This window comes from Treponema parvum, from assembly GCF_017893965.1.
Classification (GTDB): domain Bacteria; phylum Spirochaetota; class Spirochaetia; order Treponematales; family Treponemataceae; genus Treponema_D; species Treponema_D parvum.
In genome coordinates this window covers 806687-922029 of record NZ_CP054142.1, presented here as the reverse complement: position 1 = coordinate 922029, position 115343 = coordinate 806687, and the positions used below count along the sequence as shown (strand labels likewise).

The 115343-nt window shown below is 44.1% G+C and carries 98 protein-coding genes (2 of these 98 running past the window's edge); 35 read left to right on the top strand and 63 right to left on the bottom strand.

The window, feature by feature from the left end; translation table 11 throughout:
* From HRQ91_RS04095 to HRQ91_RS04085, 3 genes are all read right to left on the bottom strand, one after another.
* Positions 1–126 carry the beginning of an OmpH/Skp family outer membrane protein gene (locus HRQ91_RS04095; RefSeq protein WP_210116809.1) on the bottom strand. Its footprint begins 396 nt before the window's first position, so 126 of the gene's 522 nt are visible here — the first part of the coding sequence; it begins with the start codon at positions 124–126; the stop codon falls past the left edge of the window.
* A 64-nt stretch (positions 127–190) separates the two neighbouring features.
* Positions 191–2623 (bottom strand): outer membrane protein assembly factor BamA, encoded by a 2433-nt coding sequence (bamA, locus tag HRQ91_RS04090; protein WP_246473277.1) that lies wholly within the window; start codon positions 2621–2623, stop codon positions 191–193.
* A gap of 13 nt (positions 2624–2636) precedes the next feature.
* The gene (locus HRQ91_RS04085; RefSeq protein ID WP_210120387.1) at positions 2637–7295 is read right to left on the bottom strand and encodes a translocation/assembly module TamB domain-containing protein; all 4659 of its coding nucleotides are present in this window, start codon (positions 7293–7295) and stop codon (positions 2637–2639) included.
* A gap of 57 nt (positions 7296–7352) precedes the next feature.
* Between HRQ91_RS04085 and tmk the strand changes: the two genes are divergently transcribed.
* The 4 genes from tmk to HRQ91_RS04065 all read left to right on the top strand — a co-directional run bounded on the left by tmk (position 7353) and on the right by HRQ91_RS04065 (position 11029).
* Entirely contained in the window at positions 7353–7988 is a 636-nt protein-coding gene (gene tmk / locus HRQ91_RS04080) for a dTMP kinase (RefSeq protein WP_210120386.1), read from the top strand.
* 104 nt (positions 7989–8092) lie between these two features.
* Positions 8093–8635: a hypothetical protein gene (locus HRQ91_RS04075; RefSeq protein WP_246473303.1), complete on the top strand. Its 543-nt coding sequence runs from the start codon at positions 8093–8095 to the stop codon at positions 8633–8635.
* Positions 8636–8645: 10 nt separating this feature from the next.
* Positions 8646–9806: a 3-dehydroquinate synthase gene (locus tag HRQ91_RS04070; protein ID WP_210120385.1), complete on the top strand. Its 1161-nt coding sequence runs from the start codon at positions 8646–8648 to the stop codon at positions 9804–9806.
* Positions 9807–9841: 35 nt separating this feature from the next.
* Complete coding sequence (locus tag HRQ91_RS04065; RefSeq protein ID WP_210120384.1) at positions 9842–11029, top strand: cysteine desulfurase family protein; 1188 nt, start codon at positions 9842–9844, stop codon at positions 11027–11029.
* Here the strand turns inward: HRQ91_RS04065 and HRQ91_RS04060 are convergent.
* From HRQ91_RS04060 to HRQ91_RS04045, 4 genes are all read right to left on the bottom strand, one after another.
* On the bottom strand, positions 11026–12006 hold the full coding sequence (locus HRQ91_RS04060; protein ID WP_210120383.1) for an AEC family transporter: 981 nt from the start codon (positions 12004–12006) through the stop codon (positions 11026–11028). The genes HRQ91_RS04065 and HRQ91_RS04060 overlap by 4 nt on opposite strands.
* 9 nt (positions 12007–12015) lie before the next feature.
* Positions 12016–14184: a methyl-accepting chemotaxis protein gene (locus HRQ91_RS04055; protein ID WP_246473276.1), complete on the bottom strand. Its 2169-nt coding sequence runs from the start codon at positions 14182–14184 to the stop codon at positions 12016–12018.
* A 322-nt stretch (positions 14185–14506) separates the two neighbouring features.
* Complete coding sequence (locus tag HRQ91_RS04050) at positions 14507–17695, bottom strand: hypothetical protein (protein ID WP_210120382.1); 3189 nt, start codon at positions 17693–17695, stop codon at positions 14507–14509.
* 122 nt (positions 17696–17817) lie between these two features.
* The gene (locus HRQ91_RS04045; RefSeq protein WP_210120381.1) at positions 17818–19122 is read right to left on the bottom strand and encodes a hexokinase family protein; all 1305 of its coding nucleotides are present in this window, start codon (positions 19120–19122) and stop codon (positions 17818–17820) included.
* Positions 19123–19246: 124 nt separating this feature from the next.
* Here HRQ91_RS04045 and HRQ91_RS04040 point away from each other — a divergent pair, with 124 nt between their 5' ends.
* Positions 19247–21250, top strand: a complete 2004-nt coding sequence (locus HRQ91_RS04040; RefSeq protein WP_210120380.1) for an ATP-dependent helicase — start codon at positions 19247–19249, stop codon at positions 21248–21250.
* Between the two features lie 135 nt (positions 21251–21385).
* Here HRQ91_RS04040 and HRQ91_RS04035 read toward each other — a convergent pair whose 3' ends face one another.
* Together HRQ91_RS04035 and HRQ91_RS04030 are read right to left on the bottom strand one after the other, a co-directional pair.
* Entirely contained in the window at positions 21386–23029 is a 1644-nt protein-coding gene (locus HRQ91_RS04035) for an ABC-F family ATP-binding cassette domain-containing protein (RefSeq protein WP_210120379.1), read from the bottom strand.
* The gene (locus HRQ91_RS04030; RefSeq protein WP_210120378.1) at positions 23026–24657 is read right to left on the bottom strand and encodes a DEAD/DEAH box helicase; all 1632 of its coding nucleotides are present in this window, start codon (positions 24655–24657) and stop codon (positions 23026–23028) included. Before HRQ91_RS04030 ends, HRQ91_RS04035 begins: the two co-directional genes overlap by 4 nt.
* A gap of 49 nt (positions 24658–24706) precedes the next feature.
* Between HRQ91_RS04030 and HRQ91_RS04025 the strand changes: the two genes are divergently transcribed.
* Together HRQ91_RS04025 and HRQ91_RS04020 are read left to right on the top strand one after the other, a co-directional pair.
* Positions 24707–26134, top strand: coding sequence for a class I SAM-dependent methyltransferase (locus HRQ91_RS04025; protein WP_246473275.1), 1428 nt, complete (start codon positions 24707–24709; stop codon positions 26132–26134).
* A gap of 554 nt (positions 26135–26688) precedes the next feature.
* Positions 26689–27000, top strand: coding sequence for a hypothetical protein (locus HRQ91_RS04020; protein WP_210120377.1), 312 nt, complete (start codon positions 26689–26691; stop codon positions 26998–27000).
* Between the two features lie 158 nt (positions 27001–27158).
* Here HRQ91_RS04020 and rpmE read toward each other — a convergent pair whose 3' ends face one another.
* Positions 27159–27371 carry a 50S ribosomal protein L31 gene (rpmE, locus tag HRQ91_RS04015; RefSeq protein ID WP_210116821.1) on the bottom strand — a complete coding sequence of 71 codons (213 nt, stop codon included), beginning with the start codon at positions 27369–27371 and terminating at the stop codon, positions 27159–27161.
* A gap of 247 nt (positions 27372–27618) precedes the next feature.
* Here rpmE and HRQ91_RS04010 point away from each other — a divergent pair, with 247 nt between their 5' ends.
* The 9 genes from HRQ91_RS04010 (at position 27619) to HRQ91_RS03970 (ending at position 36410) form a co-directional block, all read left to right on the top strand.
* Entirely contained in the window at positions 27619–28809 is a 1191-nt protein-coding gene (locus HRQ91_RS04010; RefSeq protein ID WP_246473274.1) for an integrase catalytic domain-containing protein, read from the top strand.
* Between the two features lie 118 nt (positions 28810–28927).
* Complete coding sequence (locus HRQ91_RS04005) at positions 28928–29788, top strand: ABC transporter ATP-binding protein (RefSeq protein ID WP_210120375.1); 861 nt, start codon at positions 28928–28930, stop codon at positions 29786–29788.
* Complete coding sequence (locus tag HRQ91_RS04000) at positions 29760–30476, top strand: ABC-2 transporter permease (RefSeq protein WP_210120374.1); 717 nt, start codon at positions 29760–29762, stop codon at positions 30474–30476. The genes HRQ91_RS04005 and HRQ91_RS04000 overlap by 29 nt, the downstream gene beginning before the upstream one ends.
* A gap of 2 nt (positions 30477–30478) precedes the next feature.
* Positions 30479–31831, top strand: coding sequence for a GldG family protein (locus HRQ91_RS03995; protein ID WP_210120373.1), 1353 nt, complete (start codon positions 30479–30481; stop codon positions 31829–31831).
* The gene (locus HRQ91_RS03990; protein WP_210120372.1) at positions 31831–33171 is read left to right on the top strand and encodes a DUF4340 domain-containing protein; all 1341 of its coding nucleotides are present in this window, start codon (positions 31831–31833) and stop codon (positions 33169–33171) included. The genes HRQ91_RS03995 and HRQ91_RS03990 overlap by 1 nt, the downstream gene beginning before the upstream one ends.
* A 63-nt stretch (positions 33172–33234) precedes the next feature.
* Positions 33235–34257 carry a C4-dicarboxylate TRAP transporter substrate-binding protein gene (locus HRQ91_RS03985; RefSeq protein WP_210120371.1) on the top strand — a complete coding sequence of 341 codons (1023 nt, stop codon included), beginning with the start codon at positions 33235–33237 and terminating at the stop codon, positions 34255–34257.
* Positions 34258–34325: 68 nt separating this feature from the next.
* Entirely contained in the window at positions 34326–34832 is a 507-nt protein-coding gene (locus HRQ91_RS03980; RefSeq protein WP_210120370.1) for a TRAP transporter small permease, read from the top strand.
* Entirely contained in the window at positions 34829–36118 is a 1290-nt protein-coding gene (locus HRQ91_RS03975; RefSeq protein ID WP_210120369.1) for a TRAP transporter large permease, read from the top strand. Before HRQ91_RS03980 ends, HRQ91_RS03975 begins: the two co-directional genes overlap by 4 nt.
* Positions 36119–36125: 7 nt before the next feature.
* Positions 36126–36410, top strand: a complete 285-nt coding sequence (locus HRQ91_RS03970) for a sugar phosphate isomerase family (RefSeq protein WP_210120368.1) — start codon at positions 36126–36128, stop codon at positions 36408–36410.
* A gap of 372 nt (positions 36411–36782) precedes the next feature.
* On the opposite strand, the gene HRQ91_RS03965 is transcribed toward HRQ91_RS03970, so the two are convergent.
* The 11 genes from HRQ91_RS03965 to HRQ91_RS03915 all read right to left on the bottom strand — a co-directional run bounded on the left by HRQ91_RS03965 (position 36783) and on the right by HRQ91_RS03915 (position 49027).
* Complete coding sequence (locus HRQ91_RS03965) at positions 36783–37844, bottom strand: LacI family DNA-binding transcriptional regulator (protein ID WP_210120367.1); 1062 nt, start codon at positions 37842–37844, stop codon at positions 36783–36785.
* Between the two features lie 88 nt (positions 37845–37932).
* Positions 37933–39726: a transcription termination factor Rho gene (gene rho, locus HRQ91_RS03960; protein WP_210120366.1), complete on the bottom strand. Its 1794-nt coding sequence runs from the start codon at positions 39724–39726 to the stop codon at positions 37933–37935.
* A 250-nt stretch (positions 39727–39976) separates the two neighbouring features.
* Positions 39977–40390 carry a bactofilin family protein gene (locus HRQ91_RS03955; RefSeq protein WP_210120365.1) on the bottom strand — a complete coding sequence of 138 codons (414 nt, stop codon included), beginning with the start codon at positions 40388–40390 and terminating at the stop codon, positions 39977–39979.
* Between the two features lie 367 nt (positions 40391–40757).
* Complete coding sequence (gene lnt / locus HRQ91_RS03950; protein ID WP_210120364.1) at positions 40758–42476, bottom strand: apolipoprotein N-acyltransferase; 1719 nt, start codon at positions 42474–42476, stop codon at positions 40758–40760.
* 39 nt (positions 42477–42515) lie between these two features.
* The gene (locus HRQ91_RS03945; protein ID WP_210120363.1) at positions 42516–42836 is read right to left on the bottom strand and encodes an HU family DNA-binding protein; all 321 of its coding nucleotides are present in this window, start codon (positions 42834–42836) and stop codon (positions 42516–42518) included.
* An 82-nt stretch (positions 42837–42918) separates the two neighbouring features.
* Positions 42919–43197 (bottom strand): 30S ribosomal protein S20, encoded by a 279-nt coding sequence (gene rpsT, locus HRQ91_RS03940; RefSeq protein ID WP_210120362.1) that lies wholly within the window; start codon positions 43195–43197, stop codon positions 42919–42921.
* A gap of 120 nt (positions 43198–43317) precedes the next feature.
* Positions 43318–44631 carry an alkaline phosphatase family protein gene (locus HRQ91_RS03935; RefSeq protein ID WP_210120361.1) on the bottom strand — a complete coding sequence of 438 codons (1314 nt, stop codon included), beginning with the start codon at positions 44629–44631 and terminating at the stop codon, positions 43318–43320.
* A 195-nt stretch (positions 44632–44826) separates the two neighbouring features.
* Positions 44827–46170, bottom strand: a complete 1344-nt coding sequence (locus tag HRQ91_RS03930; protein ID WP_210120360.1) for an ABC transporter substrate-binding protein — start codon at positions 46168–46170, stop codon at positions 44827–44829.
* Between the two features lie 26 nt (positions 46171–46196).
* A complete protein-coding gene (locus HRQ91_RS03925) occupies positions 46197–47042 on the bottom strand; it encodes a carbohydrate ABC transporter permease (RefSeq protein ID WP_210120359.1) in 846 nt (281 codons plus the stop codon).
* Between the two features lie 15 nt (positions 47043–47057).
* Positions 47058–47981, bottom strand: coding sequence for a carbohydrate ABC transporter permease (locus tag HRQ91_RS03920; protein ID WP_210120358.1), 924 nt, complete (start codon positions 47979–47981; stop codon positions 47058–47060).
* Positions 47978–49027, bottom strand: coding sequence for an ABC transporter ATP-binding protein (locus tag HRQ91_RS03915; RefSeq protein ID WP_210120357.1), 1050 nt, complete (start codon positions 49025–49027; stop codon positions 47978–47980). Before HRQ91_RS03915 ends, HRQ91_RS03920 begins: the two co-directional genes overlap by 4 nt.
* 296 nt (positions 49028–49323) lie before the next feature.
* On the opposite strand from HRQ91_RS03915, the gene HRQ91_RS03910 reads away from it, so the two are divergent.
* Positions 49324–50079 (top strand): 1-acyl-sn-glycerol-3-phosphate acyltransferase, encoded by a 756-nt coding sequence (locus HRQ91_RS03910; protein ID WP_210120356.1) that lies wholly within the window; start codon positions 49324–49326, stop codon positions 50077–50079.
* Positions 50080–50219: 140 nt separating this feature from the next.
* Here the strand turns inward: HRQ91_RS03910 and HRQ91_RS03905 are convergent, their stop codons facing one another.
* From HRQ91_RS03905 to eda, 3 genes are all read right to left on the bottom strand, one after another.
* Complete coding sequence (locus HRQ91_RS03905; RefSeq protein ID WP_210116828.1) at positions 50220–50396, bottom strand: hypothetical protein; 177 nt, start codon at positions 50394–50396, stop codon at positions 50220–50222.
* Between the two features lie 439 nt (positions 50397–50835).
* Entirely contained in the window at positions 50836–53289 is a 2454-nt protein-coding gene (locus tag HRQ91_RS03900; RefSeq protein ID WP_210120355.1) for a helicase C-terminal domain-containing protein, read from the bottom strand.
* A gap of 13 nt (positions 53290–53302) precedes the next feature.
* On the bottom strand, positions 53303–53929 hold the full coding sequence (eda, locus tag HRQ91_RS03895) for a bifunctional 4-hydroxy-2-oxoglutarate aldolase/2-dehydro-3-deoxy-phosphogluconate aldolase (protein ID WP_210120354.1): 627 nt from the start codon (positions 53927–53929) through the stop codon (positions 53303–53305).
* Positions 53930–54218: 289 nt separating this feature from the next.
* Here eda and HRQ91_RS03890 point away from each other — a divergent pair, with 289 nt between their 5' ends.
* Positions 54219–55811, top strand: a complete 1593-nt coding sequence (locus HRQ91_RS03890; protein ID WP_210120353.1) for a DUF3943 domain-containing protein — start codon at positions 54219–54221, stop codon at positions 55809–55811.
* Positions 55812–55922: 111 nt separating this feature from the next.
* Positions 55923–56903 carry an alpha/beta hydrolase gene (locus HRQ91_RS03885; RefSeq protein WP_210120352.1) on the top strand — a complete coding sequence of 327 codons (981 nt, stop codon included), beginning with the start codon at positions 55923–55925 and terminating at the stop codon, positions 56901–56903.
* A 36-nt stretch (positions 56904–56939) separates the two neighbouring features.
* On the opposite strand, the gene mtaB is transcribed toward HRQ91_RS03885, so the two are convergent.
* From mtaB to HRQ91_RS03850, 7 genes are all read right to left on the bottom strand, one after another.
* Positions 56940–58565 (bottom strand): tRNA (N(6)-L-threonylcarbamoyladenosine(37)-C(2))-methylthiotransferase MtaB, encoded by a 1626-nt coding sequence (gene mtaB / locus HRQ91_RS03880; protein WP_210120351.1) that lies wholly within the window; start codon positions 58563–58565, stop codon positions 56940–56942.
* Positions 58565–59200, bottom strand: coding sequence for a tetratricopeptide repeat protein (locus HRQ91_RS03875; RefSeq protein WP_210120350.1), 636 nt, complete (start codon positions 59198–59200; stop codon positions 58565–58567). Before HRQ91_RS03875 ends, mtaB begins: the two co-directional genes overlap by 1 nt.
* Before the next feature lie 110 nt (positions 59201–59310).
* Positions 59311–59670: a bactofilin family protein gene (locus HRQ91_RS03870; protein ID WP_210116835.1), complete on the bottom strand. Its 360-nt coding sequence runs from the start codon at positions 59668–59670 to the stop codon at positions 59311–59313.
* 238 nt (positions 59671–59908) lie between these two features.
* Positions 59909–60646, bottom strand: a complete 738-nt coding sequence (locus HRQ91_RS03865) for a DUF4469 domain-containing protein (protein WP_210120349.1) — start codon at positions 60644–60646, stop codon at positions 59909–59911.
* Between the two features lie 103 nt (positions 60647–60749).
* Positions 60750–60902, bottom strand: a complete 153-nt coding sequence (locus HRQ91_RS03860) for a hypothetical protein (RefSeq protein ID WP_210120348.1) — start codon at positions 60900–60902, stop codon at positions 60750–60752.
* A 4-nt stretch (positions 60903–60906) separates the two neighbouring features.
* The gene (locus tag HRQ91_RS03855; RefSeq protein ID WP_210120347.1) at positions 60907–62010 is read right to left on the bottom strand and encodes a hypothetical protein; all 1104 of its coding nucleotides are present in this window, start codon (positions 62008–62010) and stop codon (positions 60907–60909) included.
* Between the two features lie 389 nt (positions 62011–62399).
* The gene (locus tag HRQ91_RS03850) at positions 62400–63302 is read right to left on the bottom strand and encodes an Rpn family recombination-promoting nuclease/putative transposase (RefSeq protein ID WP_210120346.1); all 903 of its coding nucleotides are present in this window, start codon (positions 63300–63302) and stop codon (positions 62400–62402) included.
* A gap of 366 nt (positions 63303–63668) precedes the next feature.
* On the opposite strand from HRQ91_RS03850, the gene nadS reads away from it, so the two are divergent.
* From nadS to HRQ91_RS03835, 3 genes are all read left to right on the top strand, one after another.
* Complete coding sequence (gene nadS / locus HRQ91_RS03845) at positions 63669–64022, top strand: NadS family protein (protein ID WP_246473273.1); 354 nt, start codon at positions 63669–63671, stop codon at positions 64020–64022.
* 322 nt (positions 64023–64344) lie between these two features.
* Positions 64345–65370 (top strand): phosphate acetyltransferase, encoded by a 1026-nt coding sequence (gene pta / locus HRQ91_RS03840; RefSeq protein WP_210120345.1) that lies wholly within the window; start codon positions 64345–64347, stop codon positions 65368–65370.
* A 111-nt stretch (positions 65371–65481) separates the two neighbouring features.
* Complete coding sequence (locus tag HRQ91_RS03835) at positions 65482–68100, top strand: helicase-related protein (protein ID WP_210120344.1); 2619 nt, start codon at positions 65482–65484, stop codon at positions 68098–68100.
* 42 nt (positions 68101–68142) lie between these two features.
* Here the strand turns inward: HRQ91_RS03835 and HRQ91_RS03830 are convergent, their stop codons facing one another.
* The 13 genes from HRQ91_RS03830 to HRQ91_RS03770 form a co-directional block, all read right to left on the bottom strand.
* The gene (locus tag HRQ91_RS03830) at positions 68143–69774 is read right to left on the bottom strand and encodes a HEAT repeat domain-containing protein (RefSeq protein WP_210120343.1); all 1632 of its coding nucleotides are present in this window, start codon (positions 69772–69774) and stop codon (positions 68143–68145) included.
* A 54-nt stretch (positions 69775–69828) separates the two neighbouring features.
* Complete coding sequence (tgt, locus tag HRQ91_RS03825) at positions 69829–70971, bottom strand: tRNA guanosine(34) transglycosylase Tgt (protein WP_210120342.1); 1143 nt, start codon at positions 70969–70971, stop codon at positions 69829–69831.
* A gap of 59 nt (positions 70972–71030) precedes the next feature.
* On the bottom strand, positions 71031–72107 hold the full coding sequence (locus HRQ91_RS03820; protein ID WP_210120341.1) for an LptF/LptG family permease: 1077 nt from the start codon (positions 72105–72107) through the stop codon (positions 71031–71033).
* The gene (locus HRQ91_RS03815) at positions 72104–73327 is read right to left on the bottom strand and encodes an LptF/LptG family permease (RefSeq protein WP_246473272.1); all 1224 of its coding nucleotides are present in this window, start codon (positions 73325–73327) and stop codon (positions 72104–72106) included. Before HRQ91_RS03815 ends, HRQ91_RS03820 begins: the two co-directional genes overlap by 4 nt.
* 51 nt (positions 73328–73378) lie before the next feature.
* Positions 73379–73837, bottom strand: a complete 459-nt coding sequence (gene dut / locus HRQ91_RS03810; protein ID WP_210120340.1) for a dUTP diphosphatase — start codon at positions 73835–73837, stop codon at positions 73379–73381.
* Positions 73838–73945: 108 nt separating this feature from the next.
* Complete coding sequence (gene pnp / locus HRQ91_RS03805; protein WP_210120339.1) at positions 73946–76045, bottom strand: polyribonucleotide nucleotidyltransferase; 2100 nt, start codon at positions 76043–76045, stop codon at positions 73946–73948.
* A 233-nt stretch (positions 76046–76278) separates the two neighbouring features.
* The gene (gene rpsO / locus HRQ91_RS03800; RefSeq protein WP_210116846.1) at positions 76279–76548 is read right to left on the bottom strand and encodes a 30S ribosomal protein S15; all 270 of its coding nucleotides are present in this window, start codon (positions 76546–76548) and stop codon (positions 76279–76281) included.
* Positions 76549–76577: 29 nt separating this feature from the next.
* On the bottom strand, positions 76578–77414 hold the full coding sequence (locus tag HRQ91_RS03795; RefSeq protein WP_210120338.1) for an FAD synthetase family protein: 837 nt from the start codon (positions 77412–77414) through the stop codon (positions 76578–76580).
* 34 nt (positions 77415–77448) lie between these two features.
* Complete coding sequence (truB, locus tag HRQ91_RS03790) at positions 77449–78633, bottom strand: tRNA pseudouridine(55) synthase TruB (RefSeq protein ID WP_210120337.1); 1185 nt, start codon at positions 78631–78633, stop codon at positions 77449–77451.
* Complete coding sequence (gene rbfA, locus HRQ91_RS03785; RefSeq protein WP_210120336.1) at positions 78599–78979, bottom strand: 30S ribosome-binding factor RbfA; 381 nt, start codon at positions 78977–78979, stop codon at positions 78599–78601. Before rbfA ends, truB begins: the two co-directional genes overlap by 35 nt.
* A 6-nt stretch (positions 78980–78985) precedes the next feature.
* Positions 78986–81799: a translation initiation factor IF-2 gene (gene infB / locus HRQ91_RS03780; RefSeq protein WP_210120335.1), complete on the bottom strand. Its 2814-nt coding sequence runs from the start codon at positions 81797–81799 to the stop codon at positions 78986–78988.
* Between the two features lie 53 nt (positions 81800–81852).
* Positions 81853–83322, bottom strand: coding sequence for a transcription termination factor NusA (gene nusA / locus HRQ91_RS03775; RefSeq protein ID WP_210120334.1), 1470 nt, complete (start codon positions 83320–83322; stop codon positions 81853–81855).
* A gap of 22 nt (positions 83323–83344) precedes the next feature.
* On the bottom strand, positions 83345–83857 hold the full coding sequence (locus tag HRQ91_RS03770; protein WP_246473271.1) for an LSm family protein: 513 nt from the start codon (positions 83855–83857) through the stop codon (positions 83345–83347).
* A 697-nt stretch (positions 83858–84554) separates the two neighbouring features.
* On the opposite strand from HRQ91_RS03770, the gene HRQ91_RS03765 reads away from it, so the two are divergent.
* From HRQ91_RS03765 to HRQ91_RS03755, 3 genes are all read left to right on the top strand, one after another.
* Complete coding sequence (locus tag HRQ91_RS03765) at positions 84555–85067, top strand: hypothetical protein (protein WP_210120333.1); 513 nt, start codon at positions 84555–84557, stop codon at positions 85065–85067.
* A 67-nt stretch (positions 85068–85134) separates the two neighbouring features.
* Positions 85135–85272 (top strand): type II toxin-antitoxin system RelE/ParE family toxin, encoded by a 138-nt coding sequence (locus HRQ91_RS03760; RefSeq protein WP_338064312.1) that lies wholly within the window; start codon positions 85135–85137, stop codon positions 85270–85272.
* A gap of 9 nt (positions 85273–85281) precedes the next feature.
* On the top strand, positions 85282–85563 hold the full coding sequence (locus tag HRQ91_RS03755) for a HigA family addiction module antitoxin (protein WP_210120331.1): 282 nt from the start codon (positions 85282–85284) through the stop codon (positions 85561–85563).
* Between the two features lie 108 nt (positions 85564–85671).
* Here HRQ91_RS03755 and HRQ91_RS03750 read toward each other — a convergent pair whose 3' ends face one another.
* Positions 85672–86379, bottom strand: a complete 708-nt coding sequence (locus HRQ91_RS03750) for an RluA family pseudouridine synthase (RefSeq protein WP_210120330.1) — start codon at positions 86377–86379, stop codon at positions 85672–85674.
* A gap of 29 nt (positions 86380–86408) precedes the next feature.
* Here HRQ91_RS03750 and HRQ91_RS03745 point away from each other — a divergent pair, with 29 nt between their 5' ends.
* The gene (locus HRQ91_RS03745) at positions 86409–87629 is read left to right on the top strand and encodes a hypothetical protein (RefSeq protein ID WP_210120329.1); all 1221 of its coding nucleotides are present in this window, start codon (positions 86409–86411) and stop codon (positions 87627–87629) included.
* A gap of 66 nt (positions 87630–87695) precedes the next feature.
* Here the strand turns inward: HRQ91_RS03745 and HRQ91_RS03740 are convergent, their stop codons facing one another.
* Complete coding sequence (locus HRQ91_RS03740) at positions 87696–88340, bottom strand: PTS sugar transporter subunit IIA (protein WP_210120328.1); 645 nt, start codon at positions 88338–88340, stop codon at positions 87696–87698.
* A 152-nt stretch (positions 88341–88492) separates the two neighbouring features.
* Between HRQ91_RS03740 and mnmA the strand changes: the two genes are divergently transcribed.
* Both mnmA and HRQ91_RS03730 read left to right on the top strand, forming a co-directional pair.
* Positions 88493–89671, top strand: a complete 1179-nt coding sequence (gene mnmA, locus HRQ91_RS03735) for a tRNA 2-thiouridine(34) synthase MnmA (protein WP_210120327.1) — start codon at positions 88493–88495, stop codon at positions 89669–89671.
* An 81-nt stretch (positions 89672–89752) separates the two neighbouring features.
* Positions 89753–90565, top strand: coding sequence for a MetQ/NlpA family ABC transporter substrate-binding protein (locus HRQ91_RS03730; protein ID WP_210120326.1), 813 nt, complete (start codon positions 89753–89755; stop codon positions 90563–90565).
* 84 nt (positions 90566–90649) lie between these two features.
* Here the strand turns inward: HRQ91_RS03730 and HRQ91_RS03725 are convergent, their stop codons facing one another.
* The 5 genes from HRQ91_RS03725 to HRQ91_RS03705 are packed head-to-tail and all read right to left on the bottom strand — an operon-like array spanning position 90650 to position 93737.
* Positions 90650–91018, bottom strand: coding sequence for a hypothetical protein (locus tag HRQ91_RS03725; RefSeq protein WP_210120325.1), 369 nt, complete (start codon positions 91016–91018; stop codon positions 90650–90652).
* A complete protein-coding gene (locus HRQ91_RS03720) occupies positions 91015–91446 on the bottom strand; it encodes a (deoxy)nucleoside triphosphate pyrophosphohydrolase (RefSeq protein WP_210120324.1) in 432 nt (143 codons plus the stop codon). Before HRQ91_RS03720 ends, HRQ91_RS03725 begins: the two co-directional genes overlap by 4 nt.
* Before the next feature lie 3 nt (positions 91447–91449).
* Positions 91450–91905 carry a hypothetical protein gene (locus HRQ91_RS03715; protein ID WP_210120323.1) on the bottom strand — a complete coding sequence of 152 codons (456 nt, stop codon included), beginning with the start codon at positions 91903–91905 and terminating at the stop codon, positions 91450–91452.
* A gap of 15 nt (positions 91906–91920) precedes the next feature.
* Positions 91921–92502: a hypothetical protein gene (locus tag HRQ91_RS03710; RefSeq protein ID WP_210120322.1), complete on the bottom strand. Its 582-nt coding sequence runs from the start codon at positions 92500–92502 to the stop codon at positions 91921–91923.
* A 2-nt stretch (positions 92503–92504) separates the two neighbouring features.
* Positions 92505–93737, bottom strand: a complete 1233-nt coding sequence (locus HRQ91_RS03705) for an LIC_12708 family protein (RefSeq protein ID WP_210120321.1) — start codon at positions 93735–93737, stop codon at positions 92505–92507.
* Positions 93738–93945: 208 nt separating this feature from the next.
* On the opposite strand from HRQ91_RS03705, the gene secA reads away from it, so the two are divergent.
* Positions 93946–96702: a preprotein translocase subunit SecA gene (gene secA / locus HRQ91_RS03700; protein WP_210120320.1), complete on the top strand. Its 2757-nt coding sequence runs from the start codon at positions 93946–93948 to the stop codon at positions 96700–96702.
* 47 nt (positions 96703–96749) lie between these two features.
* On the opposite strand, the gene lepB is transcribed toward secA, so the two are convergent.
* Entirely contained in the window at positions 96750–98501 is a 1752-nt protein-coding gene (lepB, locus tag HRQ91_RS03695) for a signal peptidase I (RefSeq protein ID WP_210120319.1), read from the bottom strand.
* Between the two features lie 46 nt (positions 98502–98547).
* Between lepB and HRQ91_RS03690 the strand changes: the two genes are divergently transcribed.
* Complete coding sequence (locus tag HRQ91_RS03690; protein ID WP_210120318.1) at positions 98548–98898, top strand: Hpt domain-containing protein; 351 nt, start codon at positions 98548–98550, stop codon at positions 98896–98898.
* Here the strand turns inward: HRQ91_RS03690 and HRQ91_RS03685 are convergent.
* Positions 98867–99709, bottom strand: coding sequence for a TatD family hydrolase (locus HRQ91_RS03685; RefSeq protein ID WP_210120317.1), 843 nt, complete (start codon positions 99707–99709; stop codon positions 98867–98869). The two genes, HRQ91_RS03690 and HRQ91_RS03685, sit on opposite strands and share 32 nt — an antisense overlap.
* Before the next feature lie 268 nt (positions 99710–99977).
* Here HRQ91_RS03685 and HRQ91_RS03680 point away from each other — a divergent pair, with 268 nt between their 5' ends.
* Positions 99978–100196 (top strand): hypothetical protein, encoded by a 219-nt coding sequence (locus tag HRQ91_RS03680; protein WP_210120316.1) that lies wholly within the window; start codon positions 99978–99980, stop codon positions 100194–100196.
* A gap of 82 nt (positions 100197–100278) precedes the next feature.
* Here the strand turns inward: HRQ91_RS03680 and miaA are convergent, their stop codons facing one another.
* Together miaA and HRQ91_RS03670 are read right to left on the bottom strand one after the other, a co-directional pair.
* On the bottom strand, positions 100279–101373 hold the full coding sequence (gene miaA, locus HRQ91_RS03675) for a tRNA (adenosine(37)-N6)-dimethylallyltransferase MiaA (protein WP_210120315.1): 1095 nt from the start codon (positions 101371–101373) through the stop codon (positions 100279–100281).
* Between the two features lie 20 nt (positions 101374–101393).
* Positions 101394–102644, bottom strand: coding sequence for a class I SAM-dependent rRNA methyltransferase (locus HRQ91_RS03670; RefSeq protein ID WP_210120314.1), 1251 nt, complete (start codon positions 102642–102644; stop codon positions 101394–101396).
* An 89-nt stretch (positions 102645–102733) separates the two neighbouring features.
* On the opposite strand from HRQ91_RS03670, the gene HRQ91_RS03665 reads away from it, so the two are divergent.
* On the top strand, positions 102734–103318 hold the full coding sequence (locus tag HRQ91_RS03665; RefSeq protein ID WP_210120313.1) for an HAD-IA family hydrolase: 585 nt from the start codon (positions 102734–102736) through the stop codon (positions 103316–103318).
* Between the two features lie 77 nt (positions 103319–103395).
* Here HRQ91_RS03665 and flgE read toward each other — a convergent pair whose 3' ends face one another.
* The 4 genes from flgE to HRQ91_RS03645 are packed head-to-tail and all read right to left on the bottom strand — an operon-like array spanning position 103396 to position 107581.
* Complete coding sequence (gene flgE, locus HRQ91_RS03660) at positions 103396–104787, bottom strand: flagellar hook protein FlgE (RefSeq protein ID WP_210120312.1); 1392 nt, start codon at positions 104785–104787, stop codon at positions 103396–103398.
* A gap of 15 nt (positions 104788–104802) precedes the next feature.
* Entirely contained in the window at positions 104803–105246 is a 444-nt protein-coding gene (gene flgD / locus HRQ91_RS03655) for a flagellar hook assembly protein FlgD (protein WP_338064311.1), read from the bottom strand.
* A 31-nt stretch (positions 105247–105277) separates the two neighbouring features.
* Positions 105278–106897 carry a flagellar hook-length control protein FliK gene (locus HRQ91_RS03650; protein ID WP_210120311.1) on the bottom strand — a complete coding sequence of 540 codons (1620 nt, stop codon included), beginning with the start codon at positions 106895–106897 and terminating at the stop codon, positions 105278–105280.
* 51 nt (positions 106898–106948) lie between these two features.
* Positions 106949–107581, bottom strand: a complete 633-nt coding sequence (locus HRQ91_RS03645; protein ID WP_210120310.1) for a periplasmic-type flagellar collar protein FlbB — start codon at positions 107579–107581, stop codon at positions 106949–106951.
* 228 nt (positions 107582–107809) lie between these two features.
* Here HRQ91_RS03645 and HRQ91_RS03640 point away from each other — a divergent pair, with 228 nt between their 5' ends.
* From HRQ91_RS03640 to HRQ91_RS03630, 3 genes are read left to right on the top strand one after another with little or no spacing between them, the layout of a single operon-like run.
* Entirely contained in the window at positions 107810–108841 is a 1032-nt protein-coding gene (locus HRQ91_RS03640) for a thiamine ABC transporter substrate-binding protein (protein ID WP_210120309.1), read from the top strand.
* A gap of 21 nt (positions 108842–108862) precedes the next feature.
* Positions 108863–110548 (top strand): ABC transporter permease, encoded by a 1686-nt coding sequence (locus HRQ91_RS03635; RefSeq protein ID WP_210120308.1) that lies wholly within the window; start codon positions 108863–108865, stop codon positions 110546–110548.
* A complete protein-coding gene (locus tag HRQ91_RS03630; RefSeq protein ID WP_210120307.1) occupies positions 110545–111366 on the top strand; it encodes an ABC transporter ATP-binding protein in 822 nt (273 codons plus the stop codon). Before HRQ91_RS03635 ends, HRQ91_RS03630 begins: the two co-directional genes overlap by 4 nt.
* Positions 111367–111448: 82 nt before the next feature.
* Here the strand turns inward: HRQ91_RS03630 and HRQ91_RS03625 are convergent, their stop codons facing one another.
* From HRQ91_RS03625 to HRQ91_RS03610, 4 genes are all read right to left on the bottom strand, one after another.
* Entirely contained in the window at positions 111449–111775 is a 327-nt protein-coding gene (locus HRQ91_RS03625; protein ID WP_210120306.1) for an HMA2 domain-containing protein, read from the bottom strand.
* Positions 111776–111778: 3 nt separating this feature from the next.
* A complete protein-coding gene (locus HRQ91_RS03620; RefSeq protein ID WP_210120305.1) occupies positions 111779–113875 on the bottom strand; it encodes a heavy metal translocating P-type ATPase in 2097 nt (698 codons plus the stop codon).
* A gap of 6 nt (positions 113876–113881) precedes the next feature.
* On the bottom strand, positions 113882–114100 hold the full coding sequence (locus HRQ91_RS03615) for a hypothetical protein (RefSeq protein WP_210116886.1): 219 nt from the start codon (positions 114098–114100) through the stop codon (positions 113882–113884).
* Positions 114101–114478: 378 nt separating this feature from the next.
* Positions 114479–115343 carry the 3' portion of a glycoside hydrolase family 3 protein gene (locus HRQ91_RS03610; protein ID WP_246473270.1) on the bottom strand. The gene runs 845 nt beyond the window's last position, so only the last 865 of its 1710 coding nucleotides appear in the window; its start codon lies off the right edge, out of view; it ends in the stop codon at positions 114479–114481.

Sequence of the window (115343 nt, the reverse complement as noted above, 5' to 3'; positions counted from 1 at the left end):
TCTAAAATACGATTGATATACGCGAGACGTATCTACGACGCCGAAACGGGTTATCTGCTGCTGGGCAAAGGCATGCGGAAGGATAAAAAACAAACATATAAAAAAATAGCGAATTGTCTTATTCATACGGTAACTCCCAATACCAAATCCGATTAAAAACACGGCCGCCGCGGACAGGCGGCCGTAACTATCACTTATTTATGATGTTAAACGACAAAACGAACCGCCAGATGTCGTCCCAATAAAAACCTCTTTCATCGTTATGCCTGAATTTGCTTGCAAACAACAGACGCAGCGGAAATTGCTGAATTGAAAAGCGAAGTCCCGGCCCGGTGCTGAAATAAAAATCGTTTATGTTAAGATCGTTAAACAGCTCGTAGGGACTGTCTTTTACGACGGCCGCATCGAGAAAGCCGTCGATAGCCAAAACTCCGCGAACTACGGGCATGCGCAATTCAAGGTAGCTTGTCCACAAAGCGCGTCCCCGAAGGGAATTATAAATATTCGTCCATCCGCGCCCCGTAAACATACCGTCTATGTAAAGCTGGCTCGTGCGGCTTACAAAAGAATTATACGCGGGCACCTGCATTGTGAGTCCGGAATATCCCGCCAAAACCATTTTCCAGCTCCATGTTTCGGTAACCGGCAAATTCCACAGAGTAAAATAAAATTCGCCTTTAGTAGCGCTCTGTAAGTAAAATTCCGTTTCAAACGGAGTCAATCCGTACCATGAAAATCTTTGGCTAAAAAACCATCCCTTGGAAGGATCCCAGTTTATGTCGCGGTCATCCAATGAAAAAGCCGCCCAGACTGCGTTTTTCAGTCCCCATTCGTTGGCGTAATTGCTTATCGCGCTGTCAAGCGGTCTGTATAAGTCTTCGTCATAGACATTGTTTATCAATCGGTTGGTAAGTCCTCCCGACAAAGCTATGATAGCCCAGTCAGGCGTCCACCTGCGGCCAAACCCAGTGTTCAAAGAGATATTCCATTGCTCATAGCTTAAATAGTAATCGTTGGTGTTTACCGTTCCGTCGGCCATGACGACGCTTCTGAGCGCATTGAGATTCGCGTGTGAAAACGTCAGCGCTTCGGAAAATGAAATCGGTTTTCCGAAAAGCCAGTTTTCGTCAAAACCTACAGTAACGGACTGCTCGTCGGTAGCGAGCGTAGTGCTGGCGGAAATAGACTTACCGGTTCCGCGTATATTGGAATCCTGCCATTTTAAAAACAGAGCGAACGGAAGATCGTCGGGATCGGTGACGCCTGAAAACGTAAGGCCGAATTCTATGCTTGTGGTGGACTGCTCTTCCACAGAGACGACCAAATTGACAAGATTTTCTTCGGATCCGGGAGTAACGTCGGGCACTACTCCCGAAAAATACTGAAGATTATACAGGTTGCGCAATCCCGTCGTAACCTTGGCCTTTGAAAAGACGTCCCCCGACTCTATGGGAATTTCGCGCAGGATTATTTCTTCTTTAGTTTTAGTATTTCCACGCACGATGATGTTTTCAACATGGCTCCTCGCATTTTCTTCGATATTCAGCATTACCGAAACTACGCGGGAATCCGCATCTTGTGTGATTGCCGGGTCAAATTTATTCGACGTATAGCCGTTTTCGTAATACAGATCGGCAACGGCCATAACGCTTTCTTGAAATTTCGTCTGATTGAAAATATCGCCTTTTTTAAGTTTTACAAGACTTTCAATCTGTTCTAAGGGAAAAATAGTATTGCCGGCAAACGACATTCCGCCGAACGTGTACTGAGCGCCTTCCTGAATTACAAAGGTCAATGTGAGTTCATCGCATTTTTTTTCTTCGTTTTTAGTTGTTTCGCGTATTACGTCGATTACGCTTGCGTTTATGTAGCCCGAATCTTTGTAATATTTAACTATCTCCTGCTTGTCGGTTTCAAGCTGAGATTCTTCAAAAGCGCCCTTTCTGAACAAGCCTTTTTTTTTCATTTTAAGACGGCTAGTAAGCGTTTTTGACGAAATTATCCTGTTGCCGGAAAATTTTATATCAGTAACTACGGTGTTGTACCCTTCTTCGATATAAAAAGTTACGACAATTCCGCCGTCGGTTTCCGTCGTCTTGGAAGTCACTTTTATATCGAGGTAACCTTTTTCCAAATACTTATTGCGTATGGCGCGTTCGTCCACAAGAACCTTGCTCAAGACGAAAATATCGTCGGTTTTAAGAGCGATAGCATCCCGCAATTCTCCGTTCCGGATCTTATTGTTGCCTGAAAAAACTATACGCGAAACCACAGGCTTTTCTTCTACGGTAAAAACAAGCCTTACGCCGTCTTCTTTTTTTGGATCGCGATGCGCGGTAGGAGAAATATCGTCGAAAAAATCGACAGCATATAATCTGTCCAACAGGTTTCCGAAAAGTTCGTCGTTAAAAGGTTTATTTATAAAACTTGAAATGATTCCGTCAAGTTCTACCTTTCTTACATTTTTAAGTCCTTCAAAAGTGATCGAAGTTATGTTTTTACCCAAATACCAATTGTCGGGATCCGGCTGTTCGCCTGAATTTTCCTGCGCCCAAACGCTTAAACACGAACACAAAACGGCGGCAAAAAATATATAGAGCAGCGGACGGCGCATCGAACGCATAAAAATCCCCTTTTTAGAAATTAAATTTCCATGACAATGAAACTGATGTAGTAGGGATCCATCGATTTTCTTTGATCGCGTCTATATCCGGTGCGATTCCCCACCGTATGTTCACGAAAGGACTTGACATTTCCAAACCGAATTCCGGCTGGAACACAAGACCTCCGACCGTATTATTGTCGTCTATGCGGTCTTCGTCGTAAGTCCAGTGAAGCAAAGCGTCCGCATACAATTCACGGCCGAAGTACTTACCCATATAAACAGTCGAATTATCAAAAAAGTTACCGGCCGTTATCCTTCCGTTGTCAATATTAAGGTTCAGTCCCTGCTTCATCGCATTTTGAAGGATCATTGTCCGTATCGAAAATATATCAAAATTAAGCAAATCACGCAATGCGCTCTCTATTTTACGCATTACGGTAACCTGTAACGCGTAATCGCCGGTTGCCACTAAGAGGCTCGCCGCGTCGCTCGAATCGGCCGTAATTATTTGCCCCAACAATTCCATAATTTCTTTTTCGGACTTGGCGGGCGTCGCGGAAAATCTGGGCGAAAACATGCTTAAAAGCTGATTGTTCGCGGAAAGCGTAATCGTAACCTGGTTTCCGTCGTCGTCGCGTTCGCGGGTTTCGGCGCGTATGGTTATCACAGGATCCATAAACAGTTCCTGCCTGTCGGTAAAAACTATGCGTCCTTCACGCATGTAAAAATTGCGGTTAAGGTAAATGAGTTCTCCTCCGCGAAAACTTATGTCGCTGTCAAGGGCTATCCTGTTTTCGGAACTGTCGAAAGTAAAATGCAGCGGAGTGCCGGGGGCTGCTACGCCGCGGACAAGGGGATCTATGAGAACTTGAACGCTTTGCCCCATCATGATGTCAAGAGAAACGGTGAGCGTATAATTAAGCATTAATTCCTGAGAAAAAGCTATGTTTCCTCCAGTGGCGATCGACTGAGCTGCGGAGGCAAGGGCTTTTGCGGCAATGTTGACGCTCGTCTCCTTTGCATATATGGAACCAGTAACGTCCGTCTGTGTCTTTGAAACTGAAATATGCAGATCGGGACTTCCCTTTCCCGTTATGCGTATGTCTCCCAAATTCAAATCCGCAGGAACGAATACGTCGGGCGCCGTTCTTACGTCGATCGAAAGGCCGTCAAAATTCCAACGGTCGAAGCTCAAATCAAGGCTCGTAGTGACGGTGTTTCCGCGTATCTTAAACAGCGTATCGGGCATTGTCATTTCGCTGTTCTCTATCGTAAGGAACATTTTTTCACCGTAAAGGTGCTCAGGTATTATGATCGGAAGATTTATTTCGGGATCGGTGATGGTGAGACTGCCGCTGAAAGCGGGATCCGACGCAAGTCCTTCCATCCGGCAATATCCCTCGACTATTCCGTTGTGAACCGCAATAAAAGGATAAGTTAAAAGCGGCGCGAAGTCCTTTAAATCCGCATAAATTTTATCTATCGCGATGGACATTCCGTCCGAATGCACGTAGCCGCTTATCGAAGACCTGACGGGGAATCCTTCTCCCGTTTCAAAATTGATGCTGCCGTCGTCCAAAATATTACCTGAAATCCTAATGTCGCCTGAAGAATAAACGTCGTATCTTCCGGGTGTTCTCATAACGGAAAGTCCCACTGCGAACGGCGACGTAAAAATCGAACCTTCGACTTTTTCGGCTGAAACGGTGAGTATGTAAGACTTAGGTACGGCGAAAACGGCATTGCTTCGCTCAGCGGAAGTTCTGCCCGTGCCGGCCGAGGAAACGCCGCTTAGAGAATCGGAAATCGCAAAACCTGAGCTTTCTCTTGTTTGAGAAATATTATCGATTTTCATTTCAAGGGCGGCCGTTACGGATTTTTCAACGATTTTCGCTTCAAAATCGGTATCTATCGACCCCGAGCCGCTTTCAAGCGAATACTGCATGTTTATATTGTCAAAACGCAGCATAATCCAGTTTATGTCGGCGTCGGACAATGTAAAATTTTTGTCTTCCAGCACCGCTTTTCCGTTAAAAAGCACGGGAGAACCCAGCAAAGAAACGGATGACGTGCCTATGTCAAGCTGTACGTAGGGATTTTCCAACGTGCCGCTGCCTGAAAGCAAAAAAGAAACCGTGTCCGTTTGCCCTTGATTTTCGAACAGTCTGTAGGCGGGAAAATTCTTTACGTTAAACTGTGCCGAAAAAAAACAATCTTTTTTTAACGCTTCAAAAGAAAAACTTCGTCTCAGCGGGTTTGTAATATCGGCGGAAAAATTCCAATTTTCACCGGTCAAAACCGAATCGCCGTCAAGCTTTAAAGTCAATGAATCAAGAATTCCGTTATTCACATTCCACAAGACGCTCCCGTTTCCGCTTAGAATCGAAGAAGCGTCCGAAATCGCAAACGATTCCATTATAAACCCGTATCTTGAAATATTTCCGTTCATGTTAAGCCTGGGAGAAGATTTAAGGCGCCCCGATGGTTCCTGCGTTTCAAAACGCGATATTACGGCCGAAAATCCTTCCGCGTCGGAAACGGAAAAACTTGAATCGCACGAAGAAGTAAACACGTATCTTTTTGTGGAAAAAGGCAAATTTTCAAAATGCAAGGTTCCGCTCAAATACGGTTCAAAAATATTCGAAGGAGTTTTGTTCAATGATATTATGGACTGAAAGCCGTAATCGCCCGTAATATCTATCCAAGAAGAAGAAGCGGTTCCGTTCACGCGATAGGGAATACCGTTATACATCATGTCGCTTGAAAAAAACGCTTCGTCAGCCGAACCTGAAAATTCCGCCAGCGCGGTCATATTAAAAGTCCGCTCGCCGTACAAAACGTCGAACCTTGAAATTTGAAGCGAATCGTTGTTGCCGTTTAATGAAAAGATCAGCAATTGCCGGTCTTTTTGAGTGTTTGCAATGATCGAATACGGAACGTTAAAAGAAAATGTTTCAAAATCGTACGAAAGATAGGTTTCTCCGCTGAATATGTAAGGAGCCGCGGCACCAGCGTAGTTTTTAAGCCTTTCGGATTTCTGAGAGGGAAGGACAAACGCGACCGCGTTTACAATGCTGTCCATGTATAAGTTTTGGGCCGTGAGGCTCGTCTGCACATAACGGTTTCCGGGCAGATAACTTCCGTCAAAACGCAAAATTCCCGGCTCTTCCGCTTCGGTGTGAGAATAATCCGAAGCTTCAAAATTAAAGTCAAGCGAATCGTCTTCCCGCGGGATAATGGAAAGCTGCAAGGCCGTAAAGGCTTTTTCACCCAAGAATAACTGAGGCGCAAAGACCATAAATCCCCTAGGCAAAGGATCGAAATAAAGCTCGGAAGAAATTATTCCGCCGTTTGAAAGCTGAATTTTTCGTATCTGTGCGGAACCGGACAAATTCGAATTTTTGACGGAATACTCGCCTGAGTAGGAAACGTCGTAATCGCGTCCTGTTAAATCCAAAAAAGGAATCGAAACGCCGTCGTTATCGCCTGAAACGGAATAGGAGGCCGTCAGTCCGCCTGATATGAATTGATGCGGAAAATTTAACTTTCCGCTGGAAACGTATGAGATTTTTTTTGTGTCGATGAGATAGGAACCGCTTAAGTCAAGGTCGGCAGACAAGCCGAGCAGTTTTCGCAATTCCTTAGCCTTACCTGAAAAATACACAAGTTGAAACGGCATAAGATTTTTACATGAGAATGAAAATGTAACTTCCTTTTTTTCCATATCGGCCGCGGCTTCCGCGGTAAACGGAAAGGCGTTCCTTAACGTCTTTATATAAATCTTTTCATCGCCCGCATATTCGCATAATAAATTAACGGAATTTATTCTGAAATCCTTGTTGGAAATGTCCGACAGATATAAATTTGCCGTAATATTTTTTAAATCCGCAGGAAAAACCGCGTGCGTCGCAAAACCGAATGAAAGACTTTGTCCGCCGGATATTCTTGTGTCGGCAAAACCTTCGGCATCAAGCGCCAAAGGCGTACCGCCTTTAGAACCGGCAAATTGAAGTTTTTTTAAACGACACAGAAGATCGACGCGTTCGTCCGCGTAATGAAGCGAAATGTTTCTTACGCGAACGGAAGCCGGCAAAAAAGCCGTAAATTTTTCATAGGGCAGGTTTAAAATTTCGGATATGACTTCGGATGCGGTTTTCTGCGTGTCGGCGGGATTTGTTGCATCGGCGGTTTTCTGCGTGTCGGCGGGATTTGATACATCGCCGGAATTTAACGACGCGCCGTAAGACTCGCGCACGCCGGAATCATAGGCGCCGCCCGAAAAAAGCGCACGGAATTTTTCAATTATCTTCGCATCCGTAATCGCATTATATTCAAGCGTCAGTCCGTTTATCACAAGGCCGGTAAGGGCTTTTTCATATTTCCCGCTAAGCAGTTTTCTTATATCATAAGATAGAACAATTTTTTTTACCGATAAGAGTTTATTTTTATTGTCAGGATCCGAAACTACTATACCTTTTATCCTTATTGCTGATAAAATGGAAGGAGAAAGAGACGCATACGAAAATTTAAGAGCGGTAGTTTTTTCCAATTCTGCAAAGGTTTTTACAACATAGCTGCGGCTCCATTCCGACAGCCTTACAAAGGCGGGACGGATCACCGCGAAGGCCGCAAATATGAGAAAAATAAAAATCGTACCGCCCGTGCCGGTTTTTAAAACATGCCCTTTCATAAACTATACGGATTTTCTTATTTTATTATATTGTCGAAAAAAAAACAGGTATATTTTATGGTATTAAAAAATTTTATAGCGTTTGAGGGCATCGACGGCTCGGGAACATCCACGCAGCTTAAAATTTTATCGGAAAGACCGGAGCATGAAAAATTCTTTATAACTGCGGAACCCACGTCGTCGCCGACAGGTGTTTTTTTGCGCCGCATACTCAAGGGCGAATTGACGGTGGAACCGCGCACCGCCGCGTTTCTTTTTGCCGCAGACAGAAACGAACACATAAACGGCGCTAAAGGGATTCAAGAACAGATCGCCCAAGGCAAAATTGCAATAAGCGACAGATATACGTTTTCAAGCCTTGCCTATCAGTCCGTAAGCTGCGGCTGGGACCTGCCCTATAAATTAAATGAAGATTTTCCGCTTCCGCAAATACTTTTCTTTTTTGAAATTTCGCCGGGCGTCGCATTAAAACGCATAAAAAATCGGGATTTTATCGAAATATACGAAAAAAGCGAATATCTTGAAGAGACGGCGAAAGCATACGAAAAAGTGGTGTCTTTCTACGAAAAAAACGGCGAATGCGGTAAAAACGGACGGATGAAAATCATCCGTTTGAACGCCGAAGACGCGGTTGAAAAAACGGCCGAAATAATCTGGAGTTACATGGCAGAGCTTCCGATATTTAAAGAGTGAAATTCCATACTTTTTTTTTAAATAAAACATTGCCGCGTTTTTGTAAAATTGCAGCGCTCGCGGCGTTTTTTTACATTTTAAACGCCGTGCAACTTTCAGCCTACATGGTCAAATACAAAGAAGACTTTTACAGGCTTTACCACATACACTACCGCCAGGATCCCGACGACTGTATAGAAAACATCTACTGGCTTGAAAAAGCGGTTCAGGCGGACTTTGCAAACCCGCAATACGCCGACGCAAAGATCACAAACAAAAAAGAATGGGAAAAATACCGTTATCTTTACATGATGCATTTAAACCTTAAACTCATAGAACAGCATTTAAGGCTTGGAAGAATTTACGACAAAAAGGTCGCATATTTTTACGACGCGCCGTGGAAAGAAGAATATCTCAACGATTTGGACAAGGCGAAATCCTGTTATACCGCCGGAAAATATTATTGGCGGGAAGCAAAACTTTGGGCGGAAAAGGCTAACGGCGCAAGTTTTAACTTTATGTTCATCACCGATCTTCAAAACTGGGAAGACGAAAGGGAGCGCATAGGGACGGGAGAACTTGACTATTCGAAAATTTTGGAAAGAGAATTGACTCGTGTCCAAAACGTAATAGACGACTTTATTGCAATAGACGATAAAACATATTAAACTTTCACACATGCTGTCAGAATTTACAATAAAATATCCTGCGATAAATTCCGGAACCGATAAAACGACAATCAAATTTTATGAAGGACAAGCGGATCTTTTAGAGCTTTTTAAAAAGCAACACAGCGAAGAAAAAACAGGCGAATCCTGCGGCGCAAGCCTTGCCGAACGCCGGCATATCTTTGTAACGGACAAGACCGTTTCCTCTCTAAAAAGCGTCATCCCATTTATAAACTCATTTACAAACGGCACATCCGGGGGCGATGTTCTTTTAGTTTTGGAAGCCGGGGAAAAATACAAAACGATGGAAAGCGTGCTTAAGATAATAAAGACGGCGCTTGATCACCGGTTAGCAAGACACGACGTTTTTGTGGGAATAGGCGGCGGCGTCATAACCGATGTAACGGCCTTAGCCGCATCCCTTTTTAAACGCGGAGCGGTCGTAGAATTCGTTCCGACGACGCTTTTGGCAATGGTCGACGCCGCCGTCGGCGGAAAGACAGGCTGCGACTTTGAAAACTATAAAAACATGATCGGCACCTTTTATCCTGCAAAAACTCTTTACGTTTTTCCGCATTTTTTACAAACCTTGAGCGAAAACGAATTCCGATCGGGCTTTGCCGAGGCTCTAAAGACGGCGCTTTTATATTCGCCTTCAATGTACGAACTCATAAAAAAAAGCGGGAACGACATTCTCAGCCGGAAAGAGGACGTGCTTTTTACGATCATCACCGAATGCGTAAAAGCAAAGGCCGCGGTCGCAGAGAGCGATTTTACGGAAAAAAACATCCGCATGCAGCTGAATTTCGGGCATACGTTCGGACACGCGCTTGAAACCGTCGCAGGCTTGGGAAAAGTGACGCACGGCGACGCCGTGGCGTGGGGAATAGGCAGAGCCGCGTGTTTGAGCTCAAACTTGAAACTCTGCACTTCAGCGTATAAAGACGAAATCCTCGAATTATTAAGTTCGTTCGGCTGGGAAACTTCAGCCGTGCACAGTTCCGTTAAAAATTTACCGGATCCCGCACAAAAACTGATCGGCGCAATGAAAAACGACAAAAAAAACGATTCAAGCAACGTGCGCCTCATACTGCAAAGGGGCATAGCGGATACGGTGATTACGGAAGTTAAAGACGGCGACATTCTGAAAGTTCTGTCGTCCGGAAAGTGATGGAAAAAGATACGTCAATACGGGTATTATAAAATATGAACAGATCGGAAATATTGCATTATTTTGATTGGGCCGCCACTTCGCCTGCCGACGAAGACATCGTTAAAAACGCTCTGGAAGAATCCGTTCGCATTTGGGGCAACCCTTCGAGCGTCCATCCGGCAGGAACGCGCGCGGCTTTTTTTTTAAATGCCGCAAGGGAAAAAGCCGCGGCCGCTTTGGGAGTAGAGCCTTCTTCCCTGTATTTTACTTCAGGGGGGACCGAAAGCAATCACATACCCATGCTTTCCATGCTGACTCGTCCGGCGCCGGCAACGATTTTGATAAGCTCTCTGGAACATCCCGCCGTTCGCGAACAAGCTTTTGCGCTTAAAAACCTCGGTTGGAAGATCATAACAATACCTGCGGATTTAAACGGGCTAATCACACCCGAAGCGGTTGAAAGCTGTCTGACCGACGATACGGTTTTAGTTTGTGTGATGGCGGTAAACAACGAAACGGGAGCCGTACAGCCGGTTATTGAAATCGCCCAAAAACTTTCCGAATTTTACAAAGGAAAACGCCGGCCCAAATTCCACGTCGACTGCGTGCAAGCCGCAGGTAAGATCAAGATGCCGCTTTTAGGCGGAGGCATAGACAGCGCAGCCTTCAGCGCGCATAAAATTTGCGGCCCCAGAGGAATCGGAATATTGTATTCGGCAAATGAATTTACGCCTTTTTTGCGCGGAGGCGGACAAGAAAAAAACATCCGTCCCGGAACGGAAAACCTCTTCGGAGCAAAGGCCGTCGCGGACTGCTTTGAACGCTACTGTATTTCAGATAAAAATCCGAAGATGCAGGAACGGCTCGAACTTCAAATAAAGTGGACAGGGGCATTGATTCAAAATTTTTCGACGCTGAAAAACTGCATAATACTGCCGCACTCCAGGCAAGAAACGCAAAACGAAAAGAATTTTTCTCCGTGGATATTACAGGCGGCATTTAAAGGGATTCCCGGGCAAGTGATGGTGAGAGCGCTAGGTGCAAAGGGCTTTTACATTTCTACGGGCAGCGCTTGCTCGGCAAAAAAGCGCTCGCGTCCCGTATTGGAAGCGATGCACGTGAGCGCGGAAGAAAGAGAATCTGCCGTCCGTTTCAGTTTCGGCTTTTCCACTACGGAAAAAGCGATGCGGGAGCTTTTTGAAGAAGTAAAAAACATATGCAGGGAATTCACCGTGTTTTAAAAAATTCCTTTAAAGCGGAAAAAGCTTATAAAGCAAAAAAGCGTAAGCCCTGAAAAAAACGTAGTCCAAACAAGGATCTGACCTGCAAGTTCCCCGTCGTTATTCATCTGATTAGCCATTATGGCGCTAGCAACTGCGATCGGACAGCCGAAAAGCGCAAGCAGCGCTGCGTATTCCGGTCCTTTAAAATCCGGAAAGATAAGATGAGCCGCCCAAAGCCCCGCTACGGGAACCGCGACGAGGCGTACAAAAACTGCAAACGCGATCTTTGAAAAAAGCCTTTTTACAGCCGAAATTTGAAATTGGCCGCCCAAAATCACAAGCGAAAAAGGAGAAGCCGCCTTTGCAAGCTCTTCTATGATCCTATATACAAAACGGATTTCGCCGTTTTTAAGCGTCCACCCGTTCACATACGGTCTTAACACTAACATGAGACCGCCGAAAAAAATTCCGTCTATGAGCGGATTTTTTAATATTTTATAAAGAATCGATCTTACGGAAATTCTTTTCTGTTCCTCTTTTAAAAATACGGTAAGCAAAAACACGGAAGAAATATTGAAAAGCGGTATGGAACACGCAAGGATCACCGCTCCCATTGCCCCGCCTTCGTCGCCGAAAATAGAGCGAGCGAGAGGAATTCCGATGATCGCAAAATTGGAACGAAAAAAGGTCTGCGCCATGACGCCTTTTTGTTTGGGGTCTTGCACAAAGAACACGCAAAACAAAGTCCCAATTGCTATAAGGGCAAGTATGGAAACCGACGCAAAAAGCATCACTTTATAATAAGCGGAATCCATTTTTTGAATGTTATAAATATTTACGAACATTAAGCACGGAAGGCATACTGTAAATACGAATTTATTGCCCGCTTTTATAAAATCATCGTTAAAAAAATTGCTTTGCCGCAGCGCATACCCTAAAGCTGTAAGACACACGAGCGGCAAAACCGCATTCATCGAAAAAACAAATGATTCCATTGTTGAAAGTCAAACCTTGAATTTATTTATTTCCACGATAAGATTTTCAATACTTTCTTTGTTTTTCTTAGTGACCATGTGAACGTCCTGGACGGCGTCGTTTATTTGTACGGTGCCTATGGCCATTTCATCCATGCTGTCGGTTATCATGCGGGTAAGATCGTTAAGACGATGCATTTCCTTGGATATTTCTTCTCCTCCGGTAACGATCTCCGAAGAACCGTCTCTTACCGTCATCGTAACTTCGCTTATTTCTTTCATAGCCTGCAAAACGTCGGCGCTGGCATTCTGCTGCTCTTTCATCGCCTGCACGACGGACTGTTCCTGTTCCGCAACCTTTTCGGCCAAATCGTACACCGCGGTAAAGGCTTTTTCCGCGCCCTGCCCGGAAACGGTTAGCTGGTCGACTATTTCGGCGGTTTCATTCAAAACCGTTTCTATGTGTTTTCCCTGCCTGTTGGATTCTTCGGCAAGCTTTCGAATTTCATCGGCGACGACGGCAAAGCCTTTCCCCGATTCGCCCGCGTGAGCGGCTTCGATAGCGGCGTTCATAGCAAGCAAATTCGTCTGACTTGCAATACGCTGTATTACTTCACTGGCTTCGGCAAGCAAAGCGGACTGCTCCACAACCTTTGAAACTATGCCGTTAGCTTTCATAGCGCCCTCTTTTCCTTCGAGGGAATGCTTATACAAATTCTGGATCGTTACGTTATTCTCTTCAAAGACCTTTCCTATGGAATTTATGTTGGCAATCATCTGCTCTACTGCAGCGGAAGAAGTTTCAACGCATTTTACCTGCGCGGTTACGCTCGAATCAACATTCTTTATTATGCGGATTATGGACTCTATCGTAGAAGAAGTTTCAGTTACGCTTGCAGCCTGTGTCTGAACCTGCTGTTTGACGCCTTCGATATTCGACGTGATCTCATTTATCGCGCTTGCGCTCTGAGACATATTGGATGCCAGGCTTTCGCCTACTTCCTGCATGGTTTGGGATTCGGTCATAAGCGTGCTGATCATATGGGATACGTTGTCCATAGTCCTGTTAAAATACTGCAAAAGCAAACTGACTTCGTCTTTTCCTTTAGCTGCGATTCTTCCGGTAATGTCGCCGGAAGCGATCTTGGAAAACAAATTCTGCAATCTGCCGAAAAAAACAAGCAATCTGCCTGAAAACAAAAATATAAGCATAAAAAACACTATGCACATTCCCGCTCCGATAAAGATCACATTGCGCACAAAATTATACACCGGCGCCAATATCTCTTCGAGTTCTACAAATGCGATGAGTTTCCAACCTAAGCCATCCATCGAAACGATCTGCGTCTGCCATTTTTTTCCGTCGAATGACACTTCCGTCACTCCGGACTGAATGTCGTTAAGCTCTTCGAAGGCCGGGATTCCGTTTTCGGAAAGTTTTTTAAAATTCAATTCCTTGTGTTTGGGATCGGTTAAAACAGTGCCGTCGTTTTGCACAAGCATCACATAACCGCCGTTACCCACTTTTATGTTTTCTATAAAAGAAGTGAGATTTCCAAGCCCCACTTCAATGCTCATGCAACCTATAAAATTTCCGGTTTGTGAAAAAACTTTTTGAGAAAAACACACTACGGCTTCTCCGATCGTAGATGCATAGGCGGGAGTCATTATCGTTTTTCCGTCGGCTGCGGAAGCTTGAAGGTACCATCCGCGTTTTCTGGGATCATAGCCGGCTTTCATAACACCGTCGAAGGAAGTCGCATAACCGCCCCATTCGGTTCCTATATACACTTCGGCAAATTCGCTCCATTGATCCTGCACATGCTTAAACAGATTCACCAGAGCCTGTTCCGTTTTGCTCTTTTTCGTGTCTTTAACCGCAATATCGGATTTTGCAACGGAATAATTGTTTAAAGTGTCGTCGACGGACATTACCAAGCCGTCTTTCGCAAGCATTTGAACCATACGCATATTATTTCGCGTAAACGAATGCACATCCTGTTCGATTATCGAAAGCTCCTGATCCATAAATTGCATGTATTGCTTCATAGTCATATCGCGTATTGAATACCCGACTATGAGGCAGGCGCATAAAACAAGAACGCTAACGATGAGCATAACGGCAACGACCAATTTTGTGCGTATTGACGAAAAAAAGCCCGTTTTGTTTTTTATGATTGCAGGATTCGAGTCAGACATAGATACCTCTTTTACGTATTTTATTTAGCCAAAATTTCGAGCTTCCCTAATTTTAGGGCGCAGTCGTACACGGATGTGCGACTTACAAGTAATGTCACGGTAATCTCGGCGCTCAGGTTAATATTTATCCGCTTCGGTTTATACTTTAAAATAATCTCATATAAACTATAAAATGTCAATTTTGTAAAAGTCCTTTGCGGCGACCGCACCCAAGCCCCCTCCCTCTCAAAAAAAACAGTTTCGGCCGAAAGCGGCGGTCATGTGGCGCGCGCCGGCGCAACTCAGCTCTCGACGTTGCGTTAAAGTAACTTACACCGCAAATCTACATTAAAATCTTTGTCCGTATTCCGAAATTAAACCTGTTTTCTCCGGCTTTTTTTCTGATTGCATATTCGCCTAAAAATCTCATGCGGATCGGAACCTGAGTAAAACTTCCCGAATTAAAGGCAAAATAAAGATCCATAGCGAGCCCCGCACGGTCATAGTAATCCATGTCACCTTCAAAACAATTTTGCAGAAGTTCTGCGGCGCGTTTTATATCCCAAGAACCGTAATCGAGATACTTATATTTTCCGTTATAAGATCCGACAAATGAAAAACGCTTCATGTAAAAGGGCATGAGCATTGAAAAACCGCGTTGAACTTCGTACGAGAATAAGACCAGATCCGCCGAAAGGGAAGCGAAGGTTCCCGCAGAAGGAAGAAACGATACTGATGCGGAATGGGGAATATTCAGCGTCGCTCCGCCGCCGTCGGACCTTAAATTCAAAAACGGCAATATGTAAGGCAGCTTATATCCTATTTTAAAGCCCAAATTTGCATAATATGAATTAAAGTCAAGATTGGCGCAGTCATAATATTCGTTTTTTAAGGCGGGCCCTGCAAAAAATCCGCCCGATGAATAATAAGACCTGCCGGTTTTACGTACGGTAGAAAACATTATTTCAGAAAGATTATTTACTGAAAGCCAGTCAAACGAATTGTTTTTGCCGCTGTCGGCGTCAAAAGAATGTCCCTTCATTGCGGAAGCGGCATCGTAAAAAACCACATCGAATAGCGCGCCTGCCTGTATTGAAGACGTCAAAGTCAGCTTTCCCGCCGTTTGAAAAAGTTCCGTATCGTCAAAGATTACAGAAGACGTAAACTCGTATTTAAAAGCATCGGTATAAGTCCCGCCTGAAACCGTCACTCCGATGCCGCCCAAGCTTTCGGCAACGTCGTATCCGCCGGTAAAACTTAATAGGGTTCCCATCCACGGATCCGACGTGATCCATAAAAGACCGAGCGGAGCGCCTGTCGTTTCATTAAGCGCGGCGTCATAAAAGGACAAGCCGCTTACGGGAAGAAAAAGTCCGTCGGCAAAGTATTTAAGTGGAAAATAAGGCTTCGATCCCTGAATGCCGAAACGCTCAATTTCAGCCGCCTCAGCGGCTTTTTCAGGCGTAAAATTCTTAGAATCCTTTGCAGATGTCCGCTGCGCCGGCAGTATCGAAGGCTTTTCCTCTTCGGCTGAAAAGCGTTCAAATTCCATATCATCGCCGGAAAAAAAACGGATCTTTTTTGAATCAAAAAATCGTGCGATATAAAGCGAATCGGGGAATTGAACGCCCTGAGAAAGGGGTTTCGCCGCAGGATAATACACTCCGCCTGAAACGTCGCGTTTTTGCAAATACCAAAAGGCGTTTCTTTTTTTTGTCGTCGTGTTTTCCTTATCAAGATCGAGCGCAAAATAGCCAAGCCGCGGCAAAGAATTTTCTACCGTATATGAAAACGTAAGCAAAACTCCTGTCTGTCCTGCAAGAAATCCGTCCGGCACTATTCCCGAAAGAAATTTTATGTTCACGCCGTCGAGTTCCTTAGGCAACACATATGTACGGATGTTTTTTGAATTTATTTCGCAAAGAACGATCTTGTTTTTCATTCCGTCCTTTACTATCCACGAAAGCATTCCGTTGCCGCCGTCCGTCAAACTGAACGGCATAAGCGTATTGTCCGCCCGATCCGATAAAACGTCCTCTGTCCCTTGGCTCCTTTGAGGCGTCCGCCCGGACGTCGTGTGCGGCGCTTGCGCCTTTCGGTTAAAGTCTATGTGCATAAACACGTCGCTCAAAATATCCGCCTTAACGGAAGATTCCTTTATTTTATAAAGCCGTATCTGAGCTCTTTGAGATTTTATGCAAACGGCCGAAAGATATTTCGCTCCATCCGCACCGCATACGACGGCGGCGTCACGAAGACCGGGCTGCCGTGCGAATTTTAGTTTTTTTGTCTTTACGTCGTAAATGCCGGAGTAATTTCTGCCGTCCCTAGGATTCGTGCGGCTCACGGCAAGGTATCTTCCGTCGGAAGAAAATTTTATGCGGGAAATTCCCGGCAGGGTAAAAAGTTTTTCAGGTTCACCTTCTTCGTTAAAATACTTGATCCAAACGGAATCGGTTGCGGAATCTATCCATGCGATTCTTCTGCCTACGGAAAGAACGCTGCTCGTAAGAGACGTAAAAAGCTGCGATTCGGAGGCTCTGTCTCCGTAAAGCGTAAAACCGCCCCCTCCCCCTGAAGCGTCCGGGCCGGAAACGCTCCCCGCCGGCTCCCTGTCCGTGACTGTAAGATCAGCGGGAATTTCAATAGATTCGTACCAATCGCGCCAAACCTGATCCAACGGAGCGCCGAAAACTTTTTTGAACATTCCTTCATAAAATTTCAGATCGAAGGAGTTTACAAGCCTTCTCCAAAACTCGGCGTATTTTTTGTCGCCGAAGGTCTGCCTCACATAGGTGTAAAACATTCCGCCGAAAATATACGGCATTTCACCTACGGGAAAAACATCCCTGGCTCCGGTGATTTCACGCCAAGTCGGAAATTTATTGTCGATCTTTGCCTGACGCACGACGTGAGTGCTGAAAAAAGAATTTACCCGCCCTTCGGCTCTTTCATTTTTTGCCGTTCGGCCTTCAGTACCTTCGGCCTTTACGCCCCGCTTCTTGTCCACGCCTCCGGCGGAAAGTTTTTCAGCCGCTTCCCCGTCGCCGTCAGAAATGTTTCCGGCCGCGAGGCTATTATCCGTAAGGCTTTCCATTAAAACGGCCGCACCTTCCGAAACCGACGGAGGAACGTTTACAAAAGCGGGATTTAAGGCATCGCCGAAGATTTTACCTAGGATCTTAAATACTTTGTTTTTCATATTGAACGTAACAGCATGAACAAGTTCGTGATACAAAACGCTGAGAACCGTGTTTGAAAATACCGAAAATTCTTCATTAGGCAAAGTATCGTACAAAACGATCCTGTTATACGGATAAGGAGTGTAATAAGCGTTCAAATCGTCGACGGAATTTGTTATTGTGACGGGGAAGCGCCTCATCCACGGAGTTTCATAAAATTCAGCGCATATGGATTCATAGATTGCATCTATGTTTGAAGCGACTAACGAAGCTGTTTTTTCCGATCCTGAAGCGTAGATTATTTCAAAATACTTAGTCGCAATCGTGCGCTTATTGCGTTGTCCGCTCATCACGCCGCCGGCAAAGATACGCGAAATAAGACAAAAAACAATTACAACGCAGAATATTTTTTTACACATTTGTCACATTTACAGTCCGAATTCTCAAAAAATGCCGCATTTATCATGCTACACTATGCTATGCGATCAGTAAGCCCCGCGACTGCAGAACCGTACGTTATGTCATTCTCTTTGGAAACAAGCTCGTAAGAAAGACCGCGCTGATAAAATAAAAACTCTTCAAGGTAGGCGGCGCATCTTGAAGACACCTTATGGGTTTTATGAAAAGTCGTTCCGTTGCACATAATGCAAACGGGACGCGACGGATCCTTACCTTCGCCGCTTTGTATAACCGCAGCGCAGAGCAGAGCCGCCGCATATCTTGCCGAGCGCTCTACAACGGAATCCAAAAGCTCGTATAAAATCTCAAGGTCTTGATCACAGGAGAGCGCGCATAGAGCGCCTATCTTATGATTTTTAGAATGAGGCGAATGCAAAAAAGAGTCCACTTCAATAAGTGAAAGATCTTTGAAAGCCGAAATTTCTTTACACACGGGAGGCGAAAAAAGGTTTTCTTCGGCGGCGGATCTTATAACTTCAAGGGCAAGCGAGCCGAGATATGCTCCCGAACACTGTTTTTCAAGCAAAAACGAGCCCGGCCGTATGGTCTTTTTGTCAAGCGCCTTATCAAAATCGGACAAATAAATTTTTGCAAACCCTCCGGATTCGCACACGACGATCTGTTTTATGAATTTTTTGCCGCCGTCCAAAGCCGTTTCAGGCTGTATATACGCGCTGTTCATACCGGTTCCCAAAATAAAACCCACGTATGAAGAATACGATTTTCCCTTATCGGCTAGAGCGGCTCCGCCCAAAAGAGCGGCTACGGTATCGTTAAGAAGTGTGATTTTTTTAGGCCTCTCCCAGCCTCTTTTTACAAGAGCCGCGCACAGTTCTTTTCCTACGGCGGAACCGACGACTTCAGGCGCATTTATTTCTTTTGAAAAGTTCAAAAGAATTCCGTCGCCGTCAGGCGTTATCTCTATCGGATAAGAAAAGCAAAAACCTATCTTATCCGCCTTGTTTTTAACGTGATCGAGGTTTTCAGCCATTCTGTCAAAAAATTCCGCCCTGCCGAGCATTTGGCCGACGCCCGGCATGGTCGTTTTTTCAAATTCGCAAACGGAAGGATTTCCTTCATTGTCAAAGGTTACAAGACCAGAGCGAAAATTCGTTCCTCCGGCGTCTATGACTATCGTACTCTCGTTTTTTATATGTTTTTCAGGCGGAACGCACCATGTCTTAAGCATGGCCAAATCTGAAGGCAGGCCTTTAATACCGTTATCCATATCGTATAAAAGCGATGAAACAACCGCATTTATATCAATACGGCGCACGAAATTATGTTTTAAAAGGAAGGCACAAACATCGTGTCTCATTTCAGATAACCGTCCTCGACAATATAATTATTTTAGGGAACCTCTAAAAACCGCAGTTTTTAGAGGTAGTTTTTATTATCAGTAAATATTGCAAAAAATTCAATAGAGTGTTACAGTCCGTTTCATGCCATTCGATCTGCAAAGCCTTAAGCATGAACTAAATCCGGAACAATACAGAGCGGTAACTACTACGGAAGGTCCCATCCTTATTATAGCCGGAGCCGGTTCGGGTAAAACCCGTGTGATAACTTATAGAATCGCCCACATGCTGAACATCGGCATTCCGCAGAGCCAGATCCTTGCGCTCACATTTACGAACAAGGCCGCAAAAGAGATGGAAACTCGTATAAAGGAACTTACAGGCAAAAAACTGCAAAATCTTACGGTTTCCACCTTTCACGCTTTCGGCGTCCGCATATTAAGGAAACATATAGAAAAGCTGGGCTGGCGGGAAAATTTTTCAATCTATGACGAAACGGATCGGTCTTCGCTGATAAAAGAAACCGGGCGAGAACTTCATTTTACTCAGGACTCGCTTGACGTTTACAAGATAGGCGGCCTTTTTTCAAACATAAAGACCGGCAGAAAAAACTGGGAAAGCGCGAACGACATGTATAAAAGCCTTTATGAATCCTATCAGGAAGGTCTTAAGCTGTTTAATGCGGTGGACTTCGACGACCTTATAGTGCTGCCCATAAAACTGTTCCGCTCACATCCTGAAGTCCTTGAAGAATACAAAAACACGTACAAGTACATAATGGTAGACGAATTTCAGGATACAAGTCACCAGCAATACGAGATGATGCGTCTTTTGGCAGACAAAAACGTAGCCGTAGTAGGAGACGACGATCAGTCCATATACAGCTGGAGAGGCGCCGATTACCGAAACATAATCCAATTTGAAAAAGATTTTCCGAACGTTACTGAAATCAGGCTCGAACAAAACTACCGGTCGACAACGACAATATTGGCGGCGGCTAACGGCGTAATATCGCACAACACAAACAGAAAAGACAAAAAACTCTGGAGCGAAAAGCGGGGCGGAAAACCCATAGAAATATTCATGCCCGAAAACGAAACGGCGGAAGCTGATTTTATTGCGGAGATGATACAGGGAGTTGCCGCGGAAGAACGAATAAAATACGACAATTTCGGCGTTCTGATAAGGGCGAACACACAAAGCCGCCCCATCGAAGAAGCGTTTTTGGAAGCCAACATTCCCTACACTATGAGCGGAGGAACAAGCTTTTTTCAGCGGAAAGAAATCAAAGACATTATAAGCTACTTGCGGGTGATAGCGAACCGCAACGACGACGTAAATCTTTTACGCATAATAAACGTACCCAGACGCGGCATAGGACGGACTACGATAGAAACCCTGAACAACTGTGCAAAAGCTATGGAATGTTCCATTTGGACTGCGATGGAAACAATACTGAAAACAGAAAATGCGCCCGTAAGCGAAAACGTAAAAAACGATCTGAGATCCTTTGTCTCAATAATCGAAAACAATTCTTCAATGATAAGCGGTAAAAATCTTGCAAAAAAAACAAAGGCGCTTGTAGACCAAATAAATTACCGAGATCACCTTATAACCGAATATTCGAAAAACGAAAAGGCTGTCCGATTTAAACTCTTAAACATTGAAAGTTTTATCGACTCTATGGAGATATGGGAAAACGACGCCGACAACTATGACGGCAATCTGTATACATATCTTAACAGGATCACGCTTTTAAGCCGCGACGATTTGGAAGATGAAGATCAGGGCAAAGTAAATCTTATGACCATCCATGCCTCAAAGGGGCTTGAATTTCCGGTGGTGTTTATCGCCGGAGCCGAAGAAGGTCTTATTCCGCATGCGCGCTCGGTCGAAGAAAACGGCGGCAGCGTAGAAGAAGAAAGGCGCCTTTTTTACGTGGCGATAACGAGAGCCAGAAACAAACTTTTTATTTCCGCATGCCGAAAGCGCCGCCGCCAACAAAGCGGCGTCGAGTGCGAACCTTCCTGTTTTTTGGATGAAATTCCGCAAAACCTTATCGAATATCATCAGCCGCCTAAAGCTCCGGACGACAAAACCGCGCTGGAATTTTTAAAACAGATGAAAAAGAATCTAAGGAAGTCCTGATTAAAGCGAGGAGCGCATTTAATCAGCGCTTCCCTAAACGCATGAACGGACGAGACGGGGGAAACACAGCCGCTCCTGATCGAAAAATGCACCGGTGCAAAAAACGCCGCCTCTCAAAAACCGGCCGCGTAAAAGCTAGACCCTGTACTTGAGTTTTTTCCCCGTTCCTTCATAAAATTTTCGGCGGAGTTCCGCTACCTGATCGTCTTTTAAATAATCGTCAAAATTCATCATTCGGTCAATAATGCCGTTAGGGGTAATTTCTACGATTCTGTTGGCGATAGACTGTATGAATTCGTGATCGTGGCTGTTAAACAAAACCACACCGGGAAAATTTATTATTCCTTCATTCAAACTTTCAATGGCTTCAAGATCCAGATGGTTCGTGGGATCGTCAAATATGAGAGTGTTGGCTCCGCTCAGCATTAGTTTTGAAAGCATACATCTCATCTTTTCGCCGCCGCTTAAGACTTTTACAGGCTTAAGCGATTCGTCCCCTGAAAAAAGCACACGCCCTAAAAAACCGCGCACATAGGCGTCGTCTTGTTCCGGAGAATATTGGCGAAGCCAGTCCGTTATGCTGCAGTCCGTATTAAAATAAACGGCGTTGTCGCGCGGCATGTAGTCGTATTTTATGGTCTGTCCCCAAAAAACTTCGCCGGAAGAAGCTTTTTTATTTCCGGTTATTATATCGTAAAAAGCGGAAACGGAATTATGTTCTATTCCCACAAAAGCGATTTTATCGGTACGGTTTACGATCAACGAAAAATCTTTTAAAAGAACATTTCCGTCTTCCTCATAATTCAATTTACGTATTTCAAGAACATTGTTTCCGATTTCCCGATCCGGTTTAAAACTTACGTACGGAAATTTACGGCTTGTGACGGGCAATTCTTCAAGAGCCAGTTTGTCATATACTTTTTTACGGCTCGTGGCCTGTCTGCTTTTAGCCGCGTTGGACGCAAAGCGAAGGATGAATTCTTTGAGATCCTTCATTTTTTCTTCGCGTTTTTTTGCCTGATCCTTCGCCTGTCTTTGCAGGATCTGGCTCATCTGATACCAGAAATCATAGTTTCCGGTAAACTGGCTTATCTTTCCGTAGTCTATGTCGCAGATGTAAGTACAAACGCTGTTCAAAAAATGACGGTCATGGCTCACCACTATTACGGTATTAGGAAAATCGATCAAAAAATCTTCAAGCCAAGTGATAGATTCAATATCAAGACCGTTCGTAGGTTCGTCGAGAAGCAATATATCGGGATTTCCGAACAAGGACTGCGCAAGCAAAACCCGAACCTTTTGTCCCTCGTCAAGTTCGCTCATGTTCTTGTCGTGGAATTCTTCTTCCAGCCCGAGTCCCGAAAGCATCTGTTCTATCTGGTTTTCAGCTTCCCAGCCGCCGAGCTCCCCGAATTCGGCTTCAAGTTCGCTGGCTTTTATTCCGTCCTCTTCGGTAAAATCGCTCTTTTCATAAATTTCAGTGCGGGCATTACTGCATTCGTATAATTTTGGGAATCCCATCATAACCGTGTCTTTTACCGAGTACTTATCGAAGGCAAAATGGTCCTGCTGCAACACGGCTATCCGTTCCCCGGGAGAAAGCGATATGGTACCGGAATTATGTTCATGCTCGCCTGAAAGGACTTTTAAAAAAGTCGATTTTCCCGCTCCGTTTGCTCCTATGATGCCGTAACAGTTTCCCGGCGTAAATTTTAAATTTACGTCTTTAAATAAGGGTTTTTCACTGAATTTTACGCTTACATCGGAAACCGTTATCACTTTGTTTTCCCCTGTTTATTTTTTTGGTCAAAACCTAAAGCGCTCATTATTTTCGACAAAAATCCGGGCTTTTTAGGTGAACTAACTTTCCGAGTATTCTTTCTACGACCGTCAGAACGTACGGCACCCTTTTGCGGAGCCGCCTTAGGCATGGAAGAAGTTCCGGGCGCATACTTTTGTCTGTAAAGCTTCATACGCTCGTCAAAAGAAAGATTTTCCAATTTTTCAAGGTCCTTGGAAGTTTGAAATCCCTTAAGTCTTTCCCTTTGTCCGTATTTTTTAGAGCCTTCTCTGCCGCTGTCCTGCCGTCTTTCTTCTCCTGAGAATTTATTTTTGTCTTTTTTAAACCTTGAACCGCTTTCAGTTTTCTTTGAGAAAGGACGGCCTCTGCGCGATGATTCTTCGGAACGCGGCCTTCGGGTGCGGGAAGCGCTTCTGTCGAAATCTCCGCCTCCCCGCCTTTCAGTCCGTATGTAAACACCCTCGCTCTTATCCTCGGCAAATAAAGATTCGTCCGCAACCCTTGACGGAATTTTCATTTCAATAAAGCGCTCGATCGCCGGAAGGTTATAGACGTCCTGCTCGCTGCAAAAAGTGTAAGCCTTGCCAGATTTTCCGGCACGGGCGGTGCGTCCTATGCGATGAACATAGTTTTCAGCTTCGTTAGGCAGGTCATAGTTTACAACCATTGCCAGGTCGCTTACGTCGATACCTCTGGCGGCGACGTCAGTCGCTACCAAAACGGGAATTCTCGAAGCTTTAAAGTCTTCAAGAACTTTAAGCCGCTTGGACTGAATCATATCGCCGATCAAAAAATCGCTTCGGATACCGTTAATCTTCAGCTTCTTACCCAAAACTTCGCATCCGCGCTTTGTGTTGCAGAAAATTATGGCGCTGGAAGGTTTTTCCTTTTGCAAAATTCCAAGCAAAAGCTTTACCTTTTCATCGCTTGAAACATGCAAAAGTTCCTGTGCGATTTCGCTTACGACAATATTTTCAGATTCTATCTGAATTTCTTCGGCATCAAGCGTATATTCCCATGCAAGATTTTTTACATAGGAATTGAGCGTGGCGCTGAAAAGCATTGTCTGTCTGTTTTCGGCGGAAGGAAGATGCTTTATAAGAGTCCGCAAGTCGGGATAAAATCCCATGTCGAACATCCTGTCGGCTTCGTCCACAACCAAAAAACCTACGTCGCTAAGAGCCATGCGTTTGCTTTCCACAAGGTCAATGACGCGCCCCGGCGTGCCGATTAAAATTTCAACGTTTTTTTTGAGAGCGGCCACTTGGGCTTCGTAACCTACTCCGCCGTAAAAGCTGAACGGTCTTAAAGATGTGTATTTTAAAAGTTTTTTCGCTTCGTCTTCAACTTGAACGGCAAGTTCTCGAGTGGGAACGAGTACTAAAGCCTTCTTTCCTTTTATTTCAGGACGCACAAGAAGTTCTTGCGCTATCGCTATTAAATAAGCGGCTGTTTTTCCCGTTCCGGTTTGAGACTGAACGTACAGATCCGCTGCGCCGGTTGCACTTTTTAAAACCCGCTCTTGTACAGGGGTGCAGGAAACGTATCCGGCTTCCTTTATTCCTTTTTGCAGATCGTCATGCAAAGAAAATTCCAAAAAATCCATATAAATAGTAAGTATATACTTTTTACATGTTTATGTATAGTATAAAATCATGAATGATAATGAATTATATCAGGCAGAAATTTTTTCGAACCGGCTTGAAAAAAAATACAGAACGCTCAGAAAATGGGCGCGAAAAAACGGAATAACCTGTTACCGATTATACGATCGCGACATTCCGGAAATTCCATTATCATGCGACCTTTACGAGTTTTTGCCGGAAGGAATTTTTGAGCGTGAAGCGGCATCCGTTTTTATGCAAAAAGAATATGAAACGCAGGTTTTAAATGACCGCGACGCAATGAAAAAAACCGCTGAAAGGCGATATCTTAACATGTTTTTATATGAGCGTCCGTATGAAAAATCTTATCATGAAGAAAAAAGCTGGCTTACCGCCATGGCAAAAGCTGCTTCGGAAATTCTGCAAATCGATCTTACGCATATCATCATAAAAATGCGCCGTCGCTCAAAAGGCGGAAGCCAGTATGCAAATTATGCGGATAGTGTGTTAAGTGAAGTATTAAGCGGCGAAAATGTGCAAAACATGACAGCTGCAACTTTTGCTTCCGGAGCCGACGGAGAAATCAATTTAATCAACACAAAAGAAGTTCCGGATATTTTTACCGTATCGAATAAACGCGCTGCGGCGGCGGGAATCGTTCAAGAGCATGGGCTCCTTTTTACCGTGGACTTATTAAAACATCTTGACTCGGGGTTGTTTCTTGATCACAGACCTCTGCGCCGCATAATCTGCGAAACTTCAAAAGAAAAATCCGTCTTAAATCTTTTTTGCTATACGGGTTCGTTTTCTGTATACGCGGCGGCGGGAGAAGCTCGAATGGTGGAATCAGTAGACTTATCGAACGCATATCTGTCGCTCGCAAAGAAAAATATGAAATTAAACGGCTTCCGCTCTGACGACAAATATGTTTTTACGCGTTCGGATGTGATAAAATTTTTAGAACAAAAAGCGGCCTTAATGCATTCGCCCGGATCGCAAGGCTTTGACATAATAATTTTAGACCCGCCGACTTTCAGCAACTCTAAAAGTTCTCAGTCGGTTCTGGACATAAATCGCGACTGGCCTTACATGGTCAATATGTGCGTTTCTTTGTTAAACAACGGCGGAGTTTTGTATTTTTCAACAAACAGCAGGCGTCTCGTATTCGACATATCAAAAATATACTGCAGCAGCGGGGAGCGCAATTTTAAAGAAAAGGGCAATATCGGATGCAGCCTGCATGCCGGCAGCTCGAGTGCGCTCGGCCTGCTTACGCACAGTCCGAGCGCCAGAAGTCCTATTGCCGGCGAGCCGCATAACCGAGACAGTCGCGATAGCCTACTCTCCCGCGGCCTGCTTGCTCGCAACACGATTGCCCGCGACAGCCGCGCTATTGAAGTGGAAGACATAAGCTTAAAAACCGTCCCCGAAGACTTTAGAAACGTAAAAATCCACCGCTGCTGGAAGATCACGGTTTAATTTTGCCAGCTAGAATAGTATAAGCCGACGTACTTCCGTGTACATCGGCTTATGGCGAATTTTGGCAAAGCCAAAATATCGCTTTTACATATTTTGCCGCCATCCATGGCGGTACTTAAACGACGAGTTTGCTGCGCAAACGTCGCTAATCATATGTGCGCTTTCCGCACACGAATTGTGCGAAGGTGAAAATTGAAATTTTCTCCTTCCTGCAATTTTAATGATGGTTTAACGCGGCCGCTGAAATACTGCGGACATGCCGTCTTACAAGCTAAGCCTATTATGTTATATTTGATTTAAGTTAGTTTTTTCAAATATTTCGACATGTTTTTAAAAAAGTAAAAACCGTGGGGGATTTTTATAAAAAAGATTATCGAAAAAACTGCAGTAATTTTATCAATTGCTGCAGTTTCACTTTCAACTCTTATAAGCCGTGCTTCGTTGCCGGATTTTTCTGAAAAACAGATTAAAAAATTTTAGGATGCAAAAGGCAGCCCAAATGACAGCGTTGTTTTTTACGGCTTTCTACCCCGGTAGAACCGGGATCAACCTATATGATTTCATATATACAGGGTTCTGTCCAAGGCGGCATAACATCTTCCACAGCAACAACCGCATTCGGTTCCACAACAACAACTACATTCTATGATTATGTTTTGGATCAGCCGTTCTCTGAAGAACAACAGTATTTCGTAATTAAAATTCCCAAAAAGCCCGGATTCTATTGTTTCGGGCAATACACGGGAAGAGAAATCATAGTCGCAGCGCAATCCGGTAAACCAACAAAAATTTTCGATCAAGAAAATATAAAAGAAAAATGGGGAAAAATGCAAACCAAATTATGGTTAACGGTCTTAAACAAATAATAAAAGCTTACAAAGGGACTGAATGGGAAAACGCCGCTTTAAAAGAACTTAATAAATATTCAGCAAAATAAACAAACACCCCGGAACAGGATTAAAATCTCCGGCTCCGGGGTGCATTCTAAAATACCTTTTATATTCAGCTTAGTTTTTGCAATATCTTAATTTTCTGATTTGATTCCGTAACGTTTATTAAAGCGATCGATACGTCCGGCCGTGTCTACCAATTTCTGCTTACCGGTAAAAAACGGATGACAAGCGGAACAAATTTCAACATGAATGTCGTTTTTTGCCGTTGACCGTGTTTCAATAACATTTCCGCAGACACAGACGACCTTTCTCGCCTTGTAGTCCGGGTGAATACCCTTTTTCATTTGAACCTCCAAATATATCTACAGGTTTTGCCCTGCGGCGCGGAATGGAAACCAATCAAAACGCCGCCACAAAACCGGCAAATTCAAATCTTGTAAAATTAAGTATATACAGTTTTTGCACTAAAATCAAGAGCACGCATTGCCTCACGTAAAATCTAACCGAAAAAAAAGCGGTGAATCACATAAAAATCTAACCCAAATCTGAGTCACAATAGAAGCCCGAAGGAAGGGCAAAATGGGGTTAGACATGAAAACGAAACAGAAATTAACCGAAGAAACGGCAAAACGCTACTGCACGGCAAACAAAAAGTACAAGACGAAAATCATCGATGAGTTCATCGCAACCACCGGCTACAATCAAAAATATGCCATCCACATCCTCAAAAATACTGCATGCATAAAAATAACGCATTTCAATAATGTCGAGAGAAAGAGCGTACAGATAATCACGAAAGTACGTAAAAAGCGACACTATGAAAAATACTACGGTCAAGACGCACACAAAGAAATTATTCACTTATGGATATTTTCGATGTACCTGTGTGCAAAACGCCTTGTACCCTTTATCCGCGACAATATCGATTACCTTACTCAAAAGTTCGGTTATGATGAACAGCTCAAGCGAAAACTGAACAATATATCAAGCGCAACGGTCTCTAGGATTCTCAAGCCGGAAATCCCCAAGCATTCAATCCGCGGAATTTCGACGACACGTCCTGCCAAGAACCTGAACAAGCTTATTCCGATCCGCACATTCTTCAATTGGGATCAGCGTAAACTAGGATTTTTCGAAGCCGATACCGTAGCCAACTGCGGTATAAGAAACGAAGGACAGTATATTTGTACGCTCACACTCACCGACTTGCATTCAGGATGGACTGAAAACAGAGCTCTTTTGAACAAAGCTCAGCGTTTGGTAAAAGAAGCCGTTGAGGATGTGAGAATAAACTTTCCGTTCGCTATGAAAGGTATTGATATTGATAACGGGAGCGAGTTCAAAAATACACAGCTTTTGCAATGGTGTAACTATAATCAAATTACATTTACCCGAAGCCGTCCGTACGAAAAGAACGACAATTGTTTTGTTGAACAGAAAAATAATAGCGTGGTCAGACGCATTGTCGGCTACTATCGATTTGAGGGAGAGACTGCTCATGCTGTTATGGCTGAATTGTATGAGAGCTACAGCAAGCTCGTTAACTTCTTTTTCCCTTCATTGAAGATAGTGGCAAAGGAACGCATGGACGCAAAGCTCATAAAGAAATATGATGCGGCGAAGACTCCCTATCGCAGACTGATGGAAAGTATGAATGTAAGTCCTGATGAAAAAGAGGAGTTACTTTGTAGGAAGAATGCACTTGATTTAGGGGATCTGCTTGAAATAACTCAACGGCTTCAAAGCAAACTTATTTCTATGGCCGTCCCTTGGACTAAATAATTTCGGTTAGATTTTTACATGAGGAAATACGGAGACTGCACGTATTGACACCCATAATGAGGGGATGTATAATTTATGAATAGAAAACGATTTCTGTATTTTTGGGAAGATCAGAATAATGCTTGAAGTCTGTAATCTAACAAAGCAATATGGAGCTAAATTTGCAATAAGGGACTTGACTTTTTCAGCGGCGAAAAATGAGATTGTTGGCATTGTTGGTCATAATGGCAGCGGGAAGTCGACAACAATGAACATTATTACAGGATTTGTTACTCAAACTTCCGGCTATGTAAAAGTTGATGGAGTTGATACTTTCAAAAGCGCAAAATTAGCACGTTCAAAAATCGGGTATTTGCCGGAAAATCCTGCTCTTTATTATGACTTTACTGTTGAAGAACAACTTCGCTTTTCAGCGAAGCTCCGTAAAATAGAAAATCTTGATTATTCTGTTGAAGAGGCATGCCGCAAAACAGATATTTTGGGTATTCGTGGTCGCCTGATTCGAAATCTATCAAAGGGATATAAGCAAAGAGTAGGTTTGGCACAAGCATTTATAGGCAATCCACCTCTTATTATTTTAGATGAACCATCTAATGGCCTTGACCCACACCAGGTTTCAGAAATGCGTGATATAATAAAAGACGAGAGCAAATCTCATACAATTGTTTTAAGCTCACACATATTGAATGAGGTAGAACTTCTTTGTGATCATATTGTTGTTCTTAACAAAGGAACCATAACTGCAGATGGGAAAATTTCTTATCTTAAAGAAAAATATATGGAACCAGACCTGTATGATATTCGTTTAAAAGGATTAGTCGATTCAAAAAGCACCTTAGAGCTTAAGAATGCTCTTGAAAAAATAGGGTATTCGATCTCAAGTATCGATCATACTCTTCCTTCGCTTGAGTCAGTCTTTTTTAAAATAAACTCAGATAATCCATCTGGAAATGGAAATAAAAATGAGAGCCGTCTTTGAAAAAGAAATCAGACAGTATCTTGTTACTCCAATTGGATTTATATTTGTTGCGGTATTTTTTGCTTTTTGTTCTTACTTTTTCATTGTAGGGAATTTGCTGACAGCCAGTGCTGATTTATCGAAATTATTTGGTTCTGTTTTCTCCTTCCTTATGATACTTATTCCTTTTTTGACCATGAGAACTTTTGCGGAGGAGCGGCGTCTGCACACAGACCAACTTCTTTTAACTTGTCCTGAATCTATTATTAATATTGTACTTGGCAAATTTGCCGCAGCATATGTCGTTTTCGCCATTGGTTGCATTTCTTTTGTGCCTGTTTTTTATATTCTTTCGGTTTTTGATGCAATCGACATATTAACAATTTTCGGAAACATATTGGCTTTATTTTTAATTGGCGGTGTGTTTATTTCAATTGGACTATTTGCTTCTTCTTTAACTGAAAATCAGATTGTTGCTGCCATTATAAGTTATGTAATTATTCTTGGCCTTTGGCTTATTGATTATCTTCGGTATTATATTCAAGAGGAACTTCTAATAAGAATAATTGAATACCTCTCTTTCAGGGCTCACTTCAATATTCTTGGTAGTGGAGTGTTTTATCTGTCGACTTTGATATATTTTATTAGTCTGACTGCATTTATGCTTTTTTTTACACGTCTTTCTTTAGACAGGGCGAGGAGAAGGTAGATATGAGCAAAAAATATTTTTATCTTTGCCTTATACTCAGCCTTATTTCCTTTTCTGCGATAGGGTTCTGTGCTGTTTATCTGACTAATAATTTTGGAGCAAAACTAGATTTTACGGAAAAAAAACTATATACGTTGTCTTCAGAGACAAAAAAAATTCTTTCGTCTCTGGAAAATGACATTACAATAACAGTTTATAATAGAGAAACAGATTTTCCGATATTTATAAAAAATCTACTTGACTCATATAAACCTGAAAACAAACATATCAGCATTGAGTATTGTGATCCATATTCTGACCCGCAGACAATAAGAAAAATGAAAGATCGCGGTTTTGAAATTGCCGAAAACGATATTTCTGTTGAATCTGATAATTGTACAAAGCTGCTTAAGATAGAAAATTTGTATAAACTTAATCTTTCCGGTAATAAGGTTGAGCAACTTTTAGCTGAACAAAAAATCTCTTCGGCTATAGATTTTGTAACAACCGATAATCGGAAAACTGTCCTGTTTACTGATGGCCATGGAGAGGAGCCTTCTGTATCTCTTGAAGATGTTTTTGAAAACAATCATTTTAAGGTTGTTTTGTCTGAAATTTCAGTTTTGGGAATTGATCCGGAAACAATCCTGATTGTCATTTGCGCGCCAAAAAAAGACTTTACAGAGGATGAAATTTCTCTTTTAGAGGAATATTTGAGAAGCGGAGGGTCTGTGATGCTTTTTGCTGAGCTAGGATCTTCCGGAATGTCAAATTTAAGTTATTTCCTTAAAGATCGCGGAATTGGACTTACAGACAGTGCGATTCATGAACCAAAGCTTTATATTTCTGGTAATCAGCTTAATATTGTTGCAAACTATTGTGAAAATGAAATAAACACATATTTCACACATAATCGCCGTTACGTTATCGCTCCTTCTTCTTCTGAAGTTACACAAGAATACATTAGTCAAGGCCGTACAAATACTGCCCAGGTTCTTCGGACTACCTCAGAGTCATTTTCTGAAGATGGTTCAATAGGCTCAAAGGGAATATGCGTTAGTTCGGTCCGTAAGAATGTTGACAAAAACGGGCTTTTGAAAGATCAAAAGCTGATAGTTTTTGGGTCGAAGTTGATTTACGGCGATGATTTGCTCTGCGAAGAAAAATTAGCTAACTTCGATTTTGTTGTACAGGCAACGGCTTGGCTTATTGGTGATTATTCATTGCTTGATATACCTCCAAAGAAAATTGAAGCTTATATAATCCCTGTAACAGCGTCCCAGAGCAGTTTATATGGAATAATAACAATGGGTGTAATACCAGCCATTATTCTGCTTTTTGGATTTATCGTATTGTTTCGGAGGAAATATCTCTGATGAATGCGAAATGCGTGAAGGTTTTAGCAGTTATTTCTGCAACAACTTTAGTCTTTGCTTTGTTTCTGCTTTTCTTTGAACATATGACACAAAAACAAAATAGAGAACCTTCAGAAAAATTTCTAGTTAACTTTGTTTTTGCAGACATTGCCGGAATTGCAGTTAAAAATAATCTTGGATCTTTGGCACTCATGGTTAGGGACGGACAGATTATTTGTCTGGATCAACCTACCGACACCAAAATGAACACGTCATTGATTAAATCATTCTTTTATAGGATGACTCACATTCCTGTCTATGATGAATTAGAGAAAGTAAGCGATCTTGACATTTATGGTCTTGATTCTCCCATAGCGACTGTTTCTGTCGTGCTGAATTCAAAAGAAAAAGTTCGTTTTACACTTGGAGATCAGGCACCATTTGAAAAAGGGTGGTATGTAGCGATTGAGGGAGAGAAAAAAATATATATAATTGACAACGTATCTGCAAAGATGATGCAGTACTCGGTTGACAATTTACGACTTTTGGATGTTTTACCTGAACTAAATGCTGAAATCAAACTCAAGGATCTTGAGATGTTCAGGCTTATTAATGGAGAAAAAGAAATTTTCTTTACTTCAGATCCTTCATCGAAGAGTGCCAGGTTTATTTTGATGTTGCCTGAAAAAATAAATCTTGACTGGGAAAAAGTTACAAAGGCTGTTTTTCTCCCCTTATTATCAATTACCGACTATTCTTTTGTAAGTTCGGCAGGTGTTTTTGCTGATTATGGATTGAAAGAGCGTGGGGGAACAGAACTTTTTCTGACTTTGAAGGGTATTGACACTCACTTGTTTTTTTCTGAGGCAACTAATGGCAGCTTTTTTGTTTGCCGTGAAGGTTCAAATCAGATAATAAGTATACCTGAAAAAGAACTTTCTATTCTTAATGTTAAGATTTCAGATATCATTGGTGATGCTATATATTCAGTGAATCCGGCAGATTTGAAATCTGTAATAATAAGTGGAAACGGAATTGATTTTAATTGTAATTTTTCTGGAATTGGTAATGATTTGCACGCAGTATTAAACGGCAATTTACTCTCTCAGGAGGAATCGATAGATTTTGCACAAATTATTTCTTTGCTGCCAAAATCAAGTTCAATTAAAGAGAATACAAGCATTGAAAGAGATCCCTCCCTGACAATAGTGTATAAACTGTGTGACGCTTCTGAGCATATAATTACCATATTTCCATCATCAAAGCATGAGTGCGCAGTTTTTTTAGATGGCAATGCGATCGCAATGACATATTCATCAACTGTTGAAGAGTTAGTTTACGAGTTAGAAGCTTATTTATAGAAATAAGCATAAAATATGTTCATACAAGCTTGCAAAAGCTAAATTTATTTAGGAGGAAAAAGTATGAAAAAAAACATCGCACTGGTTCTGGCACTTGTAATGTTGTTTGCATTAACAGCATGTGGTGCGCGTGCGGCAAAAACAAAGCAACCGGCACCTGCCAAATCTGCAGCTTCGGTAAAGACAGAAATGTCCTTTGGTAACACACAGCCCAACACTGACGTGGAATCTCTTCAGCTTTATGCCTGTGAGAAGGCCATTGAGGACGCTACTGATGGAAACTTTTCTGTAGAAGTCTTTACAAACTCCGCACTCGGTGACACCGACGACATTCTTGAGCAGGCAATTCAGGGCGCAGCGGTTCTGACCGTTACTGACCCAGGTCGCCTTGCCGACTACATTCCTGAGTATGGCATTCTTCAAATGCCTTACATTATGGAAGACCACACAAAGATAGACCCGATTACAAGCACCAAGATAGTTTCTAATTGGGAAAAAGGCTTTGAAGAATTTGGAGTTAAGGTTCTTACTTCCAACTGGTATGGCGGCGCACGTCAGTTTGTATGCAACAAAGCGATCAATGTTCCAACAGATCTTAACGGTCTCAAGATCCGTACTATGGGCAGCGACCTTTGCATCAAGTCAATAACTGCTATGGGTGCTGTAGGGACTGCAATGCCACAATCCCAAATCTATTCAGGAATTGAACAGAAGGCTTTAGACGGATGCGAAAACCAGTCCACATCTACTTATGCAAGTCGGCTTTATGAGATATGTAAGTACATAAACAAGACTGGGCACTTTATCCTTCTTGGTTGTCCTGCAACTGGAACAATTTATTTCAATTCTCTTCCTGAAGACTATCAGCAACTGCTTGTTGATACATTCAAGGCAAATGGGACTGAATATCAGTCCATATGTGCAGAAATGGAACTTAAGTGTGAACAGGATATGGCCGCCAACTATGGTGTAACAATACATGAAGTTGACACAGCCAAATTCAAAAAGGCAGTTCAGCCTGTTTATACCAAGCTTGGCTATGATGAGCTCAGAACCACAATCCTTGAAGAGGCCGGTTTGAACTAACCAAAATTCTGAAAAGTTCCTGCCGGTGTACGCCTGCAGGAACTTTTCAACAGAAATGGAGCCAAGAGATGAAAAAAATTACTTCTTTTTTTTCAAAAGCAGAAGAGTATCTTTGTGCTGCAATTCTCTGTGTAATTGTAGCATTATCATTCATTACTGCAGTTGGGAGATGCATTAATCATCCTATTTCATGGACAATTGAATTGTCACAGTTTTTGCTTGCATGGTTGGCATTTATAGGCGGAGACATGGCTTTTCGATCAGATAAGATAATGGGTGTCGATATTATTACCAGAAAGTTTCCTGAAAAAGTAAGAGCTGCCATTAAGCTCGTAATGAACATACTGATTCTTATTACATTAATACTATTTATTAAATATGGGTACTCTCTTTGTATGTCAAATATAAAACGTTCCTATCAAACTGTTGGAATATCATACTCATACGCAACAGCAAGTCTTCCAGTAGCTTCTATTTTTATGTCAATTACAGCGTTGACAAATATTGTCAATAGCTTTAGATTTCTTTCCTTTAAAAAAGTAAGCGTGGGTGAGAAGAAGGAGGAGCTGATATGATAATTCTATTGATTACTTTTATTCTTCTCCTTTGCTTAAATATGCCGATTGCTTTTGTAATTGGAATTGCAGGCGTTGCATACTTTATTACAAATGGCACTATTCCTATTTCAATAGCGGTTCAGCGTGTTGTTGCTCAGACTCAATCATACAGTTTTCTTGCAGTACCTTTCTTTATTTTTGCGGGAAGTCTTATGAATGAGACCGGGATTACTAAGAACCTGCTTAGGCTTGCACAAATAATAACACGAAAAATGTGGGGAGGCTTGGCCCAGATAAATGTCCTTCTTTCAACAATGATGGGTGGGATTTCCGGATCAGCATGCGCTGATGCATCAATGGAAGCACGTGTTCTTGGCTTGGATATGGTGCGTCGCGGATATCCAAAGGGATATTCAGCTGTGGTAACCTGTCTATCATCTTTGATAACAGCGACAATTCCTCCATCTGTTGGTTTAATATTATTTGGGTTTGTCGGAGGGGTTTCAATTGGCCGTCTTTTTATTGCCGGGATAATACCGGGTTTGTTGATGTGTGTTGCATTAATGATTACAGTTCATTTTACCGCAAAAAAACATGGATACGAGCCACCAACACACAAATATGAACCGATTGACAAGAAAGAATTGAGATACACGCTTAAAGAGTCAATACCTGCACTGCTTTTTCCGGTCATCCTACTTGTCGGCATAAGGATTGGACTTTTTACCCCTTCTGAGGGAGGCGCTTTTGCTGTTGTTTATGCTATTTTTATAGGTAAATTTGTCTATAAAGAATTGACTTGGCAGAAGTTTCTTATCTCTCTAAAAAATGCCTGCATGGATACAGGTGTAATATTGATGATTATCTGCTTGTCGGGCGTTTTTTCTTATGCAATTACAAAAGAAAAGGTCCCAGTATTGATAAGTGAAGCGGTTATGGGCATTACATCAAATCCTGCCTTATTGCAAATAATAATTTTAATTTTACTTTTCCTTCTAGGCATGGTTTTAGATTCTGATGTAAATACTTTGCTTCTCACACCAATATTTCTTCCAATTGTCGAGGCAGCAGGTATTGACCCAGTACATTTTGGAGTTATGATGGCAACACTTCTGACTGTAGGTGTTATGACGCCTCCGGTCGGTACGGCGTGTTATATTGTTTGCGGCATCCTTGGTTGCCCGATAGAGGAATATATTAAGTATAGCATTCCGTTTTTTGCTGCAGTTCTAATTGTATTTATTATTTTAATTTTTTTGCCGGATGTTGTTTTGTTCCTGCCAAATCTTGTCTATGGATCGTGAGGGTAATATGAGATATAAAAAAAAAGAAAAACTTCAAATTTATATTGTTGACAGCAGAGAAGAAATAAGGAGAATTGCAAGAGAAGATGTGTCATCCCTTATAAAGGTTCTTCTTCAAACAAAAGATGAAATTAATATTATGTTTGCTGCCGCACCCTCACAAAATGAAGTACTTGAAAACTTAATATTGGATAAGGATATTGACTGGACACGTGTTAATGGGTTTCATATGGATGAGTACATTGGCTTGACTGCAGATGCTCCACAAAGGGTATGGATATTTGCATTTTAGGAATAGGTGAAGATGGGCATATAGCGTTCAATGACCCGGATGAAGCCGATTTCAATGATATTCACTTTGTTAAGCTGGTTGGTACATTTGGACGATGTTTGCCGTCAACAGCAAGTAAATGACGGATGCTTTTCAAATGTCAGTGAAGTTCCGGCGTATTCTATGTCGGTAACCATTTCTGGGCTTCTACGTGCAAAAGCAATGTTTTGTGTTGTTCCTACAAGTAATAAAGCGAATGCAGTAAAAAGAATGCTTGAAGGTATAATAAATTAAAGCTGCCCATGTACAATTCTGCGGGGAAAAAATTGTGCAAAACTTTATCTCGATCCCGACTCTGCATCACAACTATAAAAAATTCAAACCGCTTGTTCATTAAAAAACGTCAAGCGGTTTGATAGAATCCCGAATAATTACTTTTGGAGGGATATAACATCTTCTTATTGGCCAATCTTTATATTCTTCTAAATCAAGAGAATTAATTAGTTTAATACATGCATTATATCCATGTCGATAGCTGTCTTGATCTACTGAACTTATTGCAGGAGTAATCATAATATCTTGTGGGATGTTATCAATACCAATAACTGAAACATCTTCCGGAATCCTAACATGTAAGCTTATAAGTTCATGAATAACACCACAGGCAACCAAATCATTTACTGCTACTATTCCACTGAATGATTTTCCTAGATTATAGAATTGGTTTCCCAATTCTTTTCCGACTTCAAATTCAAATATACTATCATCTTTCTCACGTTCAGATGTTGCTTCGAGAACAAGTCGGCCTTCATCAGGTATATTATATTCATCCATGGCACTGCAATAACCAAGATATACCATTTTTCGGTTGTTTCTTGTTAAAGGGGTTGTAAGAAGAGCAATTCTCCGATGATTGCGTTCAAGCAGGGCCCTTGTTGCAAGTGCACTGTTCTCATTCATTTTTGGAGTTGCATCAATTACCCGTCGGTTAAAGTCTATCGGGCAATTAGATTCAAATATCACGGCTGCTGCACCCGTATCCAAAAAACGCTTAATCATTTGATCGTTTGAATCCAGAGACGATATTAAAAGCCCTCTTACACTCAAATGTTGCAGTTTGCTTATAAGTTCTCGTTCGGTCTCAGCACTCCGCCTTGAGTTAAAAACAAATGTTGTGTAACCAACAGATGCTGCTGCATCCTCAATGCCGCGTACAAGCTGTATAAAAAAAGGGTTTTGCAGTGAAGGAATGATTATTCCAAGAGTTTTTGCGGACCTAGACTTAAGCATATGGCCTGCAAGATTTGGCGAGTAATTCAACTGTTCGGCTGCATCACGAACGCGCTTTGCAGTTTCATTACTTACTGGATATCCACTATTCGATAAAACACGTGAAACTGTTGCTGTGGATGTTTTTGCAAGTTTAGCAACATCACTTATTTTTGCAGGTCTCATAATTATTGCAATTCTCTGTTTTCACATAAAAAAGCCTCATATCTAATGTATTGATCGCGATTTAGTCTATCATAAGCAAAATTTACAATCAAGAAACCGCAGCAGCCCCCGTATTCATAGAAGCCAGGAAAGCGTTATTGTCCTTGGTTTTTTTCATTCGGTCGATAAGCAGTTCCATAATTTCCGCGTCTTCCATAGGATTGAGAACCTTACGCAGCACCCACAATTTCTGAAGCTCGTTTTCCGTAAGCAAAAGCTCTTCTTTTCGCGTTCCGGATTTTTTGATGTTTATAGCCGGGAAAAGCCTGCGTTCGGCCAATTTGCGGTCAAGATCGATTTCACTGTTGCCGGTTCCTTTGAATTCTTCAAAAATAACTTCGTCCATGCGGCTGCCGGTTTCTATCAAAGCGGTTGAAATAATGGTAAGGCTTCCGCCTTCTTCCACGTTACGTGCTGCGCCGAAAAATCTTTTAGGCTTGTGCAAAGCGTTGCTGTCTACGCCGCCCGACAGAACCTTTCCAGAAGTGGGAACCGTTTGGTTATAGGCGCGCGCAAGGCGGGTAATGGAATCCAAAAAGATAACCACGTCGCGCTTATGTTCGACAAGCCGTTTAGCCTTTTCAAGTACCATTTCCGCAACCTGTACGTGCCGCGTAGCCTGCTCGTCAAAGGTTGAAGAGATAACTTCAGCCTTTATCGACCTTTCCATTTCGGTAACTTCTTCCGGCCGCTCGTCTATGAGAAGCACAATCAAATATACTTCAGGATGATTTGTAGTGATCGCATTGGCGATCTTCTGCATCAGGATAGTTTTCCCGGCCTTAGGCGGAGCGACGATCAAAAGGCGCTGTCCCTTTCCGATAGGGCTGAACAAGTCGACTATGCGCGAAGACATTTCCGTCGAAACCGTCTCCAAATGAAATTTTTCATCGGGATAAAGAGGCGTCAAATTTTCAAAGGGAATGCGCGTCTGCGCGATGCGAGGCTCGTCGAAATTGACGGATTCTATGCGGAGCAAGGCAAAAAATCTTTCTCCTTCTTTAGGAGATCTCGTCTGCCCGTAAACCGTGTCTCCCGTCTTAAGATTGAAAAGACGTATTTGGCTCGGAGAGATATAGATGTCGTCAGGGCCGGGTAAATAGCTGTTCTGTGGAGAACGCAAAAACCCGTATCCGTCGGGAAGTATTTCAAGAGAACCGGAAGCAAAAATAATTCCGCCGTGCTCCGTATGTGCCTTCAGTATTACAAAGATAAGTTCTTGTTTTTTCATGGGAGCAAGATCATCGTTTGAAAAACCGTACTGGATCGCAAGGCTCCTAAGCTCATGCATGCCCATCTTTGTAAGATCGTTTATCAAAAGACGCGGCTTTGACTCATATTCTTCAGGATTTTCGATGGTCTGCGCAGCTTTTACGGCTTCATCCCTTGCGCTGCTTGAATGCCGCTGATATCCGCCGGTACGCACAAATTTGCGCCCGCCGCTGAATTTCGGCATAGCGCCGCCCCATCTGTTTTTTTCACCGTGAGAAGGCGTTTGACCGTCTTCTTCCGCGGAATTCTCGGCAGGATCCGCTGCGGAAAAAGAAGCCGGATTTTCTTCGGTTTGCAAAGAAGTCTCTGCAGAAGGAACGTCGACGGTTTCTTTTTTTGCCTTTACTATACGGCGGCGCTTCGGACGAACCACCGCTTTTGCAGCATCTTCATTTCGATCGGATTCGATTTCGTCGGAGGAATCAGTATCAGAATCCGTATTTCCGACCTCCGGTTCGATCGATCCGTTTAAAGATTGAACATCAAGATCAAGCTGCGTTTGTCCGTCTTCATTCAACTGCAGCCGGCCTTCAGACGCATCGCTAGAACGACGTCTTTGGAATGGTTTCATTAAAAAAACTCCTGGCAATTAGTAAAATAAATATATAAAACATTGTAAAAAATAAAAAATGTATTGGAATTTGCTCTCTACAGGAAAAGAAATAAACACTTGTTGATAATATAATTACACATACATGAATTTTTGTCAATCACAATTCAAGCGCCCTATCAAACGGCCGCAGGAAAATTATCAAACTGCCAAATTACGACCGCCGCAAACTGCGACGGCCAAATTGCCAAAGTGCAGCGGATCACAAAACTCAGCCTACAAAATCCGACTTCAGAACAAGAGCCTGTTTATATTCTTTTGAAGCGACGGAAAACAAATCTATGTCGGGAACATCGTCAAGCATGGTCACCTGTCCGTCGAAGTTGACGTTTTCGGCAATACGCAAGTGTGCGGTAGAAACATTTCCGCTGACCTTACTGCCGTTGCACATTTCAATGCGCTCGGAGGCTTCTATATCGCCCGTGACGGTTCCGAATATGACTATCGACTGCACGGAGATTTTTCCCACATTGCAAACTGCTGTCTTGGCTATTTCCAAAGATCCCTTCGATCTTATATTCCCGTGGAATTTTCCGGTTATCACAAGATCGTCAGTGTATTCAAGTTCTCCGTCAAAATCCGTTTCCGCTCCGAACACGGTTAAATTTCGCTTTTCATTGTCCATTTTACACCCTTAAAATTGCACGAGGAAGAAAATTTCAATTTTCGACCGAGTGCAATTGGTGCGCTCTTGGCGCACAGTTAAATAAAAGAGTTTTCCGAAGGGAAACTCTAAGTTCAAGTACCGCCATGGATGGCGGCAAAATATGTAAAAGCGATATTTTGGCTTTGCCAAAATTCGCCATAAGCCGATGTACACGGAAGTACGTCGGCTTATACTATTTCAGCGGTCGAAATTAAACATTCCTTAAAATTCAACAGTCGAACAAAATATCAATTTTGGAGACTGTTGAATTCGTGCGCTCTTTGCGCACAGCTAAATAAAAGAGTTTTCCGAAGGGAAACTCTAAGTTAAATTGAACGGCGTCACTTCAGACGTTCAATTTAAACTTTCTTCTTAAAATATACAATATAAATCCCACCGTCAAAACGCAAAAAGCTGCTGTCGCAAATGCGGCGCCTACAAGGTCGCCTATGCGGCAGTACAACGTCGGCGTAGCATCGTCGGGAATAACGGGTATTTCACCTGTCACGAAAGTCTTTTCAAACGGTGGAGCCATCGCCCGTATTATTCCGTTGGGATCGATAATACAAGTTTGCCCCGAAGCCGTACTGCGAACCGCAGGGATGCGGTTTTCAATGCAGCGGAACCGAGCCATAGCCAAATGTTGATTCTGGCACGAAAGGCTTTTCGACCATGCGTCGTTTGAAAGGTTTACAAGCGCACGCGCGCCGGCATTGAACATATTTCTGCCCGTTTCACCGAACGTATCTTCAAAGCACACGGGTGTGGAAAATGCAAGTCCCGCTTCACGGAAAACCGTGTATTCTTCGCCTTTGGACCACAGATGCGTGTCGCCTGCCAGCAAAGCTTCATACAAGCGCGGAAACTGCTTAGGCCACGGAAAATTTTCCGTAAAAGGCACGAGCCGAATCTTTCGGTAAATTTCAGGATTCGGCGGCAAAACGTTTTTCCCGGGAACAAAGACTAAAACGGAATTATAATCGTCTGGATCGTCTTCGTATATATCATCCTGATGATCGTTCCCCACGACAAAGACAGCCCTTTGTTCTTCCACAAATTCAAGAAATTTTTTTACGATATTAAAGCGGTTTCTGTCCGGCCGCAACTTATAGTGTTTTATCACGGGCGGAATGACGGAAGTTTCAGGCCATACTACAAGTTTTATATCTGCATCCTGCGAGAGCGCTTTTTGAGAAAGATCTATCAAATTATTAACGTCTTCCGCATAATCATCCGAGTCATTGCTAAGCCACGGATCGGTATTATGCTGGATTGCGGTGACTTTTACCGACGGCATTGCAGAATAGTCCTTACGTGATAAGCATCCGTATAATACGGCCGCCGAAAAAAAACAAAGCCACACGCAGGCGGAAATTCCGTGCGATTTTACGGGACGTAAAAATGATTTTACACAACATCCACCGTTCACGCGACCGGAACTATCTACAGCGGTATCGCGATCGGCGCTTTCATTTTCGGTATTTTCGGCGTTTCCTGAACTTTCAGTTTCAGCGCTTTCGGTAAATCTCAAAATTACGGAAGAAAACCATACTGACGGAAACACCACTAAAGCCGAAAGCGGCCACACGCCTGCAAGTTCCGAGCATTGCATTAAAACGAGATTTTTCCATTGGGTATAGGCCGTAACGCCGTAACTGAATCCTGCAAAGCCCACGGTTTTAAGGTATTCGTAGGCGCAAAAGATTACAAAAGATGCGATCCAGCCTTTTTTAGGAAAAAATATCATACACAGCTTCATACAGGTAAACACAACAAGAAGCATGAGCCCGTATTGTATTTCTATGGCCAAGGAACCGGCCGGGCTGAAAGTTACCAGCCACGAAACGTAAAGCATGTATGAAATAACGCCGTACACAAATCCGTACAGCCAAACGCTTTTCAAAGAGGCGCGATAAATTAAAACAAAAACGGGAACATAGGCAAACCACGCAAAAAACGATATTCCCTCAGGAAAAATAAAACCGGGATTTGAAAAAGCGAACAAAAAAGCTCCCGAAACAAGAAGCAGAATATTAATTAAAAACGATCGTATTTTTTTTTTCAAAGATAAAGATTTTTTTTCGACGGAGGCCATAAGGCAAAGCTAGTCCTTTTTGTCCTCTGTGACAGGAAGATCCCACAAAGCTTTTTTCAGCTCCTGTCCAGAGCGAAAAGCCGCTACATAATGAGGGGCTACGGACAGTTGCTCTCCCGTCTTGGGGTTACGAGCTCTTGTGCGCCCCTTTCGTAAACGCGGTTCAAACGTACCGAATCCTCTGAGCTCTATAGTGGCGCCCTCTTTTAAAACAGTTTTAAGTTCTATCAATAAATTCTCTACAATGTCCTGAACAACACGTTTTTCATGTTTTGTGTTTTGATACACGGATTCAACCAGATCATATTTGGTAATTTTTTTAGCGGACATTGAAGAACCTCAACAAAAAAATTCGTATGTTCCGGGATCGAAAAAATCTCAAAACATACGTCATGTTGCCAGTAAATTTAAATTACTTAGACTGTAAAAATGAAACGTTGTAAAGTTTCATCATACGGGACTTTTTTCTGGAAACTGCATTCGGCTTTAAAACGCCCTTACCGCGCGCCGAATCAAGTTCCTTTACAAGAATTTTTAATGCATCTTCCGAAGCTTTTTGATCTTTTTTCTGGACGGCTTCTACAAACCGCCTGACACATGTATGACACTTGCTCTTAATCGATTTATTGCGCAACCGACGCACTTCACTTTGTGCGAACCGTTTTTCTGCAGATGTTTTTTTTATAGACAAAGGATGCCCCCCAAAACAAAAAACTAATAACATATATTAACAGAGCGAAACAGCTTTAGTCAAGCATACAAATAAATATGATATTTCAAAGAATTAACCGCTTCGTATCATTTTTTCACTTTATATATTTAAAATTTCATCCATGCATACTCCGTCTGTGTATGGAAATTTACAATCCAATATTTTAGCAAAAGTCGGAGCTTCGTCGACAATATCTCGGCGCTCCAATACTACACCTTGTTTAAAATCCGGCCCCATACATAAAAAAAAGGGCTGGGGGCCTTTTTCAGGAAGATATCCGTGTGTCGCTTTGCCATGAATAAAATCTTCATTATTCAGTTTTTGAATAATAGGATATTGAGTCTTGTTTCCGAATGACGAATACCCGTCACTTTCCAAGACAAAAGAAAAATCTCCGGCAAGATGATATTTATCTTTCGCTTCTTTGCGATTAAAGACTTCCGTAAAACCGTAAATTCCTTCTCTCGCCATTTCACAAAGTGTTTTTTCTACTTCAGGTTCATCTTTTTTGTCTTTAACATATATCAGAGTACTCATTGCGTTTGAAAAACTGAATACTTTCCAGTCTTGTATTTTACCTTCAGCATCCACAGTAATCCAACCGCGATTCAAAAAGAACATGTTGATGTTTACTGTACGGACAATACCGAGTTGTCCATGGTCGCTCAACAGGACTATGTTTGTTTCATCCAATATGCCTGCCTTATTCAAAGAATTCATTATTTGTCCGATCCAATCGTCACAAAGCTTTATTCCTTCCGTAACGGTAGAATTGAAAAGACCTGTTTGATGTCGTACGTGATCCATATAGCCGCCATGTAAAAATAAAACATCGGGTTTGTATTGTTCAATTATATCGCATGTGCATTCAACAATAAAATTATCCAGGTACGGCTGCTGTACAAACTTTTTTCTTCCTCCATGCACAAAAGAGGCAGGTAAAAGACCTTTATTTTTATCAATTATCGCCAGCATTTCTTTGTTACTGCCGTTTCTTTTAAATCCTTCCGAGAGTGTTTCACCGGGCTGTATCCAATATTCATTGATCAAGTAATCAATAGATGGATGGTTCCCTGTTACAGGCCAAAAACACGCGGCCGTTTTTAAACCTGCATCATGTGCTATATCAAATATATCTGGACATTTTACAACATCATGAAACCAACACCAAGGAAGTTCTCCTGTTTCCGTGCTAAACGGATAATTATTTGTTACGCCGGTTTTATCCGGATAACATCCTGTAGCAATTGATGTATGCACAGGATAGGTTATCGTTGGATAAATTGATCTTATGGTTTTTACTTCACTATATTTATTTTGAAAATAAAATTTAAATCGCGGAAGAGTTTTTAAATACTCAACGTCTTCTCTAACCATTGCATCCAGAGAGAAAACAACTAGTTTTTTTTTCATTAAAATACCTCGGACAGTCGTTATAGACCTCATAATAACAAAGGCTGTCCGAAAATTTCGGCTTTTGGACAGTCTCCTTGATTTATATGCGACGTTAAAAATAAGCCATTGCAATGCAAGTGCTTATTTTAAACTTGAGGGCTGTCAAACAAAGTAACAAACTTTTTTGACAGCCTCTTGTAGATAAAATATAGATTATTTCACTTTAGGTTTTTTAGGTAGAATCTGTTCCGCTTCCGCCTGTAATTCTTTAATCGCCTCTTCAGCAGATATATTTCGATCTTGGATTAATTTTCCGCAAATGCGATTCATCTGTTCTTCATACTGGCTCTTATAAGGCGACCATGGAATTTCTTGTGCTATAGCCAATTGTTCAAACGCCGTTTTGTATTGGGGATGTTCTTTCCATAAATCCTGAACAATTTTTTGATTGACAGACGTTTTACTTGCAGGTAAATAACCTGTATTAACGCTGTTTTCAGCAACTTGTTTATCCGTCATCAAAAACTTAATAAATTCCCATGCGGCGGCTTGTTCTTGCGGTGTCGTGTTACGTCCGATAATGGCAATGTTTCCGCCTCCTACAGGTGCGGACGGTTTATCCCATGTAGGAAGAAAGGCGATCCCGACATCAACGCCTGTGTTTTTCGCATTTCTTAAAATTCCGCCCATAGATCCGGTAGATTCCATAATACAAGCGATATATCCTTGTGCAAAAGCTTCTTTCATTTTTGTAGGACCTTGCAGTACTTCCGGCGCCTTGCACCAACCTTCGTCGACCCATTGTCTCCAAGCTTTTAAGACTTTTAAAAGGACTCCATCATATAAAGACGGCGCGCTGTTTCCGTCCTCACTCAGCATATTACTGCCGAGTTGATACGTCATGTTTTGAACATACCATGCGGCATCGATATTCATAGAAAAACCGTAGATTTGAGTCTTGCCGTCAGGGCCGACTTTGGTTAATTTTTTACCGGCAGCAATAAGGTCATCTATTGTCTTAGGAGGATTTTTTATGCCTGCCTGAGCAAATAACTTTTTATTATAATAAAACACAGGGGTTGATCGAACATAAGGTAAAGATATTAATTCCCCATTATGTATGCAGTAATACATTAATGCGTCAGGATAATTTTTTGTGTCGAAGTTATCTCTTTTAGCATACGGCATCATATCAAGCAGTAATCCCTGCTCGTACATATACGGAACTCCTGCGGCTCTTTCAAGAACAGCCATTGTCGGGTTAGTTCCCGCAGCACAAGCTTGAACAACCTTTGACAAGGTGGTCGGATAATTCCCTTGATAAACTTCTTCGACGACGATTTGCTTTCCGTTTGTTTCATTAAATTCCTTTACAGATTTTGCTATTTGCTCTCCGTTCGGTCCTGCTCCTCTCGGATGCCAAACAGTAATTTTTACCGGCCCGCTGACTTCTACCGGTTCCGTTTTTCCTTTAGACGCGTCTTCTTTTCCCCCTCCTGCAAAAAGGATTGCTCCCATCAGCGAGAGCAAAAGCACAAACATAGAAATTCTTTTCATTTACCATCCTCCTTAAAAAGAATTTTTTATTTTACGCCTTTGTATGCAAAAGCTTGGATAATTTTTCTGCTTGCAAAGACAAAAATAATTAAAATCGGGAAAACCAACAGGACATTACCGGCCATGATTAAATTCCAATTAATACCGTATTCTACGTCTTTCAGTTTTTCGAGAGCAATCGTTAAGGGTCTTACAATCTCTTTATCGGTCATAACAAGCGGCCAAAAATAAGAATTCCAGTGCCCTACAAAACTAAAAAGCGCAATTGTAACTACAGTAGATTGACACATGGGAAGCATTAATTTAAACATTATTTTCGCTTCTTTTGCATTGTCCAAACGGGCACTTTCAATAATTTCGTCAGGAATTTGCATAAAAGTTTGCCGCAATAAGAAAATACCAAAAGCATTTGCTCCAAAAGGCAGGATTTGCGGTAATAATGTGTTTAACAGTTTATGTTTTGCCATCATCAAGTATACGGTAATAAAAGTTAGTTGTGTCGGAATCATAAATGCAACCAATATCATAGCGAAAAAGAGTTTTTTCCCGATAAAGTCAAATTTTGCAAAAGCGTAGGCTGCAGGAACCATTATAACTAATTCCAGTATAATACACCCGAAAGTTACAAAAACACTGTTTTTTACATATGTAAATAATTTTATTTTTTGTATTAATATAATATACCCTTCCAGAGTAAAATGCCGCGGCCATAAAGTGGGAGGCACCAGTATAGCTTCGGAATTGGTTTTTAGACTCGTAATTATCATCCAATAAAAAGGAAATAAAAACAAAAGTACAATAAACATTTTAAAAATCCAATCAAGCGAAACAAAAATGTAATTTAGTATTTTGTTATAATTATAAGGTTTCATTAGGACGTTCCTCATTTATTGATAAAAAACTTTCTTTGCCAATACCTTGAAATAGATAATTGTCATAATAATCATAACAATCATTAAAACAACTCCAGCTGCAGCTGCTAAGCCGATACGGAAGTGATGAAAGGCATATCGATAAATATAATATGCAACGACATCCGTTGCGCTGCCGGGGCCTCCGTCTGTCATAACTCGAATAGTATCAAAAACCTTAAACGATCCTATGGTAATAGTTATCAGCAAAAAGAATAACTGGGGAGAAATCATCGGCAGAGTAATCCGGAAAAATTTTCTTCCTCGAGGCGTATTATCTAATTCAGCGGCCTCATATATTTCGGTCGGAATAGATTTCAGCGAAGAAATTATTATCAATGCATAATAGCCTATGTTTTTCCATACGGAAACAATGACAACTGACAGCATGGCAGTTTTAGAACTGTTTAACCATCGAAGACTCGGAAGACCGAAAAAGTTAAAAACCGTATTCAGAATACCTCGGTCCGTATCCATAATCCATGCCCAAACCATACCGCAACTTATCATTGCAATAATGTGGGGTGTAAAAAAAGCCGTTTGGGCAAAATAATTTTGCCATGTATCTTTTTTTACCCATAACGCAAAGAGAATGGCAAATAAAATTAAAAAGATAACAACGCAACAAGTGTAAACACTTGTATTCTTGAGTGCGACAATAAAATCATCTTTTACAAATAAAATATTATAAAAATTTTGTAGACCTACAAATTTCGTTTTTGCAGGATTTATCATATTGTAATCTTGAAAACTTAATTGTACCAAATTAATTAAGGGCCAATATGTAAAAATAATTAAAAAAACAATTGCAGGCGCTATCATTAAGTACGGTAAAATATAACGAATCTTCTTTTCTCCTGCGAATCGTTCACGGTGCGTTTGCGTATTAATCTTTCTCATATCTGTTCCGCCGTTTTTAGGTGCATAAGGTAGTCTTCAATTTTATTTGTGTCGCGGATTCTTTTATCATTTTCATCAAAAAAATAGATCCATTGATCATCTACTTGAATGTATACCTCTTCATCTAATTGGAAATCGTCGTTCATACTTTTTACCATTACCAACCCTTCTTTCAGTTCTATGCAATATTGAATTTCAGACCCTAATAATTCGCGTGTTGCGATTTTACATTTCCTGAAAAAACCTTTAGAAGTCGCTTGTTTGGCAAGGGAAGCGCGTTCCGGACGAAAACCGTATTTTATTTTCGTTCCTTTAAGAGAAAAGATATTCATAGGAGGAGTTCCGATAAATTGTGCGGAAAATACATTATCCGGATCGCGATAAATTGTTGCCGGTGTTGCTTCTTGTTGAATGATACCATGATCCATCAGAACAATGTGATCGGCCATAGACATCGCTTCCGTTTGATCGTGCGTTACATATACAAACGTTGTATTTAACTGCTTATGAAGTCTGATAAGTTCCGTCCTCATTGCAACACGCAGTTTTGCATCAAGATTGGAAAGAGGTTCATCCATTAAAAAGACTTTCGGTTTTTTTACCATGGCTCTGGCCAAGGCAACGCGCTGACGCTGCCCTCCGGAAAGGGTTGCAGGTTTTCTATCCAGAAAGTCTGTTAAGCCGACACTTTCAGATACTTCGTTGATAAGGAGTTTCCGTTCTTCTTTCGGTACATGATTATTTTTCAAACCGAATTCTATGTTTTCTCGGACACTCATACTTGGATAGATTGCATAGTTTTGAAACACCATTGCAATTTGGCGTTTACCCGGTGGAAGGTCGCTGATGTCTTGTTCATCCAACAGGATTTTTCCGCTTGTGGCAGGGCCTATTCCGGCAATCATGCGAAGTAAGGTTGTTTTACCGCACCCGGACGGTCCGACAAGAACGGTAAAAGTTCCGTCTTGAATAGTTAAATTCAAATGACTGATGACATTATTAGAGCCGAAAGATTTTGATACATCAATGAATTCAATCTTTGCCACACCGTACCTCTTTCCTTGATTTATACGCAACGCTCAAAAATAAGCCATTGCAATGTAAGGACTTATTTTTAAACTCAACGAGCTGTCGAGAAGTAATAAACTTTTGAGACAGTCTCTTCGATCATTATAAAAATTATACTATTTATAAACCGATTTATAAAACAATTTTATATAATTCTATTGTCAGTTATTTTATTTGTCAACTTTTAAATTTTCAAAATAAATAATCGAAACACGAAAATCAATTTTCATCCGTCAAATTGACAGTAAAAATAATTGAAGTTACAATTCTCCGTATGATAAATTTTATTACGATGTCCTGCCTGCTTGTAGCCTTAGCGTGGGTTGCAATATTGAATATCTTTGCCTACCCTGTTTCTAAAAAACTTTGCATAAGAATTTCAAATTACATTGTAAAAGTCTGCGCGCACCGCGTGTTTGCAATTTTGAACCTTTATAAGAATTTTCGTTTTGACGACGATGCCGCAAGCAAAAAACTTCTTCCCGAACAGTTTTTAGTGATATCAAATCACCAAAGTCTGATGGATATTCCTCTTTACATGGTATTCTTGCCGGAAAAAGACCTCCGCTTTGTCGCAAAAGACTCTTTAGGGCGGCACGTACCGCTGGTTTCGGAAATGTTGAGAGCTCACGAGCACTGTATAATTCCCAGAAAAGGAAATCCTTCGGTTGCGATGCGTGAATTGGACAAATTTGCCTTACGCGTAAAGGAGCGGGATCAGATTCCCGTATTGTTTCCCGAAGGAACGCGAAGCAAAGACGGAAGTTTGGGGCAATTTTATGCTGCAGGGTTCAGAAGACTCACCGACGCGGTGCACCTGCCGGTTGCCGTCTGCGCCCTTGAAGGCGGCTGGAAGATCAATAACCTTAAAAACATATTTACAAACCTTAAAGACGGTTCGTATCGAGTAAAGGTTTTAAAAGTCTTTCCGCCTCCCAACGGAAAAGAAGAACAGAATGCGGTTTTAAACGAAGCAAAGGCTCTCATCGGCGCACAACTTGATAAATGGCGAACTGAAGAAAAGGCCTAGCATAAAATGAAATAGACCGCTGCGCCGATTAATGCCGCCCGCACCGATCGATGCCGCTGCACAGGAAAATTAAATGAAATCTTAATGGCGGGACAAAAAAAAGCCTGCACGGAAGTGCAGGTTTTTTGTAACTAAAACAATTATTTAAGAAAATCCTTCGGTCGTCTTTCCGTGCGCTGTGTTTTTTCACATACCGCTACATTTCTGAGCTTACCGTTTTTAAGTATTGTTTTCATGACTATTTCGCCGCCGGATTCCGGATCAATAAATGTCTGTTTTGCAACAGTAGTACGAGAGTTTTTACTGGCTCCAGCCATAACACACCTCCATGCCGATTGTGATTTAATTTCCGTTTATAATATCAATTACGGCTGTTCAGGTCAAGGCAAAAAAAATGAAAGGCGCTGTGCAGAATCTGTCGGCGAATGTTTTCGGTGCGACGGCGGGGAAAGAACTGCGTAAATGTATTAGCGTATGGAAATGCCTACGTTAAAAGGAAAAAAGGCGAAACGCGAGGCAGCGATAACTGACGCCGAGCCGCTCTGACCGTTGGCAAGCGAGCTTTCCAGAAGAAAGCGAGCGCAGTCCGATACCTATTACGGTCAGCCGCGGCGAACGGCAGGACGCTGCCGGGAGTGTAGCCGTTTTTTTTAATGCTGCAAATTAAAGACGCTGTGCAGGAACTGTCGGCGAATGTTTTCGGTGCGGCTCTAAACTACGGTTGCCGGCGGCTGTCGAGGCCCTCGCACAAAATTTTTACGCGTCCAAAAAACGCTCCACACGTTCGGCGCTTTCTTCAAGCGGCGCATAAATGCACTTCGTTTCGGGAATGCTTGACATAAAAAGCCGTCCGTACGGTTTTTCCATTATGCGCCGATCAAAGACAACTACACATCCGCGGTCGTCGCTTCGCCTTATAAGCCTTCCTATTCCCTGTCGAAATTTTATGATCGCTTCGGGAACGCTTAGATCCATAAAAGAGCTTCCGCCTCTTTGTTCTATCAATTCGGAACGTGCGGCGAAGACTGGATCGTTTGGAACGCTGAACGGAAGTTTTACTATGATCACCTGAGAAAGTGACTCTCCCGGTACATCGATACCTTGCCTGAATGAATCCGTGGCAAAAAGAACGCTTGTCGTGTCTTTTTTAAAGTTCTCAAGGAGTCTGAAACGGTCATCTTCTCCTTGTTTAAAGACGGTGATTCCTGAAGATTTGAGCGCGGCACGCGCATAGTCGCACGATTTTTTTAGAGAATCATAGGACGTAAACAATATCAGCGTCCTTCCGCCTGCGGCCTTGATCATGCGAACGACGGCCTTGTCCACAAAATTCTGATAACTCATGCTATCGGGGAACGGAGCGTCTGAAATAACGGAAAAGAGCATGTTAGTTCTATAAGGAAACGGCGAAGGGAATTCCCCCGTTAAAAGCCTTTTATCATCAATGCGGTTGACGCCCGTGCGGTGATTCCAAAAATCAAATTTTTTTCCTACCGAAAGAGTCGCCGAAGTGCACACAACCGTTTTCATAGGTTCGAAAACTCCTGACGCCATGCGGAAAGATATATCCAGCGGCGTCTGGACAAATTGTATGTACTGGGAACTTTCGTCGCTCTTGGAGGAAGGCGCGCTTATACGAAGTCTTTGCAGCCAAAATACGGTATCGCTTTGTTCCTCCCATGCGCTGAAATTCTTACAAAACACCGTAATATCGTCCAAGCGCCTCAAGATATTCCTTGTTTCCCAATATTGGGAATTTTCTTTGCCATTGTCGTCGATCCCTTCCATAATGTCACGAACGAACGCACAGACGGCGGCTACGTTGTCGCCCAGATTTGTGATAAGAGCGATCACGGGGCCGAAAGAACGTGCGGAAGAAGAATTTAAGCGCAGCGTATGTTCGTTTAAAAGAAGGTCGAACGAAACTTTTTCAAGATCGGCTATATTGTTTTTTACGCTTTCAATCGACTCAATCACATGAGCCGTCTCGTCGGGAGCGGATGAAAGAGCCTGAAGTGTAAAAAGATAACCCGTTAAAGAATTGCGTTTTTTGCGATAAAGGCGGTTCAAAAGGCGCATAAGGCGGAAGCGCGTAAGACTTGCACTGAAAAAACTTGTGGCGGAGCTTTCAATGTCGTGCGCCTCGTCAAATATCAGCCTTCTATACGGAGGCAATACGGCCGCATCGTCATACCCTATTCCGCTCATGCGCGATTCAATGTCGGCGAACAGAAGGTGATGGTTTACTATAAGGAGGTTTGCGCCGGCGGCGTCTTTTCTTACGCGCATGACAAAACACTTTTCGCGATGTACGCAGCGCATTCCCATGCAGGCGTCGCTTTCGGAACACAGGCGGCTCCACACATTTTCCGGCGGCATAAACGGAAGGTCGCTCCTGCTGCCCGTAGGAGAAGTTTTTGCCCATTCCGCAATTTTATCGATGGTTTCAGTGTCTTCGCTGAACATATCCCTGTCGTTCGCTATGTCTTCCAAGCGCCTCAGACAGATAAAATTCTGCCGGCCCTTTACTAAAACGGTTTTGATTTTTTTTCCTATTATTTTTTCTGCGGCGGGAATGTCTTTTTCGGACAGCTGCTGCTGCAAATTTATAGTGCCTGTGGAGATTACCACTCTTTCACTGTTTTCAGCAGCCCAAAGCATCGAAGGAATAAGATAGGCATAGGACTTACCTACTCCCGTTCCGGCTTCAAATACGCCTATGGAATTTTCGTTAAAGGCGTAAACTATCTTTTTTAAAAGTTCGATCTGAACAAGGCGTTCTTCAAATGATTTCGATTGGAAAGACAGGGGGCCGCCGTCCGACAGATAAAAAGCTGCGTCTTCAACGTCAAGTTTTTTTATTACCTTGGGTTTTACGGGCTCCATGACGACATACACGCTGTTTACGTCGTTGTTTACTATGTAGAACCCTTGAGCGTTTTCGGAAGCGTGCGAAGCGACTCCAAGATCCGCCTCCGAAGGTAAAAGAATTCCGTTCGGATGATTGTGAATCAAAACGGAACATTCGCGCATTTCATTTAAATTTACGGGGACGGAGCGCTCGTTGCCCCGGGCGGCAGCCGTTACTGAAACGACAAGCCCTTTGGAATCGATCGCGCCGGTAAAAAAAACTTCATTGCCGCCCGCGTTTAAAATCGCTTCACGCATAACGGCAATGACCGCATCGGAAAATCGCTCAGTAATATCCATTTATTACTGTTTTTTATTTTACAAGCGACATGGCTTCTTTTGTAAGGCGCGTGATCTCGTCGAATTTGCCTTCATTTATAAGATCCGCCTTTACCATCCACGAACCTCCGCAGCAAAGCACATTTTTGAGAGCAAGGTAATCCTTAATGTTTTTTTGAGTGACGCCGCCGGTAGGCATAAATTTAAGAGGATAGACGGCTCCCACGGCCTTTATAAAACCCACGCCGCCGGACTGTTCCGCCGGAAAGAATTTTACAACTTCCAAGCCGTTTCGCAGCGCAAGTTCCATCTGTGACGGGCTGTTCACTCCGGGGCAGTACGGAACGCCCTTTTTGGCACACCATTCTCCGAGTTCGGGATAGTATCCTGGAGCGACTATCGCGCTTGCACCGGAATTTACGGCCTTTTCGGCCTGTTCCAAAGTAAGGACGGTGCCCGCAAGGGTTAGGACGTCCGGTCTTTCTTTTGCAACTATCTTGATAGCCTCGGCGGCTACGGGCGAGCGAAACGTTATTTCAGCGATCGGAAGACCGCCTGCGACGAGGGCATCGATAAGAGGCAAGGTGTTTTTCAGATCGTCGATCTTTATTACGGGAACAACCTTTACCTTAGCCATTGTTTCAAAAACATCTTTTTTCATAACAACTCCTAAATAAAACGGCATATGAGGAAATTTAGATTTCAGAGAATGCCGTTTTCGCGCATTTTTTGCGCACAATTTAATGCAACGCCGCCTCGCATCTGTTTGCAACGCAAGGCGAAAATCGTTATATTAGTAATACGATAAATTGCGTTTTGATACAAGACCGTACGCCAAAGTAAAACGTGAAATTTTAAATAAAATACAATTTGCGGCATTTCGTCCGTAAACTTATCAGCCCGCAATTTTTTTACGCATCTTTACAAAACACATAGGGAATGTTTCTGATATGAATAAGAGTAATATCTATAAAAAAGCCGTCTCTGCGGCCGCCTTTGTCTTTGCCCTGTCCTTTATCTCTGCAAAACAAAGCGCGCAAATCGATGCAGATTCGCAGAGGAGTTTCGAGCAGCGACAGGATACCGTTTACAGCGCCGAAGGTATTGAACCCTCCGCAGAAATACGATTTTCACCTTTGGAGATAGGTTTTGCAGCAGGTTCCGCTTCGGGTTCCTCTGCGGACTTTACCGCGGACAGTCTCGAGAGCGGCGGCGAAACTGCGCCTAAAAAGCATTATCTTACGGCTCTGTCAGTCATGATGTTTGACAATCTTGTAATAAGCGGATGGAACCGTTTTGTCGGCAACAGGTCGTGGGCGAAAGTAAACTGGGAAGACACAAGATATTTTTACGAACATGAAATTTCTTGGGACACCGACTGGTATTGGACAAATTTCGTGCTTCACCCTTATCAGGGCGGACTTTACTACATGGCTTCGCGCGCTTCAAACTTAAATCAACTTGAATCGTTCGGCGTTACCGTATTGGGCTCTACGATATGGGAGTGGTTTTTCGAGCGCAATTCGCCTTCGATCAACGACATGGTCTACACTACCGTAGGCGCCTTCGCCGTCGGAGAAATGCTTTACAGACTTTCCGTAGAAGCGGATGAAATATCGCGGCTCTTGTCCGCGGCTTTAAACCCGAACAGGCTTTTGACCGACATGATGAACGGCGAAAAGCAGAGAGGATCGACAGGAAACATACGTGAACTTTCATTTAAATTAGGCGCCGGCACTACTCGCGCATATACGAATTTTTCTTCTGATTTCGGAGACGACATAGAAATCTTTCCCGCGTTTTTTTCACCTGAAATTCACGTAGTCTACAACGATCCTTACGGCTGGGATTCCAACGTGCCGTTCAGCCAATTCGAATTGGACATAGGCGGAGCCGTAGGCGTCGGGAGCGGGAAAGGGGCGAACAGCGTTGAAGAAAAACTCATGTACGATATTCACATTACAAGCAGCGGAATGATGTTTTCACGTTTTATCGATCTGGGCGAAAATAAAGATACTTCCGTCGGAATGATATTCGACTATGATTTTATATGGCATTCGTTTATGGAGCTTTCATCTTTAGCTTTGGGAGCCGCATTCAAACAAAGAATAAGAAATCCCGGCGGGAGCAAAACAGAGTGGCAGCTGCATGTGGACGCGCTTATTCTTGGAACGACCGACTATTATTATTACAGGCGCGAAAAAGTGCCGTCTCCAGACGAAACATTTAGGGATTATAACTACACCGTAGGGAACGAAACCGTACTGAAATTCAAATATACAAGCAAAAACGGATTTATTTTGGATACCGACTTTCACGGCTATGCGATGTATGTGTTTAACCACCAGCTTCAGGATAACATGTTTACAGGATGGGAGATGATCGGTATAGGAACCGTAAACTATGAAATTCCCGTGTCGCCCAAACTCAATATAGGAATCGGCAATCAAATTTATGCAAAAAAATCTTTTTATAAAGACATTCCGGAGATTTTTCAGGCGGTCTATACCGGAAGCCTTTTTGCACGCCTGAAATTGAAATAAGGCCGAGTCGACCGACCGGAACTGAGGGGCAGTCGCAAAAGCCGGTTGCTTTTCGGCAGACTATCTCGGAAGCCCGCCGAGTTCATATGCGATTCTACGGATAAAGATAACATGAATGGAATAATCATACTCGTCTTTATTTACATCGCCTTGGGCATCGTCATAACGGCGGTTCTGATTAATCGTTATTTCAAACGGCCTCAAAAAGGCTGGGACGATCCTTCCCTTGATACGGAGGGAAGCAGAAGCCCCTTCATGGATGAAATAAAAAAATCGCAGCAATGGCTTTCCCGGCAAGACAGCGAGCAAGTGCGCATAAAATCCTTCGACAATCTTATCCTTGCGGCAACGCTGCTTACTACGCCTCAACAAAATAAAAAAGGAACGGTGATCCTCATGCACGGGTACAAGAGCCTCGCCTCGTTTGACTTTGCAGGTCTTTACGAATATTTTTACGGCGAAGGCTGCAACGTGCTTTTGTGCGACCAAAGAACGCACGGAAACAGCGAAGGAAAATACATAACGCTCGGCATAAAAGAGCGTTACGACTGCCTAAGCTGGATAGACTACGTCAATACGCGTTTCGGTAAAAACGATCCTATTTGGCTTTTCGGAATTTCCATGGGAGCCGCTACGGTTTTGATGGCGAAAGGTCACAAACTTTCTCCGAATGTCAAAGGAATAATTGCGGACTGCGGTTTTACAAGTCCCGGAAAGATCCTGGAACTGGGGCTTAAAAACGAATATCATTTGCCCGCCGCGCTCTTTATGCCGTTTATAAATTTGGGAATAAGAATTTTCTGCGGTTACAATCCGTATTCATATTCAACTTTGGCAGCCCTTTCGCCGCATAAAGAAAAATCGCAAAATCCCCTTGCGGGCGGCCTAAATAAAAACACCGACACGAACAGCGTCAAGATTTTGTTTATTCACGGAACAAAAGACAATTTTGTCCCCTTAAAGATGAGCGAAGAGAACTTTGCAGCATATACCGGAGCGAAAGTATTTTTAAAAACAGGGGCGGAACACGCAACAAGCTTTTTTTGCGACAGGGAACTTTACGTTAAGGCTTTAAAAGATTTTATGCAGTGATAAAACTTTTGCCGCGAAAAACCTCACAAGCCGCCGCTAAAAAAACCGCACAAGTTTCGCGCGGGCTTCTTCTTCCTTTCCCGCTCTTATTTCGTCTTCAAGAGGGGACACTATCTTTATCTTTACGGGAGTTCCCGGGCGCGGAACCGTTTTTTCGCCGCAACCCCCGCAATCGACTATGCAATGCAAAAAATTTTCAGTTAAGGCGCTGAAACATGTCGTATTCTCGCGCCGTCCGAATTGCCGTTCGGTTTCGTCGGCGTTTTTTATCGTACCGCAACCCGCTTTAAATGCTTTTTCCGCGACGGCTGTAAGAGCTTTTCCTTTCATCGCTAAAATATAATCGATTTTGTTTTTGCACGCCAAAGAAAAAATCTCAGAAACTCTTTTTCCCGTAACGGACTCTGCCACCTTGGGTTTCATAGAATACGCTTTTGTTCCCGGACGCGGCGAAAAAGGAAACACATGAATCCACGTAAAATTCGCTTTACGGCATAATTCCAGCGTTTCCCAAAAATCCTCGTCGGTTTCTCCGGGAAACCCCGCTATGATGTCGCATGCCAAAAACGGATCTTTTTTTGCCGCTTTTAAAAGCTCTACGGCTTTATACACCTGTTCAATCCCGTACGGCCGATTCATAGCCTTAAGGATCTTATCGCTGCCGCTTTGTACCGAAAGATGAAAATGAGGGCGTATCCTGTCGTCGCTCGCTAAGGCGCAAAATTTCTCATCGACGATTTCAGGATACAAGCTTGAAAGTCTGAACGCGATGCCGTCGGTTTTATCCAGCAAAATTTTAAGCAGATCGGTAAAACCGATTTTACGCCCGCCGTATTCGCTTGCGTACTGAGCGATATTCACGCTTGTGATGACAACTTCGCTCTGCCCCGCCCTCTGCAGCGCCAGAACCCGCGAAAGCACGGACTCGGCGTCAAGCGAAACCGAATTTCCTCGCGCTATGCGGATGCGGCAGTACGTACACGAGCAGTTGCAACCGTCTTGAATTTTTATCGAAGAACGCGAATGAGCCAGAAAAGTGTCCGTCGAAAGGCGAAACGGATCCTCCGAAAAACCCACGAATGAAGAATTTTTTACTGAAGGAGGATTTTGAGCGACAGGAATCGCTTTAAAAAGAGCACTCTTGAGCGGCGACTTCTGAGGCGGAGACAGAACGCCGCCCCCGCCCGAAACCGAAAAAAGTTTTTCCGAAAGATGGTGAACGAAACCGCACGCGTCAAAATCATATTCGGCATCATATTTTGCGCAGTTCGATTTCGGCCTTTCATGAATAAAAGAGTTTAAAATAAGGGGAATATCCGCCAAACGGTTTTTTTTCATGCCGGGCAAAACCGCTATGCGCTCGTCCATCGCCGAAATTTCGTCAGGTTCCACCTGTGCATAGCAGCCCGTAACGACTACGGCCGCAGCCGGATATTTTTTAAGCAAAAGTCTTATAACTCTGCGGGCTTTTTGTTCGGCCTTAGTAGTTACCGTACATGTGTTTACAACGCACAGCACGGTGCGCTCGGCGGGGACGGCTGAAGCGCTGATGTTTTCAAGATCGACTGAAAATCCCGAATCCGAAAAAAAACGCGCGGCGCTTTCGCTTTCTATTTGATTAAGGCGGCAGCCGAGCGTTTCAAAATGAACGTGATATCGCATTAAAGCGCGGGAGCCTGACTTAAAATATTTGAGATCCTGCTCTTCCCTGCGACGGCGTCATCCTGCGACGGATTCAATTCCAAGGCTTTGTCGTAAGCAGCTGCGGCGCCGCTGTAGTTTTTAGCCTTTTCCCGCGCATAACCTAGCCGAGTCCACCATCTTTCCATAAGGGGATCTTTTTTGACGGCGGCGGTAAATGAAATGTCGGCATGCTGATACTTCGCCTGCCTGATATAAATTTCACCCATAAAATAATAGGCGGAGCCTACGCGGCTTCCGGAATCGGGAATACCGGCCAAATATCTTTCAAACAGCTCAAGCGCTTCCCTGTTTTTTCCTTGGTAATATTTCGCTTCGCCTAAAACTTCAACAAGGCGAAGGTCGTATGGGCTTAAGGCCAATCCGTCGGAAGCGCGCTGTTCCGCAACCGCATACTGTTTGTTCGCCACAAGGCTCCAGCATAGGACGACAAACGAATCCGCGTGAACCGGTTCCGAAGCGATTTCGCCTTCACAGATCTTTATCGCTTCAAGGTAGTTGCCCTGAATATACATTCTGAGCGCGTCGGGTTTTTCCTGCGGATACGCAAAAAAAACACACAAAAAAAGCCAGGGAATTAAACTAATTCTTTTCATAATATAAATATCCTATAAAATTACATCACAGCACAAAAATTTGAGCTTTCAAAAATGCCGCGGCTGCGCGCATCTTGCGCACGTTACTTTTTCGCCTGCCGCATAACTCTTTATTTTATCATTGTGCAGCGTCCGGTAAAATCGCTGCCGGCTTCAAGAACTACCTGTGCGGAAGTTATATCGCCGCTTACCGAACCTGTGGAGGTAACAAACACAACCCTTTTGCCTTTCACGTTTCCGGTAATTTTTCCACGGACTAAAATTCTGTCCGCCGAAATATCCGCATTTATTACCGCCCCCGAATCTACGACCAAATCGCTTGAAGCTTCAATATTCCCTGAAATTTGCCCTTTTACTATAAACGGCCTTTCAAAGCGTATATTACCCGAAAATTTCAAGTCCGGAGCGATATATGTGTCATAATCGTCGTCTTCCCTGTCGAACAGGTCATTATTGCTAGAATCAACCATGTCAATAATTTACAAGGAAATAAAAGCTAGGTCAATGCATGAATTTTAACGGGACACGGCGCGTTCCCTGCGCGGGGAGGATTGTGTTAGATCACAGCGGAGGGAGAACTTCCCTCCGAACGGGCGGATTGGGCTGCTCCGCTCGAAGGGACATGTTCCCTCCAAGCGGAGGGCCTCGCGCCCTCACGGCGGAGGGTTGTGCCCGATCGAGCGCTCGAGCACACAAACAATCGACTGTTTAGTTTTTTGCAGTACAGGCAAGTTTAAAGACGATTTCACGCATATCGGCGAGCGGCTTGCCCCCGCTTGTGTACTTCGTCCGCACAATCACCGTTACTTTTCCTGCCGGCACTTCTTTGGGCACGCGCGCGATGATTTGGCCGGGCTTGTTCACCGAAAGACGGCGAGTGGTTTTGTGCTCCGTGCCGTCGGCGGTTTTAAAGAACACGCCCTGTAGAGCGTCTTTTTCGTTCACCTTGAGTTTGTCGCCTTCGATGATGATGTCATCTCCTATGGTGAGCGTACCGTCGTGTAAGCCGGTGGCCGTGTCGGTGATTGCCGTAATGCGCGCGCTCGCTTCTTTTGCGCCGAGTACCTTAACGCCGATAGCGTCGAGCACGGTGCGTAAGTCGGCCGTCGGGATAAGGTCGACCGTGCGTTTGTGGATTTTCTCGTCGTAGGCGGCATTTTCCGTTTGCCAGACGCCCGATACGCGCGGGCTTATCTGCACAAGGCCGTCCATAAAACTGTTGCCTGCCTGAATCAGGTCTTTAACCGCTTTGTCGCGCAAACTGAGGATGCTCAAGATGGTTTCTTTTCGGAACTCGCTTCGTTCTTTCGTGATAATGTCCGCAATGTCTTCATTGCGCTGTGTTCCCGTGTGCGCATGAACGTCGGCGATACAATCGCGGTCATTGTCCTTTGTGAGCGTGTTCGGCCGTAAATAGACTTCCCATACGAATTTCTTTTTAGCCATAAAAGTCTCCTTTGGGAGGGAGAAAGAAACCTCGTTCAGAGCAAGGTTTCTCTCTCCCTCCCAAACCCTCCCTCTCTCTTCCCGCGCTGCTTAGGGCTCTGCCCTAAGAACCCGGCGAGAAAAGCAGGGAGGTTTTTGCACGCAATGTTCCAGTGTACTCACAGCGCACCGGAACTTGACTTGAAATCGTGAGCTCTTCACGATTTTCCAAAACTCGAAGCTCAAAATCCGCTTGCGGATTTTGAGCCGTTTTCAAACCCTTACTCCTTCACCGTAACGCAAATGCCGAGGGCTTCGCCTTCGTCGGTGCCGAGTTTGTTCTCGGTAACGGTGCCGTCTGCTGCAATGTGCCACCACACGGGTTTGTTGCCGGTGTCCAGATAATAGCCTGCGGCAAAAAGGTCACCGCCTGCGGCACAGAGTGCAAACACTCCGCTAGACACGGTAGGAAGCTCTTTGTACAGCGAAGCGCTTGCCCCTTCGATTTTCCATACGGCGGCTTTGTAGGCGTTCGTCCATCCTGCGGCATAGACGGTGCCTTCGCACACGCACAGGGCATAGAGAGCGCGGGCATCGGCGACGGGAATGGGGGTAACGGCCCCGCCTTCTACCTTCCACACATTACCTGCTGCAACATAGACCGAAGAGCCTGCCGTACACAGGCCGTAGGGAATGCTGTCGGTATAAGCGGTATTGCCTTCAAGTCCCAATTCCGTTTCGCTTATAGAGCCTGAATCGGGCTTTGTCCATAAAAAGACGGTTTTTTTGTAGGTATTCCCGTCACGTTTAAAGCCTGCCGCGTACAGCTTGTCGGTACCGGTGCACAGGGCGCGGGCTTCCGCATAGTTTATCGGGGGCGTTTTTTTATACAAAAAGGTTACGACAGGGTTGTCGGGGTCGCTGATGTCGGTAAGGCTCGCCCCCTCATCGGTGCCGTCAGAGGTTTCGCCTGCGACAAGGGTTTTTCCCTTATAAAACGCGATGTCATACGCATTGCTCCACCAGTTATTGCCGATCCAGTGCAGGCTGCCGTCTTTTTTCCATACGAGCGGCCTGGTAACGCCGCTGTCATTTTCCACTCCTGTAATGTATACGTTTTTTCCCTGTGAGCGCACCGCATGCGGATATACCTTGACAGAGGGGCCGGGTGAGTCCGCTCTGAGTTCCGTAGTTATGCCGTTTATCCACACATAGGCTCTGTCGTCGCTTCTTCCGGTAACATACACGTCAACGGTTTTAATAGGTTCCGGCGTTCCTCCTGAACCGCTGCCGTTGGAACAGCTTATCGCCAAACCTGTAAGCAAAACTGCGGCAAACATCGCCGCCCGGCGTATAAAGAGCTGTGTCTTTTTACGTATTTCCATAAACAACCTCCAAATGGTATGTAGTGGGTAATCTTCCCGCACCGCAAAAGACGTATGACGGTGCGGGTATAAAAAAAGCGCGCGGAAGGAATGTTTCTTTCCGTGCGCCTGTTGTGTAAGAAGATTGATTTGTTTTGAGCGCGGCAGGGCTGCCGGCAGGATTGTGTGCGGCACCCGCCGGCAAATGCTTCGTAGCGGTCTTTTGAAATCTCGAAAAACTCGCTCTTAGCGAGTTTTTCGAGATTCCCAACCGTCTTGCGGATTTTGTGTTATAAGTACAGTCTACGCTACACTGACGAACTGACGAACTGACGAACTGACGAACGATTATGGGGCGCACGCGAGTTTTGTCAAGTGCCTGGGCGGAGGTTGCTACTAACATATTGATTTTATAAAGCCTCTATTTCTTTTTTGGGAAGCCCCGATATTGTGCAAATGTCATTAATCGGATAATTCATACCTTTCATCAATTTTGCCGTTTCAAGAGCTTTTTGGCGCGAGCCGTCGGAGAAACCCTGTTCAATTCCTTGTTCAATTCCCTGCTCAATTCCTTGTTGTATGCCAATCCGTAGACTTTCTTCTCTCTGTACCGCAATGTCCGTATCGTAGTCATATTCTGCCACTAACATATTGATTACCTCCCGTGATTTTCTCTGTAAGTATTCTCTTAATATTCCTTTTTCTATGCATATCTTTACCGCATTGGTAAAGCCGTTTTCACTGTCGAGCTGAGTTTGCCTTCTCACCTCTTCTACAAAGAGACTGTATTCTTCAAGCGGTTTACACGCTGCTAAAACTTTGTTTACTTTGTCCGTATTTATATTGAGCACTTGCACCGTCAGTTCCAGCGGAGCGTGTTCCGGTTTTGTCATAAATGCATCGGACAGTTTTAGGACTGTAGTTTCAGGGTAATCTTCCATTCCATTGTAAAAGACGTAAAACTCAGGTGTAGGTATTTTTGACAGCTTTCTTAAATACCGGTCTGTCGGCGCTTGCAGCTTTTCATAGAGCCTTGCGATGTATTCCAAAAAACGTAACGGCATGTTTTCGTTTATTGTCGATTGATGTTCGGCTAGCACGATGATTTTACCGTCTACAAGGCAGGAAACATCGTTTATTATGTTCATGTACATAACGTTTTCAAGCCGTATATTTTCAACAGGAGACGAAAGCGGAAGGTTTGTACCGTGCAGAGCATTATACAGCGATAAAAAGTTTTCTTTTGCTTTTTCGTCTTCACTGAAAAGGTCAACAAAAACCGAATCCTTATATTTTCTGTTTGCTGTACTCATAGCCGCTCCCTGCTTTTATATTCCGACACGAGATGTTTGACGCAAAGCAAACAGGCGCCTGTGCACTCTTTTGTGCGGTAAGCGCCCGCAGTCTGCTTATTGCCGCCCGCAGCGCGATGTTTCGCGTGCTTTGCGTGTTTCGCGCCGGAGATAGAGCCTTTCCGGTGTCGGCATTATCGTACATAAGTCTCTCGTAACAATAAATTGCAGGACTGACTTAAGATGACTGATGTGTTTATCATACCCCGTTTTCCCGCAGATTTCAACTTTTAGGGATTTTTTGGAGGGATTTTTTCGGCTACGAGGACAAGAGGCGCGTTCCCTGCACGGAGAGGGTCATGTTAGATCCTTTTTTATGAGATTTTTATGAAAACACTTGACAAATGTACGCCAATGACGCACATAGGGTATATTATGTTAAAGAGAAGAATGCCTAATGAAATGTTTGATGAACTCAAACAAAGTGTAAAAGAGGCGGTTTCGATTGAAGAAGGAAAAATGAAGCCTTCACGGGTTTTTCACATTGAGCCTTTAGACATCAGTGAAATACGTAATAAAACAAACAAAACACAAGAAGAATTTGCGGCAATGCTTAATGTCAGCGTCGGAACGCTGCGTAATTGGGAACAAGGAAGAAGAAAACCTGCGGGAGCGGCTTTATCGCTTTTGAAAATCGTTTCAGCTGATCCGCAATATGTAAAGAATGTGCTTGTTACATAAAAATATTTTTACTTTTTCTTGAAAGTTAATAGCTTTTCAAAAGCCCTTTTGTATAAATAAAATACAAGAGGGCTTTTTTTATGAAAAAAGGAATTCAAACATTCTTCTTAGCTGCCGGAAACAAAGGGTGTTATTGATTTTATATTATTAATTTTTTTTAATACTGCGAAGTAATTTTCCTGTGCGGTTGCAAAAAGAGTTCACAGACATTATTATAAAGTCAGCACCGATTATCCGAACATGAATAAAGCGGCGTTTCCCGCAGGGCGACGGCAATCCGTCCGATTGCTTGCAAATAAAAGTTGTTTTTCGAGGGTTTGTTATGAATTTTGTTGAAGAGATGAAAAAAAAGGCGCGCGAATACAAGAATTTTTTGGTATTGCCGGAAGGAACGGAACCCCGCACCGTTGTTGCCGCTGCAAAAATCGTTGAAGAAAAACTTGCGGGAAAACTCACCCTGCTCGGTAAAAAAGAAGACGTTGAAAAAGTTGCAAAAGATAAGGGCGTTTCTTTGGAAGGAATTACGATTGTGGATCCTTCGTCTTCCGAATGGATAGACGACTTTGCTCAAGAGTATTTTGATCTCAGAAAGAAAAAAGTCGACGAAAAAGGCAATCCTCTTATGCCGCTTGAAAAGGCGCGCATTGAAATTCAGGATCCTATGCGTTTCGGCGCGATGATGGTCAGAAAAGGATTTGCGGACACTATGGTTTCGGGAGCGCTTTCTTCCACCGCAGACATGCTCCGCGCAGGGCTTACGATCATTAAAACCGCCGCAGGAACAAAGACGGCGTCTTCCTGTTTTGTGATAGACACACACGACAAAAAATGGGGGCATGAAGGCCTTATGATCTTCGGCGACTGCGCCGTAAATCCCGATCCCGATGCGGAACAGCTTGCCGACATTGCAATTTCTTCGGCAAAGTCCTGCAAGGATCTGCTCGGCGTCGAGCCGGCAGTCGCAATGCTCTCTTTTTCAACAAAGGGCTCGGCAAAAAGTCCTTCCGTAGAAAAAGTCCAGAACGCTTTGAAGATCGTAAAAGAAAAGGCTCCTTCGCTTTTGGTTGACGGGGAATTGCAGGCGGACGCGGCTCTTATCCCTTCGGTTACGGCACAAAAGGCTCCCGGATCTCCTATAGAGGGAAAGGTAAACACTATGATCTTTCCCGACTTAAACGCAGGAAACATAGGCTATAAACTTGTGCAGCGCTTGGCGCATGCCGATGCTTACGGCCCCGTTCTTCAGGGCTTTGCAAAACCTATTTCCGATCTTTCACGCGGATGTTCTTCCGAAGATATCGTAGTCACCTGTGCAATTACGATGGTACAGGCGGGTAAAAAGAATTAAAGGTTCCTTAAAATGCGGAATATCGAAAAGACTTCATATTCTATTCATAAAATAGAGTTGGAGTCTTTTTTTATTTTATAAAGCGGCATAAACGACTTAAGGAAAAACAACATGGCGGTAAATATCAGGCAAGATTATACAAAACTTCCCGTCTATGCGCAAAAGCAGCGCATATTGGATACGCTCTCGCAAAACCAGGTGATCGTGGTTCAAAGCCCCACAGGCTCCGGTAAAACTACACAGATTCCCGTAATACTGCACGAAGCGGGTTATTCTTCAAACGGAATGATAGCCGTCACTCAGCCGCGGCGCATAGCCGCTCTTTCGGTAAGTGAATTTATTGCAAAACAGCTCAATACTAAATTCCCCGGGCTCGTGGGTTATAAAATGCGCTTTGAGGACAAGACGGACAATACCACTCTCATAAAGATCATGACCGACGGAATTCTCTTGCAGGAAATGAAGCTGGATCCGTGGCTAAGCAAGTATTCGGTGATCATGGTGGACGAAGCGCACGAGAGAAGTCTTAACATAGACTTTGTGTTGGGGCTTTTAAAACGCATATTGACCGAACGGAAAGATTTTAAAGTCGTAGTATCTTCGGCGACAATGGATGCGGAAGCATTTTCAAATTATTTTGACGGATGTCCTATCGTAACTATAGACACGATCACGTATCCCGTTACGATCGTGTATGATCCGCCTGCAATTCCTGCAAGCACGCTTACGATCACCGCGACGGAAGCGCTTCTTGAAAAGATTTCCGTGATCATAGACAGGATCCTGGCCAATCGCAGCAGCGGCGACATCCTTATCTTTTTACCCGGCGAAAAGGTAATAAAAGACTGCATGCAAAAACTTTATCATTCGCCATTCAGAAATAAGATTCACATCATTCCGTTATACGGGAGGCTTCCTAAAGAAGATCAGGAAAAAGTCTTTGAAAACGCTCCGTTCGGCAAAAAAAAGGTAGTAATTTCCACAAACATTGCGGAAACTTCCGTCACAATCGCAGGAATAACGTCCGTGATAGACTCAGGACTTGCGAAACTGAACTATTACAGCCCCAAGACCTTCACTTCGAGCCTGCAGGAAACTCCCGTTTCAAAAGCGTCATGCAATCAGCGGCGGGGACGCGCAGGCCGCACGGGGGAAGGAACGTGCTACCGACTTTATCCGCGCAAGGATTTCGATACGAGGGAAACATACACCCTTGAAGAAATTTATCGCACCGATTTGAGCGAAGTCGTACTCAGAATGGCTGAACTCGGAATCACCGATTTTGAATCTTTCGATTTTATATCTCCGCCGGGAAAAGAAGGAATAATAGGCGCAGTAGAAACCCTCAACATGCTTAAAGCCCTTGACGGCGACAATACCCTTTCTCCCGTAGGCAAGCTTATGGTCCAATTTCCGCTCGAACCGAGGATCAGCCGCATAATAGTGGAATCGCTTATGTACTATCCCGACGTAACGGAACAGGTTCTTGTCGCAGCGGCTTTTTTGTCCGCTCAGTCTCCCTTTGTCCTTCCTCCGGGACAAGAGATGGATGCAAGGCAAGCCCACCACGCCTTTCGCGACATACAGGGAGATTTTGTGACATATTTAAAAGTCTACTCCCTTTATACCGCACAGAACAAGAGCGACCGGGAAAAATTTTGCGAAAAACACTTTCTTGACGCAAAGGTAATGGCGGAAATAGAAAACATAAACCTGCAGCTCACCCAGATTGTGAGCGACATGGGCTTCCCCATATCTTCGTCCGGGTCTCTTGACGATTATTTATGCTGCATAGGAGCGGGAATGATCCAATTCATATGCATCCGCGACGGAAAAGAAAACTACAGAAGTCTCACAGCCGAACATATTACCATACACCCCGGATCGTGCATGTTCAGAAAGGATCCGCTTTACATAGTTGCCGGAGAGATAGTCAGAACAAGCAGAATGTTCGCAATGAGCGTGTCGCCTCTTACATCCGCTCTTTTAAAACGAATAGGTCAAGACCTTGAAGAAAAACTCATCGGAATGCGAAAAAGACGCGTCAGAGGCGAAGATCGCGAAACAACGAAGGAAAAAAGCTTTGAACCGCTTCGAGGCGCAAGTTCCGAAAGTTCAAGCCCCCGACGGCACAATAAAACCGAAAAAGACGAGGACATCGTCCGCTTCGGAGGGAAAACCTTTACTCTCAGGAAGGTTAAAGGCAAAAAAACATTGTTTCTTCCGTGGGACGTATTCAAATTTGCCGCGCAGGCCGAACAGGACAAAAGTCTATTAAAACAAATATACGGCCTGCGCGGTAAGATCGTTTTCGGCAACGGATACGAGCTGCTTTCAGGCGAAAAAATGGAATTGATTTTTAAACTTGCAAAGGCGCTTGATCTTACGCCCGTAGACGAAGGACGTCAATGGAACAGAAAATTCAACATCAATATCAACGAAGACGGCGGGATCACAAAACTGACGCAGACTCTTGACAATGTGCTTAAAGTGACTACCGCAAAAACAAAAAGCAAAGAGCTGGGATTCATAGGCCTTTTTACTGACGGGAACGGCACTTACTGGTTTAAAGTTTCACGAGGTTTTTCAACGGCCTTGAACGAAAGTCTTTCTTCGCTCGAAGTCCTTATAGATGAAATAAACAGCGGCACGGATGTTTTAAAACTTTCCGATTCGCAAAAAGAAAAGATAAACATGCTTTACAGAAGCCTTAACGATCTTTATGATTAGAATCTGTAAGAAGGAGCGCGGCCTTTTTACGCCGCTGCCGTCCTAGTCCTCCAACTTTAAGATCTTTCTAGCCTTTGTTTTAACGGCGGATTTCTTTTCGCTTTCGGCGATCGACCGGACGATCTCATCCGAGCCGGAGTAGCGGCCTATCGCATAAAGATCAAGTCCTATTCCGCGGGTTAAAACGTCGTCGGATTCCAAGTATAGCCTGCAAATTTCGGCGAATTGCGGACGCAGGTTCTCTTCGGCTGCGTACTTTACGAATTGCTTTCCGAGCGAATAACGAAGCTGCTTACGAGTTTTGTCTTTTACGGCGGTCTGTGCCAGATCTAAAATCTCTTTTGCGACGCTTTTTTTATGCTTCATGAGGGCGTCGGACGCCAAAGCCTTAGTGCCGTCGCCTGTTTTTTTGTCGGCCAGAAGTTCCGTTAAAAATTCGTCGCCTTCGGACGTTTCAAGCTTCGCGATAACAGGGTAAGAAGCCTTCTTTACCGCAGCTTCAGGATCATTTTTTGCGCGGTATATGAGAGATGGAGAAGCTTCCGTTATATCCAATTTTTCGATTCCGGAGATCGCTTCAAGACGCACCTTATAATAAGGATCGCGCAAGGCTTCAAGGAATACATCTTTTACCTTGTCTTTTTTATAATTGGAAAGTCCTTTTAAAGCGTAGATGCGCAGGTTCGGATCCCTGTCTTCGAAAAGCTCTTTTAGAATGGGAAGAGATTCTTCTTTTTGCATGGCGCCTATGGATTCTGCGGCATAACAGCGCACAAATACGTTTTCATCTTCATTTTCAACTATGTCCGAAAGTGTCTGCCATGTTTCTACGGCTCTTATGCTCCCCAACACCTTCATAAGAGTTTGACGCTGAGCCACGCTTAAGTCTTCCCGCTCAAGATACTGCACCAAAACGGCGGCTTCTTCATTTCCGCCTATCGCGCCGATTGTCGTAAGAGCATTGTTAAAATAGGTTTCGTTGTCGTTTTCAAGGACTGCCATAACTGCGGGAATCGCAGCCTTGGACTTTACGGCGGCCGCATATTTAAAGACCGACGAAACGAGATCGGAATTTTCATCATAGGGATCGTTTAAAATATCGACGGCGTAATCTTCAAGGCAAGGATCTTCAAGACCTGCAAAATAATCAAGAATTGCGATCCTTATTCTGTCGCTCTTTGTGGTATAAAACAGGTCATACAGATCGTCTACAAAGCGCGGATCGTCGTTTGACGAAAGTTCTTCTACGAGCTTTACTATATCGGTTTCGATTCCGTACTTTATTGTGTCTCGCTTATCGTTTACAGCGTCTTTTCCTACGTCTTTTTGCTGTGCAATTTTAACTTTTTCGCCGTCCGGCTTTCGAGGACGTTTTTTTGCGGGGATTTTTGAAGGGCCGCCGGAAACCGAATTTTCAGAATCGGACGTATCGGGGGAAAGCGCCGCGCTGCCGGAAGACGTGCCGGCAGGAGGTGCAGCGTTTGCGGGCGCGTCAGAGGAAGCCGCACCTTGATCTGCTGATTCGGCGCCGGAGGACGCTGCATTCTCGGACACTGCGGTGTCAGAAGATGCCTCTCTCGGGTCTTTTACCGCACTTATGCCGGAATCTTGAGAAAATGCAAACGAAACCGATAAAAGCGCCGAAGCCGCCGCTATGATTCTTTTATTTAACATAATTCAATTTCTTTTTATAAAATAAATTTATCGTTCCTATCCATATCCGTTCCATTATAGGACATTACCGCTTCCGAATCCAGCGAGAAAATCTTTACGATAACGATCAAAACGGTTTTCGTTTATGGCGTCCCGTATTTCATTCATCATATTATTCAAAAAATAAAGATTATGATAAGTCGCCAGCATGGAACCGAGTATTTCCTTTGTTTTAAAAAGATGGCGCAAATAGGAGCGGCTGTAATTGCGGCATACCTTGCATTTACACTTATCGTCCAAAGGCGAAAAATCGCGGGCGTATCTTTCCTGCTTTATCGAAAGCATACCTTCGTGCGTAAAATAGGAACCGTTACGTGCGTTGCGGGTGGGAAGAACACAGTCGAACATATCCACGCCATCGGCTACCGCTTCAAGTATGTATTCGGGCGTTCCGATTCCCATAACGTATTTAGGCTTCGATTGCGGCAAAAAACGAACCGTATGCTGCAAAAAATGCGCAAACTGCTCAGGCGGCTCGCCGACGGAAAGCCCTCCGATGGCAATTCCCTGCAAATCTTCAAAACTCGAAACGAATTCTGCGCTTCTTTTGCGTAAATCTTCAAAAAAATTCCCTTGAACTATGGGGAATAAAATTCCTTTGTAACCTGAGTCGCGTTTTTTTATCCATTCGCTTCTCGCCCTTTCAAGCCAGCGGGAAGTTATTTCAAGCGCTTTTTCGGATTCCTCTCTGCCGGCATCCCATCCCGTGCACACGTCAAGCTGCATTTGAATGTCGCTGTTATACTGTGTTTGAATGTCGACGACGTTTTCAGGTGTAAAAAACTTTTTTGAACCGTCTATGTGGCTTGAAAACGTCACTCCTTCCTCTGAAATTTTTCTGATCTTGGAAAGCGAAAAAACTTGAAATCCCCCGGAATCCGTCAAAAAATTGCGCCGCCAGCCTGAAAACCCGTGTAGTCCTCCGGCGCTTTCGATCAAATCCGGCCCCGGCCGCAAAAAAAGATGATAAGTGTTCGCCAAAATCAAGTCAAAACCTATTTCGACCAGATCGTCTTTCGAAATCGCTTTTACGGTGGCATTGGTTCCCACAGGCATAAAGACGGGAGTCTTTACGGTTCCGTGAGGAAGATTTAAAACGCCGCAGCGTTCTTTTCCGTTTGATACGGAGGCGGAGGACGTTATTTCAAAAAAAGCCATATAAACTCCCGACAGTCGGCCGATTAAAAAAATTTCAAATATGCCGGCTGAACGTCAATTTAAGTCCGCGAATATTTCAATAAAACGGCGCTTAAAATCACAAATAAAAACACGGGGAACCACGCTCCCAAAACCGGAGGTATATAACCGAATTTTGCAAGCAACATGGTAATCATCTGCGTTACATAAAACAAAACCGCAGCGCCTATGCACAAAAACAAACTTACGAGAAGAACGTTTTTTCTTGTTTTTCCGGAAAGACCTACGGACAAAAAGACGACGATAAATACAATAAAAGGAAACGCAAATTTTTTATAATACACAGACCTCGCTTCCGCCGACGGCAGTCCTGTACGTTTAAGATGCGCCAGATATTGGCGGGCTTCGCGTGTGTTTACTTCTTCCATAGAAACGGTATTATTCCTGAACGTCTCGGGAGGCTCGGTAAGGCGCTCTTCAATTCCGTCTTCTATCGGAACAATTTTCATGCCGTCATCAAAAACCTTGTATTCCACCGCCGACTGCAATTGCCACCTTTGTTCAATGCCGTCCCATAAAGCCGAATCCGCGGCGATAACACAATCAGCAGTCCTGTCTTCGTTGCGCAAAACCAGATAAAGCTTATAAAGCTGCTGCCGGCCGTCGTCATAAAAATCCGCCTTATAAACTATGCGCCCGTAGTCCGAAAGAACGACGATTCTTGCGTTGCTCTTGGACTTATCTGCTTTTAAAACTTCGTTTTGAAGCTCAACTTTTTTTGCATAAAACGGAGCGGCTATACGGTCTTCAAAGAAAAACAATGAAAAACTCAATATTAGCGACAAAATCAAAAGAGGAAACGTAAATCTTCTGAGAGAAATACCTGAGGCAAATATCACAGTGAGTTCGTTATTGGCATAGAGGTCGCTTAAAACATAGGACGAAGCGAATAAAACCGCAGCCGGAACCGCATACCATACGGTCTTTGGAGCATAAAACAGCATTATCCGTAAAACATCCGGCAAGGCGGCTTGGTTTAAGATGAATTTCCATAAATTCATGAGCAAATCCACAAGCAAAAGCGCAAATGAAAAAAATAAGGCAGCCCCTATAAAAACAGACAAAAACCGCCTGTAAAGATACAAAACAAGCTTCATTTTCGTATCATACCTATGTAAAACAAGGATCCCGCCCCAGCTATGATTATGTTCGGAATCCACATGCTGATAAATCCTCCGTGTCCGCTCCTTGAGGAAAAAATTTGCCCGAGGATCATGACGGCCCAGTAAAATACCGAAATAAAAATTCCTATTATAAGTCCTATAGTCTGCCCGTTGTGCTTTCCGAAAATTATTGCAAGCGGAACGGCTAACAAAGCGAAAAACAACGAACCGAACGGCATAGAAAACTTTTTATTGTACTCCAATACATACTGATTAAGCACTTCGCCGGGCGTATTTTCGTCTTTTTTCATTTCGGAAATACGGCGAAAAAGATCGAAAGAAGTCATTTCTCTGGGGTTTATACCGCTCGGCTGATCGAAAAACGAAGATTCGAAAATATTCAAATCAACAGATCGCGCTTTAAGAGTATCATAAGAACTCCTGTTTGCCTTATCCAAAAGTAAGGCAAACGCATTGTCCATAGATATCTGCATGACGACGCCCCGCTGCCGTGATTTTATTACGGAAGAATGACCTGAAACCATGATTCGTTGATCGCCGTCCCTGTCAGTGTCGAATAAAATCAAATCCGAAATATCAGTACCGTTGACATCTCCGATTATGAGCGTAGAATCGTTCGTCCGTTTAATGGAATGAGGCTCGATTTCAACGGAAGGGTTTGACTGAAGGATGTTCCTGTAAAGCCTCAAATAGTTTATAGTGCCTAATGGCAAAAGATAATCGTTTACAAAAAAAGATACGACGGAAATGATAAGACCGAGCGACAAGACCGGAGCCAAAATCTTTTTATAGCCCAGCCCGGAAGCGCGTATGATGAGGATTTCGTTGGAACTCATCATCTGTCCTATGCACATCAAAAATCCTACAAGCGTGGCGAATGGCGCGGACTGGGCGATTATAAACGGAAGGCAATATGTGACAAGCAGTATAACGTCTCCTACAGGAACTCTTTTTTGAAGAATATTTTCCGCCAACAGCAATATCTGGTTTACAAAAAAAACCATAAAGAAAAACAAAAACGAAACGAAAAAATACAGCAAAAGCTCTCCGACAAAATACCGGCCTATGGTATTGTCGGACAAAATATTCAAAGATCCTGGTAAAAATATCTTTCTAAAAGAATAAATCAGAGCGCTTATAAGATTTTCAATAAAACCTTCGATTTTTTTCAAACATCTTTCAAACATAATCATATGAACACAATCATATAACAGGGCAAAACTTACGCAAGAAAATCAGGAAAATCAAACGCCGGTAGAACCGAATCCGTTTTGCCCGCGGTCGGTATTGTCCAAAAAAGTTACCGCTTTAAAATACCCTTTAACAACGGGTGCAACGACAAATTGCGCGATGCGGTCCTTATCTTTGACCGTAAACGGTTCCTTTCCCAGATTTATGAGGATTATTTTTATTTCTCCGCGATAGTCGCTGTCGATCGTGCCCGGAGTGTTTAACAAGGTAACTCCGTTTTTAGCTGCAAGTCCCGATCGCGGTCTTACCTGTATTTCATAGCCTTCGGGTATCGCGCAGCTTAATCCGGTAGGAATCAGCTTATACTCTCCGGGCGCTAGAACGACGGGCTCTTTTAAGCAGGCGTAAACATCGGCGCCCGAAGCGCCTTCGCTCTTATATTCCGGCAGTTTGGCGGAATCTTCAATAACAAAAGGAATAATCGTTCCCTGATCCACTTTTTTTTCAGCCATCTGCAGCTCCTGATCTTTCGCTTACTAACAGCATAACCCGACAGGTAATCGCGCGCAAGCCTTTGCATGCCTACTCCGCAGCAATTGCAAAATAGGCGTCATTCGGTTTTATTTTTTTTCCTGCGCTTCAACGGCGTCAATATAAGAAAGATTGAGGCGCCCCATTTTATCCACTTCAAGGAGTTTTACAGGTATTTGCTGACCTTCTTTCAATACGTCGCTTACCTTATTTACGCGCGAACGCGAAAGTTTGGAAATATGGCACAGACCTTCTTTGCCGGGGAGAATTTCAACAAAGGCTCCGAAATCCATAAGACGCTTTACAGTACCGTTGTAGATCGCGCCGACTTCAGGATCTTCGGTAATTCCTTTTACCGCCTTCTTTGCCCTCTCGGCGGCGTCACCGGTTTTGCCGTAAATCGTTACGGTTCCGTCGTCTTCCGTATTGATAGTAACGTCGTAATCCGCGCATAGAGCCTTGATGTTTTTTCCTGCAGGGCCGATGAGAACCCCTATCTTATCGATCGGAATTTTCATTGAAAGTATTTTGGGAGCGAATTGGCTTATGGGCGCCGGTTTGTCAATACATTTTTCCATTATCGAAAGAATATGCAAACGCCCTTCCCGTGCCTGATCCATAGCCTTTTTCATTATTTCAGTCGTAACGCCGGCTATCTTAATGTCCATCTGGAACCCTGTTATGCCGTCCCTAGTTCCGGCAACTTTAAAGTCCATGTCGCCTAAGTGATCTTCTTCTCCAAGGATGTCGGAAAGAATCTTATATTTTTCATATTTTGGCCCGTCGGTAATCAAACCCATAGCGATACCGGCCACCATCTTTTTCATCGGGACTCCCGCGGCAAGCATAGAAAGACAGCCGCCGCAAGTGGAAGCCTGAGAAGAAGAACCGTTGGATTCCATAATTTCGGAAACTACGCGGATGGTATAAGGAAATTCTTCACGGGAAGGCACCATTGGAGCCAATGAGCGGCGCGCCAAATTTCCGTGCCCGATTTCGCGGCGTCCCGTAGCAAGACGTCCGACTTCTCCTACCGAATACGGCGGGAAATTATAATGCAGAATAAAATTTTCGCTCCTGTCGCCGTCAATATCGTCATAGATCTGCTCGTCGAGCGCCGTCCCCAAAGTAGTAACGGCCAAAGACTGAGTTTCGCCGCGCGTAAACAAAGCCGAGCCGTGCGGACGGGGAAGCACGCCGATTTCACAGGTGATAGGACGAATTTCATCGCATTTACGGCCGTCTATGCGCACGCCTTCGTCGAGTATGGATTTTCGTAAAAGTTTGTACTGAATATCGTCAAACAGCGCATCGAACAATTTTTTTTGCACAGGATCTTCAAGCTGGGCGGCATATTTTTCCGATATCTGCTTTTTTACGGCCTTTACGGCAGCGCTTCTGGCCATTTTGCCGCTTTTAAAGCTTGCTTCTTTTACAAGGGGAGTAGCTTCATTTTCAATTTCAGCGGCATTCTGTAACGTTACGTCAAGAGGAGCAAGCGGAAGTTTTTCTTTTCCGGCCTTTTTCTGCAATTCTTCCTGCAGACGGCACATTTGAGTAATAAATTCCTGCGCTTTTTCCAGCGCACCGAGCATAACATCTTCCGAAGCCTCGTGAGCGCCGCCTTCGACCATTGTAAAGCCTTCCGCGGTTCCGGCTACAACAATTTCGAGCTTTGCCTTTTCAATCTGCTGGAACGTAGGATTTACAACATACTCCCCGTCTATATAGGCTACGCGGCATGCGGCGACCGGTCCGTGAAAAGGAATGTCGGAGATGGTAACCGCCGCAGACGAAGCAATGACTGCAAGGATATCGGGCGTATGAACGCCGTCAGTCGAAACACACGTAGGGACTATTTGAATTTCGCGTCCGAACGCCATTTCAAAAAGAGGGCGCATGGGGCGGTCTATGAGACGGGAAACAAGAATTTCCTTATCCTTAGGACGGCCTTCACGCTTTACGAAGCCTCCGGGAATTTTACCCGCAGCATAAAATTTTTCATTGTAATCTACGGTAACAGGGACATAATCCATCCCCTCCGTTACCGTGCCGGAAGCACATACGGTCGCTATTACGGCCGTTCCTGAAAATTGAGCGTAAACGCAGCCGTTAGCCTGTTTACCGATCTTTCCCGTCTCAAGGATGAGTTCTTCATCACCGATCTTATATGTAACTCTTTGTACCATTATTTCCTTCTAATTCTTTATATTCTTTAAAATGCAACAGTCGAACAAAATATCAATTTTGGAGACTGTTTATCCGTGCGCTTTTTTAATACATCCAATCAACAACTCGTCCGCAGATCCGAAAAGAAGTTTCAAGCGGCGACAGGGTTATTTGACCCTCCACACGAATAAAAACACAAAAAAAGCCTGAGAACGCGGAGGCCGCATGTTCAACAGGCTTTCTATAAACAAACCTATTTGCGCAAATTCAAATCTTTTATAAGTTCTCGATAAACTTCAAGATTGCGTCTTTCAAGATATTTGAGCATGCTTCTCCGCTGCCCGACAAGCTTCATCATACTGCGCTTGGCTCCCGAATCCTTCGGGAAACGCTGCACATGGGCAGTAAGCTGTTTGATCCGTTCGGAAAGCAAAGCTACCTGAACCTTTGTGTTGCCGGTGTCGTTTTCTTTTGCACCGAATCTGCTGACAATAGCAGCGGAAGTTTCTTTTGTAAGTGCCATTAATATTCCTCTCTATAAATGTCTCATTTTCACACGATAAATTCCATTATCTGTACCGCAGAGATTTTTTTAGACGTCGGAATCTCTAGGCGAAGGGAATGAGGTTCCGAAATAAATTTTGCTCTGCAGCCGTCTTGTCCCGAACACAACGTTAATTTTACATCATATGTTCCTTTTGCAGGAAGCGCCTGTACGGCAGGCTTAGACGCAAACAAGAACACGGTATCTCTCTCTTTTTCAACACGCCATTTAATATCCGCGCAATCGACTTTATAAGGCGCTGAAAGCATGTATTCTACGGAAACAAAATCTCCGTCTAAAATGTTTTGCCTTATCCGTGAAGAGCTCACCTTTTCGTTTCCGTATAATACGGGAGGAACGGCTGCCGCAGCGTATCCGCTTTCTGCGGCATACTTGCAAATGTCACCGATTCCCGTGGCGCCTCGATATCCGCAGCGAAAATCCTCGCCTTCCGCAAGAAATTTCATGTTAAGATATCTTTGCAAGAGTGAAAGAAAAACACGTCCTTCTATTTTACTAAAATCGTCGGAAAAGTCAATTACCACCGCAAAGGCAAGCCCTGCATTTTCAAAGGATGAAAGACGCTGTGAGAGTGTTGAAATATCGCCTTGGTATTCTTCAGGATTTTTATATCCGGCCAAGGGGCGCGTGAACGTCAAAACTCCGGGGACAAGGCCTTCTTTTTTACATGACAAAAGCGCTTCAAACAATTTTTTATGTCCGATATGGGGGCCGTCAAAACTGCCCACGGATACGGCCGTTCCGCATCCGGCGTTAAAAAAATCGGAAAAAAAACTTTTACCTTCTATCATCTTCAAAACGTCGTTCCAAGCAATTACAGTCATTTACTAATCCCTTGCTGTAAATATTCTTTTAGACTCAGGTCTTTTGTGACGCAGGCTTCAAAATAAAACCATGCTGCCGGGGAATCACATATCCGTACGTCAAGCAGTTTTGTCCCATATCGCCGCTGTAGTGCCCTGCCGCCTCGACCGTGCCGCAAAAAACATCCTGTTCCGTAAAAACCGCAAACAAAGATTTCTTGCCGTCAAACGGCAGTTTTCCGCAGTTGCGATTAAAACCTCGCGCCGGCCTTTCAAACATCTCTTTTTTAAGCGGTCTGCCGTTATAAAAAGAATCTTCATACTCAGGCAAAATTTTTACCGGTACAAGACCGCAGCTTAAAGCAAGTTCCTGCGTCATGCCTTTAAGTTTTTCTACTACCTCAAGCCGAAGCTCCGCTTCAGAATCGGCCGTATCGGCACAAGCGTTTTCAAAAGTTTTTTCGTTTTCAAGCACGCTCGATATGTTAAAATCCGGTAAAAGAGAAAATCCCGCCGCCTCGGAAAGCGAAAAATTTCCCACCTTTGTTCGTAAAAGCCCCTTCAGGTGAGCAGCGCTTTTACAAAAAACGCCTATATCGCGCGCAAGGCTTCTTATATAAGTTCCTTTTGAAACCTCGAACAATATCCGCGCATATAAAACTTTTTCATCGCCGCACAGATCCGCTTCTTCAAGCAGCGCTTTATCGCCGTCCTTGCCTTTTGCTTCAAAAATTTTTCCGTTTTCAAGCTTAACTTCAAGCAATTTGCATCTATAAACCGAAACGGGCCGCTCAGGAATATCGGCGGAAATTCCTTTTCTGGCAAGATCGCTTGCTCTCTCGCCTTTTATACGGATTGCCGAAAAAACCGGCGGGCTCTGCATAAAATTGCCTGTAAATGCGTCGAGCGCCGAATAAAGATCTGAAAGACTAGGGAGCGGCGCCTGTCTTGTGATTTTTCCCGAAGGTTCCAAGGTATCGGTCTCTTGTCCGAAGCTTATAACAGCTTCGTAAGTCTTATCAAAAGAAGTTATTCGGGATGAAAGACGGGTGAGCTGACCGGTGCAGACGACAAGAAGTCCTGAGGCAAAGCTGTCAAGAGTCCCCGTATGTCCCACCTTCGACGTATTCAGCGCTTTTTTTATCGTGTACAGCGAAGAAAAACTTGTCTTACCCGGACGTTTGGCAAACAAAACGATCCCGGATTTATTTTCGATCGTCTTCTTTTGCGGAGCGCTCATCAGCTTCCAATTTTTCCAATTTTTTTATCATTTCAAAGCCTTCTTTCATCGCAGTGTCTGCGACAAAGGTAAGTTTCGGGAACTGTCTTATCCTAAGTTTTTTTGCGATCGTGGACTGAATAAAACCCGCCGCACTTTGAAGTCCTGCGACACCGGTTTCAAGCTGCTGGTCGGGAAGGAAACTCGAAACGCTCACTTTTGCGTATCCCAAGTCGCGGGAAACTTCGACACGGTTGATCGTCAAAAAAGTCGAAACTCTAGGGTCTTTTATTTGCTGACGAAGGATAAGATTGGCAATTTCATCCCGAAGCTGTTCCCCCAATCTTATCAATCTGTATTCGCTCATATTATATTACTCTGCTTCCTTTTCCGTTTTTGCATTTTCACGCTTTGTTTCCGCTTGTTTTGCCGTTTCCTGTTTGGCGGCGGCCTTTTTTGCCTTCGCGGCCGTCTTTTCCGCCGCTATTTGCTCTTTTTCCGCTTCCAAAGCGGCGGCAGCTTCGGCTTTCATTGCCGCGGCGCGTTCAACGGCCCGCTTTTCGGCATCGGCTTTTTCGTCTACTAGCGTGTCGCCGAGTTTTCTGGCAACTTCTACATATTCAAAGGCTTCAATCTGATCTCCTACTTTAATATCCTGCCAATCTTCAAGACCGAGACCGCATTCAAAACCCGTTTTTACTTCCTTGGCGTCGTCTTTAAAGCGCTTAAGAGACGTAACTTTTCCGGTATAAAGAACTATTCCGTCGCGGATAAGATTTACCATGCTAGAACGTTTTATGAGGCCGTCCGTAACGTAACAACCGGCAATAAGCCCGATCTTGGGCACTTTGAACGTGTTTCTGACTTCCAAAGTTCCGGTAATTTCTTCTTTAGTATCAGGCTTAAGCATGCCTTCCATCGCAAGCGTAACTTCTTCTACAGCCTTGTAAATTATATTGTATTTACGGATATCCACCTTTTCCTGATCCGCAAGCAGTTTTGCCTTAGGCGTAGGCCGAACGTTAAATCCGATTATAAATGCGTTTGAATCGGCCGCAGCTAAAAGTACGTCGCTTTCGTTTATAGCTCCTGCGGAAGAATGAATAACCACGAGCCTTATATCTTTTGTGGAAAGTTTTTCCAATGACGCTTTAAGAGCTTCGGCGGAACCTTGAACGTCGGCCTTAATTACTACTTTGAGTTCTTTTACTTCGCTTGCGTCGATCGTCTGATACAGGTTGTCCAAAGTAACTTTTTTAACGGCCTTCGCGTCTTCAAAGCGTTTAAGTTCCTGCCGCTTGGAAGAAACGGAGCGGGCGTCTTTTTCGCTTTCCGTCACCTGGAACGGATCTCCCGCGTTGGGCATTTCTTCAAGACCCAAAACTTCAACTGGAGTGCTTGGCCCCGCTTCCTGAATGCGCTGCCCCAGATCGTTAAACATGGCGCGAACGCGTCCGGCGTAAATTCCTGCAACAAAAGAATCCCCCTGATGCAGAGTACCTTTTTGCACTATAACCGAAGCTACGATTCCCCTGCCCTGATCGACGCGGGATTCAATGATTTTTCCTTCGGCACGGGTGCTGACGGGGGCTTTAAGCTCAAGAACTTCCGCTTGAAGCAGAACCGCCTCAAGCAGCTGATCTATTCCCTGCCCCTTTAAAGCGCTTATCGAAACAAACTGAGTGTCGCCTCCCCATTCTTCGGGAGTAAGGCCATGTTCCGAAAGCTGGGTTTTTACATGATCGGGATTTGCTTCGGGTTTATCGATCTTGTTCACTGCAACTATAATCGGTACCTTTGCGTCTTTTGCATGATGAATGGCTTCCAAGGTCTGGGGCATAACGCCGTCATCGGCGGCGACTACCAACACAACAATATCGGTTACCTGCGCCCCTCTTGCTCTCATCATCGTAAACGCTTCATGGCCGGGAGTGTCAAGGAACGTGATTTTTCCCTTAGGAGTCGAAACGGAATAAGCTCCTATGTGCTGCGTAATTCCGCCGAATTCTCCGGCGGCTACATTGGAATGCCGTATCGCGTCTAAAGTTTTAGTCTTACCGTGATCGACATGTCCCATAACCGTAACTATCGGAGGTCGCGGCAACATATCCGCTTCGGAAATCTTTTCGCTTTCGATTACCGTTTCATCATATAAGCTTACAAGATGAACGTCGCATCCGTATTCGGAGGCAAGCAATGTCGCCGTATCGGAGTCTATGGACTGCGTTATGGTTACCATCATACCCATAGCCATAAGCTTTGAAATAATTTCCGAAGCCTTTAAATTCATCTTTTTTGCAAGGTCGGAAACGGAAATAGTTTCCATTATGTCTATCTGCTTGGGAACTACGCTCGCCGGTGTTTCGGTCTTTTTCTTGTTGTCATATAAAGACGATTCGTCAAACAAATCTTCTCTATCTTTGCGGCTGTAAACCTGTTGTTTTTTACCTTTAAAAGCTTTTTTTCCGGCGGAACGCACATCCGGCATGGGAGCGGGCGCCGAATGAGATGCGGAACGCGAAGAAGTAAATCCGGGACGGGAATTCCCGTTAGTCCGTTGCCCGGCAAAACCCGGACGGCTTCCGGCAGGTCCGCTTCTGTAACTGCCGGGACGTCCCTGCCCCTGAGCGAACGGGGGCCGCCCCCCTGCGCCGCCGCGCCCTTGGTAGGAGCCCTGACTGTCTCGTTCACGGTTTTGATAGCCTTCGCGGGCTTGAGCTCCGGTAAAGCCTCCGTCGCGATGCTGGTAGTTATTGTTATACCCGCCCTGGTTATTCGAATAATTGTTGCGCGGGCCTCTGAATCCGCCGCTTCTGTAATCGTTGGAACGCGGATGGTCGGAAAGATTTCCGGCTTTAACGTTCGGACGGCGCGAGCCGAATTCAAAAGAAGAAGGCGTCTTTTTTTCTTCAGGCGCTAAAGTTTTATGTTCGGCGGAGGAAGGATGCACGGCGCCTGAACTTGCGGATTCGTTCGCTTTTTGTGAAGGGATAGCGGACGGCACAACCTTTTTTACAGCAGAAATCTGTGCGTCGCGGTTTGATACCCCATTGGCGGGAGGCCCCTTCTTTACGATGACCACACGCTTTTTTCCGGGCGTACCGGAAGAAGCCGGTTTTTCAGCGGCGGTATCGGTCTTTTTTTTATTTAATACAAATTCAGGTTTTTTAACAGACTCATCTGCCATATAGCTATCTATCCTCGCAAATAAACTTTCATAAAACCGCAACGCAGTTTTTTTTATTCAGCATCCTCTTTAAATTCAATCTCAACGCCGCAAGCAGGGCATTTTGTCATGCCGAATGTTATTTTAGCGCCGCATTCGGGGCATGAATATTCCTCTTCATCCTCTTCTTCACCCGAGGGCTCCTGCGCGCCGCTTTCAAAAGACGCCTCATCTTCATCTATGAATTCTACGGTATCATTTATGATTTTATTAACGGCGGCAACGCTTTCATCCGAGAGTCCTTCTACGGATTTTATGGAACCGTCTTCCACTGCATTCATAAATTTTTCAATATCTTCAATACCCGCCGCATTAAGAATTTCAACGGTACGGGCGTCTATGCCGGGAAGTTCGGCGAGAGTCGTTATCTCATCGTATTCTTCTTCGACTCCGTCGCTGAACAGATTCTGAGCAGCCTTGCGCGTTTCGATTTCCGACAGATCCATTTCGGCAGCCTGATCGACAGTTTTAACGTCTATGCTCCAATCGCAAAGCCTGTTTGCAAGGCGGACGTTTTGCCCCTGCTTTCCGATCGCAAGCGAAAACTGGCTGTCCTGAACGATCGCAAGTGCTTGTTTTTTCCCCTCGTCCAAAATAAGAACTCTGTCGACTTCCGCCGGAGACAAAGCGTTTTTAATAAAAACGGTAGGATCCGCATCGTATTTTAAAATGTCGATTTTTTCACCGTAGAGTTCGCGGATGACGTTCTGAATACGAACGCCTTTTAGGCCTACGCAGGCACCTACAGGATCGACGTCTTCCCGGTTTGAATACACCGCAATCTTCGTGCGGTAGCCAGCATCGCGTACAACCTTATATATTTCTACAGTCTTATCATAAACTTCAGGAACTTCAAGCTCGACAATGGAACGCACAAATTCGGGATCGCTCCTTGAAAGCACCAGCTGCAAGCCCGTAGCGGTTCTCTTGAGATCGACTATGAGAGCTTTTATGCGGTCGTTTTTTTCATATTTTTCGCGCGGCGACTGATATTTAGCGGGAAGAATTCCTTCGACTTTGCCAAGATCAACATAAATGTTGCCGTTGTGTTCCCTCTGATAATAACCTATGATTATTTCGCCGATCTTTGTCTTATATTCATTGTATAGATTATCCTTAAAGCTTTCGCTCAAAGCCTGGTGCGCCGTTTGTTTTCCGGTAGCGACGGCGGAACGGTCAAATTTCTTAGGGTCTTCAAGGATATCGATTTCATCTCCCACTTCACATTCGGGACTAAGTTTTAAAGCTTCTTCAAGTTCCATTTCCATGACGGGATCGTAAACGCCGTCTACGATAGTCTTTCGTGAATAGATCGCGACATCCGACATGTCGTCCGCAAATTTGACGACGGCGTTGTCGGATGTTCCGTACGTGCGTTTATAAGCCGCTTTAAGCATGTTTTCAATGGTTAATTTGACAGATTCTTCGGAAATTCCTTTTTCCTGCGTCAACTGACGGATCGCTTCCGCCATTTCGGATGCCATATAAAGCCCCCTTTACAAATTTTTATAAGTGTATAAATTTAGCTTTCGCAATATCTTCAAACAAAACAGACTTTTGCGATGTTTTTTTTGAATCTTCCTGTTCCGTTTCCAAAGTTACCGAATGCTCGTCCGACCCTATGATCTTACCGCCTACCCAATCGGAAATGGTCTTGTCCCAGACACGAACCTGTCTTCCTTTGAAAATGGCAAATTCGGCGGCGTTACGAATATTGCGTTCCATGCCGGGTGACGTAAGTTCCATGTAAGTGTTGTCGGTTCCCAAAAGCGCTTCAAGCCTCGGCAAAAGCACATGATGTACTTTTGAGCAGTCGTTTACTCCTATGTCGTACTGAGGATCCTTTGCGGCGATTACCGCGACTATGTGAACCGATCCTCTTTGTGGAGTAACCTTAAGCTCTACAAGCTCATAGCCGAGTCCGTTTACCAAGGGAGCGCAGTCCGAATAATAAGGAATAGTATTTAACGCCTTGTATTCCACTTTTTCACCTGAACATAAAAAAAGACCCGTTTGCACGAGTCCAATTTAAAAGACTATCAAAATGTACGATTAGCAGTATAAAAGATTTGAAAATAAAAGTCAAATTTTACACGATTCCCACGATTTCTGTGCGATTTTACGAAAGGTTTTGATAAAGTTTTATTGCCTTGCACGGAAAAAAAATTTCGTCAAAGATTGAAATCTGCGGGAAAATGGTATATCCTAATCACAGTAATGACAGAGAAATGCACCGATAAAAGCAGTACACTTTCTCACAAAAAAACGTACAAAAACACGGCAAAGCGCTTGACACGCAGCATCGCGCTCAACACAATTTTCGCGACAAGCGACAAGCGACAAGCGACAAGCGACAAGCGACAAGCGACAAGCGACAAGCGACAAGCGACAAGCGACAAGCGACAAGCGACAAGCGACAAGCGACAAGCGACAAGCGACAAGCGACAAGCGACAAGCGACAAGCGACTGTTTGAAAACCGGCCGGTCGCAAACGGTTCCCAAGTTCTCCCGTATACATTTAAACACGATTTTTTCTCAAAACACATTACGCAGAAACGCGCCGCCATGCCCTTATGCGTTTTTTTATCTCTCAGGCAGATCCTGTATCGCCCAGAGAAAAACGTCATTCGGAAAAACTCAGTCCAAAACGTTTTTCCCCAAAAAACAGGAATTCAAAGGATAAACCTTTTGAAAATACATTTATTTTGGAGGAATTATGATTAATCCAAACAAAATCAAGGTACATACCTTTGTACTCAAGGGAACGGCTGTGCTCGCCGTAGCAGCAATATTTGCCGTCGTGCTGTTGTTTACCGGCTGCTCGGACGGCGGTTCGGGGGACGGGAACATCGAAGGCGTATGGAAATTAGTTTCCATAAAAAGAAACAGCGACCCTCTGGAAACATACCCGGAAACGGTGAGTGCCGGCACTACGTTACAGCCGTACCTTTGCTTTTCGGAAGGCAAAGTATATATCGCATGCGAAATGGAGATAACAGGTGATCCTGCAAACAGCGGTCTTTTTAAAGGTACGGGTGAATTTAACACATGGAATCTCCCATACACTTTTGCGAACGGTATTCTGACAATAGAGGGGGTATCGGTATCCTTTATTATAAGCGGAAACACCGCGACAGCGACCATAAGCGACGGCAGCGGTACTGAAGTAACAATCCTTACCCGGGTAAGTTCGCCCACCGTAGAAGAAATTAAAGCGGCAAGAAACTAATCGCCGTAAGCATAAAACCGCCGCACGTTCTGTCCGGCACGTTTCGTGCGGAGGCAGGAGTGCCGACGTGCTGCCCTTGCTGTGCGTGCGCCTAAAACGGCGAGAAAAAGAAATGTGGTCTGTAACAGTAAGTGGAAACTGGCGCGTTACTTTTTATTTTGAAGGACAAGATGCGATTCTTGTCGATTATCTGGATTATCATTAAGAGGATATTATGATTAGAAAACCTACTCATCCGGGAGAAGTATTCTTAAAAGATGTTCTTGAACCGCTCGGAATAAACGTTACGGACGCTGCCAAGATGCTTGGCGTTACAAGAAAAACTCTCTCTGAATTTGTAAACGGAAAATCCGCTTTAAGTCCGGAAATGGCAATTAGAATCGCTAAAGCGACGGCTACCACGCCTGAAAGCTGGATGGCGATGCAAATGAAACTTACTTTATTTTTAGCTTCTCAGCACGAACCTGAAAATGTAAAGGTCGCTTGCTTAGCTTAGAAGGTTTTCTTGATTCTTCCGCCTTTTTCCCGCAGGGCATTTAAAGCCGATGTTGCTATAAGGCGGGAAGGCGTTACAGAGAAGGCGTTCCGTCGATTGATCGATCGATCAATCGGTAGAGCCTGATCTTGGCGAGCACGTCTTTAAAAAATCGCTAAAATAGAGCGGCTCAGGTATTTCAAATTTCTTTTGTTTTCCTGCGATCGGCAAGGTAAGATGAACGCAGGCAAGCATCAGACGGCGTACGCCTGCCGTTTTTTTAAGATACTTATTAAGCTTGAAATCGCCGTATTTGTCGTCACCTACAATCGGGCAGCCGATCTTTGCCAAATGAATCCTGATCTGGTGCATGCGTCCCGTCCCGAGTTTCAAATGCAAAAGCGATATTTCCGTGTTAAAATCGCGCCGACCTTCGGCAAAGGCCTTGTCCGAATCCTGAAAAGTAAAAATTTTTTCCACGCGATAGCCTGTTACGGCAGGTTTTTCAATTCCGCCCTTGCTTACGGGCTCCGTTATAGTTCCCGATATCCCGCCGGAGGGCGTTCCTATGCAGACCGCTTTATATTCTTTTTGCACCTGTTTTCCGCCTATAAGCTTTATCCAACGGCCGGCGGCGGCACTGGACTTTGCTACGACCATAAGTCCCGCCGTATCCCGATCAAGGCGATGCACAAGATAAACTTTATAACCTACCTGTTTTGAAAGTTCTTCATCCAGCGGATGAAAAATCTTATGCCCGCCTTGACAGCTCATGCCGGAAGGCTTTTCAATGACCATAATATCTTCATTTTCATATAGGATCGGAACAAAATTCATCCGAAAAAATATACAGGAGGCAAAAAAAAATGACAACCCTGACGATACCCTCAAGATCCGAACACCGCAAAATAAAAAACACAGGCCGTCCTTTTATCTTACACGCCGCTTTTTTTGTCGCACTTCTATTTTTCCCGCACAAGGCTCAGGCGGATTTTTTTTACTCTGAAAAATACGGATATTACCTTGATCTGCCTGAAGCATATAGAATCGAAGATCAGGCTGAAGACGAAAGTTCCATCTTTTTTACGCATTCTTTGCTCCCCGTTTACTTTGCAATAAAAATATATGAAGCCGATGCGGCAAAGACTTCGGTTTCCGTGCTGCGAGACGCGCTGGATCGGCTTAAATCCGAAAATGAAATATCGGAAGTAAAATGGAACGGAAGCGATTGCGCTCTTGCGGATTTTTCGTTTGCCATGCCGGATAAAACACAGCACAAAGGCTGGGCTGCGTGCATTCCCGTCGGAAAAGGAAATGCCGTCGCCTGCCTTCTGTGTTATGCTCCTTTACAAAGAAACGCTCAATGCTCCGGGCTAATAATTTCGACCATAGACTCTTTTGTTCCGAGCAGGGCGGGATTTTTAAACCAAGGACTCATTGAAACATTCGCCTTTCCTTACGGTAAGAAAAAAGAATTGACTTTAAATATAGGCGGAAAAACTATAGCGACAAGAGTGGACGAACAGGATGCCGAAGCGGCGAAATTCGTCGTTGAAAGAGAATATGCGGTTCTTACCCTATACGCAAGGCACAATCTATGGAAAGAAGCATGGCAAAGATATTACAGATTTGTTTTCAGGGACAGTTTTTCAAGACTTTCGGCAGTTTCGGCGGATATTTACAAAGAAATATTTTCAGACGCGATAAAAGCGGACATAAATTCACCGGAACGTGTTTATGCGCAAACTCTGCTCAGTTGGCTGCAGGATTTTACATATGAGCGAAATCATAAAACTTCGGATTTTACCGATCTTATTTCCGCATTGAGCGGCGCAGGCTCCGACTGCGACAGCCGCTCTTTGCTTTTATGCGTTTTGATGAAGCACATAGGAGTAAATTCCGCCCTTTTTATTTCAAGGGAATACAGCCATGCCGTCGCGGGGCTCAATATTACCGGAGACGGAGCAAAGATCAAAGTCGGCCAAACGGATTTTTTGATTGCGGAAACTACCGCCCATGTAGACATAGGAAAGATAGCAAAAGATATGAGCGACAAAAACAAATGGATAGCGGTGGAATTCCCTTAAAAATGAAAAAAGCCGGAACTCTTGAGACATCGTCTTTCCGAGTCGAGCTAAAAACGTCCTTAAGTTCTAATTCAAAAGCTTGTACACTTCTTCCGCAGACGAAGCGTTCATAAGAGCGCCGCGCAATTCCTTATCCTTTAATTTGGAGCTGAAAAAGGACAAAGTCTGAAGATAATACGAATGCTGATTATAAGCTGCCGCTATCATAATAAGAATGCTTACGGGAAATTCGTCAAGCGGCTGAAAATCCGTTATGGGATTTTTACAAATACCCACGGCCATCACAAGGTCGGTAACGGACGAAAGACGCACGTGCGGAATGGCAATGCCGCGGCCAATCGCCGTAGACATAAGTTCTTCCCGCTTTAAGATTTCCGACGCCAATTCCCCGGAATTTTTTACCTGCGGAGCTCTGCCTAAAACGTCGGCAAGTTCCAAAAGCGCATCGTGTTTTGCGGAATGTTTAATGAAAACTATACGATCCGGCGATAATATGTTTTTTACTTGTACCGCCGCAACGGGCATCGAAAATCTTGAACTTGACGACAGATGAGCGTTTACCCAATTTTCTATTTCCGATTTTTTAAAACGCCAAACCGTCCCGATCTTTCCGGCGGGAATTTCGCCTTTTTGCGCCCAATCGTAAACAGTACGCTCAGACACGCGTAGGTATTTTGCAACTTCTTCAATGGTAAGTATGTCGTCTTCCACTCCGAACTCCGGTCATTTTGAAACTTATTATTTATAGTGTATTATTTTGCATTGTTTACGGTATTTTGTCAAGTTTTACCGTTTTGCATATCCCCGTCGAACCCGTCGAAACCGGCTTTTCATATTCCGGTTTTTTAACTATATTTTATAAAATGCTTTATAAAGACTTGGATCTGCCGCAAAAGGGCGACAAGGTAGTAGTAGGAATATCGGGCGGAGTTGACTCGACGCTCGCCGCTCTTCTTTTAAAAGAAAGGGGCTGCCGCGTCATAGGAGTTACCATGTCGCTGTGGAAGGGAGACCTTCCCGTAATCGCCGCAGGAAAAACTCTGCACAACTCGTGCTACGGCCCGGATGAAATCAAAAATATTGCCGAATGTTCCGAATTCTGCCGCAGCAATAATATAGAATATCACGTGATAGACGTAAAAGACGCCTATCAAAAAGAAGTTCTCGACTATTTTAAACGCGAATACCGTTCAGGAAGAACCCCGAACCCCTGCATAAGATGTAACCGTTTTATAAAATTCGGAGCTCTTCTTGAAGGTCTTTCAAAGATCAACGTCGACTATGATTACTTTTGCACAGGACATTACGCAAAAATAGTCCGGCCTGAAGAAGGCCTTTGGGGAACAGATAGGCGGCCTGCCATGATATCATGTGCGGAAGACGCCGCAAAAGATCAGGCATATTTTTTATACCGCATTCCGTCGGAAGTATTAGAAAAAGTACGCTTTCCTCTTTGCGGTATGAAAAAAAGCGAAGTAGTCGAGCTTGCAAGAAAAAGACGTCTTTCTTCCGCAGAAAGAAAAGAAAGCCAGGATTTTATTCCCGAAGAATTCTTCGATATGATATTTTCGGACAGGCCTTCGCTCCCGGGCGACATAATAGATTCGGACGGCAAAGTGCTCGGCCGTCACAGGGGAATCGAACATTATACGGTCGGGCAAAGGCGAGGCTTGGGGGTTTCGGCCAACAGACCGCTTTACGTCCGGTCGATAGACGCAAAAAAAAATCTTGTCGTATTGGCCGATAACTGCGATCTGGATTCCACGGCGCTGATAGCGGACGATTTTGTGTGGCCCGCAAACATCGAACCGGACAGAGCTTTTGAAGCGGCGGTAAAAATCAGGCTTGCTTCAAGACCTGTAGCGGCAAAAATCGAGCCGTACGATCCGCATGAAAAAGCCGCATTCAAAGGGAGGCCGTACAAAATCACCTTCGAGCAGCCGCAAAGGGCGGTCGCCCCCGGACAATCGGTTGTGATTTATAAAGATAACGTAATTTTAGGCGGCGGATGTATATTTAAATCAATTCCCACTGTACAATGATTTCAAAAAATGATATTTTGCTGCTTATTGGAAAACAGATGTGCATAAATCGCAATAATTCAGGTTTTCCAAGGAGGTTTTATGAAAAAAGCTATCACAAAAGCAGCGGTTATCGCGCTTGCAGCTATATTGACTTCACCGCTTTTTGCAGGCGGTTCAAAAGAAAAGGATGGCAAGGTTATCACCGTAGGGGCAACGCCCGAGCCGCACGCAGCTATTCTCAATCTTTTAATCGACGATATGGCGGCGGAAGGTTATACGCTTAAAGTGGTTGAATTCACCGACTACGTAACGCCGAACGACGCCGTAGAGTCGGGCGAAATCGACGCTAATTTTTTTCAGCACGTTCCCTACATGGAAACATTTAACAAAGAAAAAAACTATCATCTTGTGAACGTCGCCGGTATCCACGTGGAACCGCTTGCACTGTATTCAAAAAAATATTCCAAAGCGGCAGATATTCCGAACGGAGCGACGATAGCTATCCCGAACGATCCGACGAACGAAGGAAGAGCCTTGCTTTTGCTTCAGTCCGCAGGATATATAAGCGTTGACGCAAAGGCAGGTCTGACCGCCGTTCCGGCAGATATTACGTCCAATAAAAAGAATTTTAAATTCAAAGAAATAGAAGCGGCGTCGTTGCCGAGGGTTCTCGCAGATGTGGACGCAGCGGTAATAAACGGTAATTACGCGATTCCCGCAGGACTTACGGCCGCAAAGGACGGATTAATCGTCGAAGGCAAAGATTCTCCGTATGTGAACATTTTAACCGTAAAAGCGGGCAATGAAAATTCTCCCGCAATTAAAGCGCTCGCAAAAGCTATGAAAAGCCAAAAAGTAAAAGATTACATTCAAAAAACATATCCGAACGGAGACGTCATAGCCGTATTTTAATCATAACCGCCCGTTTGACGGACGGCTTGCATTCCGGCGCCGCGTGAAGCTTCGCGGCAAATCTGCGGCGAAATTGTTTATTCTTTATTTTTTTATCTGTGCGGAAACGGTTCTAGCGTTAAAAAGATTGTAGCATACCGTCACCGCAGAACTCGGAAGCCAGCCGCCTTCAAAGCGAAGCCAAACCGACGCCGTACCGTCGGGGCTGAAAACGGTCTTATTGCCCGTAATTCTGTGAATTTCACCTCGGCGGCTGTATGTGTTTACCGGAAATTCCCAGCCGGCGCTTGTGCGTAAGGCCGAATACGGCTCGGTAACGACCGCCCAGCGGACGCCGGGAACGAGGGCAAGCGGTTCGGAATTGTCAAATTCTATGCGCTCCGCTTCTTTTTCGGGCAGACATCCTGAAAAAAACGCAAAAACAAACATAAAAAGAACGATAAATCTTTTCATGACAGGTTTCGCATCCCGCTTTTACTCGTAAAATAATCTTTTACCGAAGGATAAAGCTTCATATCGGAGTCGACAAAGTCCAGTTTTTCTATTTCGGCAAGATCCGCCCATTTATATTCCAAATGTTCCGAAAGCACGTAAGGTTTTGCAATACCGTCGTGCGGAACAAAAACTTCATAAGCGCGTAAAATGCTTTTTTTACCGCCGTGCTCAAATTCCGCTTCACAAATATATCCGCCGACTTTTACGTCAATTCCGAATTCTTCTCTGAATTCACGAGCGGCGGCGCGTACGTCGGTTTCGTCGGGTTCTACTTTTCCGCCGGGGAATTCCCACCTTCCGCCCATCTCACCGCCGAGTTTTCGCCGTGCGATCAGAACTTTTTTGCCGGAATTAGCAAGGCAGGCCACGGAAGAATTATGAGGCATAAATTAAAAGAACAAAACGCCAGGGAATATAAAATGAAGAAGTCCGGCCGTAATGCAAAATATGCCTACGTATTTATGTCCGTCTACGAACACTTTTTCAACAATATCGGGAAGTGAAATTTTTTCCGTGGAAGTCATACGATAATAAGCGAGTATCACGGAAAATCCGCCCAAGAGCCCCGCGAGAGAGGGAAGCAAGTCGCCTATAACGGGAATATCGTTTCTCACGACGGAAAGAAGTTTCATTACGCCCGTAAACGCCGAAAGGATACCGACTATAAGCAAAAATGTTTTATTTGAAAAAAAAGCCGTACCGGAAACGAGGTCTTTTATTTTACCGCTGCTTTTTTCGGAAGTTTTTTCGTTTTTTCCGGCGTCATCGGCAAAAATATCCGCATAAATAAGAACGAGTCCGGTAATAAGATTTAAAAGTATAGATAAAAAATAAAATTGAAGCATTTTTCCTCCGCATTTTTATTTTCGTTGTACAGATGCAAAAAGCTTGCGCGATTCTCCTAAGGCGGCGACATCGGCACGCACATACAGTATATCATAATCGGAAAATTTTGTCCGTAAAAACAGCTCGTCTCCGGTAAAAACGCCTTCTATTTTTTGAAGCAGAGACGGCTGCTTGTCCGCGTCGTAGCAAACGACATTCATCTCTACGGGAACGGTAAGTTTTTTTTCGGACTTTTTTCCTGATTTTTTGTCGGACGCGTTTATTTTAAGGCTTACGTAAATTTCGTCTTCAAAGGCAAAGGAAGAAAGCTGCATATCGATGTTGCCTATGCGCGCCGTATTTTCCGAAGTTAAAACCGTGGTAAACAGAACGAAGACAAGGCAAACGATAAGAATGATAAGAACAAAACGGTTCGCCTTGTTGGCCACAAGAACCTTAAAGCCCTTGTTGAGTTTAAATTTGCCCGAATAATAATCCTTTACCGACTGCGGCGCATTTTTAAGGCGCTCTTCACGGTTGTAATAAAAATGTAAAACTTCTTCGTCTTCGGCGCGAATTTCGTCGGCGCCGTTATCGGAAATATCGTCAAAAGCCATTTTCAGCCTTCCGACAAATTTTCTATCAGCGAATCGATGCGCCACCATTCGATCGCGGCGTTTTCAGGATAAGCGAAAAGCCCCGAAAGAATTCCCGTTTGAGAAAGCGAAAACGTATAATACAAAAGTCTCGCGCTGTCCACCTTGATCTTTCTGTTTAAAACCCTGTGACCCCCGGGCTGAATTATCTGAAGCATGTAGCCGTCGTTGACGGGCAAAGAAAAAAACATCCAGCCTGAATCGGTAACTCCGATAAACTCATACGGGGTCGTGTAAACTACCTTGCCGAAACCGTCCGATACCGTTTCTTCGTACGCAGGAATTTTCAAAGGTTCCGAATACAATCCCGTAGATGCGTTTATAGGATAAAGAAGCGTGTTGGTATAATCTATTCCTGACTGCACTTTAGAATCTTGATCAAAGTGCGTAAGAAAATAATCGATTTTTATGTATAAAATATCTTTATCAGGTGCAGGAATTATATTTCCCGCCGTCATATAATAATCTTCCGTAGAATTTTCGGTAAACGGATTGGGAAGATCCGAATTGTTTATAGGCACAACATATAAAAGCTGCCCCGAAGAATTAAACCAATAAACGATGAGGCCGGTATTTGTTACGCATACAACTACAAGCTCGTCTTGCCGGGTTATATAAATACTCTTTATATACGGAAAGGGCGTTCCCCCTACCCCTTGCCGGCCTATATAATCGAGCGCTTTTCCGTTGCTGGCAAATCTGAGCACCACCTGCCTGTAGACAAGATTTTCATCGGTATTTAAAATCTGCTGCTCCTGCGGCAAAGAATCTACAACATAAATGCATTTGCGCGAATCTACGGTAATTACGCCGGGAAAATTAAACGGGTAGGACACGGCCTTTTTAGTGCTGTCAACGGTATCCGTGGACAAAACAAAATCCGGGCGCACATTAGTTTCTTCATTATAAAACAAGGTCAACAGATCGCCGTAAGAATTCATTTCCATTATTTTTTTAGATTCGCCGTTGGATATATAAAAAAATCCGTCTTTCATGGATATAAAGGTACTCATAGGGCCTACGGACGAAATATTAAACAGATCTATTTGGTTGTCGAATTTTCCGTACTCCAATACAAAAAGTTTTTCACTGTCGACTATGTTTGAAACGCCGGAGTCCGCGCATGAAGAAAAAAACACGGAACAAAAACACGTTGAAAAAAACAAAAGATATAACGGCAATTTTTTATTTATCATCACAAAAAGAATAAAGATTAGCGTATGCCGTGTCAATTATTTTAAGCCGCACGCCGGCCGCGACGCATTACAACGAGCGAAAAACGCAAGCTTCCATAACGCAAACGACAGGGAAACGCCGGGAATGCAGCTTTTTTCCGGCGCGGGCGCCGCTATCTTTAAACGTTAAATCTTTACTCATAAGGGCTTTTTAAGTATATTAGACGATATGATAGATAAGATTATGACCTTCCTGTTCGGCTCTCAATCCGAACGTGATATCAAAACACTGAGACCTATCGTTGAAAAAGTCAACGCAAAAGAAAGCTGGGCGGCAAGCCTTCCGGCCGAAGAATTTCCCAAACAGACGCAGATATTAAAAGACCGCATAAAAAACGGCGAAACGCTCGAAAGCATTCTGCCGGAAGCCTTTGCTCTTGCCAGAGAAGCTTCAAAACGAGTTCTCGGAGAACGACCCTACGACGTTCAGATAATGGGCGCTATAGTTCTAAATTCCGGAAGAATTACCGAAATGAAAACCGGAGAAGGTAAAACCCTCATGTGCGTCGCCGCAGCTTATCTTAACAGCCTTTCAGGAAAGGGAGTTCACATAGTCACCGTAAACGACTACCTTGCCGAACGCGACGCAGACTGGATGCGCCCCGTCTACGCATACCTCGGACAAACCGTAGGCAGCATTCTATCGAATATGGATAATGAAGCGCGCAAAGCCGCGTATAACTGCGACATAACTTACGGAACGAACAACGAGCTGGGTTTTGATTATTTGCGGGATAACATGCAGATAGAGCTGAATCGTAAGGTGCAGCGCGGATTTAATTTTGCAGTCGTCGATGAAATAGACTCCATCTTAATAGACGAAGCAAGAACTCCTCTGATCATAAGCGGAGCGGGCGAAGACGATACTTTTAAATACTATGAAGTTGAAAAGTACGTAAACCAGCTTACGGAAGTTGAAAAAGATCCCGTAACAGGTTTATATCCGGACGAAGTGCAGATGGAAGCCGAAGAAAGGAAGAACCTGAAAGGCGACTACACGCTCGATGAAAAATCGCGCAGAGTTTCGTTTACCGACGCAGGGATGAACCACATCGACGAAATTCTTCACAAGCACAACCTTATAAAAGGCACCGTATTTGACGAAGAAAATTTTGAATACGTTCATTACTTTACACAGGCCGTACGCGCTCACAGACTTTATAAAAACGAAGTCGACTATCTCGTACGCGACGGACAAGTCCAGATCGTGGACGAATTTACCGGCCGCGTACTTGAAGGGCGCCGTTACGGAGACGGACTGCATCAGGCGATAGAAGCGAAAGAACACATACGAATCGCGCAGCGCAACCGTACTATGGCGACGATCACATTCCAGAATTTTTTCCGCATGTACAAAAAACTGTCCGGCATGACAGGAACGGCAGCGACGGAAGCCGTGGAATTTAACAAGATCTACAAGCTGGACGTGGTGGTGATTCCCACGAACAAACCGGTCATACGTAAAGATGAAAACGACGAAGTCTATCTTAACGAAGAAGACAAATGGAACGCTATCTGTAATGAGATTTCCTCCGCACATGACAAGGGACAGCCCATTCTCGTAGGAACCATATCCGTTGAAAAGTCCGAATATTTGTCATCCCTGCTGACACGAAAAGGAGTGCGCCACGAAGTTCTCAACGCAAAAAATCATGCCCGAGAAGCTATGATAATTGCGGAAGCGGGCGCAAAGGGCTCCGTTACGATAGCGACTAACATGGCCGGACGCGGAACCGACATAAAACTCGGAGGAAATCCGGAATTCAGAGCGCGCAAGCGCGCCGGTACAAATGCGACGCCGGAACAATATTCGGCAGCATACGCCGTTGAAAAAGAAAAATGGCTTAAGGACTGCGATGAAGTGCGTTCGTTGGGAGGCCTTTACGTAATAGGAACGGAACGGCATGAAAGCCGACGCATCGACAATCAGCTCCGCGGACGTTCAGGACGTCAGGGCGATCCGGGAAGAAGCAAATTCTTTATTTCCATGGACGACGATCTTATGAGATTGTTCGGCGGAGAGCGCATGAAAAATATAATGCGGCGGATAGGAATGGAACCGGGAGAGCCGATCTATCATCCATGGCTCAACAAAGGAATAGAAAACGCTCAGCGGAAGGTCGAAGAGCGCAACTTTGAAATCCGTAAACATTTGCTGGAATACGACGACGTTTTGAACGAACAAAGAAACGTGATATATCAGCAGCGCGATTCCATTCTGGGAGACGACGACCTTGCAGACAGGGTTATGAACAACGCAAAGGATATTGCAAACGATATTTTTGACGATTACGGAAAAACTTCCAAAAACACAAAAGATAACTCCGCGCAAATTCTTTCTGAGCGTTTAAAACAGTCCTTCGGTATGCTGTTTTCACCCGATCAATTAAACAGAGAAACAGTCCTCGCCGCCTTGCAAAACGATCTTACAGAAAAAACGACTCTCGCCGGAAAAGAAAACCTGAACATGTTCATCAGATACCAGTACATACAATCCATAGATAAAAAATGGCTGGATCAGCTTGAGACGCTGGAGTCACTGCGTGAAGGCGTAAGTTTACGCTCTTACGGCTCAAAAAATCCTCTTACGGAATACAAGATCGACGGATTCAATATTTTTTACGACATGCTGGATGCAATCCGCGAAGAAATCGTTTCGAAAGTCTTTAAAGTGCGCATACAGGTAAATCCTTCGATTCCGCGGGAAGTAAAACCGCAACGGCAGATCGAAGCAAAGCACTCACAAGCATCTTCGTCATTCAGCGGAGACCAGGCAAGACGGCAGGCCTCAGGCGGCGCTATGCAAAAATCTTCCACAGGCGCAGGCGTAACCGTACGTAGGACCGTTCCCAAAGTGGGAAGAAACGATCCCTGCCCATGCGGAAGCGGCAAAAAATATAAAAATTGCTGCGGAAGAAACGCTTGAATCCTAAACTGTGCGGCAGATACGGTTTGCGGCAATGCCGCCGCAAGTCAGAGTCTGCCTATTCTGCCCGGCGGCCAAAACCTTAACGCCGTAGTTCCTAAAATATAGCGCCTGTTTACATATTGCGGCGACATATTCGAATAATAAGTAACAGAAAAATCGTCAAAGTCCGTAAGACGCACGAGTTTTTCATTGTACGAATGTCTCATGTCAAGGGAATTAAAGCGATTATCTCCCATCATAAAATAGCAGTTTTCAGGAATGTATTGAGCTTTTCCTGAAGCGTCGTTCGCAGGAAAGACGGGCATGTTGCGCCGGTCGTGCAAAAGTATGTAAAAATGAAGCATTTGTGCCGTTTTAAAATACGAAAGCCGCTTTTCATCGGAATTCTTTTCGCCCGCAGTCTTATTTGAAAACATGAGCTCGGCGTTTCTAAGTATGATGCGGCCGAGAGTCAGTTTTATCATAATATTAAGGCGAAAACTCGCGTCGGTATAAATGTCGCCGCCTATATACCCCGATTTCAATTCGGAGCGGGCTATCCAATCCGTCATAAACAAGGTAAACCATTCGCTTCCGCCTGAGGCGCTTAAAAGTTTTTGCGTCACCGATATGTTTTGGTCAAAAAGATTGTATTCAAACATGTCCGAAGCGGTAAAAAGGTCTTTCAAAGAGTTTTGCTTTGCAGACTGATCTTTAACCGTTCGTCGTGAAAGGCGTTCAAAAGAAGCGGCGATGTCCTTACACTCCTGTGCAGAGACAAGGAGATCTAGGGAATTGCGCTGCCTTTCGCATTCGATCATCAGCTCATATTCTTCGCTCGTAAGAGGAAAATAGCTTATATTCCGCTTTATTTTTTCAGGAAGAGAATTGAGATCCCACGCGGCTTTTTCCGCGTCATATTCCACCTGTTTGAAATCGGCGGAATCCTTTGTGCGCGCATATAAAATTCCGTCCTGCATCACAAGCTGTTCTCCGGGAACGCCTGCTACGCGCTTTACGAGCGGATCGGCTTTGGGGTCGCCCTTTTCATCGACGTTCAGATTTACGGTCGTAAACGAAAGCATGTACACAAGCTGCGACACAAACGTTTTTATTTCGGATTTTCTGTCTATTATGTAATGCGGATTTCTGAATACTACTATGTTTCCCCTCCTATATGTCTTTAAATACGGAAGTCCGATTTCTGAAAGAGGAAATTTGGGGCCACTGGCCGTTTTGCCTACGACGACGCGGTCTTTTATAAGAAATTCCGGAACCATGGATTCCGAAGGAATTTGGTAAAGCTGAAAAAAGAAAATTTGAATGAGCAGCACCATAAAAACGGCCTGCAAAAGAGCGTCGATCCATTCCGCAGCTTCGGTTAATGCGCGGAAGGCGAAACTGCGTTTGGGCTTTACAATGTCCTTACGGGCGCTTTCCCACAAAGAATTATACGAATAAACGCGTTTTTCGCTCATATAATACTGCAAAGCGAACGAACAGACGGCAATACAAAGCCAAAATATGACGCACACAAGGTCAAGAAGATAAGAAGTTTCGTGCTCTCCCGCCCGGCGCAGAATAAAGACGGCCATAAAAACATACGGTTCGTACTGTATAAATTTTCTTACTACGGGAATCAAGCGCATGTCGTTTTTTTTAAATAAAACGAATGAAAAGTATGATCGTGCAAACGCAAATAAAACCGAAAGCGGAAAAGCAAAAAATGAAATGTCGACATGAAAATTTATATTTAAAATGGAAAAAACAAGCGCTGTAAAAACTGCGCACAAATTCAAAATCCGTATTTTATTCATAAAAAAAAGTATAGCAGAAACCGGCATAAAAAACTATATTTTATACATGGACTTACAAATACTTGACGTCAAGCAGGCTATGGATATGGTAGATAACGATGAGTCTCTTTTTACGATCCTTCTTGAAGGTTTTTTAACTGACACACAATTCGATAAAGACCGCCTTGCCGAACTGATAAAACAAAAAAAATTTGAAGAAGCCGCCAGTTCCGTCCATCGCGTAAAAGGAGCGGCAAGACAGCTGTGCGCACAGCAGCTTGCGGCGAAGGGCCAGGAACTTGAAGATCTTCTGCGAAGAAAGTCTGACGAAGACGCGGCTTTAAAGGCAAAGGAATTTTTCGACCTTTACGATAAAACCCGCAAAATTATGTCGGATGAGCTCCGAAGGCTGAAATAAAGTTGCTTTCCAGTTGACTGCAAAAATTCAAATAAGAATCGCTTTCTGCCGCCCGGCGCAAATTAAACGCTTCTTTGTAAACGCGAAGTATTTCCATGGGATGAGTAAACTCTTCGCCTTTTAAAGTTTGAAAAGGAGAATCGGTTTCCAACAATAAATTCTGAAGCGGAAGAGAGGAAACGCAGGCTATAGCGCGTTTGTTATTGTTTAAAATCTGTTTTCCAAAACCAAAAAAAGCATTTACGCCGCGCTTTAAAAACGAAAGCGCTTCCACGGGACTTCCTGAAAACGAGTGAAATATTACGGCCGGAAGTTTTTTAAGCCGTCTGCTGTCTTCAAAGATCAAATGCATCGCTTTTCGGCAATGTATGATCACAGGTTTTTTATATTTTTCCGCAAGAGATATCTGTATGTCCCAAACTTTCTTTTGCCGTTCGATAGTCCGCTTGAATTCGCCGTTAAACAGATCGAACCCCGTCTCTCCTATAGCGCATATAAGATTTTTTTGCAGCAAAGATTCTAAAAAATCCGCATTTTCAATGAGAGGGTTTTGAGGATGCATCCCGAACGCTTCGTGTAAGCCGAGCGACTTGGAAATTTCAGGGTCGTCCTTAGCGGCTTTAACGATTTGACGCTGTTTTTCAAATTCCTCTTTGTCGTGGGCGCAAGTACACGCCCGTAAAACAATGTCTTCTGGGATTTTAAAGGCCGCGCATAAATCGAAAGGCGGATCTTTTTCTTCCGGCACATGCGGATTTTCCGGGCAAGATTCTAAGAACGGTATAAGATGAAAATGCGCATCACATATCATGGCTAAAATATATACAAAAAAAATTAAAAAAGACAGGCCGCAGCAAATTGTGCACTTAGCATAAAACGGCGGGACGCGAAGATCGGCGACTTAAACGGATTAAGACGCGCGGGTTTCAGGACAGTGTGCTTAACATAAAAAAAGCTAAACATGAATATTTATATACCGAAAATATATATAGAGCATAAAGTTACCTCTAAAAACCGCAGTTTTCAGAGGTTTCCTATAGCATTGCAAAAAATTTGACACCTTACTTGGGAGGTACTGTATGGGATCTTACACATTGAAGAGCATAGGAAGTTCAAACGATTATATGACCATTGAACGCGAAATGGATGACGGCTATGTAGTCCGCATAGTGCGCGACCGCGACGGTTATGACGAAGTGACAACAGATTTTATAAGCAAGTCATTATTTGAAAGTTGTGTAAGGACCGGATACATCACAAAAATCGAAAAACCGGTAAAAATTGCCGTAAACACATAAAATATCGGGCGGTATTTTATCGATCGATTACGGATTGAAAACTTTTTAGCTATTTCAAGCGAGCCGCCGGTCGGCGGTAAAATCATAAAAACGCCCCTAAGATCATATCAACGGCGGAAGTAAATTTTACTTTTGCGTCGGGAACTGAAGGCAGCCAGTTAATACGGATGCCTTTTTTTTCCATACCGCGAAACCACGTTTCCTGCCGTTTTGCAAATTGCGCTATCGCGCGGTTAAGAGCTTCATACATGCTTTCTTCCTTATCGTATTTTCCTTCAAGAAATTCCGAAATAAATTTATACTCAAGTCCCAAACTTTCAAGTCTTTGCCAAGAAACGCCTTTTTTATGAAGGTCAAAAACTTCATCGAGCATTCCGGCCTTGAACCTTTCCTGCAGACGTCTTTCAATATTTTCCCGCAATACGGGACGCAAAAGCGTAGTACCGATTATAAAGGGGCGGATTTCGGGCTTAGGCGGCTGAGTTTTTCGGAATTCGATGAGATCGTTTCCGTTCATAAAAGTCTTTATTTCTATGTGACGTATCACGCGTTCGCGGTCTTTTAAATGCGACGAAGTATGAAAATCCGGACACATTTTTAAAAGGATGGCGCCGAGTTCTTCAAGCGTCTTTTTTTCAAGCTCTTCTCTAAGCGAAGGATTTTTCGGCACAGGGACAAGGTCGTAATTCCTTACGACCGAATCGATATACATCCCCGTTCCGCCGACAAGAAAAGGTATTTTACCTCTCTCTGAAATTTGCACAAACGTCTTATAAAAATCACACTGGTAATCGAAAACATTGTATTCATAACTCAGATCCGTAATATCTATCAAGTGATAAGGAATTTTTTTTCCGTCCGGAAGCGTGTATTCGCAAATATCCTTGCCGCTTCCCAAATTAAGTTCCTTATAAACCTGCCTTGAATCCGCCGAGATAATCTCTCCGCCGAATTTATCCGCAAGACGTACGCCCAGAGCCGTTTTTCCTACGGCCGTAGGCCCTAAGAGAACTATCAGGTTGTATTTTTCAAGCGGAAGTTTAACAAAGGAGTCGGCGGACTCTTTTTCAGCCTGCGTTTTGTAAAATCCGTCCGATTCTTTCGACGATTGCGGTGCGGAAAGTCCGTCCTGAATTTCAGAGGTTTGATACAGAGAACGTTCAGCCGAATTTGTCATAAAAACATCTCCGGACACCTCTAGATAATCCGCGCTATCGCACATTTTAAATACTCGGACTTGGGATCTCCCAATAAGACCGGATGATCGTAAGCGGCTCCGCGTTTTTCAATTATCTGCACGCGCTTATGACTGTCAGCCGCAGCGTGCATGAGCATGCTGTAAAACGTAACCGAATCAAAAAAATACGAACAGGAACAGGTGATCAAAAACCCGCCTTCGTTTAAAAGGCGCATTGCACGCAGGTTTATTTCCTTATATCCCCCGTAGGCCTTTTTTATCATCTTTGCGCTCTTTGTAAATGCCGGAGGATCAAGTATTATGACGTCGAATTTTTCATCGTCGGCTTCATATTTTTTTAAAAGATCGAAAACGTCGGCGCACTCGGTCTTTATGATTTTTTCAAAACCGTTTACTCTTATGTTTTCATTTACGATCTCTATCGCTTCAGGCGAAATATCGGCGCAAATTACTTCCCTCGCTCCCGCCTTTGCGGCGTTCAGTCCGAAGGCGCCCGTGTGGCAAAACGCGTCAAGGACTTTTTTGCCGCGGCAGTAGTGCGCCGCCGCCCTGCGGTTAAATTTTTGATCCAAAAAATATCCCGTTTTTTGGCCGTGAGCCAGATCAACTTTCAGTTTTATTCCGTTTTCAACGATGGTGATCGTCTCTTCCCGAGCGGCGCCTATCCAGCCGGCAGTCCGCTTCAATCCTTCTTTTTCGCGTACTTCGGCGTCGCTTCTTTCATAAATTCCGTACGGCGAGCATGTTTTTTTCAGTGCTTCAAGAATTTCATTTCTAAAAACTTCACACGAAAGCGCTAAAAACTGAACGACCAGATATACCTTATGCGATTCGGTACAGTAGCGTTCCACGATAAGCCCCGGAATAAGATCGGCTTCGCCGAAGATTAGGCGGTAAGAATCTTCATCGGAATAATTCAGACGCCGGACGTTAAATGCGTTGTAAATTTTTTTAGACCAGTATCCGCTCAAATCTTTATATATCTTATCTGCGTGTTCGTTTCCGATCATGCGGACGGTAATTTTTGACGTGCGGTTTATGATTCCCGTTCCTAAAAAACCTCCCGCCTTCGTAAAAACTTCAACCGCGCTCCCGTCTTTTACATTGCACTGAGGAAGCGGCGCCTGCGTCCGTTTTCCGTTTTCTAGGTATTTGATAAAGTCTATCTCGTTGTCAAACACCCACGGGAATCCCTGTTCGATTTCTTTTTCTTCACGGGGTTTTAAAAATACGCGCGCAAAATCACTCATAAAAGCGAGTATACACTTAAACGGTCAACCTGTACAATGAAGATACTTTTTAATATAATTCACTTAAAAATTCACTTTAAGAGGATCCTATGCTTTTTATTTTCGATATGGGGGGCGTTTGTATAACGTCCGCCTCGCTTGAAGAACAGATTGCGGACAGCCTGAATATCAGCGTTGCACAGGCCAAAGAATACGCCGTCGACGACAAGGGGCGGGACACGATTAAGCTTTTAGGCGTCGGAGCGATCACGGTTGAACACTATTGGAAGGAGTTTTCAAAAAAATTAGGAAAACCGATAACCGCCGACTATTGGCGGCTGGCTTTGCACCCCAACCGGATTCCCGAAGTTTATGAAATCATAGGTAAATTGATTAAAAACAAGCACCGCGTAGTCTGCGGAACAAACACGATATCGAGTCACTACGATTGTCACCTGGCCAGAAACGACTACGGAATATTCGACATGACATACGCTTCGCATCATATGGGGGTTTTAAAACCGGATCCGCTGTTTTGGCAGATAATTTTAAAATTTGAAAAAACTGAGGCGCAAGATACTTTTTTTATAGACGACAGACAGGAAAACGTTGAGGCGGCCGCAAAACTGGGTATACAAACACACAGATTTACAACCGCCTCAAACTTGGAAGCCGCTTTAAAAAACTGGCTTTAACGCTGCCGTTTTAACTAGGTTATCTTGAAAAACTCGCCTTCAGCGATTTTCAAGATTCAGTCAATATAGGCCGCTCGTTACCGCTTCAAGCTCAAAACGGTTTCAAGCAGCGTATCGGCCGTTTGAATTGTCTTTGCGTTGGACTGAAAACCGCGCTGGGTTACAATCATGTCGGTAAACTGATCCGTAAGATCGACGTTTGACATTTCCAAGGCTCCCGCCAAAAGGCTTCCGTTTCCCGCGATGCCGCTTTCGCCTATTCTTGCGATGCCTGAGTTGTTAGACTGAACATAGGTGTTGTCTCCGGCTTTTTCAAGACCGTTTTGGTTTGCAAACGATGCGAGCGCTACCTGTCCGATCGTGCGGTTAGTACCGTTACTGTAAACGCCGGTAATAACGCCCGAAGAATCGATCTTAAAATTGTCAAGGTAACCCATTGTGTATCCGTCTTGTGCAAAGGCTTTCGTAGTGCTCTTAGACGCCGATTGAGTAACCGTATTTCTCTGACTTCCGATCGTGCCGAGATTTATGTTCATAGTCTGACGGTAAGGAGTTCCGTCGGCATAGGCGTTGGAATCCGGAACGGTAAACGAGGCTTGCAAAACAATTTCTCCCGCCGGATTTGAAACGTTATTAGCCGTGTCTACTGCGGACTGCAGAGTTCCGGTATTGTCAAAATTCACAATAAACGTATTTCCTACTCCGTCAGTTGTTCCGATGCCTATGCGGGTCTGCGTAACTTCCGAATTTTCAGGGTCGACGAGAACCGTCGCCAGCCACTGGTTAGGATTTCCTGGTACGCGTTCAAAGGAAACCGCAAGATTATGAGTGTTGCCGAAACTGTCGTATATTTTAAATTCCGTATTCCAAGTGCCGCGGGCGACGTCGGCTTCGCTTGCGCCTTCAAGAATTTCAGGCGTATTTTTGTCCAGATTGCAGGCAAAATTCACGTTCTGAGTAGCACGAGCGGGATCTTTCGATCCTACGGGAATCGTGAGATCCGTGGGACTCGCCGCCGTAGTCAAAACCTGCTCGCCGTTAAGGTTACGCGCCATCCAACCTTGTACGCGCATACCGTTTGCAGGATTTACGAGAGTCCCGTCCACATCCAGACTGAAAGCTCCCGCGCGCGAATAAAACGATTCTTCGCCGTTTTTCAGAATAAAAAATCCGTTACCTTGAATGGCAAGATCTGTCGAAACGCCGGTTGTCTGAAGGTTTCCCTGAGTGAAGACCGTATCTATCGCAGCGACTGTCATCCCCAGTCCCACTTCCTTGGGATTGACGCCGCCCACTTCAACCGTAGGAGCAGCGGCTCCGGACATCTGCTGTGAAATCATGTCCTGAAAGTTAACGCGTCCGCGTTTGAAACCTGTGGTGTTCACATTTGAAATATTGTTACCGATAACGTCCATCCGTGTCTGGTGATTTTGCAGACCGGAAACCCCGGAATAAAGCGATCTCATCATATAGCTACCCTCTTTTTAATTACCATACACGGCGTTAATTTTTTCCATATCGTACAGAACACCGTTTATCTGCACTTGCGGATTTTCACCGCGGGTCGCACCTTCCACAATACCTTGTATGGTCGTGTCGCCCGTGTTTATTTCAACGGTCTTTCCTATAGTGTTTACAGCGTCGGAAGAACTGAGCATTGACGCCAGCTTTGCGAAGGAGTTACTCATATTGTTTATCTGCTCAAGCGATGAAAACTGCGCCATCTGTGCAATAAACTCGTTATTGTCCATAGGATTTGTAGGATCCTGATGGGAAAGCTGTGTCAGCAGCAATTTTAAAAAATCATCCTTGCCTAATTGCTGACTTGCCGTACGTCCGTTTACCGCAAGTTTTTTGTTAAAATTGTCGGCGGTCATCTGCACCTGTGCTTTTTCCGCCGCGCTCATGGTTGGACTGAAATCCATCATATTCTCCTAAAAATTTCCGTATAGATCGATCCTAAGCTACTATATTCACCGAATAGTCAATGCCGTATTCCCTCTGCATTTCCGGCGTCGGCGAAGAAACTTCCGCATAATCGCCGTATACCTTATCCGAAATATCCTGCATATGCTTTTGGTTGTCCTGCCCTCCGCCCGCGTTTCCTCCGGCATTATGATTAGCCATTGAAAGATCGAACGAAGCCGACTCAAAACCGCTTTGCATAAAGGCGTTTTTTAACGCTTGGATATTGCCTTCAAACGCCGCCAACGCTTCGCGTGAATTTACGGTTATGTGCCCCGTAATTATTTTATCGGCCAATTCAAGATTTATCTTAACGTTTCCTAAAGATTCCGGGTGAAGGACCATGGATATGTTTCCAAAGTTATTGTCTTTTAAAACTATGGAACCTGCCCGGGCAAATTCAGCCGCCTTATCCTGAATAAGATTTGAAAGCATTGTTTGAAAATTTGAATTTACGGTTCCGGCCGGCCGGGTTCGTTCGGACAACATGTTAGGGTCTATTTGATTTTGATTAAGATCGAATGTAAACTGCATATTGCTGCCGTCAAAACGCATTTGCGTTTTAAAACCCGATCCGGCGGAATTTTTATCCAAGGCCGATCTTACCTCGGACATATCCTGCGATTCCGCCAAAGAGCGCAAATCCGTAACTTCAAAGACAAGTTTTTCGCCTAAAACGACTGTCTTTTTACGGGAATCCCCTTTAACGCCCGTAACGTCATCCGATACGTCTTCTCCTGCACGCTTCTTCTTTGCGGCATTTTTTAAGGCCGCTTCCGCCTTCGCGCCTTCGAGTCCGATTCCTATAAGGGCGGATTCATTACTGGGAATTTCTTTTGATCTTTTTCCTGCGCCCGACGCATCTTTTTCGCCGAGCTTTTTACCGGCCGACCCCGCTCTTTCAGGCTCGATTCCTTCTGCAAGGTATATTTCATCCGCATCTTCCGCTTGAAAAGATTTTTTAGAGCTTGCATCTTCGGCGTCAAGTTCTGCGGCATTTGAACTTCTAAGACGCGCGTAAACGGCGTCTTTTTTTGCGTGCAGAGCATTCGCCGCGTCGGATCCTTCGATTGTACCGGCATCTTCGCCTGTGCCGCCGTCTCCTTTTAGAGCCGTTTTTTCTGAAATTTCAGCCTTGTCGGCGGCTTTTTGAGTTTCAGTGTCTTTACCGGCCGCTTCTTCCCGGCCGGCGGCCGCAGCTTTCTCAGCTTTAGTATCGCCCGTAACGGTCTTACTGCTCGAACCGTCCGCCCTATTTCCGCCGTCTTCCACCGCCGCATTTTTTACGCCGCTTGGATTTTCCGTCACACCGCCTGTCGAAGGATTTCCGCCGGACAAAGCTCTTTCAGAAACCGATTCCGGCCGTCTATCCGACAAGCCGATTTTACCGGCAGGATCGGAAAAAATCGCGGAATTACCCATGCCGGCAAGGATTCCGGCTCCGGCAGACTTAATCATTTCCGAAGCGCCTTCTTTTTGACTAAGCGAAGAACCGGACGTTTCCGCTTTAAGCAAATTCAAAAAAGAAAACGACGAGTGCGAAGGGGCGTGAGACTGTTTTGCAAACGGATTTTGCAGGTTTTGATTGTCAAACGAAACGTTGACAGTCTGCATAGATTCCACCTCCAATGTTAAAAACATCGGAAATACGGCAGAACCTGTCGCCTAGTTCAACGATTCGGGTTTATTGACCATCTTACGCTGGATCTCGGCCGCACGGGTCGCAGGCATAAGGGAAAGCCAATAAGAAACCATAGAACTTGAACCGCTTGCTTTTGCCTGTTCTTCGACTTTGCGAAGAACGTCTATGACTGTTTGGTCGTCCATTGCAAGCAAAATGTTCACCGCATTTTGCGGAGCCATTCCGGTCAAATTCTGCGAAATTTGCACGATGTTTACATTCTTATCATCGTACTTTTTTACAACATTGTTGAATGTTTTTTCCCTTTCTTCTTGAGTTTTTATTCTTTCTTCGAGTTCCTGAGCGATTTGGCGGTTGTGTTGCTCCGCCGCCGCAAGATCCTCGTCGCGTTTATCAAGTTCCTGCTTGTAAATATTCAGAGCTTCTCGCTGCCTGTCGAGTCTGTCCTGATCAAGATCCGCAGTTAAAGGATGCGACGAAGTTGAGGAAAGCGAAGTTTGAGGTTCTCTTCCCAAAAGACGGTACACAGGCGAAAAAAAGGTCTTTGCGTGAATTACGCCAAGGTAATCGAACCACAAAAGGCCGCCTAAAATGAGTATGACGATTAAAAATAAAAGTACTATGGATTTTCCCAAGCCGGAACCGTGTCGTGCCACGTTTTCTCTCCGTATTATCGATTAATGTTTAAATAATATACCATAATTGAAGCATGCGCAATAATAGGTTTACAAATGCGTGTTGTCACGCAATCTCATTGTATATATAATGACAGACATATCGGGGTGTGATCCTTACGGAAAATTTTCTGCGGATCTCTGAGAATATACCCGAGGGCGCCGTACGGCCGCCCCAACCTGATCCGGATAATACCGGCGGAGGTAGATATGAAGAAAATTCTTTATACCTTTATCCTTTTATCTTTAATCAATTTTTCACTTACGGCAGGCGGAAGATCCGAAGCGGATCGAACAAAGAGCGGTTCTTCTCAAAGGCAAAAAGAGGTCGTAGTCTATACATACGACTCATTTGTTTCCGACTGGGGAGCGGGGCCTGAAATCACAAAAAAATTCGAACAAAAGACGGGGCTTAAACTATCGCTCGTTTCAGTAGGCGACGGGGCGCAGATTCTTTCGCGCGCAATTCTTGAAAAAAACGATCCGCAGGCGGACGTTCTGCTCGGGATAGACAATAATCAAACCGATGCGGCGCGAAAGGCTAAAATCTTAAGTGCGTACAAGCCTTCTGGCGCTGAAGAAATTCTTTCGGAGCTTCTTTTTACGGACGATTATCTTTTAACTCCGTTCGACTGGAGCTGTTTTGCCCTGATTTACGACACACAGTCAAGTGTCCCCGCGCCCGAATCTCTTGAAGACCTTACGAGGCCCGAATATTCAAAAAAACTCATCCTCATGGATCCGCGTATGTCCACTCCGGGACTCGGCTTTGCGGCGTGGACAATAGCCGTTTTTAAAGACAAGTATCTTGACTTTTGGAAGCATCTCAAGCCCTCGATTTTGACAATGGCTCCAGGATGGGATGCGGGATACGGACTTTTTACGCACGGAGAAGCTCCTCTTGTAGTAAGCTACACGACAAGCCCCGCTTATCACGTTGAATATGACAAGACAGACCGATACAAGGCTCTGATATTTGCCGAAGGCCACATAATGCAGATAGAAGGAGCGGGCGTCGTAAAAGGAGCGCAAAACGAAAAGGGGGCAAAAGCCTTTATGGATTTTTTGATCTCGGAAGACGCACAAAGCATAATTCCTCTAACCCAGTGGATGTATCCGGTAAACAAAAATACGGTTCTTCCGGATTGCTATAAGGCGGCTCCGCAAGCGGATAAAAAGCTTTCCGTAGACAACGCAAGTCTCGGCGCCGCCGTAGAAAAAATAATGGCCGCCGTTCAATGACGATTCAGTGATGATTTAGTGATGAAAAAAACAGCAGGGCCTAAGTATTTGCCGACAAAGACCATTCTATACACGGCGTGCGCATGTGCGGCCTTGCTTTGTACTGTAATCCTGATAGCGACGTTCGTTATTCCGTTTGTTGCGGCAGTCTCGCCCGCCTTTACAAGCGTTCGGGAAGAAAAATTCCAATACGCTTTTTTTTCGGTTATAAAACCGGCGTTTTTTACCGTACGTTTGGCGTTTTTTTCAACGGCGCTTGCAGTTGCGGTCGGACTTCCGGCCGCATATCTTATTGCAAACAAAAAATTTTTAGGGCGCAGCTTTTTAGAATCGCTTTCGGCAATCCCGCTGTGTTTCCCTCCGCTGTTGGTAGCGTTGGGCTATGTAAGCGCGTTCGGAATGCAGGGCTCCGTAAACAAGGTTTTAATGAAAGCATTCAATTTCGAGCGGCCGCCCGTAACTTTTTTATATTCCTTTGCCGGTATAATACTAGTTCAGGGATTTTACAATTTTCCGATCGTAATGAAGACCGTAGGAGATTCATGGAAAAGGATTCCTAAGGAAATGCAGGAAGCCGCCAAAATGCTGGGTGCAAAGAATTTCTGTGTTTTCAGAACCGTAACAATATTTCAGCTGCTGCCGTCCCTTGCCGCTTCTTCACTGATCGTATTTTTATTTTGCTTTTTCAGCTTTATCATCGTTTTACTGTTCGGTCCCGTAGGCAGCGCTACGCTAGAAGTGGAAATATATCAAGCCGCCCGCTCGACCCTTAATTTTTACAAAGCGTCCGTGCTTTCCCTTTTGGAAACGGCTATAGCCGTGTCGGTTATCGTACTCCACGCAAAGGCTGAAAAACTTTCGAAAAAAAACAAGGGCATAAGCCTTTCAAACAATGTCGGCGGCGGAGATGATAAAAACGGCAAAAACTTTTTAAAAAACTCCCCTCTTCCGGAAAAAATCCTGGCCGCTTTTGTGATTTTTCTTATCGCCGTCTGTTTTCTTTTGCCTCTTTTTATGCTTGCGGTCAACGCTTTTTCCGGCAATGCGGGACAACGCGCCGCAAGATACGTGAATTTTACTTTTGCAAATTTTATAAAAATATTCTCGCAAAAATCGTTTTATGTTTCGGTAAAACACACGTTTCAAACGGCTTTTTCTACGGCCGTTTTATGTACGGCGGCGGGAACAGCATATTCCTTTGCCGTCAAAAGATTTTCAAACCCGAAAATAATCTTCCTCATCGTTCCGCTGCTTCCCATGGCGGTTTCGTCGGTCGTAACCGGCTTCGGGATGACGCAATTTATAAGGCGCGGTTCTCCGCTGACGATGATTCTCGCCCAGTCCGCATTATACTGGCCGTTCGCCTTCAGACAGATAATGCACGGAGTCGACAGAATTCCAAAAGAAATTCAAGAAGCGTCCGTCCTTTTTACTGCAGGACGGTTTGACAGATATTTTTCCGTAATGTTGCCCTTGTGTAAAACAAATATAATAAGCGCGTTCGGTTTTTGTTTCGCACTGAGCGCGGGAGACGCCGCTCTGCCGCTTATCTTAGCGATTCCGCGTTATGACACGCTTTCTCTTTTTACATACAGGCTTGCAAGTTCGTACCGCTTTGACGACGCCTGCGCATGCGGGTGCATTCTCGCGCTTCTTACGGCGGGAGTCTTTTATTTAAGTTCAAAATTTCCAGGAAAAAACCTATGAGCTATCTTGAAATTTCTCATCTTGTAAAAACTTGGAACGACGATAAAAAAAACAAGTTTTTTCTGAAGCAGCCGCATGAAAGCGAATTCGATCAAAAAGCGCGTCAGAATTTTTCGATAGATTTTTCATGTTCGCTTGAAAAAGGTTTGATTTTGGGAATCGCAGGGCAATCGGGAAGCGGAAAGTCTACGGTGCTGCGGCTCATAAGCGGACTTTTGGAAAGCGACGACAGCCGCATAAGCCGCATACGGGTGGACGGCGGCAAAGAGTTTACCGAAAAACCCAAGATTTTACTTGACGGCAAGGACATTTCAAAACTTCCGCCTGCCAAACGCGGAATAGGCATGGTCTTTCAAACTCCCGCACTTTTTCCTCACCTGAGAGTGGACGATAACGTCGCATACGGATTGCGTTACGGAGACGTTTCATCCGAAGTCCGACTTTCAAAAAAAGAAGCAAGAAAATACGCCGCCGAATACCTTGACAAATTCAACATGAAAGACCTCGCCGAACGCTTTCCCGATTCACTTTCAGGCGGAGAAGCCCAGCGCGTAAGCCTTGCCCGCACGCTTATCATGAACCCTTCTCTCGTCCTTTTTGACGAGCCTTTTTCCGCCTTGGACGCGCCTCTCCGTAAAAAACTGGCAAAAGAGATAAAGCAGCTTCAAATTCGGACAGGCTTTACAGGAATCCTTGTAACCCACGATATAAACGAAATAAAAGCTATGTGCGACGCAGTTACGGTGCTTTACAGGGGAAAGCAGATTTGGACGGGAGATCCTAATGATTTTTGCGAAGAACTCTTGCTCGGTTCATAGAGTTTATAAGACTCACAGGGCTGCCACAAAATTTCAGCTTTGGGCGGTTTTCGTGATTTTCCGCCGCCGAGGGAAATCACTATCACGACTTGCCGCAATCATTTGCCCATCCGTCTATCTTCCTGCCGATTTTTGCGATCAGGGCAATGATCTCACCTTTTTTATTTTCGGTATAAAACGAAGCTTTGGCGTTTAATTTTGCCGCGAGCGGAAAAAGCGATGAAATTTTTTCCATGTCGACGCTTTTTGCGTCATATTCCAAAAGCACGCTTCCCGTCCTTTCATTGTATGAAACGGAGCGGATCCTTCCCAGCTTTGCGGCTACGTCCATAGCCGCTTGTCTTATATCCTCGTCGCGCAATATACGATCGCGGAGCCGTATGCGCCCGGGGAAATAATTGATCTGCATCGCTTAACGCTTACCGAGCAGCGATTTTGCCGCAACCGCGCTGAACAAAATCGTTGAAAGATTGTGAAGCACTGCGGCAAGAGCGGGACTTAAAATTCCTGCCAATCCGGCCATAATCAAAACGGAATTCACCGCAACGATGCCGCGGTTATTGCGGTCGATCTTTTCAAGAAGCCTTTGCCCCAAAACACGCGTAGTCAGCAGATCCGAAAGTCCGTTTTCCGAAGATAAAACTATGTCGGCCGTCGCGCTTGTAATATCGGCGCAGTCGCCCATAGCGACTCCTATATCGGCAGTTGCAAGTGCGGGAGCGTCGTTTATTCCGTCCCCTATCATAAGAACCTTGTGCCCAGCCTCTTTTTGCTTTTTTATGTATGAAACCTTATCTTCAGGCAGAGCCCTAAAAATATAAAAGTCGATTTTTGCGGCTTTCGCGGCGGTTTTTGCGGCTCCCTCGTCGTCTCCGGTTATCATCGCGCACGTAGTAACCCCGTTTTCATGCAAAAGCTCTATTATGCGTTCGGCGTCCTTACGCACAGGATCCGTAACGGCCAAAACACCAAGCAACTGTCCGTCTTCCGCAAGATACAAAAGAGATTCTCCCCTGTCGACGGCCTCTTTTTGAATACGCTCCATATTCTCAGGTACGGCTACGCGCTCGTCTTCAAAGACAAAATGTCTGCTTCCTATGATAAGTTTTTTTCCGTCCATAGTCGTAGCGATGCCGTGGGCAACCACGTATTCCACCTTGGCGTGCCTTTCACGGTGCTTGAGTTTCCTGTCGGCGGCGGCCTGAACTATAGCGCGCGAAACAGGATGAATAAAATGCTCTTCAAGGCAAGCCGCAATCGTGAGCACCTGACTTTCAGTAAGATTTCCGAACGGAATTACTCGGGACAACTTAGGTACGGCCGCAGTCAAAGTTCCGGTTTTGTCGAATACTACGGTATCGGCATGCGACGCTTCTTCAAGAAATTTGCCGCCTTTTACCAAAATACCGTGTTCGGAAGCCTCCTTCATGGCGCTTAAAACGGCGATCGGAGAAGCAAGTTTCATCGCGCATGAATAGTCCACCATAAGAGTGGCCATAACCTTTGTAATATCGCGCGTCGCAACAAATACCAGCAGAGAAAGCAAAAAATTATACTTTACAAGGGTGTTCGCAAGATTTTCGGAGCGGATCTGAGAAGAAACTTTAAGCGATTGGGATGAATCGATCATGGCAAGTATGTTTTGAACCTTCGTTTGGCTTCCCACTGCGCGTACTCGAATAAAAAGCTCCCCTTCCTGAACTATAGTTCCTGCAAAAACCGATTGTCTTTCTCTTTTTTCCACTGCGAGAGGTTCGCCGGTGATTGAAGCCTGATTTATCAACGCTTCACCTTTTATAACATCGCCGTCGGCAGGAATCACCGCGCCCGTGCGCACTGCAACCGTATCTCCCGTTTTAAGCATATAAAGCGGGACGGATTTTTCCGTATCCCCTTCTACGAGCCGGACTTGCTCGTGTTCGTTAAGCATAGTATGGGCTAGATTGTCGTACGATCTTTTTTTTGTAAAAGTTTCAATGGCTTCCCCTACGTTAAGAAGAAAATTGATATTGGAAGCGGTATTCATGTCACCGTTTACGGCAGCCATAGTGATAGCGGTTGCGTCAAGAACAGCGGCGTTAAAAATATCGCCGCGCGCAACATGGCTCATGCCTTTAAATATTCTGGGTAAAAAGGCTGCGACGTTTAAAATAAGCCGTATTGAAGGAGGAAAAAGCCTGCGTATATAATGGTTTGCCGTCATTGCAAAAAGCGCGCCCCAAAGGCCGTGATCTTTAACGGGCTCTTCCACAGAAGAAAGCATTTCTTCATCGCAAAGATATTTGTCCGAAAGCGCCGCAAAAAGAGCTTCTATTTTTTTTCGGGACAAGACGGATTCGTCATAATAAATAAGGAACGCGGCGGTAACACAATTGACCGTCACCTTTATCATTCCTTCCTGCACGCAGAGCAGCTGCCGAGCCAAAGCCGCCTGATGCGAAGAAATTTCATCCTTGTTGTATCCTACCCTGATACGTCCCGGAAGAGAATGTTTAATATAAAAATTCATGAAGGATCAGTTCTTTTTTGCAGCGGTCTTTTTTGAAACTTTTTCGGCTGCTACATCTTCGGCGTCTTCTTTTACGGATTCAAGAAATTCAAAGGCTTCTTCTTTTAACTGAAGACCTGCCGCAGCGACTTTCGCGACACCCTTTCTAAAAGTGCTTGTCTTAATAAGAGACGCAGCAGCGGCGCCCACCAAAACTCCGATCAAAAAATTTTTTCCTATTGTCATAATAACTCCCATAAAAAGCAACGGTGCTATTTCAGACGTTGTTTTTTTTATAATTTCAGGGCGGCTTTTTGCGATTTTATCGCAAAAACCGGGCTTATCGCACACGGATGTGCGACCTACAATCAAGGCCGACAGTTTTTGAAAAAAAACTGTTCGTTTAAGAAAAACAAGAATGTTTTTCTTAGTCCCTCAGTCGCACACGGATGTGCGACCCACAATCAAGGCTGACAGTTTTTGAAAAAAACTGTTCGTTAAAGAAAAACAAGGATGTTTTTCTTAAACTATAATAAAGAACTTACATGAATTTATCAACTGCGTGCCAAAGCGTGTGCGCCAAAAATGCGCGAATGCAGTCACAAAGCCGGCGCATAAATATTTCTAAAAACGAGTGTCCCACCTGCCGCAAAAAACGTTTTCCCTAAACTTACCCGTAAACGGCTGTTTGCCGGTCATCTTGTCCACGGTGGCTTCTATGGCCTCGCTATGCGACATATACGAGTTTATATAGCAGCGCGCCATAGGAACATCGATGAGCATATTCGTAAACGAAAGCGAAACCGCAAACGTAGGAACTTCGGAAAAATACCACGGCTGTTTTGCAGGCATGTCCCATTTTACGCGCATGGTGTTGAATTGCGCAAAACCCGAAACATTGAGAACGAGCATGACGGCGTCGTATTTCTTTTTAAATTCTTCACATTTTCCTTTGACTTTCATCGGCTCAAAATCAACGGCAAAGCCTCTGGCCTCAAGCGCTTTCACAATGTCTTTTATGACATCTTCGTTGTTTGAAGGCAGTTTGGTTCCTGCTATAACCATATCGTCGGCGCCGATGTATATGAGCTTTATGTTCTTATATTTTTCAGGCGTCATAGGAAGATAACGGTCTCTGTCTTTTACGAGCGTCACAAATTCGGCCGCCAAATCTCTTGCGATCTTTTTGTGTTCGGCGCATCCCACCACGGAAAGATTTTTTTCAGGAGGAACCAGAGAGCCGGCCTTCTGCTTTTCGGGAAGCCCGATAGCGGCCTTAAGTCCTATTATCCTGTGAAGCGCGTCGGAAAGCCTTTCTTCGGATATTATTCCTTTTTTATAGCCGTCCATCATATATTGAAAGTCTTCGTCCTTATCGTTAAAAAACAAAAACATATCGCAGCCGGCGGCAATGGCCGAAGGAACCTGCTGCGAACGCGGTACTGTCGCGCCGAACATTCCTATCATATGAGAGGCGTCCGTAACGACG

What these genes read in the sequence shown, in the direction of transcription:
- bamA (WP_246473277.1), bottom strand. Translation starts at nt 2,623, where the DNA reads ATGCGTTCGATGCGCCGTCCGCTGCTCTATATATTTTTTGCCGCCGTT.
- HRQ91_RS04085 (WP_210120387.1), bottom strand. Translation starts at nt 7,295, where the DNA reads ATGAAAGGGCATGTTTTAAAAACCGGCACGGGCGGTACGATTTTTATT.
- tmk (WP_210120386.1), top strand. Translation starts at nt 7,353, where the DNA reads ATGGTATTAAAAAATTTTATAGCGTTTGAGGGCATCGACGGCTCGGGA.
- HRQ91_RS04075 (WP_246473303.1), top strand. Translation starts at nt 8,093, where the DNA reads ATGGTCAAATACAAAGAAGACTTTTACAGGCTTTACCACATACACTAC.
- HRQ91_RS04070 (WP_210120385.1), top strand. Translation starts at nt 8,646, where the DNA reads ATGCTGTCAGAATTTACAATAAAATATCCTGCGATAAATTCCGGAACC.
- HRQ91_RS04065 (WP_210120384.1), top strand. Translation starts at nt 9,842, where the DNA reads ATGAACAGATCGGAAATATTGCATTATTTTGATTGGGCCGCCACTTCG.
- HRQ91_RS04060 (WP_210120383.1), bottom strand. Translation starts at nt 12,006, where the DNA reads ATGGAATCATTTGTTTTTTCGATGAATGCGGTTTTGCCGCTCGTGTGT.
- HRQ91_RS04055 (WP_246473276.1), bottom strand. Translation starts at nt 14,184, where the DNA reads ATGTCTGACTCGAATCCTGCAATCATAAAAAACAAAACGGGCTTTTTT.
- HRQ91_RS04050 (WP_210120382.1), bottom strand. Translation starts at nt 17,695, where the DNA reads ATGAGCGGACAACGCAATAAGCGCACGATTGCGACTAAGTATTTTGAA.
- HRQ91_RS04045 (WP_210120381.1), bottom strand. Translation starts at nt 19,122, where the DNA reads ATGAGACACGATGTTTGTGCCTTCCTTTTAAAACATAATTTCGTGCGC.
- HRQ91_RS04040 (WP_210120380.1), top strand. Translation starts at nt 19,247, where the DNA reads ATGCCATTCGATCTGCAAAGCCTTAAGCATGAACTAAATCCGGAACAA.
- HRQ91_RS04030 (WP_210120378.1), bottom strand. Translation starts at nt 24,657, where the DNA reads ATGGATTTTTTGGAATTTTCTTTGCATGACGATCTGCAAAAAGGAATA.
- HRQ91_RS04025 (WP_246473275.1), top strand. Translation starts at nt 24,707, where the DNA reads ATGAATGATAATGAATTATATCAGGCAGAAATTTTTTCGAACCGGCTT.
- HRQ91_RS04020 (WP_210120377.1), top strand. Translation starts at nt 26,689, where the DNA reads ATGATTTCATATATACAGGGTTCTGTCCAAGGCGGCATAACATCTTCC.
- rpmE (WP_210116821.1), bottom strand. Translation starts at nt 27,371, where the DNA reads ATGAAAAAGGGTATTCACCCGGACTACAAGGCGAGAAAGGTCGTCTGT.
- HRQ91_RS04010 (WP_246473274.1), top strand. Translation starts at nt 27,619, where the DNA reads ATGAAAACGAAACAGAAATTAACCGAAGAAACGGCAAAACGCTACTGC.
- HRQ91_RS04005 (WP_210120375.1), top strand. Translation starts at nt 28,928, where the DNA reads ATGCTTGAAGTCTGTAATCTAACAAAGCAATATGGAGCTAAATTTGCA.
- HRQ91_RS04000 (WP_210120374.1), top strand. Translation starts at nt 29,760, where the DNA reads ATGGAAATAAAAATGAGAGCCGTCTTTGAAAAAGAAATCAGACAGTAT.
- HRQ91_RS03995 (WP_210120373.1), top strand. Translation starts at nt 30,479, where the DNA reads ATGAGCAAAAAATATTTTTATCTTTGCCTTATACTCAGCCTTATTTCC.
- HRQ91_RS03990 (WP_210120372.1), top strand. Translation starts at nt 31,831, where the DNA reads ATGAATGCGAAATGCGTGAAGGTTTTAGCAGTTATTTCTGCAACAACT.
- HRQ91_RS03985 (WP_210120371.1), top strand. Translation starts at nt 33,235, where the DNA reads ATGAAAAAAAACATCGCACTGGTTCTGGCACTTGTAATGTTGTTTGCA.
- HRQ91_RS03980 (WP_210120370.1), top strand. Translation starts at nt 34,326, where the DNA reads ATGAAAAAAATTACTTCTTTTTTTTCAAAAGCAGAAGAGTATCTTTGT.
- HRQ91_RS03975 (WP_210120369.1), top strand. Translation starts at nt 34,829, where the DNA reads ATGATAATTCTATTGATTACTTTTATTCTTCTCCTTTGCTTAAATATG.
- HRQ91_RS03970 (WP_210120368.1), top strand. Translation starts at nt 36,126, where the DNA reads ATGAGATATAAAAAAAAAGAAAAACTTCAAATTTATATTGTTGACAGC.
- HRQ91_RS03965 (WP_210120367.1), bottom strand. Translation starts at nt 37,844, where the DNA reads ATGAGACCTGCAAAAATAAGTGATGTTGCTAAACTTGCAAAAACATCC.
- rho (WP_210120366.1), bottom strand. Translation starts at nt 39,726, where the DNA reads ATGAAACCATTCCAAAGACGTCGTTCTAGCGATGCGTCTGAAGGCCGG.
- HRQ91_RS03955 (WP_210120365.1), bottom strand. Translation starts at nt 40,390, where the DNA reads ATGGACAATGAAAAGCGAAATTTAACCGTGTTCGGAGCGGAAACGGAT.
- HRQ91_RS03945 (WP_210120363.1), bottom strand. Translation starts at nt 42,836, where the DNA reads ATGTCCGCTAAAAAAATTACCAAATATGATCTGGTTGAATCCGTGTAT.
- HRQ91_RS03935 (WP_210120361.1), bottom strand. Translation starts at nt 44,631, where the DNA reads ATGAAAAAAAAACTAGTTGTTTTCTCTCTGGATGCAATGGTTAGAGAA.
- HRQ91_RS03930 (WP_210120360.1), bottom strand. Translation starts at nt 46,170, where the DNA reads ATGAAAAGAATTTCTATGTTTGTGCTTTTGCTCTCGCTGATGGGAGCA.
- HRQ91_RS03925 (WP_210120359.1), bottom strand. Translation starts at nt 47,042, where the DNA reads ATGAAACCTTATAATTATAACAAAATACTAAATTACATTTTTGTTTCG.
- HRQ91_RS03920 (WP_210120358.1), bottom strand. Translation starts at nt 47,981, where the DNA reads ATGAGAAAGATTAATACGCAAACGCACCGTGAACGATTCGCAGGAGAA.
- HRQ91_RS03910 (WP_210120356.1), top strand. Translation starts at nt 49,324, where the DNA reads ATGATAAATTTTATTACGATGTCCTGCCTGCTTGTAGCCTTAGCGTGG.
- HRQ91_RS03905 (WP_210116828.1), bottom strand. Translation starts at nt 50,396, where the DNA reads ATGGCTGGAGCCAGTAAAAACTCTCGTACTACTGTTGCAAAACAGACA.
- HRQ91_RS03900 (WP_210120355.1), bottom strand. Translation starts at nt 53,289, where the DNA reads ATGGATATTACTGAGCGATTTTCCGATGCGGTCATTGCCGTTATGCGT.
- eda (WP_210120354.1), bottom strand. Translation starts at nt 53,929, where the DNA reads ATGAAAAAAGATGTTTTTGAAACAATGGCTAAGGTAAAGGTTGTTCCC.
- HRQ91_RS03890 (WP_210120353.1), top strand. Translation starts at nt 54,219, where the DNA reads ATGAATAAGAGTAATATCTATAAAAAAGCCGTCTCTGCGGCCGCCTTT.
- HRQ91_RS03885 (WP_210120352.1), top strand. Translation starts at nt 55,923, where the DNA reads ATGAATGGAATAATCATACTCGTCTTTATTTACATCGCCTTGGGCATC.
- mtaB (WP_210120351.1), bottom strand. Translation starts at nt 58,565, where the DNA reads ATGCGATATCACGTTCATTTTGAAACGCTCGGCTGCCGCCTTAATCAA.
- HRQ91_RS03875 (WP_210120350.1), bottom strand. Translation starts at nt 59,200, where the DNA reads ATGAAAAGAATTAGTTTAATTCCCTGGCTTTTTTTGTGTGTTTTTTTT.
- HRQ91_RS03870 (WP_210116835.1), bottom strand. Translation starts at nt 59,670, where the DNA reads ATGGTTGATTCTAGCAATAATGACCTGTTCGACAGGGAAGACGACGAT.
- HRQ91_RS03865 (WP_210120349.1), bottom strand. Translation starts at nt 60,646, where the DNA reads ATGGCTAAAAAGAAATTCGTATGGGAAGTCTATTTACGGCCGAACACG.
- HRQ91_RS03855 (WP_210120347.1), bottom strand. Translation starts at nt 62,010, where the DNA reads ATGGAAATACGTAAAAAGACACAGCTCTTTATACGCCGGGCGGCGATG.
- HRQ91_RS03850 (WP_210120346.1), bottom strand. Translation starts at nt 63,302, where the DNA reads ATGAGTACAGCAAACAGAAAATATAAGGATTCGGTTTTTGTTGACCTT.
- nadS (WP_246473273.1), top strand. Translation starts at nt 63,669, where the DNA reads ATGAAAACACTTGACAAATGTACGCCAATGACGCACATAGGGTATATT.
- pta (WP_210120345.1), top strand. Translation starts at nt 64,345, where the DNA reads ATGAATTTTGTTGAAGAGATGAAAAAAAAGGCGCGCGAATACAAGAAT.
- HRQ91_RS03835 (WP_210120344.1), top strand. Translation starts at nt 65,482, where the DNA reads ATGGCGGTAAATATCAGGCAAGATTATACAAAACTTCCCGTCTATGCG.
- HRQ91_RS03830 (WP_210120343.1), bottom strand. Translation starts at nt 69,774, where the DNA reads ATGTTAAATAAAAGAATCATAGCGGCGGCTTCGGCGCTTTTATCGGTT.
- tgt (WP_210120342.1), bottom strand. Translation starts at nt 70,971, where the DNA reads ATGGCTTTTTTTGAAATAACGTCCTCCGCCTCCGTATCAAACGGAAAA.
- HRQ91_RS03820 (WP_210120341.1), bottom strand. Translation starts at nt 72,107, where the DNA reads ATGAAGCTTGTTTTGTATCTTTACAGGCGGTTTTTGTCTGTTTTTATA.
- HRQ91_RS03815 (WP_246473272.1), bottom strand. Translation starts at nt 73,327, where the DNA reads ATGATTATGTTTGAAAGATGTTTGAAAAAAATCGAAGGTTTTATTGAA.
- dut (WP_210120340.1), bottom strand. Translation starts at nt 73,837, where the DNA reads ATGGCTGAAAAAAAAGTGGATCAGGGAACGATTATTCCTTTTGTTATT.
- pnp (WP_210120339.1), bottom strand. Translation starts at nt 76,045, where the DNA reads ATGGTACAAAGAGTTACATATAAGATCGGTGATGAAGAACTCATCCTT.
- rpsO (WP_210116846.1), bottom strand. Translation starts at nt 76,548, where the DNA reads ATGGCACTTACAAAAGAAACTTCCGCTGCTATTGTCAGCAGATTCGGT.
- HRQ91_RS03795 (WP_210120338.1), bottom strand. Translation starts at nt 77,414, where the DNA reads ATGACTGTAATTGCTTGGAACGACGTTTTGAAGATGATAGAAGGTAAA.
- truB (WP_210120337.1), bottom strand. Translation starts at nt 78,633, where the DNA reads ATGAGCGCTCCGCAAAAGAAGACGATCGAAAATAAATCCGGGATCGTT.
- rbfA (WP_210120336.1), bottom strand. Translation starts at nt 78,979, where the DNA reads ATGAGCGAATACAGATTGATAAGATTGGGGGAACAGCTTCGGGATGAA.
- infB (WP_210120335.1), bottom strand. Translation starts at nt 81,799, where the DNA reads ATGGCAGATGAGTCTGTTAAAAAACCTGAATTTGTATTAAATAAAAAA.
- nusA (WP_210120334.1), bottom strand. Translation starts at nt 83,322, where the DNA reads ATGGCATCCGAAATGGCGGAAGCGATCCGTCAGTTGACGCAGGAAAAA.
- HRQ91_RS03765 (WP_210120333.1), top strand. Translation starts at nt 84,555, where the DNA reads ATGATTAATCCAAACAAAATCAAGGTACATACCTTTGTACTCAAGGGA.
- HRQ91_RS03755 (WP_210120331.1), top strand. Translation starts at nt 85,282, where the DNA reads ATGATTAGAAAACCTACTCATCCGGGAGAAGTATTCTTAAAAGATGTT.
- HRQ91_RS03750 (WP_210120330.1), bottom strand. Translation starts at nt 86,379, where the DNA reads ATGAATTTTGTTCCGATCCTATATGAAAATGAAGATATTATGGTCATT.
- HRQ91_RS03745 (WP_210120329.1), top strand. Translation starts at nt 86,409, where the DNA reads ATGACAACCCTGACGATACCCTCAAGATCCGAACACCGCAAAATAAAA.
- mnmA (WP_210120327.1), top strand. Translation starts at nt 88,493, where the DNA reads ATGCTTTATAAAGACTTGGATCTGCCGCAAAAGGGCGACAAGGTAGTA.
- HRQ91_RS03730 (WP_210120326.1), top strand. Translation starts at nt 89,753, where the DNA reads ATGAAAAAAGCTATCACAAAAGCAGCGGTTATCGCGCTTGCAGCTATA.
- HRQ91_RS03725 (WP_210120325.1), bottom strand. Translation starts at nt 91,018, where the DNA reads ATGAAAAGATTTATCGTTCTTTTTATGTTTGTTTTTGCGTTTTTTTCA.
- HRQ91_RS03720 (WP_210120324.1), bottom strand. Translation starts at nt 91,446, where the DNA reads ATGCCTCATAATTCTTCCGTGGCCTGCCTTGCTAATTCCGGCAAAAAA.
- HRQ91_RS03715 (WP_210120323.1), bottom strand. Translation starts at nt 91,905, where the DNA reads ATGCTTCAATTTTATTTTTTATCTATACTTTTAAATCTTATTACCGGA.
- HRQ91_RS03710 (WP_210120322.1), bottom strand. Translation starts at nt 92,502, where the DNA reads ATGGCTTTTGACGATATTTCCGATAACGGCGCCGACGAAATTCGCGCC.
- HRQ91_RS03705 (WP_210120321.1), bottom strand. Translation starts at nt 93,737, where the DNA reads ATGATAAATAAAAAATTGCCGTTATATCTTTTGTTTTTTTCAACGTGT.
- secA (WP_210120320.1), top strand. Translation starts at nt 93,946, where the DNA reads ATGATAGATAAGATTATGACCTTCCTGTTCGGCTCTCAATCCGAACGT.
- lepB (WP_210120319.1), bottom strand. Translation starts at nt 98,501, where the DNA reads ATGAATAAAATACGGATTTTGAATTTGTGCGCAGTTTTTACAGCGCTT.
- HRQ91_RS03690 (WP_210120318.1), top strand. Translation starts at nt 98,548, where the DNA reads ATGGACTTACAAATACTTGACGTCAAGCAGGCTATGGATATGGTAGAT.
- HRQ91_RS03685 (WP_210120317.1), bottom strand. Translation starts at nt 99,709, where the DNA reads ATGATATGTGATGCGCATTTTCATCTTATACCGTTCTTAGAATCTTGC.
- HRQ91_RS03680 (WP_210120316.1), top strand. Translation starts at nt 99,978, where the DNA reads ATGGGATCTTACACATTGAAGAGCATAGGAAGTTCAAACGATTATATG.
- miaA (WP_210120315.1), bottom strand. Translation starts at nt 101,373, where the DNA reads ATGACAAATTCGGCTGAACGTTCTCTGTATCAAACCTCTGAAATTCAG.
- HRQ91_RS03670 (WP_210120314.1), bottom strand. Translation starts at nt 102,644, where the DNA reads ATGAGTGATTTTGCGCGCGTATTTTTAAAACCCCGTGAAGAAAAAGAA.
- HRQ91_RS03665 (WP_210120313.1), top strand. Translation starts at nt 102,734, where the DNA reads ATGCTTTTTATTTTCGATATGGGGGGCGTTTGTATAACGTCCGCCTCG.
- flgE (WP_210120312.1), bottom strand. Translation starts at nt 104,787, where the DNA reads ATGATGAGATCGCTTTATTCCGGGGTTTCCGGTCTGCAAAATCACCAG.
- flgD (WP_338064311.1), bottom strand. Translation starts at nt 105,246, where the DNA reads ATGATGGATTTCAGTCCAACCATGAGCGCGGCGGAAAAAGCACAGGTG.
- HRQ91_RS03650 (WP_210120311.1), bottom strand. Translation starts at nt 106,897, where the DNA reads ATGCAGACTGTCAACGTTTCGTTTGACAATCAAAACCTGCAAAATCCG.
- HRQ91_RS03640 (WP_210120309.1), top strand. Translation starts at nt 107,810, where the DNA reads ATGAAGAAAATTCTTTATACCTTTATCCTTTTATCTTTAATCAATTTT.
- HRQ91_RS03635 (WP_210120308.1), top strand. Translation starts at nt 108,863, where the DNA reads ATGAAAAAAACAGCAGGGCCTAAGTATTTGCCGACAAAGACCATTCTA.
- HRQ91_RS03630 (WP_210120307.1), top strand. Translation starts at nt 110,545, where the DNA reads ATGAGCTATCTTGAAATTTCTCATCTTGTAAAAACTTGGAACGACGAT.
- HRQ91_RS03625 (WP_210120306.1), bottom strand. Translation starts at nt 111,775, where the DNA reads ATGCAGATCAATTATTTCCCCGGGCGCATACGGCTCCGCGATCGTATA.
- HRQ91_RS03620 (WP_210120305.1), bottom strand. Translation starts at nt 113,875, where the DNA reads ATGAATTTTTATATTAAACATTCTCTTCCGGGACGTATCAGGGTAGGA.
- HRQ91_RS03615 (WP_210116886.1), bottom strand. Translation starts at nt 114,100, where the DNA reads ATGACAATAGGAAAAAATTTTTTGATCGGAGTTTTGGTGGGCGCCGCT.